This is a genomic window from Arthrobacter antibioticus, from assembly GCF_030063205.1.
GTDB lineage: Bacteria > Actinomycetota > Actinomycetes > Actinomycetales > Micrococcaceae > Specibacter.
The window spans coordinates 237152-350506 of record NZ_JASISQ010000001.1 but is presented as its reverse complement, the minus strand read 5'-3'; the positions used below and the strand labels follow the sequence as shown (position 1 = coordinate 350506).

General features: G+C 56.3%; 112 protein-coding genes and 7 pseudogenes (1 of these 119 running past the window's edge). 69 read left to right on the top strand and 50 right to left on the bottom strand.

Annotation, left to right across the window (positions count from 1 at the left end; genetic code table 11):
- The 6 genes from glpK to holA all read left to right on the top strand — a co-directional run.
- Positions 1 to 210: the 3' portion of a glycerol kinase GlpK gene (glpK, locus tag QMG40_RS01645; RefSeq protein WP_283527252.1), read on the top strand. It extends 1305 nt beyond the left edge of the window; the window shows 210 of its 1515 coding nt (coding positions 1306-1515); its start codon lies off the left edge, out of view; it ends in the stop codon at positions 208 to 210.
- 270 nt (positions 211 to 480) lie between these two features.
- Positions 481 to 2985 (top strand): leucine--tRNA ligase, encoded by a 2505-nt coding sequence (gene leuS / locus QMG40_RS01640; protein ID WP_459252939.1) that lies wholly within the window; start codon positions 481 to 483, stop codon positions 2983 to 2985.
- Positions 2986 to 3081: 96 nt separating this feature from the next.
- Positions 3082 to 4104, top strand: a complete 1023-nt coding sequence (locus QMG40_RS01635) for a DegV family protein (RefSeq protein ID WP_283527247.1) — start codon at positions 3082 to 3084, stop codon at positions 4102 to 4104.
- Positions 4105 to 4208: 104 nt separating this feature from the next.
- Positions 4209 to 5135: a ComEA family DNA-binding protein gene (locus QMG40_RS01630; protein WP_283527245.1), complete on the top strand. Its 927-nt coding sequence runs from the start codon at positions 4209 to 4211 to the stop codon at positions 5133 to 5135.
- Between the two features lie 61 nt (positions 5136 to 5196).
- Positions 5197 to 7053 (top strand): ComEC/Rec2 family competence protein, encoded by a 1857-nt coding sequence (locus QMG40_RS01625; RefSeq protein WP_283527243.1) that lies wholly within the window; start codon positions 5197 to 5199, stop codon positions 7051 to 7053.
- Positions 7054 to 7147: 94 nt separating this feature from the next.
- Positions 7148 to 8173, top strand: coding sequence for a DNA polymerase III subunit delta (holA, locus tag QMG40_RS01620; protein WP_283527241.1), 1026 nt, complete (start codon positions 7148 to 7150; stop codon positions 8171 to 8173).
- A 143-nt stretch (positions 8174 to 8316) separates the two neighbouring features.
- On the opposite strand, the gene rpsT is transcribed toward holA, so the two are convergent.
- On the bottom strand, positions 8317 to 8577 hold the full coding sequence (gene rpsT / locus QMG40_RS01615; RefSeq protein ID WP_283527239.1) for a 30S ribosomal protein S20: 261 nt from the start codon (positions 8575 to 8577) through the stop codon (positions 8317 to 8319).
- 179 nt (positions 8578 to 8756) lie between these two features.
- Positions 8757 to 9332 (bottom strand): type II toxin-antitoxin system PemK/MazF family toxin, encoded by a 576-nt coding sequence (locus tag QMG40_RS01610; protein WP_283527237.1) that lies wholly within the window; start codon positions 9330 to 9332, stop codon positions 8757 to 8759.
- Positions 9333 to 9574: 242 nt separating this feature from the next.
- Between QMG40_RS01610 and lepA the strand changes: the two genes are divergently transcribed.
- Both lepA and hemW read left to right on the top strand, forming a co-directional pair.
- Entirely contained in the window at positions 9575 to 11431 is a 1857-nt protein-coding gene (gene lepA, locus QMG40_RS01605; protein WP_283527235.1) for a translation elongation factor 4, read from the top strand.
- The gene (gene hemW, locus QMG40_RS01600; RefSeq protein ID WP_283527233.1) at positions 11428 to 12657 is read left to right on the top strand and encodes a radical SAM family heme chaperone HemW; all 1230 of its coding nucleotides are present in this window, start codon (positions 11428 to 11430) and stop codon (positions 12655 to 12657) included. The genes lepA and hemW overlap by 4 nt, the downstream gene beginning before the upstream one ends.
- 31 nt (positions 12658 to 12688) lie before the next feature.
- Here hemW and QMG40_RS01595 read toward each other — a convergent pair whose 3' ends face one another.
- Positions 12689 to 13081, bottom strand: a complete 393-nt coding sequence (locus QMG40_RS01595) for a DUF4870 domain-containing protein (protein WP_283527231.1) — start codon at positions 13079 to 13081, stop codon at positions 12689 to 12691.
- A gap of 68 nt (positions 13082 to 13149) precedes the next feature.
- Positions 13150 to 13998 carry a DUF3097 domain-containing protein gene (locus QMG40_RS01590; protein ID WP_283527228.1) on the bottom strand — a complete coding sequence of 283 codons (849 nt, stop codon included), beginning with the start codon at positions 13996 to 13998 and terminating at the stop codon, positions 13150 to 13152.
- Between the two features lie 285 nt (positions 13999 to 14283).
- On the opposite strand from QMG40_RS01590, the gene hrcA reads away from it, so the two are divergent.
- From hrcA to QMG40_RS01575, 3 genes are read left to right on the top strand one after another with little or no spacing between them, the layout of a single operon-like run.
- Positions 14284 to 15297 carry a heat-inducible transcriptional repressor HrcA gene (gene hrcA / locus QMG40_RS01585; RefSeq protein ID WP_283527227.1) on the top strand — a complete coding sequence of 338 codons (1014 nt, stop codon included), beginning with the start codon at positions 14284 to 14286 and terminating at the stop codon, positions 15295 to 15297.
- A 34-nt stretch (positions 15298 to 15331) separates the two neighbouring features.
- Entirely contained in the window at positions 15332 to 16477 is a 1146-nt protein-coding gene (gene dnaJ / locus QMG40_RS01580; RefSeq protein WP_283527225.1) for a molecular chaperone DnaJ, read from the top strand.
- Positions 16478 to 16483: 6 nt separating this feature from the next.
- Entirely contained in the window at positions 16484 to 17266 is a 783-nt protein-coding gene (locus QMG40_RS01575) for a 16S rRNA (uracil(1498)-N(3))-methyltransferase (protein ID WP_283527223.1), read from the top strand.
- A gap of 184 nt (positions 17267 to 17450) precedes the next feature.
- Here the strand turns inward: QMG40_RS01575 and QMG40_RS01570 are convergent, their stop codons facing one another.
- Entirely contained in the window at positions 17451 to 18458 is a 1008-nt protein-coding gene (locus QMG40_RS01570; RefSeq protein ID WP_283527221.1) for a GerMN domain-containing protein, read from the bottom strand.
- Positions 18459 to 18799: 341 nt separating this feature from the next.
- Here QMG40_RS01570 and QMG40_RS01565 point away from each other — a divergent pair, with 341 nt between their 5' ends.
- From QMG40_RS01565 to QMG40_RS01545, 5 genes are all read left to right on the top strand, one after another.
- Complete coding sequence (locus QMG40_RS01565; RefSeq protein ID WP_283527220.1) at positions 18800 to 19879, top strand: PhoH family protein; 1080 nt, start codon at positions 18800 to 18802, stop codon at positions 19877 to 19879.
- Positions 19876 to 20349 carry an rRNA maturation RNase YbeY gene (gene ybeY / locus QMG40_RS01560; RefSeq protein ID WP_283527218.1) on the top strand — a complete coding sequence of 158 codons (474 nt, stop codon included), beginning with the start codon at positions 19876 to 19878 and terminating at the stop codon, positions 20347 to 20349. Before QMG40_RS01565 ends, ybeY begins: the two co-directional genes overlap by 4 nt.
- Positions 20346 to 21665, top strand: coding sequence for a hemolysin family protein (locus QMG40_RS01555; RefSeq protein ID WP_283527216.1), 1320 nt, complete (start codon positions 20346 to 20348; stop codon positions 21663 to 21665). Before ybeY ends, QMG40_RS01555 begins: the two co-directional genes overlap by 4 nt.
- The gene (gene era, locus QMG40_RS01550) at positions 21658 to 22623 is read left to right on the top strand and encodes a GTPase Era (RefSeq protein ID WP_283527214.1); all 966 of its coding nucleotides are present in this window, start codon (positions 21658 to 21660) and stop codon (positions 22621 to 22623) included. Before QMG40_RS01555 ends, era begins: the two co-directional genes overlap by 8 nt.
- Positions 22624 to 22812: 189 nt before the next feature.
- Complete coding sequence (locus tag QMG40_RS01545) at positions 22813 to 24381, top strand: LCP family protein (RefSeq protein ID WP_283527211.1); 1569 nt, start codon at positions 22813 to 22815, stop codon at positions 24379 to 24381.
- Between the two features lie 114 nt (positions 24382 to 24495).
- Here the strand turns inward: QMG40_RS01545 and QMG40_RS01540 are convergent, their stop codons facing one another.
- Positions 24496 to 26460: a M13 family metallopeptidase gene (locus tag QMG40_RS01540; RefSeq protein WP_283527209.1), complete on the bottom strand. Its 1965-nt coding sequence runs from the start codon at positions 26458 to 26460 to the stop codon at positions 24496 to 24498.
- A 278-nt stretch (positions 26461 to 26738) separates the two neighbouring features.
- Here QMG40_RS01540 and leuA point away from each other — a divergent pair, with 278 nt between their 5' ends.
- The 3 genes from leuA (at position 26739) to QMG40_RS01525 (ending at position 30209) form a co-directional block, all read left to right on the top strand.
- A complete protein-coding gene (gene leuA, locus QMG40_RS01535) occupies positions 26739 to 28481 on the top strand; it encodes a 2-isopropylmalate synthase (RefSeq protein WP_283527207.1) in 1743 nt (580 codons plus the stop codon).
- 143 nt (positions 28482 to 28624) lie between these two features.
- On the top strand, positions 28625 to 29371 hold the full coding sequence (recO, locus tag QMG40_RS01530; protein WP_283527205.1) for a DNA repair protein RecO: 747 nt from the start codon (positions 28625 to 28627) through the stop codon (positions 29369 to 29371).
- 4 nt (positions 29372 to 29375) lie between these two features.
- The gene (locus QMG40_RS01525; RefSeq protein WP_283527203.1) at positions 29376 to 30209 is read left to right on the top strand and encodes an isoprenyl transferase; all 834 of its coding nucleotides are present in this window, start codon (positions 29376 to 29378) and stop codon (positions 30207 to 30209) included.
- 84 nt (positions 30210 to 30293) lie between these two features.
- Here the strand turns inward: QMG40_RS01525 and QMG40_RS01520 are convergent, their stop codons facing one another.
- Together QMG40_RS01520 and QMG40_RS01515 are read right to left on the bottom strand one after the other, a co-directional pair.
- Positions 30294 to 31439: an alpha/beta hydrolase gene (locus tag QMG40_RS01520; RefSeq protein ID WP_283527201.1), complete on the bottom strand. Its 1146-nt coding sequence runs from the start codon at positions 31437 to 31439 to the stop codon at positions 30294 to 30296.
- A gap of 2 nt (positions 31440 to 31441) precedes the next feature.
- The gene (locus QMG40_RS01515) at positions 31442 to 33115 is read right to left on the bottom strand and encodes an FAD-binding dehydrogenase (protein ID WP_283527198.1); all 1674 of its coding nucleotides are present in this window, start codon (positions 33113 to 33115) and stop codon (positions 31442 to 31444) included.
- 93 nt (positions 33116 to 33208) lie between these two features.
- Between QMG40_RS01515 and QMG40_RS01510 the strand changes: the two genes are divergently transcribed.
- On the top strand, positions 33209 to 34291 hold the full coding sequence (locus tag QMG40_RS01510; protein ID WP_283527196.1) for a quinone-dependent dihydroorotate dehydrogenase: 1083 nt from the start codon (positions 33209 to 33211) through the stop codon (positions 34289 to 34291).
- A gap of 1 nt (position 34292) precedes the next feature.
- Here QMG40_RS01510 and QMG40_RS01505 read toward each other — a convergent pair whose 3' ends face one another.
- Together QMG40_RS01505 and QMG40_RS01500 are read right to left on the bottom strand one after the other, a co-directional pair.
- On the bottom strand, positions 34293 to 35297 hold the full coding sequence (locus QMG40_RS01505) for an aldo/keto reductase family protein (RefSeq protein ID WP_283527194.1): 1005 nt from the start codon (positions 35295 to 35297) through the stop codon (positions 34293 to 34295).
- A 153-nt stretch (positions 35298 to 35450) separates the two neighbouring features.
- On the bottom strand, positions 35451 to 36071 hold the full coding sequence (locus tag QMG40_RS01500) for a DUF3043 domain-containing protein (protein WP_283527193.1): 621 nt from the start codon (positions 36069 to 36071) through the stop codon (positions 35451 to 35453).
- Between the two features lie 70 nt (positions 36072 to 36141).
- Between QMG40_RS01500 and QMG40_RS01495 the strand changes: the two genes are divergently transcribed.
- The 5 genes from QMG40_RS01495 to QMG40_RS01475 all read left to right on the top strand — a co-directional run bounded on the left by QMG40_RS01495 (position 36142) and on the right by QMG40_RS01475 (position 41270).
- Positions 36142 to 37620 (top strand): dipeptidase, encoded by a 1479-nt coding sequence (locus tag QMG40_RS01495; RefSeq protein WP_283527191.1) that lies wholly within the window; start codon positions 36142 to 36144, stop codon positions 37618 to 37620.
- A gap of 77 nt (positions 37621 to 37697) precedes the next feature.
- Positions 37698 to 38084 (top strand): HesB/IscA family protein, encoded by a 387-nt coding sequence (locus tag QMG40_RS01490; protein WP_283527189.1) that lies wholly within the window; start codon positions 37698 to 37700, stop codon positions 38082 to 38084.
- A gap of 183 nt (positions 38085 to 38267) precedes the next feature.
- Entirely contained in the window at positions 38268 to 39149 is an 882-nt protein-coding gene (gene ctaC / locus QMG40_RS01485; protein WP_283527187.1) for an aa3-type cytochrome oxidase subunit II, read from the top strand.
- A gap of 13 nt (positions 39150 to 39162) precedes the next feature.
- Positions 39163 to 40872 (top strand): aa3-type cytochrome oxidase subunit I, encoded by a 1710-nt coding sequence (gene ctaD / locus QMG40_RS01480; protein ID WP_283527185.1) that lies wholly within the window; start codon positions 39163 to 39165, stop codon positions 40870 to 40872.
- On the top strand, positions 40869 to 41270 hold the full coding sequence (locus tag QMG40_RS01475) for a cytochrome c oxidase subunit 4 (protein ID WP_283527182.1): 402 nt from the start codon (positions 40869 to 40871) through the stop codon (positions 41268 to 41270). Before ctaD ends, QMG40_RS01475 begins: the two co-directional genes overlap by 4 nt.
- 167 nt (positions 41271 to 41437) lie before the next feature.
- Here the strand turns inward: QMG40_RS01475 and QMG40_RS01470 are convergent, their stop codons facing one another.
- Positions 41438 to 41725, bottom strand: a complete 288-nt coding sequence (locus tag QMG40_RS01470; protein ID WP_283527180.1) for an HPr family phosphocarrier protein — start codon at positions 41723 to 41725, stop codon at positions 41438 to 41440.
- 83 nt (positions 41726 to 41808) lie between these two features.
- On the opposite strand from QMG40_RS01470, the gene QMG40_RS01465 reads away from it, so the two are divergent.
- Positions 41809 to 42588 (top strand): GntR family transcriptional regulator, encoded by a 780-nt coding sequence (locus tag QMG40_RS01465; RefSeq protein WP_283527178.1) that lies wholly within the window; start codon positions 41809 to 41811, stop codon positions 42586 to 42588.
- A gap of 196 nt (positions 42589 to 42784) precedes the next feature.
- On the opposite strand, the gene qcrB is transcribed toward QMG40_RS01465, so the two are convergent.
- The 4 genes from qcrB to ctaE all read right to left on the bottom strand — a co-directional run bounded on the left by qcrB (position 42785) and on the right by ctaE (position 47098).
- A complete protein-coding gene (gene qcrB / locus QMG40_RS01460) occupies positions 42785 to 44455 on the bottom strand; it encodes a cytochrome bc1 complex cytochrome b subunit (RefSeq protein WP_283527176.1) in 1671 nt (556 codons plus the stop codon).
- Positions 44456 to 44457: 2 nt separating this feature from the next.
- On the bottom strand, positions 44458 to 45486 hold the full coding sequence (qcrA, locus tag QMG40_RS01455; protein ID WP_283527174.1) for a cytochrome bc1 complex Rieske iron-sulfur subunit: 1029 nt from the start codon (positions 45484 to 45486) through the stop codon (positions 44458 to 44460).
- A gap of 96 nt (positions 45487 to 45582) precedes the next feature.
- On the bottom strand, positions 45583 to 46371 hold the full coding sequence (qcrC, locus tag QMG40_RS01450) for a cytochrome bc1 complex diheme cytochrome c subunit (protein WP_283527172.1): 789 nt from the start codon (positions 46369 to 46371) through the stop codon (positions 45583 to 45585).
- Positions 46372 to 46459: 88 nt separating this feature from the next.
- Positions 46460 to 47098 (bottom strand): aa3-type cytochrome oxidase subunit III, encoded by a 639-nt coding sequence (ctaE, locus tag QMG40_RS01445; RefSeq protein ID WP_283527169.1) that lies wholly within the window; start codon positions 47096 to 47098, stop codon positions 46460 to 46462.
- 186 nt (positions 47099 to 47284) lie between these two features.
- Between ctaE and trpD the strand changes: the two genes are divergently transcribed.
- Positions 47285 to 48346 (top strand): anthranilate phosphoribosyltransferase, encoded by a 1062-nt coding sequence (trpD, locus tag QMG40_RS01440; RefSeq protein WP_283527167.1) that lies wholly within the window; start codon positions 47285 to 47287, stop codon positions 48344 to 48346.
- Here the strand turns inward: trpD and QMG40_RS01435 are convergent.
- The 6 genes from QMG40_RS01435 to QMG40_RS01410 form a co-directional block, all read right to left on the bottom strand.
- Positions 48343 to 49104: a copper homeostasis protein CutC gene (locus QMG40_RS01435; protein ID WP_283527165.1), complete on the bottom strand. Its 762-nt coding sequence runs from the start codon at positions 49102 to 49104 to the stop codon at positions 48343 to 48345. The two genes, trpD and QMG40_RS01435, sit on opposite strands and share 4 nt — an antisense overlap.
- Positions 49105 to 49111: 7 nt before the next feature.
- Positions 49112 to 49393, bottom strand: coding sequence for an Lrp/AsnC family transcriptional regulator (locus tag QMG40_RS01430; protein ID WP_283527163.1), 282 nt, complete (start codon positions 49391 to 49393; stop codon positions 49112 to 49114).
- A 62-nt stretch (positions 49394 to 49455) separates the two neighbouring features.
- Positions 49456 to 49863, bottom strand: coding sequence for a DUF3054 domain-containing protein (locus QMG40_RS01425; protein ID WP_283527161.1), 408 nt, complete (start codon positions 49861 to 49863; stop codon positions 49456 to 49458).
- 85 nt (positions 49864 to 49948) lie between these two features.
- Positions 49949 to 50845: an AAA family ATPase gene (locus QMG40_RS01420; protein WP_349361582.1), complete on the bottom strand. Its 897-nt coding sequence runs from the start codon at positions 50843 to 50845 to the stop codon at positions 49949 to 49951.
- Between the two features lie 145 nt (positions 50846 to 50990).
- Positions 50991 to 51629: a hypothetical protein gene (locus QMG40_RS01415; protein ID WP_283527159.1), complete on the bottom strand. Its 639-nt coding sequence runs from the start codon at positions 51627 to 51629 to the stop codon at positions 50991 to 50993.
- 72 nt (positions 51630 to 51701) lie between these two features.
- Positions 51702 to 52175: a DUF1990 family protein gene (locus tag QMG40_RS01410; RefSeq protein ID WP_283527157.1), complete on the bottom strand. Its 474-nt coding sequence runs from the start codon at positions 52173 to 52175 to the stop codon at positions 51702 to 51704.
- Between the two features lie 64 nt (positions 52176 to 52239).
- Here QMG40_RS01410 and QMG40_RS01405 point away from each other — a divergent pair, with 64 nt between their 5' ends.
- The 4 genes and pseudogenes from QMG40_RS01405 to QMG40_RS01390 all read left to right on the top strand — a co-directional run bounded on the left by QMG40_RS01405 (position 52240) and on the right by QMG40_RS01390 (position 55645).
- Positions 52240 to 53172 carry a hypothetical protein gene (locus tag QMG40_RS01405; protein ID WP_283527155.1) on the top strand — a complete coding sequence of 311 codons (933 nt, stop codon included), beginning with the start codon at positions 52240 to 52242 and terminating at the stop codon, positions 53170 to 53172.
- Between the two features lie 2 nt (positions 53173 to 53174).
- Entirely contained in the window at positions 53175 to 53582 is a 408-nt protein-coding gene (locus QMG40_RS01400; protein ID WP_283527153.1) for a GntR family transcriptional regulator, read from the top strand.
- 70 nt (positions 53583 to 53652) lie between these two features.
- A complete protein-coding gene (locus QMG40_RS01395) occupies positions 53653 to 54135 on the top strand; it encodes an SRPBCC family protein (protein ID WP_283527151.1) in 483 nt (160 codons plus the stop codon).
- 425 nt (positions 54136 to 54560) lie between these two features.
- Positions 54561 to 55645 (top strand): annotated as a pseudogene (locus QMG40_RS01390) (IS3 family transposase).
- Between the two features lie 138 nt (positions 55646 to 55783).
- Here QMG40_RS01390 and QMG40_RS01385 read toward each other — a convergent pair.
- Positions 55784 to 56455, bottom strand: a complete 672-nt coding sequence (locus QMG40_RS01385) for a winged helix-turn-helix transcriptional regulator (RefSeq protein WP_283527149.1) — start codon at positions 56453 to 56455, stop codon at positions 55784 to 55786.
- Between the two features lie 52 nt (positions 56456 to 56507).
- Here QMG40_RS01385 and QMG40_RS01380 point away from each other — a divergent pair, with 52 nt between their 5' ends.
- Positions 56508 to 57158: a maleylpyruvate isomerase family mycothiol-dependent enzyme gene (locus QMG40_RS01380; RefSeq protein WP_283527147.1), complete on the top strand. Its 651-nt coding sequence runs from the start codon at positions 56508 to 56510 to the stop codon at positions 57156 to 57158.
- The gene (locus tag QMG40_RS01375) at positions 57155 to 57451 is read left to right on the top strand and encodes a DUF1905 domain-containing protein (RefSeq protein WP_283527145.1); all 297 of its coding nucleotides are present in this window, start codon (positions 57155 to 57157) and stop codon (positions 57449 to 57451) included. The genes QMG40_RS01380 and QMG40_RS01375 overlap by 4 nt, the downstream gene beginning before the upstream one ends.
- A 642-nt stretch (positions 57452 to 58093) precedes the next feature.
- On the opposite strand, the gene QMG40_RS01370 is transcribed toward QMG40_RS01375, so the two are convergent.
- Both QMG40_RS01370 and QMG40_RS01365 read right to left on the bottom strand, forming a co-directional pair.
- Positions 58094 to 58657 carry a GNAT family N-acetyltransferase gene (locus QMG40_RS01370; RefSeq protein ID WP_283527143.1) on the bottom strand — a complete coding sequence of 188 codons (564 nt, stop codon included), beginning with the start codon at positions 58655 to 58657 and terminating at the stop codon, positions 58094 to 58096.
- A gap of 130 nt (positions 58658 to 58787) precedes the next feature.
- On the bottom strand, positions 58788 to 59816 hold the full coding sequence (locus QMG40_RS01365; RefSeq protein ID WP_283527141.1) for a S66 family peptidase: 1029 nt from the start codon (positions 59814 to 59816) through the stop codon (positions 58788 to 58790).
- 366 nt (positions 59817 to 60182) lie between these two features.
- Between QMG40_RS01365 and QMG40_RS01360 the strand changes: the two genes are divergently transcribed.
- Complete coding sequence (locus tag QMG40_RS01360; RefSeq protein ID WP_283527138.1) at positions 60183 to 60614, top strand: hypothetical protein; 432 nt, start codon at positions 60183 to 60185, stop codon at positions 60612 to 60614.
- A 210-nt stretch (positions 60615 to 60824) separates the two neighbouring features.
- On the top strand, positions 60825 to 61466 hold the full coding sequence (locus tag QMG40_RS01355) for a GNAT family N-acetyltransferase (RefSeq protein WP_283527136.1): 642 nt from the start codon (positions 60825 to 60827) through the stop codon (positions 61464 to 61466).
- A 117-nt stretch (positions 61467 to 61583) separates the two neighbouring features.
- Here the strand turns inward: QMG40_RS01355 and QMG40_RS17345 are convergent, their stop codons facing one another.
- Both QMG40_RS17345 and QMG40_RS01350 read right to left on the bottom strand, forming a co-directional pair.
- Positions 61584 to 61787 carry a PLD nuclease N-terminal domain-containing protein gene (locus QMG40_RS17345; protein ID WP_459252951.1) on the bottom strand — a complete coding sequence of 68 codons (204 nt, stop codon included), beginning with the start codon at positions 61785 to 61787 and terminating at the stop codon, positions 61584 to 61586.
- 216 nt (positions 61788 to 62003) lie between these two features.
- Positions 62004 to 62165 carry a hypothetical protein gene (locus QMG40_RS01350; RefSeq protein ID WP_283527134.1) on the bottom strand — a complete coding sequence of 54 codons (162 nt, stop codon included), beginning with the start codon at positions 62163 to 62165 and terminating at the stop codon, positions 62004 to 62006.
- 191 nt (positions 62166 to 62356) lie between these two features.
- Between QMG40_RS01350 and QMG40_RS01345 the strand changes: the two genes are divergently transcribed.
- Positions 62357 to 63391 carry a protein kinase domain-containing protein gene (locus QMG40_RS01345; protein WP_283527132.1) on the top strand — a complete coding sequence of 345 codons (1035 nt, stop codon included), beginning with the start codon at positions 62357 to 62359 and terminating at the stop codon, positions 63389 to 63391.
- A gap of 61 nt (positions 63392 to 63452) precedes the next feature.
- Here QMG40_RS01345 and QMG40_RS01340 read toward each other — a convergent pair whose 3' ends face one another.
- Positions 63453 to 63614: a hypothetical protein gene (locus QMG40_RS01340; RefSeq protein ID WP_283527130.1), complete on the bottom strand. Its 162-nt coding sequence runs from the start codon at positions 63612 to 63614 to the stop codon at positions 63453 to 63455.
- A 231-nt stretch (positions 63615 to 63845) separates the two neighbouring features.
- On the opposite strand from QMG40_RS01340, the gene QMG40_RS01335 reads away from it, so the two are divergent.
- From QMG40_RS01335 to QMG40_RS01320, 4 genes are all read left to right on the top strand, one after another.
- Positions 63846 to 64634: a hypothetical protein gene (locus tag QMG40_RS01335; RefSeq protein ID WP_283527128.1), complete on the top strand. Its 789-nt coding sequence runs from the start codon at positions 63846 to 63848 to the stop codon at positions 64632 to 64634.
- A gap of 18 nt (positions 64635 to 64652) precedes the next feature.
- Positions 64653 to 64961: a hypothetical protein gene (locus QMG40_RS01330; RefSeq protein ID WP_283527126.1), complete on the top strand. Its 309-nt coding sequence runs from the start codon at positions 64653 to 64655 to the stop codon at positions 64959 to 64961.
- 152 nt (positions 64962 to 65113) lie between these two features.
- Complete coding sequence (locus QMG40_RS01325) at positions 65114 to 65971, top strand: hypothetical protein (protein WP_283527124.1); 858 nt, start codon at positions 65114 to 65116, stop codon at positions 65969 to 65971.
- Positions 65972 to 66333: 362 nt separating this feature from the next.
- On the top strand, positions 66334 to 66618 hold the full coding sequence (locus QMG40_RS01320) for a hypothetical protein (RefSeq protein ID WP_283527122.1): 285 nt from the start codon (positions 66334 to 66336) through the stop codon (positions 66616 to 66618).
- Between the two features lie 81 nt (positions 66619 to 66699).
- Here QMG40_RS01320 and QMG40_RS01315 read toward each other — a convergent pair whose 3' ends face one another.
- Entirely contained in the window at positions 66700 to 67134 is a 435-nt protein-coding gene (locus QMG40_RS01315) for a protein-tyrosine phosphatase family protein (protein ID WP_283527120.1), read from the bottom strand.
- A 193-nt stretch (positions 67135 to 67327) separates the two neighbouring features.
- Complete coding sequence (locus QMG40_RS01310) at positions 67328 to 67663, bottom strand: cytidine deaminase (RefSeq protein ID WP_283527118.1); 336 nt, start codon at positions 67661 to 67663, stop codon at positions 67328 to 67330.
- A 245-nt stretch (positions 67664 to 67908) separates the two neighbouring features.
- On the opposite strand from QMG40_RS01310, the gene QMG40_RS01305 reads away from it, so the two are divergent.
- Positions 67909 to 68358 carry an SRPBCC domain-containing protein gene (locus tag QMG40_RS01305; RefSeq protein WP_283527116.1) on the top strand — a complete coding sequence of 150 codons (450 nt, stop codon included), beginning with the start codon at positions 67909 to 67911 and terminating at the stop codon, positions 68356 to 68358.
- A 132-nt stretch (positions 68359 to 68490) separates the two neighbouring features.
- Here the strand turns inward: QMG40_RS01305 and QMG40_RS01300 are convergent, their stop codons facing one another.
- Together QMG40_RS01300 and QMG40_RS01295 are read right to left on the bottom strand one after the other, a co-directional pair.
- Positions 68491 to 69309, bottom strand: a complete 819-nt coding sequence (locus QMG40_RS01300) for a hypothetical protein (protein ID WP_283527114.1) — start codon at positions 69307 to 69309, stop codon at positions 68491 to 68493.
- 235 nt (positions 69310 to 69544) lie between these two features.
- Positions 69545 to 69982 carry a hypothetical protein gene (locus tag QMG40_RS01295; protein WP_283527112.1) on the bottom strand — a complete coding sequence of 146 codons (438 nt, stop codon included), beginning with the start codon at positions 69980 to 69982 and terminating at the stop codon, positions 69545 to 69547.
- A 366-nt stretch (positions 69983 to 70348) separates the two neighbouring features.
- Between QMG40_RS01295 and QMG40_RS01290 the strand changes: the two genes are divergently transcribed.
- A complete protein-coding gene (locus QMG40_RS01290) occupies positions 70349 to 70555 on the top strand; it encodes a Coa1/Tim21 domain-containing protein (protein ID WP_283527110.1) in 207 nt (68 codons plus the stop codon).
- A gap of 139 nt (positions 70556 to 70694) precedes the next feature.
- Here QMG40_RS01290 and QMG40_RS17300 read toward each other — a convergent pair.
- Positions 70695 to 71222: pseudogene (locus QMG40_RS17300) on the bottom strand (class IV adenylate cyclase).
- A gap of 153 nt (positions 71223 to 71375) precedes the next feature.
- Here QMG40_RS17300 and QMG40_RS01275 point away from each other — a divergent pair.
- Positions 71376 to 71720 (top strand): annotated as a pseudogene (locus tag QMG40_RS01275) (DUF4158 domain-containing protein); the annotation flags it as partial.
- A 186-nt stretch (positions 71721 to 71906) separates the two neighbouring features.
- A complete protein-coding gene (heR, locus tag QMG40_RS01270; RefSeq protein ID WP_283527102.1) occupies positions 71907 to 72710 on the top strand; it encodes a heliorhodopsin HeR in 804 nt (267 codons plus the stop codon).
- Between the two features lie 207 nt (positions 72711 to 72917).
- On the opposite strand, the pseudogene QMG40_RS01265 reads toward heR, so the two are convergent.
- The 7 genes and pseudogenes from QMG40_RS01265 to QMG40_RS01235 all read right to left on the bottom strand — a co-directional run.
- A pseudogene (locus tag QMG40_RS01265) lies at positions 72918 to 73199 on the bottom strand (transposase); the annotation flags it as partial.
- Between the two features lie 223 nt (positions 73200 to 73422).
- Positions 73423 to 74205, bottom strand: coding sequence for a class I SAM-dependent methyltransferase (locus tag QMG40_RS01260; protein WP_283527100.1), 783 nt, complete (start codon positions 74203 to 74205; stop codon positions 73423 to 73425).
- 140 nt (positions 74206 to 74345) lie between these two features.
- Positions 74346 to 74966 carry a hypothetical protein gene (locus tag QMG40_RS01255; RefSeq protein WP_283527098.1) on the bottom strand — a complete coding sequence of 207 codons (621 nt, stop codon included), beginning with the start codon at positions 74964 to 74966 and terminating at the stop codon, positions 74346 to 74348.
- 201 nt (positions 74967 to 75167) lie between these two features.
- The gene (locus QMG40_RS01250) at positions 75168 to 76148 is read right to left on the bottom strand and encodes a DUF2332 domain-containing protein (protein ID WP_283527096.1); all 981 of its coding nucleotides are present in this window, start codon (positions 76146 to 76148) and stop codon (positions 75168 to 75170) included.
- Between the two features lie 90 nt (positions 76149 to 76238).
- Complete coding sequence (locus QMG40_RS01245; RefSeq protein ID WP_283527094.1) at positions 76239 to 76850, bottom strand: GrpB family protein; 612 nt, start codon at positions 76848 to 76850, stop codon at positions 76239 to 76241.
- Positions 76851 to 77121: 271 nt separating this feature from the next.
- A complete protein-coding gene (locus tag QMG40_RS01240; protein ID WP_283528562.1) occupies positions 77122 to 77412 on the bottom strand; it encodes a GNAT family N-acetyltransferase in 291 nt (96 codons plus the stop codon).
- A gap of 168 nt (positions 77413 to 77580) precedes the next feature.
- The gene (locus QMG40_RS01235) at positions 77581 to 78027 is read right to left on the bottom strand and encodes a bleomycin resistance protein (RefSeq protein ID WP_283527092.1); all 447 of its coding nucleotides are present in this window, start codon (positions 78025 to 78027) and stop codon (positions 77581 to 77583) included.
- 232 nt (positions 78028 to 78259) lie between these two features.
- On the opposite strand from QMG40_RS01235, the gene QMG40_RS01230 reads away from it, so the two are divergent.
- Positions 78260 to 78901 (top strand): GNAT family N-acetyltransferase, encoded by a 642-nt coding sequence (locus tag QMG40_RS01230; protein WP_283527090.1) that lies wholly within the window; start codon positions 78260 to 78262, stop codon positions 78899 to 78901.
- A gap of 84 nt (positions 78902 to 78985) precedes the next feature.
- On the opposite strand, the gene QMG40_RS01225 is transcribed toward QMG40_RS01230, so the two are convergent.
- Positions 78986 to 79384: a winged helix-turn-helix transcriptional regulator gene (locus tag QMG40_RS01225; RefSeq protein WP_283527088.1), complete on the bottom strand. Its 399-nt coding sequence runs from the start codon at positions 79382 to 79384 to the stop codon at positions 78986 to 78988.
- A 96-nt stretch (positions 79385 to 79480) separates the two neighbouring features.
- On the opposite strand from QMG40_RS01225, the gene QMG40_RS01220 reads away from it, so the two are divergent.
- Positions 79481 to 80281 carry an NAD(P)H-binding protein gene (locus QMG40_RS01220; protein WP_283527086.1) on the top strand — a complete coding sequence of 267 codons (801 nt, stop codon included), beginning with the start codon at positions 79481 to 79483 and terminating at the stop codon, positions 80279 to 80281.
- A 119-nt stretch (positions 80282 to 80400) separates the two neighbouring features.
- Here QMG40_RS01220 and QMG40_RS01215 read toward each other — a convergent pair whose 3' ends face one another.
- Entirely contained in the window at positions 80401 to 80907 is a 507-nt protein-coding gene (locus tag QMG40_RS01215; RefSeq protein WP_283527084.1) for a GNAT family N-acetyltransferase, read from the bottom strand.
- A 35-nt stretch (positions 80908 to 80942) separates the two neighbouring features.
- Between QMG40_RS01215 and QMG40_RS01210 the strand changes: the two genes are divergently transcribed.
- Together QMG40_RS01210 and QMG40_RS17340 are read left to right on the top strand one after the other, a co-directional pair.
- On the top strand, positions 80943 to 81107 hold the full coding sequence (locus QMG40_RS01210) for a recombinase family protein (RefSeq protein ID WP_283527082.1): 165 nt from the start codon (positions 80943 to 80945) through the stop codon (positions 81105 to 81107).
- 21 nt (positions 81108 to 81128) lie between these two features.
- On the top strand, positions 81129 to 81257 hold the full coding sequence (locus QMG40_RS17340) for a helix-turn-helix domain-containing protein (RefSeq protein WP_459252938.1): 129 nt from the start codon (positions 81129 to 81131) through the stop codon (positions 81255 to 81257).
- 102 nt (positions 81258 to 81359) lie between these two features.
- Here QMG40_RS17340 and QMG40_RS01205 read toward each other — a convergent pair whose 3' ends face one another.
- Complete coding sequence (locus QMG40_RS01205; RefSeq protein WP_283527080.1) at positions 81360 to 82661, bottom strand: MFS transporter; 1302 nt, start codon at positions 82659 to 82661, stop codon at positions 81360 to 81362.
- An 829-nt stretch (positions 82662 to 83490) separates the two neighbouring features.
- On the opposite strand from QMG40_RS01205, the gene QMG40_RS01200 reads away from it, so the two are divergent.
- Both QMG40_RS01200 and QMG40_RS01195 read left to right on the top strand, forming a co-directional pair.
- Positions 83491 to 83874, top strand: coding sequence for a hypothetical protein (locus QMG40_RS01200; RefSeq protein ID WP_283527078.1), 384 nt, complete (start codon positions 83491 to 83493; stop codon positions 83872 to 83874).
- 91 nt (positions 83875 to 83965) lie between these two features.
- Positions 83966 to 84454, top strand: a complete 489-nt coding sequence (locus QMG40_RS01195; RefSeq protein ID WP_283527076.1) for a GNAT family N-acetyltransferase — start codon at positions 83966 to 83968, stop codon at positions 84452 to 84454.
- Between the two features lie 313 nt (positions 84455 to 84767).
- Here QMG40_RS01195 and QMG40_RS01190 read toward each other — a convergent pair whose 3' ends face one another.
- Positions 84768 to 85373 (bottom strand): recombinase family protein, encoded by a 606-nt coding sequence (locus tag QMG40_RS01190; RefSeq protein WP_283527074.1) that lies wholly within the window; start codon positions 85371 to 85373, stop codon positions 84768 to 84770.
- Positions 85374 to 85726: 353 nt separating this feature from the next.
- Between QMG40_RS01190 and QMG40_RS01185 the strand changes: the two genes are divergently transcribed.
- The 4 genes from QMG40_RS01185 (at position 85727) to QMG40_RS01170 (ending at position 88624) form a co-directional block, all read left to right on the top strand.
- Positions 85727 to 86278, top strand: coding sequence for an ArsR/SmtB family transcription factor (locus QMG40_RS01185; RefSeq protein WP_283527072.1), 552 nt, complete (start codon positions 85727 to 85729; stop codon positions 86276 to 86278).
- Positions 86278 to 87366 carry a serine hydrolase domain-containing protein gene (locus QMG40_RS01180; protein WP_283527070.1) on the top strand — a complete coding sequence of 363 codons (1089 nt, stop codon included), beginning with the start codon at positions 86278 to 86280 and terminating at the stop codon, positions 87364 to 87366. The genes QMG40_RS01185 and QMG40_RS01180 overlap by 1 nt, the downstream gene beginning before the upstream one ends.
- Entirely contained in the window at positions 87363 to 87713 is a 351-nt protein-coding gene (locus QMG40_RS01175; protein ID WP_283527068.1) for a hypothetical protein, read from the top strand. Before QMG40_RS01180 ends, QMG40_RS01175 begins: the two co-directional genes overlap by 4 nt.
- Positions 87714 to 88039: 326 nt before the next feature.
- Complete coding sequence (locus QMG40_RS01170) at positions 88040 to 88624, top strand: alpha/beta fold hydrolase (RefSeq protein ID WP_283527066.1); 585 nt, start codon at positions 88040 to 88042, stop codon at positions 88622 to 88624.
- 79 nt (positions 88625 to 88703) lie between these two features.
- Here the strand turns inward: QMG40_RS01170 and QMG40_RS01165 are convergent, their stop codons facing one another.
- Together QMG40_RS01165 and QMG40_RS01160 are read right to left on the bottom strand one after the other, a co-directional pair.
- Positions 88704 to 89318 carry a DUF7010 family protein gene (locus tag QMG40_RS01165; RefSeq protein ID WP_283527064.1) on the bottom strand — a complete coding sequence of 205 codons (615 nt, stop codon included), beginning with the start codon at positions 89316 to 89318 and terminating at the stop codon, positions 88704 to 88706.
- Positions 89319 to 89957: 639 nt separating this feature from the next.
- Positions 89958 to 90785, bottom strand: coding sequence for a FadR/GntR family transcriptional regulator (locus QMG40_RS01160; RefSeq protein ID WP_283527062.1), 828 nt, complete (start codon positions 90783 to 90785; stop codon positions 89958 to 89960).
- A 111-nt stretch (positions 90786 to 90896) separates the two neighbouring features.
- Between QMG40_RS01160 and QMG40_RS01155 the strand changes: the two genes are divergently transcribed.
- The 3 genes from QMG40_RS01155 to QMG40_RS01145 are packed head-to-tail and all read left to right on the top strand — an operon-like array spanning position 90897 to position 94230.
- Complete coding sequence (locus tag QMG40_RS01155) at positions 90897 to 91808, top strand: proline iminopeptidase-family hydrolase (protein ID WP_283527060.1); 912 nt, start codon at positions 90897 to 90899, stop codon at positions 91806 to 91808.
- Between the two features lie 55 nt (positions 91809 to 91863).
- The gene (locus QMG40_RS01150; protein WP_283527058.1) at positions 91864 to 93300 is read left to right on the top strand and encodes an APC family permease; all 1437 of its coding nucleotides are present in this window, start codon (positions 91864 to 91866) and stop codon (positions 93298 to 93300) included.
- A gap of 3 nt (positions 93301 to 93303) precedes the next feature.
- Positions 93304 to 94230 carry an acetamidase/formamidase family protein gene (locus QMG40_RS01145; protein ID WP_283527056.1) on the top strand — a complete coding sequence of 309 codons (927 nt, stop codon included), beginning with the start codon at positions 93304 to 93306 and terminating at the stop codon, positions 94228 to 94230.
- A 548-nt stretch (positions 94231 to 94778) separates the two neighbouring features.
- On the opposite strand, the gene QMG40_RS01140 is transcribed toward QMG40_RS01145, so the two are convergent.
- On the bottom strand, positions 94779 to 95360 hold the full coding sequence (locus QMG40_RS01140; RefSeq protein ID WP_283527054.1) for a recombinase family protein: 582 nt from the start codon (positions 95358 to 95360) through the stop codon (positions 94779 to 94781).
- Positions 95361 to 95771: 411 nt separating this feature from the next.
- Between QMG40_RS01140 and fdxA the strand changes: the two are divergent.
- From fdxA to QMG40_RS01120, 4 genes and pseudogenes are all read left to right on the top strand, one after another.
- Positions 95772 to 96104, top strand: a pseudogene (gene fdxA, locus QMG40_RS01135) (ferredoxin).
- 62 nt (positions 96105 to 96166) lie between these two features.
- Positions 96167 to 96328, top strand: a complete 162-nt coding sequence (locus tag QMG40_RS01130) for a hypothetical protein (protein WP_283527051.1) — start codon at positions 96167 to 96169, stop codon at positions 96326 to 96328.
- A gap of 878 nt (positions 96329 to 97206) precedes the next feature.
- A complete protein-coding gene (locus QMG40_RS17295; protein ID WP_349361581.1) occupies positions 97207 to 97473 on the top strand; it encodes a hypothetical protein in 267 nt (88 codons plus the stop codon).
- A gap of 56 nt (positions 97474 to 97529) precedes the next feature.
- Positions 97530 to 98414, top strand: coding sequence for a glycosyltransferase family 2 protein (locus QMG40_RS01120; RefSeq protein WP_283527049.1), 885 nt, complete (start codon positions 97530 to 97532; stop codon positions 98412 to 98414).
- On the opposite strand, the gene QMG40_RS01115 is transcribed toward QMG40_RS01120, so the two are convergent.
- The 3 genes and pseudogenes from QMG40_RS01115 to QMG40_RS01105 all read right to left on the bottom strand — a co-directional run bounded on the left by QMG40_RS01115 (position 98411) and on the right by QMG40_RS01105 (position 101870).
- Complete coding sequence (locus QMG40_RS01115; RefSeq protein ID WP_283527047.1) at positions 98411 to 99490, bottom strand: hypothetical protein; 1080 nt, start codon at positions 99488 to 99490, stop codon at positions 98411 to 98413. The two genes, QMG40_RS01120 and QMG40_RS01115, sit on opposite strands and share 4 nt — an antisense overlap.
- On the bottom strand, positions 99487 to 100599 hold the full coding sequence (locus QMG40_RS01110; protein WP_283527045.1) for a glycosyltransferase: 1113 nt from the start codon (positions 100597 to 100599) through the stop codon (positions 99487 to 99489). The genes QMG40_RS01115 and QMG40_RS01110 overlap by 4 nt, the downstream gene beginning before the upstream one ends.
- 360 nt (positions 100600 to 100959) lie before the next feature.
- Positions 100960 to 101870, bottom strand: a pseudogene (locus QMG40_RS01105) (pyridoxal-phosphate dependent enzyme).
- A gap of 467 nt (positions 101871 to 102337) precedes the next feature.
- On the opposite strand from QMG40_RS01105, the gene QMG40_RS01100 reads away from it, so the two are divergent.
- The 3 genes from QMG40_RS01100 (at position 102338) to QMG40_RS01090 (ending at position 106550) form a co-directional block, all read left to right on the top strand.
- Positions 102338 to 103651 carry a UDP-glucose dehydrogenase family protein gene (locus QMG40_RS01100; RefSeq protein WP_283527043.1) on the top strand — a complete coding sequence of 438 codons (1314 nt, stop codon included), beginning with the start codon at positions 102338 to 102340 and terminating at the stop codon, positions 103649 to 103651.
- A 418-nt stretch (positions 103652 to 104069) separates the two neighbouring features.
- Positions 104070 to 104324 (top strand): DUF6480 family protein, encoded by a 255-nt coding sequence (locus QMG40_RS01095; RefSeq protein WP_283527041.1) that lies wholly within the window; start codon positions 104070 to 104072, stop codon positions 104322 to 104324.
- Positions 104325 to 105212: 888 nt separating this feature from the next.
- On the top strand, positions 105213 to 106550 hold the full coding sequence (locus tag QMG40_RS01090; RefSeq protein ID WP_283527039.1) for an APC family permease: 1338 nt from the start codon (positions 105213 to 105215) through the stop codon (positions 106548 to 106550).
- Between the two features lie 444 nt (positions 106551 to 106994).
- On the opposite strand, the gene QMG40_RS01085 is transcribed toward QMG40_RS01090, so the two are convergent.
- Positions 106995 to 107177, bottom strand: coding sequence for a hypothetical protein (locus QMG40_RS01085; RefSeq protein WP_283527037.1), 183 nt, complete (start codon positions 107175 to 107177; stop codon positions 106995 to 106997).
- A 794-nt stretch (positions 107178 to 107971) separates the two neighbouring features.
- Here QMG40_RS01085 and istA point away from each other — a divergent pair.
- From istA to QMG40_RS01060, 5 genes and pseudogenes are all read left to right on the top strand, one after another.
- A complete protein-coding gene (gene istA / locus QMG40_RS01080) occupies positions 107972 to 109648 on the top strand; it encodes an IS21 family transposase (RefSeq protein WP_283528560.1) in 1677 nt (558 codons plus the stop codon).
- Positions 109645 to 110466 (top strand): annotated as a pseudogene (istB, locus tag QMG40_RS01075) (IS21-like element helper ATPase IstB). Before istA ends, istB begins: the two are co-directional and overlap by 4 nt.
- Positions 110467 to 110773: 307 nt before the next feature.
- The gene (locus QMG40_RS01070) at positions 110774 to 111805 is read left to right on the top strand and encodes a hypothetical protein (RefSeq protein ID WP_283527035.1); all 1032 of its coding nucleotides are present in this window, start codon (positions 110774 to 110776) and stop codon (positions 111803 to 111805) included.
- Positions 111802 to 112737, top strand: coding sequence for a hypothetical protein (locus QMG40_RS01065; RefSeq protein WP_283527033.1), 936 nt, complete (start codon positions 111802 to 111804; stop codon positions 112735 to 112737). Before QMG40_RS01070 ends, QMG40_RS01065 begins: the two co-directional genes overlap by 4 nt.
- Positions 112730 to 113068, top strand: coding sequence for a hypothetical protein (locus QMG40_RS01060; protein ID WP_110499180.1), 339 nt, complete (start codon positions 112730 to 112732; stop codon positions 113066 to 113068). Before QMG40_RS01065 ends, QMG40_RS01060 begins: the two co-directional genes overlap by 8 nt.
- Positions 113069 to 113355 lie beyond the last annotated feature (287 nt).

Below are 113355 nucleotides of genomic sequence, written 5' to 3'. Positions count from 1 at the left end.
AAGGTCACCGAGACCACGGCTCTGGGTGCTGCCTATGCAGCCGGCCTGGCTGTTGGTTTCTGGAAAGACCTCGGCGAGCTGTCCTCGAACTGGTCTGAAGATAAGCGCTGGGAACCGAACATGGAATCATCTGAGCGTGACCGTCAGATGCGTCTCTGGAAGAAGGCTGTCACCAAGTCCATGGACTGGGTTGACGAGGACGTGAAGTAACAAGCACCAAGTAGCACCCCAACCTCGCATCTGCGCATGGTTGAGATCGAATATGGCGCAGCAGTGCTTGCTGCGCCATATTCGTCGTTAACGGTGTGCAGGCGCGCTGGTCAACTTTGAAGGTGCGGTAAAGTAAGGGTGTGCACAAACTTCTCCTCCTTAGCTAACCGCAACAAGTGTTGCGGTGCGCCCCTTGCTACGTCGAGGGGCTTTTGCGTGTAAAGGGCCGGAAAGTGCAATAAGCCATAGATGAATGAAAAGGCAGGGTACGTGAGCGTGCAGTCCCAGACTGAAGAGAACAGCGAAGAGGGCGTCTACAGTTTCACCTCGATGGAAGCCAAATGGCCGGCCGTCTGGGATGAACTGAACGTTTTTGCTCCACTTGATGACGGATCCAAGGAACGCCGCTACGTCCTGGATATGTTCCCGTATCCTTCCGGGGACCTGCACATGGGCCATGCTGAAGCGTTTGCCATGGGCGACGTTGTTTCACGCTACTGGCGTCAGCTGGGCTACGACGTCCTGCACCCGATCGGTTGGGACTCTTTTGGGTTGCCTGCCGAGAATGCTGCGATTAAACGCAATGCTCACCCCAGCGAGTGGACGTATGCGAACATTGACACGCAGGCCGAGTCGTTCAAGCGCTACGCCATCTCGGTTGATTGGTCACGGCGGCTGCAGACCTCTGACCCGGAGTACTACCGGTGGACCCAGTGGTTGTTTAAACGCTTTCATGAGCGTGGACTGGCGTATAGGAAGAACTCACCCGTTAACTGGTGCCCCAAGGACCAGACGGTCCTAGCTAACGAACAAGTTGTTGGTGGTGCCTGTGAGCGCTGCGGCACAGTTGTGACTAAGAAGTCCCTGAACCAGTGGTATTTCAAGATCACTGATTACGCCGATCGACTCTTGGATGACATGGACGCGCTGAAGGGGCACTGGCCTGACCGTGTCCTGGCTATGCAGAAAAACTGGATTGGTCGCTCCGAAGGCGCTCACGTCACATTTTTGATTGAAGCTGCGGGGGAGCAGAAACCTGAGCAGGAACTGAAAGTTTTTACCACCCGTCCGGACACCCTCTACGGGGCGACGTTCTTTGTGGTTGCAGCTGATGCTCCGTTGGCTCTGGATCTTGTCACGGCCGAGAACGCTGAGGCATTGAGCGAATACCGTGAACAAGTCAAGGCACTTAGTGACATTGAGCGCCAGTCAACGGAACGCCCGAAGTCCGGCGTGTTCACTGGCCGCTACGCTATTAACCCGCTCACGGGTGAAAAGCTGCCGGTGTGGGCGGCTGATTACGTCCTGGCTGATTACGGCACGGGCGCCATTATGGCCGTTCCCGCACACGACCAGCGTGACCTGGACTTCGCTAAGGCCTTCAAGTTGCCAGTGCGGGCAGTCTTGGACACAGGCATGGAAGATCCCGCTCAAAGTGGCATCGCCAGCACGGGTGAGGGTACCTTGATGAATTCCGGGGAGCTCAGCGGGCTCTCGAAGTCTGAGGCCATCCCCGCGGCAATTGAAATTTTGGAGAAACTGGGCACGGGTGAGAAGTTTGTGAACTTCCGTCTTCGTGACTGGTTGCTCTCACGCCAGCGTTTCTGGGGCACCCCGATTCCCATCATTCATTGTGCCGCTTGCGGTGAGGTCCCGGTTCCTGACGAGCAACTACCTGTCCGCCTGCCGGAGAACCTGCGCGGCGAGGACCTCTCACCCAAGGGCACCTCCCCGCTGGCGGCTGCCACGGATTGGGTCAACGTTGCTTGCCCCACGTGCGGCGGGGCAGCCAAGCGTGACACCGACACAATGGATACTTTTGTTGATTCCTCCTGGTACTTCTTGCGTTTTGTCTCGCCGCAGTTCACGCAGGGCCCCTTCGATCCGGCCAAGGTCAATGACTGGATGCCGGTTGGTCAGTACGTCGGCGGTGTTGAGCACGCCATTTTGCATCTGCTGTACGCCCGCTTCTTCACCAAGGTCATCCACGACATGGGCATGTTGGAGGCCACCGAGCCTTTCAGTGCCCTGTTGAACCAGGGGCAGGTGCTCAACGGGGGCAAAGCCATGAGTAAGTCCCTAGGCAACGGGGTTGATCTGGGCGAGCAGCTGGATAAATACGGGGTCGACGCCGTCCGCCTCACCATGGTCTTTGCCGGTCCGCCCGAGGACGACGTCGATTGGGCGGATGTTTCGCCGTCGGGCTCGGCGAAGTTCCTGGCACGGGCTTGGCGTTTGGGTAACGATGTTAACAGCGAGCCCGGCGCCGATGTATTGGCTGGCGACGCCTCCTTGCGGTCTCTGACCCACAGGACCGTCCACGAGTCCAAGGCACTCCTTGAAGGACACAAATTCAATGTTGTGGTCGCCAAGATCATGGAATTGGTAAATGCTACACGCAAGGTCATTGATTCCGGTGCTGGTGCGTTGGATCCCGCGGTGCGAGAGGCTGCAGAAGCTGTCGCTATTATTCTGAGTCTCTTCGCGCCGTACACCGCAGAAGACATGTGGAGTGCTCTTGGCCATCCAGCCTCGGTAGCGAACGCTGGCTTCCCAGCTGTCGATGAGTCACTTCTGGTGCAGGCGAGCATTACCGCCGTTGTGCAAATCCAAGGCAAGGTCCGCGAGCGTTTGGAAGTGTCACCTGATATCTCTGAAGATGATCTGCGCGAGTTGGCGTTGGCATCGCCGGTTGTACAAAAGGTTCTTGACGGCCGTGGAATCCGCACAGTGATCGTTCGTGCGCCTAAGCTGGTCAATATCGTTCCTGCCTAGCGGGGAGAGCCACTGCTTGTTAGTGCCTTCCCTGCCAGAGGCAGGGAAGGCACTTTTGTCAGGAACGCCCAAGGACTGTTTAAGGGAAGGGAAGCTGTGACTACGAAAACGCCAGCAGGTGCGTGGCTGCTCCAACATCTCCAACGTCTCCTTCCCAAAACCATCGGGCAAACACCGGATGCCGATGAGACTCCAGGACCACCGCGGCCGGCAATCGCCATCGTCACTGATTCGGCTGCAGCGCTGCCTCCTGAGTGGGTACTTAAGTTTGCCGAGAACGGGTACCTGAACGTGGTGCCTATGCCGGTTATTATTGGCGAGAATGTTTATTCAGACGATGATGCAGAACTGGAAACGCATATTTCGCTGGCTTTGGCTGCGGGCAAGTCAGTGAAAACATCGAGGCCATCGCCCGGGCAGTTCGAGCGCGCGTACAAGGCCGCCGCTGACGCAGGCTTTGACGCGGTGGTGTCGTTGCATATTTCAACCAAACTTTCGGGTACCTTCGATGCCGCCCAGATAGGTGCTGACCGCGTCCAGATCCCTGTCCACGTCGTTGACTCTGGGACTGTGGGAATGGGACAGGGCAGAGGTGTCCAGGCAGCACTTTCTGCCGCTGCCCACGGTGCGGGGGCGGATGAGGTTGTGGCCGCTGCCCATGCGGCGGTGGTGGGAACGTCAGTCTATTTTTACGTTCCTAGTTTGGAGCAGCTTCGTCGAGGTGGACGGATCAGTATGGCATCTTCATGGCTGGGAACAGTTTTGGATATCAAACCGATCCTGGGGATAAGGGACGGCGCCGTGGTCCCCTTGGAAAAAGTGCGCTCTGCGGCGAGAGCCATCGCTCGATTGGAAGCATTGGCAGCTGGGAATATCGCGGCAAGGGGGGATGAAGCCACTCAGATTAGCGTCCACTATTTTGGCAACGAGATCCAGGGCCAAAAACTCGGGGATTCTTTGGCGGTACGCTTTCCCGGTTTGGCTGCTGTGACTCTCACGCGTCTGCCCGCAGTACTGGCCGCCCATGCAGGCCTTGGCGTACTAGTTGTGGTTGTTGCGGACGCTCCTGCCGCCCCGGACATCCAGAACCCCGACTATCCATTAGCCGGTCTGCACTAACCTTTTCCTCCACAGCGGCGCACAAAATATGAGTTACGCACAGATTTAGGACAGATCAAGTAAAGCACCGCCGGGGTGGGCGATCCTCGGCCTACCGTTAGTCTATGGGTAGTTCCAACGACGACTTCAATACGCGATCAACCGGGGCTGAGAACACTGGCCGCGGTGAGTCTAACTCGCCTGGGCCTTTGCCCAGAAACACCGCGCATGTTGTTGGTGCACGCTTGCCCTTGCGGGGACCCAGATGGGTAATTTCTCTGCGTGCCATAGTAGTGGTGTTGGCCATGATGGCTGCCACCCTGGGGATACTGTGGATTGAATCGGCCGGGGTGCAGGTAGCCTCCGCCGAATTATCTACTGAACATGGCGGCAAAGTCGCGGTCCCTGCCATGGATGGCCCATCCCCTGTGAGTTCAGAAGAGTCATTGAACGCGGCTAAAGCATCAGCTGGAGCAAGTGCGTCGATTCCGGCTACTGGTGCCGGCGCTGACGCCGCGGCAACGCCCGGGGCACCGTTAGGGCTAAACGTACAGCAGACGCAGAATTCTCTCGTGGTCCACGTTGTCGGCGCAGTCAAGAATCCGGGAGTTTTCGTACTGGAGCAGGGCAAGAGAATTTTCCAGGCTCTGGGTGCTGCCGGCGGGGCTCTCCCCACAGCCGAGTTGTCTGCTTTGAACCTGGCAGCGCCCTTAACAGACGGTATGCAGATTCTCGTTCTGACGCAAGAGCAGGCGGCCAGCATGCCTGCACAGCCGGGGGTGGCGGAACTGCCAGAAACTGCTCATGTGCCGGGAGCAGTAGGACAGCCTCTCGGCAACCCAGGGGTGGGCAGTGCCCCACTGCTAAACCTCAACACCGCTACGGCAGCAGAATTTGACGCATTGCCCGGTATTGGGCCGGTGCTAGCTGACAGGATAGTGGCTTGGCGCACAGATCACGGACGCTATTCCTCTGTAGATGCTTTGGACGCCGTGAGTGGGATTGGGGCCAAATTGCTGGCGGGGCTTCGGGATTTGGTAACAGTGTCATGACCGCGCATCGCGGGAATACTGCGGCGCAGCCACATGGGCTTAGCCATAAGAGCCGTGCAGCATGAGGGAGCGGGAGCCGCGGTGGGCGCGTTTTACCAAAGCTGCTGTGGGAGATGTAGGTTCCGAACCGGCAAAAAGACGTCGTTGGCGCCTGCGCCGGCACGTTGAAGACCTGAAGCGTAGGCTGGCTGCTGCCCATACAGAGCAAGCCGCAGCGGAACCAACGCACCGTGCAGACATCAGATTATTGCCTGCGGTGGTGGCTGCTTGGGCAACAGCGGCCATCGCCATCGCAGCGCCGGTGAGCATCCTCCTGGTATGGGTGATCGTTTTAGGTGGCGGAATGCTGGTCAGCACAAGTGTTCAATGGCTGGTGCGGAACGGCTCGCGAGGCAACGGTCCAAAGCTCAGTCGTACGGACCGCCGCCCGAACGGTTGGAGGGTACCCGTTGCCTTCGTTGCTGCATCCGGACCCACTGTACTGCTTGCTGGCCTGTGCATCTTCGCCGTGCTTCTGTCTGCGGGTTTAAGGATCTACACTGCCGCCAACTCTCCACTTGAACTGGCGGTCTCAGACGGTTCTGATTGGGTGCTCACTCTTGAGGTGGGAACAACTCCGAGAACGCTGGACTCGGCCAACGGCCCACCGATTGTTACCTTTGACGCATTCGTTGTTCGCGCCAGTGCCCATCAACGCGTACTTACCGGCAGAATGACTGTCAGAGTCATGGCAGATACAAGCTGGGCGCAACTAAAACCAGGGGATCGGGCGGATACAGCTGGAAGAATTGCTCCTGCGCAGGCGCGCGAGAAAGTCTCTGGAATCCTGCACCCTACAACGGGGCCACAGTCACAGGCGGCTGCCAAAGGTTGGGCCCAACGTTCGCTCGCCGCCATTCGGAAAGCGTGGGTATCGGCGGTTCACGGTGTCTGGGATACCCATTCAAAAGACACTGCCGGACTCCTGCCCGGTATGGTCATGGGTGACCGAGGCGGTATGAACAGCGAGCTCAACGACGCCATGAAAACCGTGGGATTGACACATCTGACCGCCGTCAGCGGCGCAAACTGCACACTCGTATTGGCCTCGCTGATGCTTGCCTTGCGTTCTATGCGAACGCCTCAACTCCTTGCTATAGGTGTCTCCGGTGCGGGACTTCTGGTGTTCGTTTTGCTGGTTGGACCTGATCCCAGTGTGTTGCGGGCTGCCGTTATGGGTGCCATGGGAGCCATGGCTATCTTGAGTGGTCGGCCAAAACGTGTTGGTGCCCTGCTATCGGCAAGTATTCTGGTGCTGATTCTGGCTGATCCGTGGCTTGCCGTGGACTATGCGTTCATCCTGTCAGTGCTGGCTACCTTGGGGCTACATCTGGTTGGCCGACGCTGTGTGGGTTGGCTTTCGGTGCTGATGCCGCTCTGGCTTGCCCAGGCAGTGGCTATTCCACTTTCCGCACAACTGTTCTGTGCACCTGTCATTGTCCTTCTGCAGGCTCGGCTCACGCCGTACACTATTCCTGCCAACATGCTTGCCGCCCCTGTTGTGGCCCTGGTGACGACTGTGGGAACCCTGGGCATGGTCAGCGCGGCTATATTGCCACCAGTGGGTGCGCTGTGTGCTGCCATTAGTGGATCGGGCGCTTGGTGGGTTGGTTGGGTGGCGCGCACAATGTCAGCCCTGCCGGCAGCCAGTCTTCCTTGGCCGGAAGGTCCACAGGGAGTGATCCTCATGGCAGTTTTGAACATGGCAGTATTGGCCTGTTTGTTTAGTATTGTCCAGACGCAGCGAGTAGCGGTTCTTCAAACGAGACTACTGGGTTGTATTGATCATTTTGTGCCAAAACGATTTGTTTTTGGAGTATTGGTGACCCTCGTTGCGGCAACAACAGCGTGGTGGACAGCAGCTGTTCTTCGGTTGTGAACAGGGCGCGGATATACTGCAAGGGCGGATAGGGAATACTGCGCAGGGGTGGCAGAGTAGACGCTGTGAATACAGCATGGACAGGAACATACCAGTGAGCCCAGCACCGAGAGCAACCCAAGGAGCTAGAACCACACAGCGCTCCACAAATAGTGCTGATTGGCGAGACGTTCCGCTAGCACCAGTGGTGCTACTCTTTGGTCCCGAAGATTTTATTGCTAGTCGGGCTGTGGATGATGTGCGCAAGAAATTACGGGAGAAAAACCCGGAGTTGGAACTGACCTCCCTTGATGCCGCTCATTACACAGCCGGTCAGCTGGGCATGGTTGCCAGCCCATCACTGTTTAGCGAACCGAAATTAATCGAAGTGGGTGCACTTGCCACCATGAATGATGATTTTCTGCTGGATGCCCTGACATACATCAAGGACCCCGCTCCGGACGTTACGCTTGTGCTAGCCCATGGTGGGGGTACTCGCGGTAAGAAACTCTTGGACGCCTTGAAAGTTGTGGGTGCTACCCGGATCGAATGCCAGCCGTTGAAGAAGGACGCGGAAAAGACCCAATTTGTCAGTGCAGAGTTCTCCCTTGCCCGGAGGCGGATCGACGCCCAAGCCGTTCGTGGATTGGTTGCAGCAGTTGGAGCAAGTCTGTCCGAGCTGGCTGCCGCGTGCTCACAGCTGATTACCGATACTACGGGGACGGTCAGCACCGACGACGTCGATAAGTATTACGGTGGCCGGGTAGAAGCAACTGCGTTCCGCGTGGCAGACGCGGCCCTGGCTGGCAATGCCCCCGTTGCCTTGTCAACGCTGAGGCACGCACTGGCAACAGGCGTGGATCCCGTTCCCTTGGTGGGTGCCCTGGCAATGAAGGTGCGCCAGGTTGCCAAGGTGTTTTCACTGCGGGGTAGTTCGGCCCAGTTGGCCCGGGACCTCGGCATGTCTCCCTGGCAGGTGGATTCGGCCCGTCGGGATGCAGGACACTGGAGCGGTGCGGCTTTGATAACTGCCATCAAGGTTTTGGCCGAAGCCGACGCCCAGGTTAAGGGCGCAGCAAAGGATCCGGTGTATGCGGTGGAACATGCTGTGACAGTCATCGCCACGGCGGCGCGTCCCTAGCCTGTGGGCCCTAGCCTGTTGGCCCCAGCCTTTGAGTACTCGCCTGTGAGTGCTCTCCTGTTAGAACTGACCCGCTAAACACGAAGGGACCCCACCAAATGGTGGGGTCCCTTCGTCAGCGTTGCGAAGCAGATCAGCTTCTCTTAGATGGCGTTAACCTTCTTGGAGATGGCTGACTTGCGGTTGGCAGCATTGTTAGCGTGCAAGACGCCTTTGCCGACAGCCTTGTCCAGCTTGCGGCCTGCATTCACCAGTGCAGCCGTAGCTGCATCCTTATCGCCAGCGGCCACGGCAGTGTTAACTGCGCGGATGGCGGTCTTGACTCCTGAGCGGACCGCAAGATTGCGCTGACGCGCCTTCTCGTTAGTGAGGATGCGCTTCTTCTGGGACTTAATATTAGCCACGTTGTTTAACTCTCTTTTGATACGTAAATTCGGTCGTAGAGGGCGTAGCTTGACCGTTGACAGCGGCGTGGGGATGCTCGAATTATGGTGAACGTCAGGTCAAGCTGTTGTGTCCGCCGACCTGCACGAACACACACAGTGATAAATCTTATCAGATTCCCGTGCTGTATCCGTCTTGCTTACTTCCAACCGTGCTGCTTTCTCAGAGCAGAGGCCACCACGGCAAAACGTTTAGCGTCAAGGATCGCCCCCTCGCGGCGCATGTCGGCTGGGGAGACCTGCAGGATCCGATCCAACTTCACTTCGCTGGGCCGGCCTTGTTTATCCCAGGCGCCGGTACCAATGTCAATGTAATCCAAGTCGGCGCGCCGGTCATTGCTGTGATCCTTGCTGGTGAGCATGAGTGCCAGTAGTCGCTTTCCAGATTTGCCAACTACCAAGACTGGCCTGTCTTTGCCTTGGTTGTAATCCTCCTCATACGGTACCCATGTCCATACGATCTCTCCGGGGTCAGCAGCGCCGTCAATTTCGGGGGAGTAGCTTACGGTGGAGCTTCCATTGAAATCTCCTGGATATGGTGCACTAAGTCCAGTGAAAACACCGTTCGACGCCGAAGGCGCCGCCTGCTTGACCCTTGGCGTGGTGCGTCTAGAGCTGCTTGGCTTGCCGCTGGGAGGCAATGATTTGCCGGGCTTTAACAGTGAGCCCGTCAGTGAACGGAGGAGACGGAAAATGCGCTCGGATGTGGTTGGCATGGTTTCTACAGTATCGACAAGAGAGCCTCTTTGGGCTGAACTGGGAGCGTATCTTGCAGTGATGACGCATAATCGCACGTGAACCGGTGGCTTGGCTTGGCCCGTCAGTTCTGTGCCCGGCACGTATTCATGGCAGACTTGATGGCAATGAGTGTCCGACGTGGAACGTGCGGACGCAACCTCCTGCACGGTTCGGTGATTCCACCGCTGTCCCTGCGCTCACGCAACAGTAAGGAACACTAGTGTCACCCATGGCCCGCACTGCCCCGGTGCCCGCCGCGACCGATCCGGCGATCATCAGGAATTTCTGCATCATCGCGCACATTGACCACGGTAAATCAACCCTGGCCGATCGGATGCTCCAGCTCACCGGAGTGGTTCAGCAGCGTGACATGAAGGCGCAATATCTTGACCGCATGGACATTGAGCGCGAACGCGGCATCACCATCAAGTCCCAAGCAGTGCGCATCCCATGGGAAGTGGACGGTACGGCCTATTGCCTGAATATGATCGACACCCCTGGACACGTTGACTTCACCTACGAAGTATCGCGTTCGTTGGCTGCGTGTGAAGGTGCCATTTTACTTGTGGATGCTGCGCAAGGCATCGAGGCCCAGACTTTGGCGAACCTATACCTGGCCATGGAGAACAACCTCACGATCATTCCGGTTTTGAACAAAATTGATCTGCCTGCCGCGCAGCCAGAAAAGTATGCGTTGGAACTGGCGAATCTCATTGGTGGAAAACCCGAAGACGTGTTGATGGTCTCAGGTAAAACCGGGGTCGGCGTTGAGGCCCTGCTGGATCTTATTGTTCGGGACTTACCAGCTCCCGTGGGTGACCCCGATGCTCCGGCACGGGCCATGATTTTCGACTCGGTCTATGACACTTACCGTGGCGTTGTCACGTATGTTCGAGTCATCGATGGCAGCCTGAGTCCGCGCGAGAAAATCCAGATGATGTCCACACGTGCTACGCACGAACTCCTGGAAATTGGTGTCAGCTCACCGGAACCGAAACCTTCCAAGGGCTTGGGCGTTGGCGAAGTGGGGTACCTCATTACTGGTGTGAAAGATGTGCGCCTGTCTAAGGTGGGCGACACCGTTACTACGTTCCACAAGCCGGCAACGCAATCGTTGCCTGGTTATCAGGAAGCCAAACCCATGGTGTTCTCGGGTTTATACCCCATGGACGGCACAGATTATCCGGTGCTGCGGGATGCACTTGAGAAGCTCATGCTCAATGATGCTGCCCTCATCTATGAACCGGAAACCTCCGCGGCTCTTGGTTTTGGGTTCCGAGTTGGTTTCCTTGGCTTGCTGCACTTGGAAATCACCCGTGAACGTCTTGAGCGCGAACACAACCTGGATTTGATCTCGACTGCTCCGAACGTGGAGTATGAGGTAACTCTTGAGGATAAGAAACTAGTCCATGTGACGAACCCCAGCGAATACCCGGCAGGGAAAATTGCTGAAGTACGCGAACCGATGGTGGCGGCCACCATTCTGGCCCCAACGGAATTTGTTGGTGCGATCATGGAGCTGTGCCAGAGTCGCCGTGGCATCCTCGGCGGCATGGACTACCTCTCCGAGGATCGCGTTGAAATCCGGTACAGACTGCCACTGGCCGAGATCGTGTTTGATTTCTTTGATATTTTAAAGTCCAAAACTCGTGGATATGGCTCGCTGGACTGGAAGGCCGACGGCGATCAGGCCGCCGATCTGGTCAAGGTAGACATTCTGTTGCAGGGCGAGCAGGTCGATGCTTTTAGTGCCATCACTCACCGAGATAAGGCGTATGCCTACGGTGTCATGATGACGGGGAAACTACGTGAGCTCATCCCTCGTCAGCAGTTCGAGGTGCCAATTCAGGCGGCCATTGGAGCGCGCATCATCGCCCGGGAAAGTATCCGGGCCATCCGAAAGGACGTCTTGGCCAAATGTTACGGCGGCGACATCTCGCGTAAGCGCAAACTGCTTGAAAAGCAGAAGGAAGGCAAGAAACGCATGAAGATGGTGGGCCGTGTTGAGGTTCCCCAGGAAGCGTTCATTGCCGCACTGACAACTGCCGAAGCACCCAAGGACAAGTCAAAGAAGTGACACCCAGCGCTTTACCCCTCGGAGACCCTGCTCCGGCCGACGGGATCCTGCCCGCGCAAGCTGCCGTCGGCGTGCAGAATCGCAAGTTCAGTTTGTACGCGCACATACCCTTTTGCGCTGTGCGCTGCGGTTACTGCGATTTCAACACCTATACGGCTACGGAATTGGGTGGGGGAGCCTCGCAAGATGCGTACGCAGCCACTGCCGTGCGTGAGGTGGAGTTCGCGGCTCTTGCCATGGCCGCTTCCGGAATGCCGCAGCGCAAGCTGAGCACAGTCTTCTTTGGCGGGGGCACACCTACTCTTTTACCCGCTGGTGACCTCACCCGGGTACTGAATTCCGCCGTCGCACGCTGGGGGCTTGAGGCAGGCGCGGAGGTGACTACCGAAGCCAACCCGGATTCTGTTACCAGGGAGTCCTTGCAGGAACTGTTCGACGGCGGATTCACCAGAGTCTCTTTCGGCATGCAATCTGCTGTGCCCCATGTTTTGAAGGTGCTGGACCGCACACACAAACCGGAGCGAGTCCCGCAGGCAGTCGCCTGGGCGCGTGAGGTGGGGCTGAAGGTCAGCGTGGACTTGATTTATGGCACGCCGGGGGAGTCAGTCGCGGATTGGGAAACCTCGGTACGCACAGCGTTGAGTTATTGCCCTGACCATATTTCCGCCTACTCACTTATCGTTGAAGAGGGCACCAAGCTCGCAGCCCAGATACGTCGCGGGCAGGTACCAAACATTGACGACGACGATCACGCCATCAAGTATGAACTTGCTGACGCCCTGTTTCAGGAAGCCGGAATGTCCTGGTACGAGGTCAGTAATTGGTCAAGAACCCCGGAAGATGCTTGCCAGCACAATCTGGCCTACTGGCGTGGTGATGACTGGTGGGGAATTGGACCCGGAGCGCACTCACACATGGGTGGCGTGCGTTGGTGGAATGTCAAGCATCCAACCGCCTATGCGACTAGGTTGGATGCAGGGGAATCCCCTGCTGCCGGCCGGGAAACTCTCGATGCGCAGACGCGCGAGGTTGAACGGATTATGCTGGTTTCGCGATTAGTGGAAGGTCTGGAGATCAAGACATTGTCTGCTTCGGCACGCAAAGCTGTTGCGGGACTCATCGCGCAGGAGCTGGTAGATCCGATTAAAGCGTTTGCCGGGACACTTGTGCTCACCCTGAAGGGACGTCTCTTGGGTGACGCTGTCACGAGGGCGTTGCTGGACTAGCGATTTCCTACACCGCTAATTGCCAGAGGACCTATTTGAGTAGACGAAGGTTCATTGAGTAGCGGTACGGCTGGCCCTTGTTGACATGGATTGCAGCGATGACTGAGAAGACTGTCAGGGCTGCCCATACAAGGAGAGCCAGTAGGGCGAAGATGGTACCCACTGATGGGTTGAACATTGAAAACACCAGGGCCAAGATGTTCAAGAAGACGGCTGCAATTGTGGGTGGCAACGTGAAGTTCAGAGCTTCAAAAGATTCTTGTGCAGTAAACCGGCCACGGGGGCCAAAGACCTTGTAGATCAAAAATGATGGAATGCAGCCAAGGATGCCGCCGCAGTGGGCCAAGAAAGCCCACTGCCTATCTTCTGACGGCGTGAGCGGCCGTTCGCGGACAGCATCGGTTTGGTTATCCGGTTGACTCACAATGACAAGCCTTTCAACATACTAAAAAAGCGGGCGATACCAAGGCTTGTAGGAAATAGGCCTCAGCACTAGGGTACCGGTGCCGTTAGGAAATCTATGACTTCTTCAACGCGTCCCAGCAGCGAAGGTTCCAGGTCTGAGTAGGAATTCACTTTGGAGAGTAATCGCTGCCAGCCAAGCCCAACGTCTTCGGCGGTTGTGTGGGGCCAGCCGAAGGCTTTGAGGATTCCTAGCTTCCACTCCATTGTTCTCGGGACTACAGGCCAGGCGGGAATGCCCAGGGTCGATGGTTTGATGGCCTGCCACACGTCGACATAAGGGTGACCAACAACTAAGACGTTGGCGGCCATTCGTGGAACTTTCATGAGATTTCCCACAATGCGGGTTTCTTTGGATCCGGGCACCAGATGGTCAACCAAGATACCGAGCCGACGGTTGGGCCCAGGGGAAAATTCGGCGACAGCGCCTGTTAAATCGTCAATGCCTCGCAGCGGTTCCACCACAATGCCTTCAACTCGAAGATCATCACCCCATACCTTCTCAACCAGTTCGGCGTCGTGCTTACCTTCAACCCAAATGCGGCTGGCCTTGGCAACTTTCGCTCGGGTATCAGCAACTTTAACGGAGCCCGAAGCCGTTCGCAGCGCCGCTTTGGGCGCGTTGATCACCGGTGCAATGAGTTCAATGGGCTCACCCTCAAGCAAAAATCCGAAACCAAGGGGGAAAGCGCGGATCTTTTCTCGTCTGTCGGCAAGTTCGACAATGTGCATGCCACCGGATTTCTCAAGCCGAACCACCGCCCCAACCCAGCCGGAGGGCACTTCCTCCACAACCAGCCCCGAGCGAGCCTCAACTCGGCGTAAGATGCGCGCGGGCGGTGGGCTGAGGTCTTGGGGGCCCCACTGGTTGTAATGCACAAAAAACCCTAACTCTCGACGTTCAATGCAACGCTCATGGCGAACGCTGCTCGCTGAAAACCCATGCTATCCGGTGGAAGTGCACCAATTCGAGCATTGGTGGAGGTTGCGGCCATTTGTGGGTCAGCGTAAAAGTATTAGAATTGGCACTTGGATGTCTAGAGTGCCAACGTTGAAGACGTGGTCCCTGCTTCCGCAACAAACAGCAGGGCCAACAAACAGCAGGGTCTACACGACCAACAAACAGCAGGGTCTAGACGGCCAGCAAACAGGGAGGTGATGGGTATGAGCGAACCACGTAAGTTAGAGGTCCTTCGGGCGATCGTTGAAGATTATGTGCATACACGCGAGCCCGTCGGCTCCAAGGCCTTGGTTGAAAGGCACCAGCTGGGTGTTTCAAGCGCCACCATCCGCAACGACATGGCGGCCTTGGAAGAAGAGGGCTTGATTGCAGCACCGCACACAAGTTCCGGACGAATCCCCACTGACAAGGGGTACAGGCTCTTCGTTGATCAGCTTTCCTCGGTAAAGCCACTCTCCGCTGCTGAGCGTCGAGCGATATCTGTCCTGCTTGAAGGCTCAACGGATTTGGATGACGTGCTGGAGCGAACGGTGCGTGCGCTGGCGCATCTGACTAACCAAGTTGCCGTTGTCCAGTATCCCCGTTCGGCCGCAGCCACTGTCCGTCATATTGAGTTTGTTGCCCTTGCCGCGAGCCAGGTGCTTGTTGTGCTGATTCTGGCCTCGGGAAAAGTGGAGCAAAACGTGATCGACGTCGGGAGTTGTCTTGACGATGCGAGCCTGGCACAGCTGCGGCAGGCGTTTCTGCTAAGCCTCAACGGCTTGGCAGTAGCGAAGATCCCAGCCGTGGCGATAAAAATTCCTGCGACTGTACCGCGTGCCGAACAAGGCCCGGCGGCGAGGCTCGCACAGGGCTTGGTCCTCTTGGCTCAAAACGCCCGCGAAGACAGGATCGTGATGGCGGGCACGGCCAACCTGGCCCGATCAAACAATGACTTCCCACTGAGTATTGGTCCTGTCCTTGACGCCTTGGAGGAACAAGTGGTGTTACTGCGACTCCTTGAGGCTATGGCACAGGACACCTTAGGAATGGCGGTTGTCATTGGCCGCGAGAACCCCCATGATTCCCTGTCTGAAGCCTCCGTCGTGGCAAGCATTTACGGCCCCGGCGAAAGCGCCAAGCTGGGTGTGGTTGGACCTACCCGGATGGATTACCCCAACACCATGTCAAGTGTGCGAGCAGTAGCGCAGTACCTGTCTAGAATTCTGGCCGGCTAAACGGCCACCGTTTCCACGTAAAGAGAGCAACATTTTGAGTAATCACTACGACGCATTGGGCGTTGCCCGCGACGCAACAGCCGAAGAAATCAAAAAGGCCTACCGCAAGCTGGCACGCAAACTTCATCCGGACGTCAACGACGCCCCGGACGCTCAGGACAGCTTCAAGGCAGTGACCCATGCCTATGAGGTCCTTTCCGACCCGCAAAAGCGACGTGTCTATGACACCACCGGCAACGAAAACGGCAATGACAACGGCGGTGGTGGAGGTAACTTTGGCGGCGAGGGGTTCGCCTTCCAAGACATCTTTGAAACCTTCTTTGGAGGCGGCGGAGGCGGCGGTGGAGGCGGTGGCCGGGGCCCGGCATCACGTATGCGCCGTGGCCAAGATGCCCTCATCACGGTACGTGTTGAACTGCGCGAAGCCGTGTTTGGCGTCAATAAGAAACTTGAAATTGACACTGCCATCACGTGCCCCACCTGCGATGGCAGCTGCTGCCGCAAAGGTACCTCACCCACCACCTGCGATGTCTGCCACGGCAGCGGCCAGATCCAGCGACCCATGCGCTCCATTTTGGGTAATGTCATGACCCTGGCAACCTGCAATTCCTGCCAGGGTTTTGGCACCATGATCATTGACCCCTGTAATGAATGCATGGGAGAAGGTCGTGTCCGCAACCGCCGCTCCTTCACCATAAAGGTTCCGGCCGGAGTTAGCACCGGCACACGTATTCAGCTTGGCGGCCAGGGCGAAGCAGGACCTGCCGGTGGACCGGCCGGTGACCTGTATGTGGAGATGAAGGTCAATAATGACCCCGCATTCCTACGCGACGGCGATGACCTGCACGCCACACTCAGTGTCCCCATGACAGCTGCGGCTTTGGGCACAGAGCTCAGCTTTGAAACGTTCGACGGCGAACAACCAGTCAGCATCAAGCCGGGCACACAAGCCGGCGAAGTGGTTAATTTGCGCGGTCTAGGTGTCACACATCTGCGTGGGTTCGGTCGAGGCGATCTGAAGGTCCATGTGCATGTTGAAACGCCCACCAAACCGGATGCAGCCCAGGAAGAGCTCCTAAAGCAACTGGCCGCCTTGCGCGGAGAAACGTACAGCGAAGGCAAACTAGTCACAAGTGGCGGCATGTTCGCCAAACTGCGTGATAAGTTCGGCAGTCTCTAAGCGGCCATGAGTAACCCGGTCTTTTACGCTGCCCCAGAGTCAATTGGCGCGCTATGCCCCGGCGCCCGATTTTCCCTGGACGGTGCTGAAGGACGCCACGCGACAACTGTCAAACGGCTCAGCATTGGTGAGCCGGTTGACGTGTGCGACGGCGCAGGGTTGCGTTTGACCTGCACCGTCACCAACGCCGAAAAAGGCATCCTGACGGTGCAGGTGGAAGCTGTTTTGCCTGAGCAAAAACCAGCCGTTGAATTCACTCTTGTCCAGGCTCTGGCCAAGGGCGACAGAGATGAATTGGCCATTGAAATGGCCACAGAGTTGGGGATCGATGCAGTTGTGCCGTGGCAAGCGGAGCGATCCATTGTGCGCTGGAAAATGGACAAAGCCGTTAAGGGGCCGGAGAAATGGCGTCAAGTCGTGGCTGCTGCCGCCAAACAAGCCAGACGAGCTACTGTGCCACGTGTGGGAGAACTGGCAGGAACCGCGGCCGTATGTGAACATATTCAAGGAGCTGACCTTGCATTAGTCCTACACGAGGACGCCGTAGATTCGGTGGCGACGCGTGCCCACGAGTGGTTACTAGCCAACCCAGACGCGAAGAGCACTGTGGCTCGGCAATACTCTGTGTTGCTGATAGTAGGGCCGGAAGGCGGCATGAGCGCCCCCGAGGTCGAAGCATTCGTTGCCGCCGGTGCCAGGCGAGCACTCCTGGGCAAGCATGTGTTGCGCTCCTCCACAGCTGGACCCGCCGCCCTCGTACTTTTAAGCCAAGAACTGGGCCGCTGGTAGTCCCCGGTTGCTCCCACAGTTCGCCAGCTCACTGCGGGGCCCTCGCAACCGTGGGCCCACCCGGCACTTTCCACAGTTCGCCAGCTCACTGCGGGGCCCTCGCAACCGTGGGCCCACCCGGCGCCTGCCACAGTTCGCCAGCTCACTGCACTGTCTAAAGGACGACTGCGGGGCCCTCAGATAATTATTTGGGGGAGGGCTCCACGATGGAGACCCTTTTGCTGTCAATACCTACCTTTTGACCTGGGAGTGAAGGGTCAGCAATGTACACCGAGAGTTGGTAGCTGCCGGGCGGTGGGGCAATGTTGAAGCTGAACTCACCCAATTCCTTGGCACCCGCTGGAATGGACACTGTCCCGTTCAAATACTGTTCACCGACTTTGCCGTCCGAGAATCGGTCAAGTGACCACAAGAGGGCTCCGGTGGGTGAGACGCCCTGACCGCTGACTTTCAGAGGCAGACTCTTGTGCGTAGCACCGTCAGCTGGGTCAATAATCCAGACAGGTGCCAGAAATGTCGCCTTGCGAGTGAGTGGACGATCCAGTAGCACCTGACCAAAAGCCTTATAACCAGTGTGTCCGTCAACGAGGACAGAAACCTGTATGGAGCTATCGGTGTCGACCAGGCCGGCCATTGCAGCGGCGGCCGTAGCTGTATAGATCAACTGTGAAATTGAGCGCTCAGCCAGACCTTGATCCGCTTTTTTAGCGAAGGCATCCGCCGATATATCAATGGTGATGATGTTTTTTGCCGAAATGGAGGCACCAAGCCTGGAGGGACTGTTCCAAAGTGAAAAGTAATCAGGGTCGTGGGGTTGGCTGCCCATCATTGTTCGCAACGCTGTCACCAGCGGATCGTCTGTGGGCTGAGCGGGAAAAAACTCGCGGTACAAGAATACGTCGTCATTGCTATGGCCGAGCCAGTACACGGGCAATGTCTGGGCGGCTATCGCTGTTTCAAGCGGCGCACTTGTTACACGCCCGGACGCGGTTGAAGCATTCGTTGTAGGCATCGTCGCGTCGTGCTGTTGCGCTTCGTTGGGCGTGCAACCGACAAGGGCCAGTGAGAGTGAGAGCCCAATGATGGCGATTCTGTCTACGATCCGCATGCGCGCCATCGAGCGGCGCTGCCGGCAGGCAGGACCAGCACAGGCGCCGGGGCGCCCTGAAGGTGCGGGGAAGAAGGCAGACATGTTGAAACGCTCTCGTTAATCTTGAGTGTTAAAGGCAGCCGGTTGTTCCCGGCGCCACAATGTTCTTGGTAGTTCCAAGCTTCCCCACAAGACTTTGAACCTTTCTCAGCTTGGCACAGCAAGTTCTCCAGATGCCCTTAAAAAAGGGTTAGCGCAGGAACTGAAACCGTATCGAAACACTTCCCGTGGCATATGGCACAAAGATGTGCCCTCGGCATAACTGCTATATGAGCACAGGTCCAAGGCTGTGCACTAGAATCGAGAATAGTTAGCAATGTCAAGAATTCCGGAAATGGCACCGGGCAAATCAAGGAGAGATTTCAGGCCGGATGGCCGAACTTATGACAGAGAGAACAGCGCACCCTCAGGACTCCTTCTCGGACCAGGGCCCGGGACGGCACTTCCCACATTCTGTTGATGGAACGCGCACGGAAGTGGTGCATTTCTTATCGACCGAACAGATGGTTGCCGCTTTGGGTGCCGAGGACGAAGGTCTGCGGATTGTTGAAAATCTGTATCCGGAAGTAACTTTCTTGGCGCGCGGTAATGTTCTGACCATTACTGGTCCCTCCGGTGTTGTTCCACGGATTATGCACTTGATGGAAGAAGCGCGCGGCATGGTAGCCAGAGACAGTCCCATGAGCGCGGATATGTGGGAACAACTGGTGACCATGCTTAAAACCCACCCGCAGACGTCAATGGTTGACGTTTTCAGCCATGACATTCTTTCCAGCCGTGGCAGGACCATCCGCCCCAAGACCACGAACCAAAAAGACTATGTTGACGCGATCGATCGGAATACGGTGGTGTTCGGCATTGGTCCAGCAGGCACAGGGAAAACCTATTTGGCCATGGCCAAAGCTGTGCAAGCACTGCAGCACAAGGAAGTAAGCCGCATAATATTGACCCGTCCAGCCGTTGAGGCGGGGGAACGCTTGGGCTTCCTACCCGGGACACTGAACGACAAGATCGACCCGTATCTTCGCCCTCTCTACGACGCCCTACACGAGATGATGGATCCGGAAACCATCCCGCGCCTCATGGCCGCAGGCACAATAGAAGTTGCCCCGTTGGCCTACATGCGCGGGCGGACACTCAATGACGCTTTCATCATCTTGGATGAAGCACAAAACACTACGCCTGAACAGATGAAGATGTTCCTGACCCGGTTGGGCTTTGGCTCTAAGATTGTCATCACAGGTGACATCACTCAGGTTGACCTACCCAGCGGGACAAAGTCCGGGCTTCGAGTGGTACGGGAGATTCTTGATGGCCTTGATGACATCAACTTCTCCATTTTGGATGCCTCAGATGTTCTTCGGCACCGTTTGGTTGGCGCCATAGTCAGCGCCTACAACAATTGGGATGATGCCCGTCCCGGCCCCACAACACAACCACCGAAAGAAAGCACCTCGCGATGAGCATCGAAGTAAACAATGAATCAGGCGTGGAGGTGCGCCAGGAAGAGCTAGTGAGGCTCATCAGGCACATTTTGAACGCCATGTTTTTGCACCCCCAAACAGAGGTGTCGGTTATCTTGGCAGATATTGAAACCATGGAGAAACTCCACCTTGAATGGATGGATGAACCTGGCGCAACAGATGTGCTCTCATTCCCGATGGACGAGCTGCGTCCGGGGACTGCCTCAATGAGTACCCCCGCTGGTCTGCTCGGCGATATTGTGTTGTGCCCCGTTATTGCCCAGGAACAAGCGAGCGCCGCCGGGCACTCCATGGAAGATGAATTGTTGCTGCTGACCACACACGGCATGCTGCACCTCATGGGCTACGATCACGGCGAACCGGAAGAAAAAGAAGAGATGTTTGGTATCCAGCGTGAACTACTCTCCAACTTCCTGGGCAAGGACGCTCCCCGGGAGACAATGCAGTGACGCTAGTTGTTTTGCCGGTCATGGGAGTTCTCTTCACGGCCATGGCCGCATTTTTAGCGGCCATCGAATCAGCGCTGAACTTCTTTCCACGACATGATGCCGACTCTGTGTCCGCACACGGTCCTGGGGCGTCTCTAGAAAAGGTGTTAGCCCAGCCGTTGGTGCACATCAACGCACTGCGTTTCTGGCGGGTGTGGTGTGAGATGGCCGCAGCCGTAGCAGTTGCCATCTTCCTTGTGGGGCTTCTTGGCAACGAATGGCTAGCCGGGCTCATTGCTACGATCGTTATGGCAGTCCTAGGCTTCATGCTCGTGGGCGTTTCCCCGCGCAGACTTGGTCGAATGCATGCCACCACCCTTATTGCCCGGACGGCGTGGCTGGTGCATATTCTGCGTCGTATCTTAGGGCCTATTCCCCAGTGGCTGATCCGCCTAGGTTCGATCATGACAAAGGATGCCGCGTCGGCCAATGACGCTTTTGTCAGTGAAGAGGAATTCCGTGAGTTTGTAGACCGAGCCAGTGAATCGGAGATGATTGAGGACAATGAGGCTGAGCTCATTCACAGCGTATTTGACCTCGGTGAGACAATGGTGCGTGCAGTCATGGTCCCGCGCATGGACATCGTCAGCATCAATCAAAACGATGCGTTGGACGATGCACTTGAAATCTTCCTTAACTCGGGTTATTCGCGGATTCCTGTCATAGGTGAGAGTACAGATCACATCCTGGGCATCTTGTACCTGAAGGACGTTGTGGCCACCCTGCACCGACTTGGGGATGAGGATCCCCGCCCCTTGGTTGAACACCTGGCTCGCAGCGTCAGGTATGTCCCTGAGTCCAAACCTGTTGATGACCTGTTGAAGGAACTCCAACGAGAATCTACGCATGTTGCCATTGTGGTTGATGAGTACGGCGGTACTGCTGGCCTGGTGACGCTCGAGGATTTGATTGAGGAAATTGTTGGCGAAATCGCTGATGAATATGATCTCGTTTCGCCAGAGGTGGCGAACCTGGGAGACGGTAAGTACCGAATTAAGGCCCGCATGGCAGTTGATGAGTTTGGCGAACTGTTCGGCAAAGACATTGACGACGACGAAGTGGACACCGTGGGCGGGTTCCTAGCCAAACATCTGGGCAAGATCCCAACGCTAGGTAGCCGCGTAGAAGTAAACGGACTTCTTTTGGTTGCCGACAGGATGGAAGCTTCCCGTAATAGGGTCAGCCACGTCATTGCCAGCACCATTGAACCAGCCGAGAATGAGCGTACAGACAGCACCAACCCCACCGAAGAGCACCACAGGAGCGAACATGAGTAAGTCAAAGGGCACGTCAGGCCTCATTGAAGCCAAGGCTGAGGGGTTCCGTGCCGGCTTTGCTGTTCTAGCTGGACGGCCCAACGCCGGGAAGTCAACACTGACAAATGCACTAGTAGGCCAGAAGGTAGCTATAACTTCGGCCAAACCGCAGACTACCCGGCACACCATCCGCGGTATTGTCCACAGTGATGCTTTCCAGCTGGTTTTAGTAGACACGCCTGGACTACATAGGCCACGGACACTGCTGGGAAAGCGCCTCAACGATCTCGTTGCCGACACGCTTTCAGAAGTAGATGTCATTGGGTTTTGCCTTCCGGCCAATGAGAAAATTGGTCCCGGGGACCGGTATATTGCAGCGCAGTTAGGAAACGTTGGCAACAAGCCCGTCGTGGCAATCGTGACTAAAACTGACACGGTCGATCGCCAAGCAGTCACAGATCAGCTGATTGCTGTTGAAGCGTTGGGCCGTGAGGTGATCGGTGAGAGAGGTTTCGCCGCCGTCGTCCCAGTCTCAGCAGTGGAGGACTTTCAAGTTCAGACTCTGGCCGCTGTCTTTGCCGAATATCTTCCCCTTTCTCCGGCACTTTATCCTGACGGTGAACTTACCGATGAGCCGGAAGCCGTCATGGTCGCCGAGCTCATCCGGGAGGCAGCCCTTGAGGGTGTACGCGATGAATTGCCACACTCTTTGGCCGTGGTTGTTGAGGAGATTGTGGCACGTGAGGGACGCACGGAGGACAATCCGCTTCTTGATGTGCGCGTAAACCTCTATGTGGAGCGGTCTTCGCAAAAGGCGATCATTATTGGCAAGGGCGGCGCACGTTTGCGTGAAGTAGGCACTAACGCGCGCAAGGGTATCGAAGCCCTCCTAGGGACAAAAATTTATCTTGATCTTCATGTGAAGGTTGCCAAGGATTGGCAGAGAGACCCGAAGCAGCTCGTCAAGCTTGGGTTCTAGGCACCATCGTCTAGAAGGTGGGGAACTGTAGCCCGGCACCAGCACGCCGCATCGCCGTCTCTCCACAGATGAAGACGCAGAAGTATCAATAACAGGCGATATCGTGTCCCGCGTGCGCGGCATGTGGGAACTTCCCAGTCTTGACCGCTAAGCTCAACAAAGTCATTATTCACAGTGAAAGGTTCTTACATGGGGCGACGTCGTGCCGAAACGGGAGCAGTCAGCGCCGCCAGCACCCCTCGCACCAAGATCCATACTGTACAGAAACCACTTGGCAGACACTTCAAAAACTCCCGGAGGGCTCCCTTGTGGTTGAGAGTTACCGCTCTGGCGCTCTCGGCCGTGCTTGTTCTGGGTCTGGGAACTGCTGGACTACTCTTTTACAAACTGCAGTCCAATGTCACCACCTCGCCCCTGAACGCCGGGGTTGGCAACAAATCCTCGGATAAGCCCCAGGTTGAAGACACAGGATCGGTACAGATATTGATCCTTGGCACCGACACTCGTGCAGGTGCCAACAGTGAGTACGGCACCGCCGATGACTCCGCAGGTGAGGGTAACTCCGACGTCATGTTGCTGATGGACATCTCGGCAGATAACAGCAGAGTCTCCGTGACGAGTTTTCCTCGAGACCTGATGGTGCCCATACCCGCGTGCCAGCCGGTTGGTGGCGGCACCGTCATGGCTGGTGCCGCAGTGGGGCAGCTAAACGCAGCGCTGCAAGCCGGACCGGGGTGCACGGTAGCGGCCATTAATGACATTACCGGATTGACCATTGACCACTTCATGTTGGCGGACTTTACCGCTGTAAAAGAACTCTCCAATGCTCTTGGTGGAGTTGAAGTGTGTGTTGACCATGCCGTGTATGACTACAACGGCTCGTGGCTTAAACTCCCAAAGGGTGAAAGCCTAGTCCAGGGCGAGCAGGCACTAGCATTCCTGCGCACCCGTCACGCATTTGGGGACGCCAGCGACCTTGAGCGCATCAAGGCTCAGCAGTACTTCCTGGGATCAATGGTCCGCAAAGTCAAAAGTGAAGGAACGCTGCTTAACCTGCCAAAGCTCTACAACTTAGCCGATGTAGTCACTAAGAATCTGACGATCGACGATGGGCTGGCAAATATTCCTTCGATGGTGACAATTGCCAACCGGCTGGCCAAAATTGATCTCGCCAACGTCGCCTTTGTCACAGTGCCCTACGAACCCTATGCAGGGGATCCCAACAAGGTTCAGCTCAAGGAACCTCAGGCGGGGCAATTCTTCGCTGCGCTACGGAACGACAAGTCACTAACCCCTGCCACCACTGCACCTGCGGCAGCTCCCACCTCAGAGGTTGCGCCCACAACGGATCCGGTTGTCCCCGCCTACGATAAGGCCCTGCAACCAGTGGGTATAGCCAACGCGTCAGCAGTAGTGGGCAGGTCAATAGAACTCCTTCAGGCTCTCACCACAGCAGGGTTCAGTAACTCTTATCAGTTGGGTGAATTTCCAGCTGAGAAAGAATCGAAAGTCTTTTATGGTTCTGACATGGCGGACGTGGCTGCCGACGTTGCCACATTGTTCAAACTTCCCGCATCAGCGGTTCAATCTGATCCCACCATCTCAGGGGTACGCGTAGTGGTTGGCACCGATTGGGGTTCTGGGACGCAGTTTGGCAGTGCTGTGGTGCCTGAGGATATCGTGGCCAGCACCGCGGACAAAGGTGGGGAATGCCTGATGGTGAACCCTCAGTTCTATGCCGAGAATTACGCGCAGTAAACCATCATGTTCTGTCGCGGTGATGGAAAAAGCTGAACTGCAATAAAGTGGCGGAGTTGCCCTGGATAATCCGGGCAACTCCGCCACTTACATTGCAGTCTTGTTTCTACAGAGCTACCAAATACTCACGCGTTGCGCAGGTTCAAGCCACATGGCATCTGTTGCAGTGGTACCAAAGGCCTCGTGAAAGGCATCCAAGTTGCTGGCCACGGCATTGCAGCGCAATTCTCCGGGGGAGTGCGGATCAATAGTCAGGCGTCGGATTGCTTCCTCTGTACGGATTTTGGTGCGCCAGCATTCGGCCCAGGAGAAAAAGAACCGTTGAGCCCCTGTCAGTCCGTCAACAACCGGTGACGCCGTGCCGTTGAGGCTGAGCTGGTAGGCCTTGAAACCAATGGCCAAACCGCCAAGGTCACCAATATTCTCACCGAGAGTAAGTTCGCCGTTGACAAACTCATTGGGGGCGGCCGTGGGGGAGAGCTTGTTGTACTGCTGAACAAGTCTGGCCGTCAACTTTTCAAAAGCTGCCCTGTCCTCATCTGTCCACCAGTTTCTTAAGGCACCGGTACCGTCGAACTGGGAGCCTTGATCGTCGAATCCGTGGCCAATTTCATGTCCGATCACGGCCCCAATGCCACCGTAGTTTGCAGCGTCGTCAGCTTCGGCGTCGTAGAAAGGCGGTTGGAGTATTGCTGCTGGGAAAACCACCTCATTCATGGTGGGGTTGTAGTAAGCATTGACTGTTTGAGGGCTCATTAACCACTCTTCCCGGTCAATCGGAGCGCCGATCTTAGCCAGCTGGCGGGCCAGCTCAAAGGCATTGCTGCGTTCAACGTTCGCCAGTAATTCCCCAGCCACTATCTCCAGTTTGGAGTAGTCGCGCCATTTGGCGGGGTACCCGATTTTAGGGGTGAAGGCAGCCAGTTTCTCCAGCGCCCTATCCTTGGTTTCTTCGCTCATCCACCTCAATTCAACGATGCTTGTGCGGTAAGCCTCAATGAGGTTGGCCACGAGCTTTTCCATGTGTGCCTTGTGTGACTCCGGGAAGTGCTGGGCCACGTAGAGTTGGCCCACCGCCTCACCAAGTACGCCCTCAACCAAGGCAACCCCGCGTTTCCACCGATCCCGGATGGCTGGAGTTCCGCTGAGCGTTGTTCCGTAGAAGGCAAAGTTCGTGTCAACAAAGTCCTTGGAAAGGTAGCCTGCCATGCTTGAAATGGTCCGCATGGCCAACCATGCCTGCCAGTCGGCACGGCGTTCTTCCACCAGTAGCGCATTCTGGCCGGTGAAGAACCCAGGAGTTGCCACCACCAGTTCTGCACTCTGCTCGGGCGTGACACCCAGTGCTTCCAGCCAGGTTTCCAGGGCAGGCAACAACTCTAAGGTTTCCGCAAAACTCTTAAGGTTGTAGGTTTTTTGCGGATCCCGCAATGAAACCTTGTCCAGGTGCGTGGCGGCAATCTCTGTTTCTAGCGCCATAATACGGGGAGCCTTACCAGCGGCATCCTTGACACCAGCCAGTTCAAGCATGGCCTGGACATGGCTGATGTAGGCGGATCGGATAGGCTCGAACTTTTCCTCACGGTAGTAGGACTCATCTGGCAGTCCCAGCCCAGCCTGGAAAAGGTGCAGCAAAGCCCGTTCAGGATTTCCGGCGTCGTTATTGACATAGGCGCCAAACAGAGTGCTGCCACCAGTTCGGTCAAGCTCGCCCATTAGGCGCACAATTTCGGTGATACTAGCTGCGGAGTGGATTGCCTCAAGCTTTTCCGTCAGGGGGGAAGCCCCTGCACGCTCAATAGCCGCTTCATCCATAAAGTCTGAGTACAGCGCCCCGATCTTGGCCGAAAGTATCGGGTTTCCTGCATCAGGGTTGGTGGCTTCGGTGCCGGCGTGTTCGATGATTGCCTTGACGGCAGCTTCGGATTCATCACGCAAGGTGATGAAAGAGCCGGTCAGTGCCCTGTCATCGGGAATCACCTCCGAGGCCAACCAGAGACCGTTCACATGCTCGAATAAATCATCCTGTGGCCTTGTGCTGTGGTCAATGTTCAAGAGATTAATACCGGAATGGGTCAAATGGATCGGTTCCCCTTATTTTCTAGCTGTGTAGTTCAGCTGCTTGCTTACATCAGTACCTACTGACACCGTACTGAGGTCAATGGTGACTTCTTTCACCATCATCCTACGTGTCGTGTTAGGGTAAAAATGTGCGCACTGGAATGCTTCTTCTTAGCTGCCGCGGCGAGGCTTGTAGCCCGTTGAATTGATCAACGTGGAATCTGGCCACCCTCGCTGCGGTGTTTGTGTTGCCCGGCCGGCTTCCCATTCGTTGAACAAACTTTAAGGTCACTCCCATGCGAAATACGCAAAAAACTTCCGGAATGCCCACTCACCGCTATCTGCCATTTCAAGATCAAATCTCGGTGGCTCTGCCAGACCGTACGTGGCCGGATAAAGCGATTACCAAGGCGCCGCGGTGGTGTGCTGTTGACCTGCGTGACGGCAATCAGGCGTTGATCGACCCCATGAGTCCCGGGCGCAAGATGAAAATGTTTGCGCTACTAGTGAAGATGGGCTTCAAGGAGATCGAAGTTGGTTTCCCTTCAGCCTCGCAAACAGACTTTGACTTTGTCCGCCAGCTCATTGAAGGCGGCCATATTCCCGATGATGTGACCATTCAAGTGCTGAGTCAGGCTCGCGAGCACCTGATTGAGCGGACCTACGAATCCCTGATCGGTGCCAAGAGCGCCATTGTGCACCTTTACAACTCCACGTCAGTGCTGCAGCGCCGTGTTGTGTTTAATCAGGACGAAGACGGCATCTTGGATATAGCCCTGCAAGGGGCCCGCCTTTGCAAAAAATACGAAGAGACGATGGGGGATACTCTCATCACTTACGAGTACTCTCCCGAATCCTTCACCGGCACTGAACCGGAATATGCGCTGCGCGTGTGCAATGCCATCGCAGATATTTTCGAAGCATCCGCTGACAATCAGGTGATCATCAACCTGCCCGCCACTGTGGAAATGGCCACCCCGAATGTTTACGCTGACTCCATAGAGTGGATGAGCCGGAACCTGCACCCGCGGGAAGGTATCATTTTGTCCTTGCACCCGCACAACGACCGCGGTACCGGTGTTGCTGCGGCCGAATTGGGTTACTTGGCAGGAGCGGACCGTATTGAGGGCTGCCTGTTTGGCAATGGGGAGCGTACGGGCAATGTTGACTTGGTGACTTTGGGCCTGAACATGTTCACCCAGGGCATTGACCCGATGATCGACTTCTCCGACATAGATGAAATCCGCCGCACGGTTGAGTACTGCAACCAGCTTCCCGTCCCTGAGCGCTCACCATACGGTGGTGACCTAGTCTTCACCGCGTTCTCCGGCTCCCACCAGGACGCGATCAAGAAAGGCTTCGACGCCATGGCCGCGGACGCCGCCTCTGCCGGAGTGGACGTTAGCCAGCACACGTGGGCTGTTCCTTACCTGCCTGTTGATCCCAAGGACCTGGGGCGGAGCTACGAGGCAGTCATCCGGGTGAACTCGCAATCCGGCAAGGGTGGAGTGGCCTACCTGCTCAAGAACGAGCACAGTCTTGACCTTCCTCGCCGCGCCCAGATCGAGTTCTCCGGTGTCATTCAGCAGCGCACCGACACAGTGGGTGGGGAAGTTAGCGCCGCAGAGCTGTGGACAGTGTTCAAGGACGAATACCTGCCCGGTGAAAGCGCCGATGAGCAGTGGGGCCGCTACCGTATTGGCCCATTCACCACCTCCACTGACGACGATGGTGAAATGAGCCTCACGGCCAAACTCTTGATCGACGGCGTGGCACACACCAGAACCGGTACAGGAAACGGACCCATCGCGGCGTTACTGGCCATTCTGGCGGAGGACGGTATGGATGTGCGAGTACTTGACTACTCCGAACACGCTCTCTCTGAAGGTGGCGACGCCCGGGCCGCTGCGTTTGTGGAGTGCGCGGTTGGGGAGCGAGTCCTTTGGGGTGTAGGCATTGACTCCAACACCTCAACCTCTTCACTGAAGGCAGTTGTTTCCGCTGTGAACCGCGCTATCCGGGACTCCCAGAGCGTTTGACGGTGACACCGGGCATGTTCCCAGTGCTGAGGCACACATGCCCGGTGGCCTGAGTGCCTGCTCTCAAGTTTTGGGGCAAAGGACACTCTAGACTCCGGTGAGCCCACTGCCTCCCTGGTGGGCAAAGGTGGGAGAATATAAGAATGTCCAATCATGCAATTCGCACCTATCGGGATGACGCTGTTGTGTTGCGCACCCATAAGTTGGGCGAAGCGGATAGGATCATCACTTTGCTGACCCACCGCCACGGTCAGCTGCGCGCAGTGGCTAAAGGAGTCCGACGCACCAGTAGCAAGTTTGGTGCACGATTGGAACCGTTCATGGTGGCCGATCTGCAATTGGTTAAGGGACGTTCCCTGGATATTGTGACTCAGGCAGTTGCCCGGGCCAGTTACGGTGACGCCATCTGCGCCAACTATGACCGTTATGTTGTTGCAGCAGCCATGACCGAAACTGCCGAACGACTCACAGATGTAGATGGCGAAACGTCAACCTCTCATTATCTGCTTCTGGTAGGTGCACTAGCGTCCCTGAGTCGTGGCGCGCATGCACCTGAGCTGATCCTTGACTCCTATCTGCTGCGGGCCGTCTCCATAGGAGGCTGGGCGCCAAGCTTCTTGGACTGCGCCCGCTGCGGGGAGCCAGGCCCGCACGGGGCCTTCAACGCTGCTTTGGGAGGGGCCGTTTGCCACGACTGCCGCCCACCAGGCTCTCCTGCCCCGGCGCCAGAAACAATGGCTCTGCTGGCACATCTATTGAGCGGGAACTGGCCCGGGGCGGACGCCTCAATGACCATCCACCGACGGGAAGCCGCTGGTTTGGTGGCCGGATATGTCCAGTGGCATCTGGAGCGTACTTTACGCTCCTTGAAACTTGTGGAGCGTGTATAAATATATGGCTATCCAACGCAGTACTCGGAGCAAATCCAAACCCCAAGTTGTGGCACCGTGGCCGCATGAATCGGGGAGAAGCGTTCCGGCTTTACCCAGCGAACTGATTCCCAGACATGTTGCCATCGTCATGGACGGAAACGGGCGATGGGCCAATCAGCGCGGACTGCCCAGAGTGGAAGGTCATAAGGCAGGTGAGCCAGCGCTGCTTGACGTTATGGCCGGTGCCATCGAGATGGGTATTAAATACGTTAGCGTCTATGCTTTTTCCACCGAGAACTGGAAGCGATCGCCCGAAGAAATTCGTTTCTTAATGGGATTTAATAAGGATGTATTAAGACGTCAAAGGGATCAGTTGGACGCGTGGGGTGTACGTATTCGGTGGGCTGGGCGTAAGCCAAAACTTTGGGGCTCCGTTATTAAAGAGCTAGAAGAAGCGCAGGAGCACACAAAAGACAACGACGTCATAACTTTAACCATGTGTGTTAATTACGGTGGACGAGCAGAAATTGCCGACGCTGTTTCGGCATTGGCCTCCGACGTGGCTGCCGGGCGGTTGAGCCCCAGGGCGGTGAATGAAAAGACAATCCAAAAATACATGTACCTTCCGGATGTTCCGGACGTTGACTTGTTCCTTCGCTCCAGCGGAGAGCAGAGGTTGTCCAATTTTTTGCTGTGGCAGTCGGCCTATGCAGAATTTGTGTTCATGAACACCCTGTGGCCGGATGTGGACCGTCTGATTCTGTGGGAAGCCGTGGATGAATATGCGCGCAGAGACCGCCGCTATGGTGGGGCCGTTGATGCAGCGGCGGCCAATGGAAACGCCTCAGCTTCCTGACTCGAGAAAATTTAGTACGTACGTATTAGATATTAGTACGGCAGTGCTAAATAATTGTCGCTGCGTACGTTTGCAGTGTAGTAGTTAGTCAACGTAGCCGCGCAGCCACCGCTCCAGGCGAGCATATCCATCCTCACGGACAGGTTTACTCGAAAGAAACACCTCGTGGAGGGCACCGTCGATTCTCTCCAGCGTGACACTGTTACCCAACGAAAGCGTCCGTAAGGCTAGCGAACGCACGTCAAGAACAACGTCTGCCTTAAGCATTAGATCGCTCCAGACCGGACCGAGCATGCTTTTGGCTGCAAGCAGTACCAGCACTGGCATGGGCAGTTTCAAGCCAGCGGCAACTTCTTGCTGTCCCGCCAAGATTGCTTTCATCCACCCGGCCCGAACTGGGAATGCATGAGGTGGACGCAAGTTCCTGTCCACGTTCCATTCCCCGTAAGCGGCGGAACTAATACCTCGCCAGTAAAAAGACCGCTCGGGAACGCGCATGCGCATGAGGGGGCGCAGGTCGGCTAGTTGCACCAGCGGACTTGCAGCGCGCCGGATGGCTGCACCGCCCTGAATTTCCAGCCACGGGCTGTTGAGTATCAGGTGACTGACAAGGCCGGGGTGGTGGTGTGCCCACAATGTTGCAATCAACCCACCGGTGGAGTGGCCCATGAGGATCACTGGGTGCTGTGAATCTGCCCCTGGTGCGGGCCCTCTTGATGGGTCAGGGAGTCCCGGATTGGTCATGGATTCCCTGGCGATGAGGGCATGCGCGGCAAGGATCTCAGCGTCGTAGTCCGCAAGGTTGCCAACATAGCCGCCCATCTCCGGAGAACCCAGACTGCGACCATGGTTGTGGAGATCCAAGGCGTAGAAAAAATAGCCACGCTCCGTGAAGAATTCGGCTAGCCCGGTGTTGAAGAAGTAGTCGCTCCAGCCATGGATGAACAGCACAGCATGTCCATTCGGTTCATAATCGCGTCCAAGACTTGCAGCTGGCCTATGCCGAATCAAAGTGGCCCTATAGGTGTCCGCTAAAGGCGGTTCCTCACTTGTATGGGCAGCGGTGGCGCCGGAGAGCGAGCCAGAACTTCTCGCACCCTCTCCGGGTTGTCCTCCGGATCGGGTATTGGTGTTCTCGCGCACGGGAACCAGCAGCGTGGTGTTCTGGTAGTCCGCTCCAAGGATATCGGGGACCCACTGCGTGCCTGAAAGACCGTGGGGTTCAGACACGCTCATGCGTCCGTGACACTTGCCGCGTGGCGCCCGGCAATGCGTCCGGAGAAGAGGCAGCCGCCTAGGAACGTCCCTTCAAGAGATCTGTGCCCGTGCATCCCTCCGCCACCAAAACCTGCAGCCTCACCGGCTGCGTAAAGTCCTGCTATGGGGGAGCCGTCGGTGCAGAGAACCCGGGCGGAAAGATCGGTAGCCAAGCCGCCAAGGCTCTTGCGCGTGAGAGTCGACAGCCGGACGGCCATCAGGGGTCCGTGTTCTGGAGCAAGGATCGGATGGGGAGGCACAACACGCATGAGCTTATCCGTTGCGAACCGGCGGGCCTCCCGGATGGCATTGAGCTGGGTGTCCTTGCCTAAACCACAGGTGACCTGACGGTCCCTGGCGCTGAGAGTTTCCAGGAGTCCGGCGGGGTCGATGAGATTGGCGCCCACGAGTTTATTCATTTTTGCGGCCAACTCAGTCGCGCTCTGTGACTGAACAAAATCTATTCCACTGTCAATAAATTTTTGCATTTGCCCTCCAACACCTGGGAGAGCCCGTTTGGCCAGCAGTTTCATGTCCTTTCCCGTCAAGTCTGGATTTTGTTCGGAACCTGAAAGTGCAAACTCTTTGCTGATAATCGTCTGATTCAGAACAAACCATGAGTGAGAATGGCCGGTGGTTTCCAGATGCCGCAGGGTGCCCAGAGAATCAAAGCCGGGGAAGAGCGGAATGGGTAAGCGGTGACCTGTTGCATCCAACCACAGTGGAGACGGACCGGAGAGAATACGGATCCCGTGGTTTGGCCACACTGGGTCGGGGTTGTGAATACCTTCTGGGTAGTGCCACATCCGGTCTGTGTTTATCAAATTGGCACCCGCACGAGCCACTACTTGTTGGAATTCACCATCCACCGAGGCCGGAACGCCGGTGAGCATGGACTGGGGACCGCTACCGTTGGGCCATTGTTCACGGACCATTTTATGGTTCCCACCAATTCCCCCGGTCGTGACAATAACCGCACCGGAAGAGACGCTGAATTCCCCGGCAACGCTCCTGCTGCTGGCCACGCCACGGGCCACGTCAGAGGCTTGAAGTATTTCACCGCGCACTCCGGTGACGGCTCCGGCGTCGAACACCAGCTCGGTGGCCCGGTGCCGGAAAGCAAGCTGGATCTTTCCTGCACCAACACCTTCTTGGATTTTTGCTAGGAAAGGGGCCAGTATGCCAGGCCCTGTTCCCCACACAACGTGGAAACGGGGAACAGAGTTTCCGTGGCCTTGAGCGTCATAGCCGCCACGCTCCGCCCACTGGACCAGGGGAAAGAATCGCACGCCCAAGGCGTGGAGCCACGCCCGCTTCTCGCCGGCTGCAAAATCGACATAAGCTTCCGCCCAACGTCTGGGCCACGTATCCTCAAGGCGGTCAAAGGCGGCCGAACCAAGCCAATCGGCCAGGGCGAGTTCAGCTGAATCCTTCACACCCAGTCGGCGTTGCTCGGGGGAGCCAACCAGGAACAGCCCACCAAAGGACCAGTGTGCCTGCCCACCCATGGAAGCCTGCGGTTCCTGATCCACTATCAGCACCGTTCGCCCGGCATTGTAGGCCTCGGCCGCGCACACCAAACCGGAGAGCCCGGCTCCAACAACCACAACGTCCGCGTGCTGCCATGTCAATCCACTATTGCTGTCCATGAGGACATGCTAACCCTCTTTAACCGGTGGTTTTACGCAATGAATTCTTCAGGAGGTTTTGCAGTTCCGGCGTAGAACCGGAAAACTAGAGACATGCGAATATATCCCACAGTTTTCCGGCTCTGTTTTTCCTGGATGGACGCCGAACGGGCGCACAAAATCGGTTTCTGCCTGGTCAAGGCAACTCAAGCAACAGGGGCCGGCGCCGTGTTGCGCAGAATGTTCGCACCGCCGGCATCGCTACAGACGCAGGCGCTTGGTCTCACGTTCCCCACTCCGTTCGGACTCGCCGCCGGGTTTGATAAGGAGGGCAAAGGCATCAATGCGTTGGCCAATCTGGGCTTTGGCCACGTAGAGGTAGGCACTATCACGGCGCAAGCGCAATCCGGCAACCCGCAGCCTCGATTGTTCCGTCTGGTGGCTGATCGTGCCGTGATTAACCGTATGGGCTTTAACAACGACGGCGCTGCCACCGTGGCGCCCAGACTTGCGCAGGCTTTGGCAGGCTTGGGCAAAAGTTATTCGTCGGTTCGCCCGATCGTTGGTGTGAACATTGGTAAAACCAAGACGGTTGAGCTCGAAGATGCTTTGGCGGATTACCTTCTTAGTGCCAGCACTCTTGCCCCGTCGGCTGACTACCTGGTGGTCAATGTCAGTTCACCTAACACTCCCGGGCTTCGCCTGCTTCAGGACGTGGCAACGCTGCGTCCTTTGCTGACAGGTGTTCGCGAGGCTGCCGACACGGCTGCCGGACGTCATGTGCCGTTGTTGGTGAAGATCGCACCGGATTTGGCCGATGCGGACATAGCCGACGTCGCCGCGCTTGCTCTTGAGCTGGAACTGGACGGTATTATCGCCACCAACACCACCATCAGCCGCGACGGGTTGGCCAGCACCGTCGCTGACGTTGCGCAGACGGGTGCTGGCGGGCTTTCTGGTGCGCCGCTGAAGGCACGTTCACTTGAGGTGTTGCGTCAGCTCAAGGCAGCCGTAAATGACCAGCTGACATTGATCTCCGTAGGCGGTGTGGAAACAGGCGCTGAAGTGCAGGAACGCCTCGACGCCGGAGCCACACTTGTGCAGGGCTACACGGCATTCCTGTATGAGGGGCCTTTCTGGGCGGCCCGGATCAATAAGGAACTAGTGCAGCTGCGGCGCGCAAAACTGGGTCAGTAGCCTAGGCCACTCTTGTCGCCGGGCTGATCGTCTTCGAAGGATCGTTCACGACGCTCGGCGCCAGAGCAGTGTCGATCGCAGTCATGAGCTCGGCCGGAATCTTAACCCCGGAGGCCTTGACGTTTTCGGCAACCTGTTCAGGGCGTGAGGCGCCTACCAAGGCTGTTGCCACGTTCTCGTTCTGCAGCACCCAGGCGATGGCTAATTGGGGCATGCTCAGATTCAGCTCATCAGCGATGGGGCGCAGCATTTGCACATTTGTGAGAATGTCCTCATTGAGGAAGTCCTTGATGGTGTTCTTGCCACCCTGCTCATCCGTGGCGCGGGATCCGGCTGGCACAGGAGCCCCGGGCAGGTACTTTCCACTTAGTACTCCCTGCGCCATAGGTGACCAAACAACCTGGGATATGCCCAGTTCAAGGCAAGCCGGGATGACGTCGGGCTCTATCACACGCCACAGCGCAGAGTACTGGGGTTGGTTGGAGACCAATGAGAACCCTGCCTCCCGAGCCAGCCGCTGTCCTTCGCGCAACTGCTCGGCATTCCATTCAGAGACCCCAATGTAGAGTGCCTTGCCTTCTCGTACCACGTCTGCGAAAGCGGCAATGGTTTCCTCAAGCGGGGTTTCAACGTCGTATCGGTGTGCCTGGTAAAGATCCACATAGTCCATGTTGAGCCGGCGCAGGGAGTTATTGATGCCTTCCATGATGTGTTTGCGCGAGAGACCTGTATCGTTTGGTCCTTTGGGCCCAACCGGCCAGTACACCTTGGTGAAGACCTCAAGGGATTCGCGTCTTTCGGAAGACAACGCGGCCCCGAGCACCTCCTCAGCAGCACCGTTGGCGTAGGCGTCAGCCGTGTCAAAAGTTGTGATGCCGGCGTCGAGGGCTGCGCGTACACATGCCGCGGCCACATCATTTTCCACTTGGGAGCCGTGGGTAAGCCAATTGCCGTAGGTGATTTCAGTGATCTTCAGGCCTGACCGGCCAAGGTAGCGGTATTCCATCTACCCAGCCTAGCGATTCCGGCTACCTGGCGGCAGGGAGTTTGGCCGAATAATGGCTACCAGTTTTAAAAGAACGACGCCGGCCGCTTCCGTTAAGGAAGGGCCGGCGGGTTGCGCTCGGGTTTTCTGAGGCAGGCATCACTGAGCTGGTGCTCAGGTGGGCCATTCACCACGGCTGACAAGGGGTTTGGGCAAACGCAAACGGCGGAACTGCATGGAGCGCATAGCTCCATACCAGATAACACCGGAGTCAACAGAACCAAATTTTGCCGCGATTAAGCGTTTGAGCTTGCGCGACATCAGCCACACATCCACGGCAACAAAAGCCACCATGGCCCAGAAGATACCAAACACAATCAGCTGCGAATTATTGGAGCTGCCGTCGGCGTTGCGCACAGGAATGAGCACTGTCAACAACACGATTGCCAGCGCAGCAAACATCACAAATTCGCCCAGACTGAACCTGGCGTCAACGTAGTCACGGGCATATCGCTTCTGTGGACCCTTGTCACGGGCAGGCAGGAATCGCTCTTCACCGGTGTCAAGGGCGCGGCGCATCCGTGCTTGTTCCACGCGTCGGGCATCACGAGCGGCAACCTTGGCCGCAGCGCGGTCGTTGGGCACCAAAGGCCGTTTGCGTGCCTCTTCCTGGGCCTTCCGGGAGGGCGTGGGCACGCCCTTGGCCGTCTGCGGGTCCTTGGACCGAGCAAACTGATCGGGGGAGGCAGGCGTTATCTGCTGGGCAGGGGCTTGATCTTTCTTTCGTCCAAACACCCATAAAGGATACCCCGAACCAACTGCTGAGCTTGACCGCGAGGACTTCGCCGACTGTAGTCTTTGCAATATGAGACCTCACCAACCGGTAGCCAATACTCCTGGCGCCAATCTTGCAAATCTTACAGCCCACTTGCCAACCACCGCGCTGCGTCAAAGCGTGGGCGAGAACTTCTCTAAAACGGTGGCAGAACTTGTTGAACTTGTTGCTATCCCCGGCATCGCGTGGGACGCCTTCGACGCCGCCCAGCTTGAGCGCAGCTCCGAAGCCGTTGCCGCACTGATTCGTTCCACCGGACTTGATGACGTGCAGATCCTTCGTGTGGCCAAGGACGACGGCGGACAGGGCGGTCCCGCCATTGTCGCCAGGAAAGCCGCGGCGCCGGGTATGCCAACAGTTGTGTTGTACGCCCACCACGATGTGCAACCTCCCGGTGACAGCGAGCTATGGAACAGCGAACCATTTACGGCAGTGGAACGCGATGGTCGCCTCTATGGTCGTGGGGCAGCAGATGACAAGGCCGGCATCATGGCCCATGTTGCCGCGTTCCGGGCCATCACCGAAACTCTTGGGGACACGTTCGGGATCGGTGTGACGTTCTTTATTGAAGGTGAGGAGGAAGCCGGCTCACCCACTTTCGCCACCTTCCTAGAAACGCACCGGGAGCTCCTCGCCGGAGACGTGATTGTTGTTGCTGACTCGGCCAACTGGCAGGTGGGCGTCCCCGCTCTCACCACCAGCCTGCGTGGCTTGGTCGATGGCACAGTGGAAGTCCGGGTGACAAGTCATGCCGTGCACTCCGGCATGTTCGGGGGCCCGATTCTGGACGCACCGACTCTTATGGCGCGGCTCATTTCAACCTTTCACGATGATCAGGGCTCCGTTGCCATCAAGGGTCTCCATCACGGGGAAGCCGCAGCGGTGGACTATGAAGAAGAAGCGTTCCGGGCTGATGCCGGCGTGCTGGACGGCGTCAAATTAGCCGGAATGGGAAGCATCACCTCCCGTCTCTGGACCCAGCCGGCCCTGTCAGTGATTGGTATGGACATTCCATCCGTGGAGATGAGCTCAAATACTTTGCTGGCCTCAACCCGGGCCAAGATTAGCCTGCGCCTGGCACCTGGCCAGGATCCGGCGTCGGCCATGGAGGCCTTGGAAAAGCATGTTGTGGCCCATGCACCCTTTGGCGCGCAGGTCAGCTTCACTGCAGGTGAAGCCGGGCAGGCGTTCGCCACTGACACCCACGCTCCGGCGGCCCAGGCCGCCCTATGGGCGCTAGGGGAGTCTTGGGGTGTTTCCGCGGTGGAAACAGGGATGGGCGGATCCATTCCGTTCATTGCTGACTTGAAGGCAACCTACCCCCATGCACAGATCCTGGTCACAGGCGTGGAGGATCCGGATTCGCGCGCCCACAGCGCCAACGAGTCTTTGCACTTGGGAGATTTTGAAAAAGCCATTGTGGCGCAGACGCTCCTGCTGGCGGCCATCAATGCCGGCGCATTGGGGCAACCAGAGAAATCAGGGGAGCCCGGGGAACAGAAGGCGTAGGGCTATGGTTGACATAAGTTAGCGCCCCTGCCGGGCTCGACGTAGCATGTAGTTGTACCCTCACGTAAGGAAATGCCATGACAGCAAATGTCCACGAAGAAACCTCATCTGCCGCTATTGCAGATGTCGAACTGCCCACCCACGGTGTGCTCATCAGCGATGTTGCTGCCGGTAAGGTGCGCAGCCTGCTTGAACAAGAAGGCCGCACGGACCTGCGTTTGCGCGTTGCGGTTCAGCCTGGCGGTTGTTCAGGGCTGATCTACCAACTCTACTTTGACGAGCGCATGCTTGACGGAGATGCTGTGCGCAACTTCGAAGGCGTAGAAGTTGTTATTGACAAGATGAGTGTGCCGTATTTGGATGGCGCAAGCATTGACTTTGAAGACACTATTTCAAAGCAGGGCTTCACCATTGATAACCCCAACGCTGGCGGCTCTTGCGCCTGCGGTGATTCATTCCACTAAGCCATGATTTCTACTCGGCGTAGAGCTTGTCGGAAAAAATTCGCGAAGGACATCCGACGCACGGAGAGTTTGGTGCGCTTTTTGCCTGCCATAGCGGTAAGCTCTACATCGAGTAGTAAAACCCATTTAGCTCCGGCTGCATTAAATCGCTGCCGAGCACAGTAAGAAGAGGAAGGGCCGTCTGTGAGTTCGCAGGACCGAACCGGCAGCCGACGCGCAAAAGTCATCTCCCTATCAGGGGTGGCAATTGCCGGAGCGTTAGCTTTGTCAGGATGTACGGCAGAGAATAAGAACGGCTGGATGCCATCCGAGCGTGATACCACCAATCACACAGCTGGGATCATTGATCTATGGGTAAACACCTGGATCACAGTCTTGATCATTGGTCTCATTACATGGGGACTGATCATCTGGTGCATCATTGCCTACCGTCGTCGCAAGGGTGCCACTGGTTTCCCGCGTCAGACCAGTTACAACCTCCCGCTGGAGGTCTTTTATGTGTTGGTGCCGCTGTTCATGGTGCTGGTTTTCTTCCACTTCACGGATGTGGAGTCGCAGTCAATTGACGCCCGTGACGACAACCCGGATGTCACCATCGATGTTCGCGCCAAGCAGTGGTCTTGGGACTTCAACTATCTAGCCGGCAACGACGTCAAAGAGTCCGTTTACTCCGTTGGAGTGCAGGCTGAACTTGACGGCAAGCCCTTCGATAAGTCGACATTGCCCACGCTGTATTTACCGGTGAACCGTTCCGTTGAACTTCAGCTGAACGCCCGCGACGTTATTCACTCCTTCTGGGTTCCAGCATTCTTGAACAAGAAGGATATACTCCCGGGCAAGACAAACTACATGACCCTTACGCCCACGGCGCTGGGTACGTATGACGGCAAATGTGCCGAGCTGTGCGGGGAATACCACTCGGAAATGCTGTTCAACGTCAAGGTGGTCACGCAGGCTGAATTTGATGCGCATCTGAACGAACTGAAGTCAAAGGGCCAGACAGGCGAACTGACCGAGAAGTATGACCGTAATCCCAATGCCGCCAACACTGCGAATCAGAAGTAGGGGGGAGAGGAAAGTGTCTACGCTCGAGTACTCGGCAGCTGAAGTGACTTCGGCTGCACCTAGAGTTGTTCCCGTATCCAAGGGACGCATTGTCGTCAACTGGATCACGTCAACCGACCACAAAACGATTGGGTACATGTACCTGATTGCATCATTTATTTTCTTCTGCCTTGGTGGCGTCATGGCGCTGATCATCCGTGCAGAGCTCTTCGAGCCTGGCATGCAGATCCTGCAAACCAAAGATCAGTACAACCAGTTGTTCACCATGCACGGCACCATCATGCTGTTGATGTTTGCTACGCCTCTGTTCGCCGGCTTTGCCAACGTCATCATGCCCTTGCAAATTGGTGCACCTGACGTGGCATTCCCGCGTTTGAACGCTCTGGCCTTCTGGTTCTTCCTCTTTGGTAGCACCATTGCAGTGACAGGGTTCCTCACCCCCCAGGGTGCAGCGGCCTTCGGCTGGTTTGCCTACGCCCCGTTGTCCAACACAACTTTCAGTCCCGGCGTGGGCGGAGATTTGTGGGTGTTCGGTCTGGCGCTATCCGGCTTCGGAACCATTTTGGGTTCGGTAAACTTCATCACCACCATCATCTGCTTGCGAGCACCCGGAATGACGATGTGGCGTATGCCCATCTTCACCTGGAACACCTTGATCACAGGTATTTTGGTTCTCATGGCGTTCCCACCGTTGGCGGCAGCATTGTTCGCGTTGGGTGCGGACAGGCGATTCGGGGCACATATATTTGATGCCGAATTTGGTGGTGCGATGCTTTGGCAGCACCTATTCTGGTTCTTCGGGCACCCTGAGGTCTACATTATTGCGCTGCCGTTCTTCGGTATTGTCTCGGAGATTTTCCCCGTTTTTAGCCGTAAGCCGATCTTTGGTTACAAGGGTCTTGTGTTTGCCACGATTTCAATTGCTGCACTGTCAGTGACCGTGTGGGCCCACCACATGTACGCCACAGGACAAGTTGCTCTGCCGTTCTTCTCGTTCATGACAATGCTCATCGCCGTTCCAACGGGAGTAAAATTCTTCAACTGGATTGGCACCATGTGGCGAGGGTCGTTGACGTTTGAGACGCCTATGCTGTGGAGTCTGGGCTTCATTGTGACATTCCTCTTTGGTGGACTGACGGGTATTATCCTGGCCTCTCCGCCACTTGACTTCCACGTCACGGACACATACTTCGTGGTTGCTCACTTCCACTACGTAGTGTTTGGCACAGTAGTGTTCGCAATGTTTGCCGGATTCTACTTCTGGTGGCCCAAGTTCACTGGCAAGATGCTTAACGAGCGCCTCGGCAAGATCCACTTCTGGCTCTTGTTCCTGGGCTTCCACGGCACTTTCCTGATCCAGCACTGGTTGGGTGTTCTTGGTATGCCCCGTCGTTACGCTGACTACATGATCGAAGACAACTTCACGTGGATGAACCAATTCTCCACCATCGCCTCGTTCGTCTTGGGTGCCTCAATGATTCCTTGGTTCTGGAACGTGTACATCACCTGGCGCAGCGGCAAGAAGGTTGAAGTTGACGACCCTTGGGGCTTCGGAGCTTCACTGGAGTGGGCAACATCCTGCCCGCCACCGCGCCACAACTTCACCTCACTGCCCCGTATCCGCTCGGAACGCCCGGCACTGGATCTCCACCATCCCGAGCTTGCCCCGCATTATGTGCCGGCACAGCCCGTACGGACTGTCTCGAAAGGGGACCTCAAATGAAGGTTGAAGCCTGGCTCTTTCTCCTCTTAGGCGTTTTCTTTATACCCGTAGGAATTGTTTACGGCCTGATGGTCCAATGGATGGAACCAGTTGGCTTCCTTGCTATTTTCCTCATGTCGGCACTGTGCCTGATGATCGGCGTCTACGTCTATTACACGGGGAACCGCGTTGGTCTGCGTCCGGAAGACCGTTCCGACGCCGAAGTTCATGAAGGCTCCGGGGAACAGGGCCACTTCAGCCCCTGGAGCTGGTGGCCGCTGGTGCTTGCACTTGCAGCCGCCTCCGGTTTCCTGGGTCTGGCAGTTGGCTGGTGGGTGTTCTTGTTCGGTGCCGGCCTGGCGGTCATCGCACTGGTTGGTTGGGTCTACGAGTACAGTCGCGGAGACCACGCGCACTAAGAAGTTGCGCCGAGTAGTAACTGAGAAGTAAAAGGGACTGTTTGCACCCACGTGGTGCAAACAGTCCCTTTTGTTGTTTCATGGTGTTTAGGGTTTAGGAGTGCAGAAAACCAGGTGATTGGTACTGGGCATGTTGTCCCCGGGAACTTATACCAGCTTCAGTGCCGCTATAGAGGGTCCGTGAGGTCCGTTCGGAGCAGCTGCGCCAAGTGATCCACGGCTGTCTTTACAGACTCCATGTCAGCCCCGCAGTCGCCAACACCAATCTCTACTTCCACGCCGTGGGCGAAATTCGCGCTCATTACTTCAAGGAGCGAGCGTCCATCCACGCCAGCCATGCCTTCTTGCGACAGGGTTATGGGCAAGCCGGTCCTATTAACCGCTCGAACAAATACTGCGGCGGGACGGGCATGCAAGCCAATGCTCGCCGCCACAGTGACTTTCCGGGTGTACATGCGTTTACTACTCCTTGTTGAAAGATGTTTCTGTATTGAGAGTAGTCGTGTTTTAGGCTGATACTTGTAAACAGAGGAGTTTCATGGGCTATTCGGTGCCGTCGGCGAAGGACATCTCGGGCGCGTTGGACAGAGATTCAAAGGTTTCCGTTCACATCCAGTTGCGAGAATTGCTGCGCAACTACATTGTGAACCACAGTAAGGCGGGGCGGCAATTGCCTTCGGAGCGGGACCTCGCCACCCATTTCGGTGTGGCTCGTATGACTCTCCGTCATGCCGTTCAGGCTCTCGTTGAGGAAGAGTTGCTTGAGCGTGTGGTTGGTTTAGGCACCTTCGTTGCCAGAACCAAACTGGATGTGACACTGAAATTGACGTCATATTCAGAAGAGATGGCTCGACGTGGCATGCGCCCGTCGGCCCGAACCTTGGCGTTCGAACAAATACCAGCCACAGCTCGTTTGGCCCGTGAACTCCAACTTGATGAAGGGCAGGGCGTGATTCGTCTGCGCAGACTTTTGCTTGCCGACGAGGAGCCCATGAGTGTGGATGAGAACTTCATCCCAGCATGGCGCGTGCCAGGGATTTTGGACGCTGGCCCGCCATCCTCCCTCTATAACATTTTGGGGGAGCGGTATGGGCTTGTTATTGAATGGGGCGAGGACACTATCGAGGCAAATGCTGCCACGCCCTCAATTGCACGCTTACTACAGGTGGACATAGGTGCCCCTGTGCTGCGCACCGAACGTCACGCCTTCGTAGCGCGTTCCACAGTGGATTACTCTGTGTCTTTCTACCGCGCAGATCGTTACAAGCTGCGTGTGCCCCTACAACGCCCCGGCGTACGTGCACGTCGTGTGTATTAGCCGGAGTATTTTGAGGAAGCTGGCGCCCACCTGCAGCTCCACTGTGAGCTCTCTGCAAGCGTGACCGGGGATCCTCTGCTTGTGTATTGGGATCAAGGCAGTGATCTAGGGGACCAACAAGTAAGTTAATCTGAACAAAAAAGCCGTGCTGCTCTTGCCCCGAAGGGAAGTGCAGCACGGCTTCTCGTGAGTGCCTTTAGTGCGTGATGGCCTTGTCGTCTTCACTGGCGTCAATAGCCTCGTGATCGTGTCCGGCAGCAAGCTCCGAAGGTGATGCAGTAGCAACACGATCTTCAAAGAAGAAGCTGCTGAGCTTACTGCGTAGCCGTTCCTTCTTGGTGACAATCCCGTTTTCGTTCGGGATGCCTGCCTCGGGAACAGGAGACTCGTGGGCAACAAGCTTGTAACGCTTGTAGTCATCGAGCTGTGCATGGATTTCCTGGAACTCACCATGGGGCAAGCGGACAATACGTCCGGTTTCACGACCGTGTAGAGCGATTTCGCGGTCTTTACGTTGCAAGGCAAGGGACACTCGCTTGCTGACGATGAAACCAAGGATCGGGCCTAGGAAGAATAATGCACGCATCCAGTAAAGGACGTCGTTGAGGGACACTTCAAAGTGTGTGGCGATCAAGTCGGAGCTTGCAGCGGCCCACATGACGCAGTAGAAGATGAACCCTGCAACACCAATGGCCGTACGTGTCGCCGCATTGCGTGGGCGGTCGAGCACGTGGTGCTCGCGATTGTCGCGGGTTACCCAACGCTCAATCCACGGGTAAGCAAACATCAGCGTAAAGATGATGCCGGCAGGTACAAGTGCGGGTATGAGAACGTTCATCGAGAGCGTGTTCACGCCCCATGGGAACGGAATATTCCACTCGAGCGGGATGTTGAACAACCAGCCTGGCATGAGTCGCAGTGCGCCATCAACAAATCCGATGTACCAGTCAGGTTGGGTGCCTGCTGAAACGGGGGAGGGGTCGTAGGGGCCGTAGTTCCAGACCGGGTTGATCTGGAAAAACGCGGAGATGAGAGCGATGATGCCAAAGACAATGAAGAAGAATCCGCCAGCCTTAGCTGCATATACCGGGCCAAGTGGGTAACCAACCACATTGCGGTCGTTGCGACCCGGGCCAGGGTACTGCGTGTGCTTGTGGATAACTACCATGAACAGGTGAATGGCGATCATCAGCAGGATCATGGCGGGCACCAGCATGATGTGCATCATGTACAAGCGACCGATGATCATGGTTCCAGGGAATTCTCCGCCAAAGAGGAAGAACGAGATGTACGTTCCAACAATGGGAATGGATTTGGTAACACCATCAATAATGCGCAATCCGTTACCGGAGAGCAGATCATCAGGTAGTGAGTAGCCGGTGAAGCCTGCCGCCATGGACAAGATCAGCAGCACGCTGCCAACAACCCAGTTCAGTTCACGAGGTTTACGGAAAGCACCGGTGAAGAAAACTCGCAGCATGTGCACGGACACTGCAGCAACGAATAACAGTGCAGACCAGTGGTGGACCTGACGCATGAACAGGCCGCCACGAACCTCAAAGGACAGGCGCAGAGTTGAATCGTAGGCCACTGACATTTCCACACCATTGAGCGGAACATAAGGTCCGCTGTAATGGGTCTCCGCCATGGAGGGATCGTAGAAGAACGTCAGAAAAGTGCCCGAGAGCAGCAGGATGACGAACGTGTAGAGGGCGACTTCGCCAAACATGAATGTCCAGTGGTCTGGGAAGACCTTGCGTCCGAACTCTCGGAGTATTCCTGATCCGCCAACACGCTCATCAACAAAGTTGGTGATCCGCCCTGCGGGTGTCTTGGCTTCGAAAGGTGTTTGCGTTGCAGTAGTCATTATTAGCCACGCTCCCAAAAGCTCGGTCCAACTGGTTCATGGAAGTCGCTCTGGGCGACGAGGTAGCCGTCTGCGTCAATGGCAATGGGCAGCTGAGGCAGCGGACGGACAGCGGGTCCAAAGATGACCTTGCACTCCTGGGTCAAGTCGAAGGTGGACTGGTGGCAGGGGCACAATAGGTGGTGCGTTTGCTGCTCGTAGAGGGCAACGGGGCAGCCAACATGGGTACAGATCTTGGAGTAGGCAACGATGCCGTTGTAGCCCCAGTCCTCGCGCCCTTCGGAGGGGTGAAGGTCTTCGGGGTTTAGGCGCATCAACAACACCACGGCCTTAGCCTTGGCGGCGATCTTGCCCTCGGTGAGTGAGTTCAGGGACTCCGGGATCACGTGGAAAGCCGAACCGATGGTCACATCTGAGGCCTTGATCGGTGTTCCGTCAGGATCGCGGGCTAGACGCTCGCCAGCTTTCCAGAGCGAGTGGCGCAGTGCATTTCCTGGCAACGGACCAAGGTCGCGGAAAATGGCGATTGCCGGAAGAGGAGCCAAGGCCACAGCACCGATGAGGGTGTTGCGAATCAAGGGTCGACGCTTGATGCCTGTCTCTTCGACAATATCGTCGATGATTTGGACGGCAGCCAGGCGGTCCTCTTCGGAACGCAACTCGTGGCGATCTTCGGCCACTTCGTGGTCCGGCATGAGGGCGCGGGCCCAGTGCACAATGCCAGTTCCAATACCCAGCATGGCAAATGCCACGCCAAGGCCCAGGAAGGTGTTTTGGAGCCGCAAGGTGGCAAACGTGTCATCAAGGCGTACGCCGAAGTAACCAACCATGAACAGCAGCGTGCCGACGATGGATATGACAAAGAGCCACGCCACTTGGCGTTCGGCCCGTTTTGCCGCCTTGGGATTCGTATCAGCTAGTCGCAATCTGTGTGGAGGCAGTCCCGGATCTTGGAACTTGTCCACCTCTTGCTGACCAGCCTTAGCTACGGCGTCCGAGCTTGTCGGCGAGCCGTCACTATGGTTGCCCATAATCCCCTCATCCTTCTCTTATCCCGGTACGTTCCCGGGGTCGTAATGTAAGTTTCTCGCGGCTGCCAGTGCAGCCAGTATCTGTAGCTTCTTGTACTAGGAAGTACGTGAGGTCAACCAGATGGTGAAGCCGATGATGACACCCAATACAGCAGTCCAAAGGAACAAGCCCTCGGATACTGGTCCTAGTGAGCCGAGCTTGGCGCCGCCAGGTGAGCCCTGGTTCTCAATGGTGTTCAAGAACGTGATGATGTCGCGTTTGCCCTCAGGGCTGATGTTGGCGTCGTTGAACACCGGCATGTTCTGCGGCCCGGTCACCATGGCACTGTACATGTGGCTGCTGGTTACACCGTCCAGTGGCGGTGCAAACTTGCCGCGAGTCAATGCTCCACCGGCTGCAGCAGCGTTGTGGCACATGGCGCAGTTAACTCGGAAGAGTTCGCCACCCACAGCTGCGTCGCCGCCGCCGTCGATGTACTGCTCCTCCGGCAGAGCCGGTCCGTCGCCCAACGTGGCAACGTAGGCGGCCAATTCACGGGTTTGTTCAGTGGTGAATTGCTGCGGTTTCTGACGCGCCTGGGGCCCTTGCATCTGCATGGGCATGCGCCCAGTGCCGACCTGGAAGTCGACGGCTGCAGCGCCAACTCCGGCCAGGGACGGTCCAGCGTCCGTGCCGCTGGCGCCTAGGCCGTGACAGGTGGCGCAGTTGGCGACGAAGAGCTTCTCGCCCTCGTCCACCTGCTGCGCTGTAAAAGTGGTGGTATCGGCCTTGGCCTCATTCACGGTTGTGACAACGGCGTATAACCCACCTGTCAGCATGAGCCCAAGCACCAGCAGCGCTAGTGCTGCCAGCGGATGACGTCGCTTCTGCGAGAGTGCCTTCACTTGGTGGTTCCTTTGATCTGTATCCAGCAGCCCCGGGTGAGGGCCGCAAATGCTAATTCTTACGTGTAGAAGTGAGCTGTTTGTCAGCTTACTTGAGGACGTAGATGACCAAGAAGAGGCCAATCCACACGACATCCACAAAGTGCCAGTAGTAAGAAGTCACGATTGCGCTGGTGGCTTCGAAGTGTCCAAACTTCTTGGCCGCGTAGGCGCGTCCAATAATGAGGAGGAATGCAATAAGCCCACCGAGAACGTGCAGGCCGTGGAAGCCGGTCGTAATGTAGAAGGCGGAGCCATAGGGGTTTGAGTTCAGTGTCACGTACTCGGAGGTCAGCATGGCGTATTCGGTCGTCTGACCGGCCACGAAGATGGCTCCAAGAACGAAGGTCAACAGGAACCACTCCGTCATTCCCCATTGGGAGAATTGGAAGCGGCGTCCCGTGCGGCGAGGCCGAAGGTTCTCCGCAGTAAACACACCCATCTGGCAGCTAAATGAGCTAGAAACCAGGATCAGAGTGTTCACAAGGGCGAACGGGAAGTTCAGCTTCGCCGTTTCTTCTGCCCACATCCCACCAGTGGTGGAACGCAGCGTGAAGTACATGGCAAAAAGGCCGGCGAAGAACATCAGCTCACTGGCCAACCAAACTACGGTTCCTACAGAAACCATGTTCGGTCGATTCAGTGTCGGATGCGCCGGATTACTGGGGGCATGGGTCACAGTTGTCACATAGACATTATGTCTATAAAACCCCAGAGTTCCCAATGCAAAACTCCGAGTCACGGATCTTTTTCTACAAACTTGCGAAATTCCGGGGAATTCACAGGTTAATCACAGTTGCCCATGCACAACATGTCTTCTGTGTCAATGGTCACAATCCGTGCGTTGGGTTCACTTTCGTCTAACATCTTGAGAGTGAATCCTCTCCAAAACGCATCCCCAAGCACCCCCACGTGGCCAAATCTGATCGCTGCCCTGATTGGCGGGGAGGACCTCAGCCAGGATGACACCCAGTGGGCTATGAACACGATCATGGCCGGAAATGCCACGGATGTTCAGATTGCCGGCTTCCTTGTTGCCCTGCGGTCCAAGGGCGAGACTGTTGCCGAGGTGACTGGACTGGTCGAGGCAATGCTTGCCAACGCCCGTCCGCTGCACGTTGTTGGCGACGCCTTAGACATTGTGGGCACTGGAGGGGACAGACTCAATACTGTGAACATCTCCACCATGGCAGCGCTCGTCTGTGCCGGGGCAGGTGCAACTGTGATCAAACACGGAAACAGGGCATCTTCCTCCGCCGCCGGTTCCGCTGACGTACTAGAAAAATTAGGTGTTCGCCTGGATCTGTCCTTGGAAAAAGTAGCCCTTGCTGCCACCGAAGTGGGCATCACCTTTTGTTTCGCGAACTTCTTCCACCCGTCTATGCGTTACGCCGCCATAGCGCGCAAAGAGATTGGTGTCCCCACGGCGTTTAACTTCCTTGGGCCGCTGACAAACCCGGCTCGCGTTGTAGCTTCCGCAATTGGTGTCGCAGACGCCCGGATGGCCCCACTCATGGCTGGCGTGTTGGCGGCGAGGAACATCCGCGCCCTGGTTTTCAGGGGCAGCGACGGACTGGATGAACTGACGACGACTGGAACCTCCAGTATTTGGGAGGTGCGGAACAATGAAATCACGCAAAGCAGTTTCGATCCGCTGGATCTAGGCATAGCCCGGGCAACCATAGAGGACCTGCGCGGGAAGAATGCCGAATTTAATGCTGAAGTGGTACAACGCATTCTGGATGGAGAACGCTCACCGATCCGTGATGCCGTGGTGCTCAATGCTGCTGCCGGGCTCGTCGCTTATGAGCGGTCAAGTTCTGGACCACTGCTTGAACGGATGAAATTTGCCGCAGCCCGCGCCGAGGCAGCGATCGACGGCGGTGCCGCAGCCAACGTGCTGAAGTCTTGGGTTGCGCTGAGCACCGAAAGCTAGGCCGGCGTTAGTGTTTCTTGAGATTCTTGAGTTTTCTGCACAGCCTGCGCGGCCTGCTTGACTAGTCCGGCGTCTGTGCTGAAGTAGCTGTGGTCCTGCGCGAGTGCTGACGCCGTCATGGGTGCTGGTGGAAGGTGGCAGATGTTGCGTTTGGCGGAGAGATGCACGTCGCGCAAGCCTGCCGCATGGAAGGTGGCAATATCAGCGATATCGACTCCGCCACCGGCCATCACCGTGAGTCTGCCAGCGGCCGCTTCATGCATGGCAATTAGCTGATGGAGACCCTCGCCAGCCCGTCCAGCGCCGCCCGAGCTCAGTATGCGTTGCACGCCAAGGTCGGCTAGACGCGGAACTGCTGCCACGGCATCGGCGAAAGTTAAGTGATCCACCGCCCGGTGGAAGGTGATGTGCAGGCCCTCAGCAGCTACAACAAGGGTTTCCACTGCCGCGTAATCTATGCCACCAACTGGTGTCAACGCTCCAATCACGACCCCGGCTGCGCCCCCGCTATGGACTTCTTTGATCTCCGCAGCCATCAGAGCAACTGCCGCTTCGTCATATACGTAGTCGCCGGGACGGGGACGGATCAGAGCGTGAATAGGTAGCCTGGGCTCAGCATCGTGGACGCTTTTTAATAAACCTTGTGATGGAGTAAGTCCACCGAGCTGGAGGGCACAGCACAACTCAATGCGAGCGGCCCCAAGCGTGGACGCCAGAGTGGCGCCGGGGACATCCTGGACAGCAATTTCTAGTTGCATTATGGATTTAGTTGTTGAAGCCGAGAGAAAACGCGGCATCCAAATCGTGTTGGGAGTATGCGCGAAAAGAGATTTGTGTGGTGGTGGAGACAACTGACTTAACCTTGGAAAGTCTATCTGCAATGACGTCGGCTAAGTCTTCGTGTTTCTCCACGCGGGCAATGGCAATCAGATCCCATTCCCCGGTCACCGAATAAACTTCGCTGATGCCGTTGAGTTCGGAGATTTCCTGGGCTGATTCGGGGATCCGCGTTGCATCAGTTTTGATCAGGACAAAAGCTGTGATCACAGGTGGGTTCCTTGTCATGGAGTGTGATGGTTGGGAGAAAATTTGCTCATCTCGATGGTATCTCAAGCGGGAGTTGCATCACTGCCCCGATGACGGCGCGTGAAGAAGGTTGCAAGGAAACGGTGCCCCAGCAAGAAGACCCCAAGAGTGATCGTGGCGACCGCAACGAAGGGAAGTTCTGCTGTTGATCCGGAGATCAGGCGTAGGGCCATGCCACCGGCAACGGTGATCAACCACAGGCAGACTCCCTGAGGGAGAATTCGTAGCGGGTGTTTCCAGCTCTGGCATACCAGCCAGCCCAGAGCAAGAGAGGCCAGGAATGGCCAAGCCGTCGCTAGGATACCCACCACCGTCAAGGCCTCATGATGAGAACCGCGTCCCGCAAGAGCGAAAAGAAGAACCAGCACGAAGTCTGCGGCGGCGGTAGAGATGAGCGTTTTGGTGCCGAAGGCGGCTTTCGTTTGATTCACACATGGGAGTTTAGCGGGATTCTCTTGGAGGTGCTTTCTCAAGGAGGGCGGAACTGGCTCTGTGCCTGCGCCTGTTGAGCAAGAGTTAGAGGTATTTGAGGAATCGGTGCGGGGCGTCCATGAATGAGCGCCAGTTTTTCACCAAGTCCAGATCGTCCCAGCTGTTTGGACGCAGGCCCCAAGGCCCCACCTCATAAATATCGGCACCCGGCAGGGAAGCCAACAGCGGGGAGTGCGTGGAGAGAATAACTTGGGAATCGCCGTCGTCCATTAATTTCTGGAGCACGCTGAGCAGGGAGAGGCAGCCGGAAAATGACAGTGCCGATTCGGGCTCATCAAGTATCCACAGCCCGCCTCCGCGGAACCTGCTAACAATCAGCTCCAAGAACGATTCGCCGTGGGAAAGACTGTGAAAATCGGTGTCTGGAAGCCCGGTGGAGGGGTTCTCCTCAAGGTAAGTAAAGAACGAGTGCATAGTCTCCGCACGCAGAAAATACCCGTACTTACTGGCACCAGCATTGCGCGTCACCTTCAAAAAAGAATGTAGATCAGACTCCGTAGGCCGACTGTGATGCCTGGCATGGGTGGATCCACCCTCCGGATTGACCCCGCACGCCATGGCGATCGCCTCAACCAAGGTTGATTTACCAGACCCGTTCTCCCCAACAAAAACCGTCGCCCGACCCAATACGAGCCCGTCGCGAAGGAGTTGTTGAACAGAAGGAAGAGTTGCCGGCCACGCATCCGGATCAGGCACATTGAAATCGTTTATACCAACATGGCGCAGGGGAGTCTGAGAGAACATCATGACGGTGTCTGGCGCGCGCCAGCTCGTGTCTGTGTCATGATGCCATCCTATCGGCGGGATGATCAAGGGCAAGGCAAGGGTTGCTTCAGGACTGTTCGGACGTGGCCAGGACGTAAAGTGGCGGGCCTTGCATTTCGATTTTCCCCGGCGCATGAGGAACCGAATTGGTTCCATGGATGCGCCTTACCGATGTGTTGGCGAGCAGGCCTCAGTTCCGTTTCAATACCTCAGTAACGTGTACCTTTTCGCAGGAGACTCCAAGGGGGTGCTCATATTCGTGTAGGTTGACTTTGCCACCCGTTTGAGTCGCTTCTCCACGCTATCTATAGGCCGGTTGGGGTGCAGCAGGATCAGCAGAGACAATATCGAGGCGCTTGTCAGCCTTTAGCGCGGCAATGGCTTGTCCACTTGCCCCGATGCCGGCCCAGTGCGGGTCTACGTCATTGGCCACACACCAAGAGCGGTCCGCCGGCCAGATGAACGCAGGGTCCGGAATCCACAGTTGGCTCGGGGCTCGATCGCAGGCGGCGATTCGCCACTCGGTGTTGCCGGTCTCTGTGGTTCCTGTAGTTTCTGTAGTTTCTGTAGGGTTCCCATGGTAAAGAAAATATGAGCGTTCTGGGACATCAAACCTCGCGCCAGGCATGATGAACCCGTAGCCATCCCAAAAACAGAAATAAAGTTCATCTGGTGTGCGGGTGTGGCGTTGGAGTACCTCAACTGCAGCCATTAGTTGAGCGGTCTGGGACAAATTCTCGGTGTTGGGCGGTGCATCAGTTTCGCTTTGCGCTGGGTTGGTGGGGTCCACTAGGAAACGCAGCCTTGTGTACTCAGGGAATCCATCCGGACCAAACCCGACCAACTGCTGCCATGGCAGCGTGGAATCGATAAGCCATGCTGCGGCTCCAATGCCGGCTCCACTATCGATTCCAGTGCTGCTGCAGGGCCTGATGCCCATCCTGTGCTCCTAGTCTGTTGCACGGCTGAGAGTCTGTTGTAAGGGAGTCTGTTGTAAGGCTGAGAAGGGGAATCAGCGAAGGGCACGCAAGTATCGTCGGCGAACTATCCGCTGAATGATCAAAAGCAGCGGGTACAGCATCCGCCACGGTTGCGCAGGTGACGGCCCGGTTAGGGAGCGAACGCTTAGGCTCACTTCTTCCCCGTGACGATGCACAATAAAAGCTTCCTCGCCGCTCACTGGGTGGCCAGGCAGCGTTTTATAGGCAAAGCCCACCCTGTCTTTTTCCTGAACCACGGAAACAACTTGAACCGGCTCAACCACACTGATGCCAAACATTCGCGCGGTCACATTCACGTTCTCGCCGGGAACCACCGGCCCGGAACTATCTACTGTGAACCCACTGGCGGTTTTGACTTTCCAGTAGAGCACGTCATGACTGGCGCGCTCCCATGAAGCTACGCCGTTACCAACGACGGCGCTCACTTCAGATTGACGATATGTGCCCTCATGTGTCGAGAATTCATGCTGGGCCGGGTTTGTCATATTCCTCATCCTTGCATGAAAGATTGTAATGATACATTGATACAGATAGCAATGAGGGGGCATTATGTTTTTGGAGTCATCGGTTGACCGCTTCGCCGTAGGATTCGCCGTGCTTGTCGCCGTGGCGGCGTTTATATTTGTTCACAGCAGCAGATACCAGCACAAGCAGGTGTTTATGTTCTGGCAACAGGTCGGGCTGCCCATGGGTACGGATCAGATTCAAGAATCTCTTCGCGTCCGGCTAAGGCGGAGCCACAAGGCATCGTTCTATGGAGGACTGACCGGTGGATTGGTTGCCGCTTGGCAACTCGTTATGACTCCCAATGCATCTCTCTCATTTTCGTTTGTCATGTTGACTGTTTTTCCTGCCGTCCTGATCGGAGCGACGCTCTTTGATGTTGCCGCCATGATGAAGGATGCTGTTGCTGCTCCACGTAGAGATGTCCCGCGGTTGGCCCGGGCCCAAGCAGTGAGCGTCACCGATTACATCAGTTCTTGGCGATTCTGGTCTGCGCCAGCTATAACTCTTTTGGCTGTTGTTCTGGGAGTGGCAGGCTTGGTAATGGGGACAGTGGGTGTGATTGATTTAGGTAATCTGCTTCAGGGTGCGGCTCTTCCCTTTCTGTTTATAGCGGTCATTGTCCAAGTTGCCTGCTGGACAGCTCTACGAAAAATTATGCAGAAAGCCCAAACGGTATCGAGCACCCTTGAGCTTGCATGGGACGATGCTGTTCGGGCCCACACAGTCCTGAAGGTGGGGATGCTGGCAACAGTCATGGCTTGGTTGGCTTTTTCTGCCATGGGCTTGGCAGTGCTAGAGGGCATGGGTGTCGCAACTCCGGGATCAACGGCACTGATTATTGCCCAAACAACTCCCATGTTGGGCTGTTCCGGGATCTTCATGGTTTTTCGCTACGGCAGTTCTTTCAACTACTTTCGTCATCACCTGTGGCCGGAAATTGGGGCCACGAAAGTTGTCCTTGGCCAAGGTGCATAACCATGCTCTTTGTTGATCCCCGCTCGCCAGTGCCCCCTTTTGAGCAAATTCGGGTTCAAGTCCTGGACCTCATCCAGAGTGGCGATTTGCAGCCCGGAACCAGGCTGCCGACTGTTAGAAGACTGGCCTCCGATCTAGCCCTCGCGCCGAACACCGTGGCACGTGCCTATCGTGAACTTGAACTCAACGGTGCCCTCGAATCCCGAGGCAGGCATGGAACGTTCGTTTCAGTTCATGACGACCCTCTTCAACGACAAGCGCAGAAAGCAGCAGAAGAGTACGTTCATCACATTCGGTCACTAGGTCTTGATGGGGGAGACGCCATGGCATTTCTCCACGAGGTACTCAAGGACAAAATGATTGGAAGTTCCGGCGCTGCCGCCCCGCCAACCCATTCTGCGCTGCCGTAGTAACGGGACCACTGCAGCGTAAACCCCCGGCGCCCTAGTTTTTATTCAGAGACTGCGCAATGCTTAGTGTATGGCTGATACCGAGAAAAAACTTACCGTTGACCGAGTGATTGATGCTCCAGCAAAGGAAGTCTTTGCTGTCTTGAGTCTTCCGGCTAACCATGCCGAACTGGATGGATCGGGGATGGTGCGTTCCGATGAGAAAACTGACCGGATCACCGCCGTCGGGCAGGTCTTCACCATGAACATGTATCTCGAGAAGCTCGGTGGCGAGTATCAGACCGAGAACCACGTGGTTGGATACGACGTCAATAAGCTACTTGCGTGGAAAACCGCAGATGCAGGTAAGGAGCCTGCTGGATGGGAATGGGTGTGGGAGTTGGAGGTACAGTCGCCAACTTCAACCAAAGTGTTGCTGACTTACGACTGGAGCGCCGTCACAGACAAAGAGGTACTTGGACGCGTTACTTTCCCACTAGTCCAGTCGCATGAGCTGGAAGGAACGCTAAGCAAGCTGGCAGAGATGGTTGCTGGGACGCACCCAACGAACTGATCGTTGATGCAGGCGCAGCACGCCACCGGTCTTCCCGCCGCCGTCTTCCCGCCGCCGTCCGTAGGCGTGGCACTGCTTGGTGCTGAGTGTAGTGGGCACAGTGTCGGCCTCCACGCGGGGGAGTGTGATCGAGCGATTTGCCTCAAGCTCTCCGTGTTCCCGAATCTACCGAAGCGTTCTCTGCCGTGAAATTTCCGTTCGGGTTGGAGCGTGGGACGCTTACGGACGTCGCTGCAGAAAACGGACTTTATTGTGTCGTAAGGAGTCACAGGAGAGGACTCCTGTGACACGTTGGATTTCGTTTTCCTCTCCGGGGCAGATTCTTGGCGTGTTTGAGTCTGGGTCGGCCTTGAGGACGGTCTGCCTAGGGTTTGATTGACACCTGTCTTGTGAGTTTCTGACTCGCAAGTGGAAGGATGTTCAACATGCCTAAAGCTTTTCCTGAAGAGTTCCGCCGTGACGTAGTCGCGGTAGCCCGCAAGGGCGAATCGACCATGTCCAGATCGCGAAGGACTTTGGTGTTTCCCATGCTGCTTTGCATCGGTGGTTGAAGGCCGCTGACGTTGAGGACGGGTTAGTCCTTGGTGCCGTCAAGGATGAATCTGTTGAGCTGCGAGAAGCGAAGAAACGCATCCGTCTTTTGGAGCAGGAAGCGGAGGTGATGCGTCGGGCGGTTGCTTACCTCTCCCGAGACAATAGCCCAAAATGATGTACCCTCTGGTCCGTGAACTGGCCGCCCCGGAAGCCCGTCTCAGGGTGCCGGTCGCGGTGACCTGCAGGGTATTAGGATTCTCCCGCCAAGCCTTCTACCTGTGGTGTGCTCATCCCATCAGTGACCGGGACCGGGAGGAAGCCCACCTGGTCAACGCTGCCTTCGATGTCCATGCTGAGGATCCCACGTTCGGGTACCGGCTGATCCATGATGAGCTCGTCCATGAACTCGGCTTCATGGCTTCAGAGACCCGCGTTGGCCGGCTATGCAGTGAGAACAGGATCCTCTCCGTCATCCACCGCAGACGAGGTACCGGGAAGAACGCTGGCCCTCCCTAGGGCAAGCTGTACCTCTGTGCTGTGAAGGATGTTTTTTCTAACAGGATTGTGGGCTATTCCATCGACTCGTATGAAAGCCGCCGTGGCTGTTGACGCGCTGAAGTCTGCGATCAGTCAACGAAACCCGCAAGGCACGTTGATACATAGCGATCGGGGCTCTCAATTCCGGTCGAAGAAATACGTCCGCCTGATCGACTCCGCGGGGCTGCAAGGCTCCATGGGCCGGGTTGGGGCATGTGCAGATAATGCCGCGATGGAAAGTTTCTTCTGGCTGTTGCAAAAGAACGTGCTGAACCAAAGACGCTGGAAAACATGTGAAGAACTACGCCTGGCCATCGTGGTCTGGATCGAGAAAACCTACCACCGCCGGCGCCGCCAACGACGGCTCGGGAAACTAACCCCGATCGAGGTTGGGACAATGAATAAGACCACTCAACCGGTCCCCGAAATTTCACCCTAAACTGTCAACTAGATCCTGAGCAAACCCCTACATCTTACATCAGACCATAGGTGGAACGTCTATTGGGCCAGTCATGGCACCCAACCTGAGTATGATCTCGGGCTCAAGTTCTGTCGCTTGTTATGGGAAGTAGTGAGCTTATAGCTTTGTGGCGTCAACTAACATTTGGACCGCGTCTTGATTACCGACGACCGCGATATCATCTTCGCTTTCAATAGATGCCCCTGCGATGATGACTGCTTTCCACGCCCTAGTGGTGCTGCTGATTGTCGCATCGACAGAGTCAACGGTGGGCGCCTTTGTGATCGTGGATTCTGTGGTTGTCATAGTGGCCACGTAGTCCACGGTCTCCTGCCCAGATACGCGCGAGTCACTTAGTTTCAGCGAAATTCTGCGCTCTGGTGTGCCTTCAGGCAGTGGGCGTGCGTGCGCGCGCATTGCTAGGACAAGGGTGTCAGGTCCCATATCGGCTTCGAACGGCAGGCGTGGAGATTTGACAGCCCACAAGGACAACGCGGTGTTGACGGCTTCCAGGCCGAGGCCCCACTCTGTGAGTCCGTAGACCATCACTTTGGCCGGTGCTGAAAGTTGGTTGCGCACCACGATGCCAGTTTCTTCGAGGTCCTGCAATCGGTGTGTAAGGACGGCTGGACCGATTCCCGGGATGTTGCGTTGGAGGTCGAGAAAACGTTTGGGGCCTAGTAGCAACTCCCGCACCACGATGAGCGCCCACCGTTCCCCGATCAAGTCAAGCGCATGCGCCGACGCGCATCCGTCGTTGTAGGAACTATACGATCTTCGCGCAACCATGATTCCATTCTACTACTTGTAAAGAAGTAAGCACTACTGCAACAATAGTTACATGACGAACTTGTCCAATGCTGAAATCTGGGCTGCTGTACATTTCGAACGGCAGGCGCTGATCGAGGACCTTTCAAGACTTGAACCTGACAAGTGGCGCACTCCGTCATCGTGTCCCGGTTGGGACGTCCACGATGTTCTGGCTCACCTCGTGGATTCGGCCAAGACGACCCGCCTGGGATTTGTGCGTCGGATGGTGGCTGCTGGTTTCGACTTCGACCGAGATAACGCCGTCGGGATCACTCGGGAGAAAGCAGCCAATTCGGACGACACGCTGAACGCGTTTCAGGAAGTACGCAGCCACACCGCCACACCACCGGCGGCATTGGTCACTCGACTGGTGGAGGTATTCCTACACGGTGAGGATATTCGCCGTCCTCTCAAGATCCGGCGCAACTACCCGCCCGCATATGTCTCCCGCGCGCTTGCCTACCAGGTGAAGACCAGCGTCAAGATGGGCGGCGGCAAGGAGGAGGCTCACGGGCTGCGCTTGATCGCTACCGATACATCTTTCGAGCACGGCGACGGCCCAGAGGTACACGGCCCCGCAATTGTCCTTTTACTCGCCGTGTCAGGCAGACCCGTCGAGGCCGATGAACTCACCGGACCCGGAGCCCGCAACTTTGTGACGACACCAAGCGAGGAATCATGACGACCACACCCGACCATCCCGACCAGAAACTCGAAGCCATATTCACGGCCACTGTCATTGCTGACTCCAACAGCGGCTGGCCCTGCATCCAGATGCCCAACTCCGCCGAATTCTTCGGCACCGGCAAAGCAGTCAAGATTGGTGGCACCGTCGACGGCTACCCCTACGAAGCCACCATGTTGCCCGTGGGTGGCGGTACTCACATGATGCCGCTGCGTGCGGCGTTCCGGAAGCTCCTCGCGAAGGGCATGGGCGACGAAGTCACCGTGCACCTGACAGGCCGGTTCTCGTAAACAATCCCGAACCAACCCAGCCGCGAAACCGTGCCTACCAAGAACCATTAGAGAGATTGATGTGACACTGCCGGAGCATGTTTCACTGCGGAACCGCCAGTGGTACAGCCACTCATCCGGGCATGGTGGAGCATTTCGCTAGTGCGATCACAGTCTGGTGCGTCTTCGAATAGAGTTCGATAGTCATGCGAGTTTCGCATACGTTGGAGAGTGCACCGTGAATCGCATAATTCCTTGGTACGCCGTTGGTTGCTCGATCATCGGTGAACTGCCGACAGCGAGTCATCTTCAATCATCGGAGACTAAATGAAACCTTTGCCCATCGGGTTAACCCTCACTGTCGTGGTCATCTTCGCGTGTTTGATTATTTCGAACTCACTCGAGAATCAAGGAGTGGCGTTGCTAGCTGCCGTCCTCGGTGTTCTGCTCATCATCATGTCGATACTGATGCAAAAAAGACAGAACCGCACTTCACGGAACCGAAACTAAGTCCCCGCCGACACCGCAGTAGAACTCACAAATCGAAAGCAGCTGCTGTTGTCCAGGATCGACTGCAAGGACTATTGAAGGTCTTCCACTCAGCGATTTCGCGTCCGTATGCGGAACGTTGAGTGGGATTAACGTGATTCGTCTTTTTTCAAGTCAGTTATTGTCTCGGCTTATGGTGGCGTGTTCATCGCGCAAAATGGAATAGAGCATAGAGTCCCTGCGAACTCCTCGCACCAATCGGTGGGAACGAAGCCGCCCCTCTAGGGTGAACCCGCTCTTTTCTAGAACTCGAATTGAACCGATGTTGCCAGGATGGCAGGTGGCGCTGATTCGCTCCAGTTTGAGCGTATCGAACCCAAATTTAAGTGGCTGGACCGTAGTTTCGGTGGCATAGCCGTTTCCCCAGTAGGAGCGGTGGAAGGTGTATCCAAGCTCTCCGTTGTGATCGTATGGATCGGTAGTCCAAATGGCCACAGAGCCAATGGTCTTACCCTCCAAAACAGCAGCAAGTGAAAACGCTGATCGGCCCTCTTCCAGGTGCGCGTGGGCCGCATCCTTAACAAAGGAAATCGTTTGCTCTAAAGTATTCGGTCCCCATGTTGACCAGCGAGTAACCTCAGGATCTGAGGTGAACTCGTGCACAGCCGGGATGTCCTCCGACGTGAAGTCACGGAAACTCAGCCTAGGGCCATGTGGGTAGGCCTTTGAAAGACTCATCGTTCACCTGTCAAGTCGATTGTTGAGTTTCAATCACAATCTTCTGGCCGACCCGCCTATTGGACTTGGTCAAGGCCTGGTTGATCCGCTTCCGCACCTATGAGTGGTGGCTTGAAGTCGATTCCTAGGATCAGGCCAAAGTCTGTTCTAGGTATTGGTCTTTTTCGTTGAATACAAGGTGGCCTTGGGCTCCGTTGACGATTGGGAGTTGTGGCGGGACATGGCCGCATTCCACATTGCCGATGATGGGTATGCCGAGCGTTCCCAGGGCGTCGAGGGCCGCCTGTGCCTGGGTGAGAGTTGCCGAGTCAGGGGCGCCGGTGCGTCCCACGAGAATGGCTTGGGCACCGTCGAAGAAGCCGGCTAAGCGCATACCGTGGAGGTGGCGGCAAATCGTGGTTGCATCAACACCGGAAGCTTCTATATAGACGATCAAGGACCCAGAGTGGTCTTTGCGCAACGCTTCGGAATTCAGGTAGGGGGTACCGGCGAGGTTGACCATGGTCTCTATGCATCCGCCGATTAGACGGCCTGTAACGCTTACCTCGTCCTGGCCGGTGTCGAGCCGTTCCCAAGCTCCGGTGCCGTTCCATGTATTTTCAGTTAATTCGGGCTGGTTTTCCCAATCGTCCCAGTCATTGACACGATAAACGCCCGGTGATGCTTGCTTGAAACTTGAGCCAGTAGGCAGTGAAGCGATATCTATCCATGACATCAACGATTCCGGGACACGATACGGCGTGTCCAGGAGGTTGCTCCCATGGAGCGTTGCCATGCCTGTTCGGAGAGTGATTGGGGTGAGTAACGTTGAAATATCGGAGTACCCCACGAACCAGGTTGGTTCTGCGGAAGCGAGTGCATCGAAATCAAGGTGAGGAATAAGGTCAATGGCGGTTGCCCCTCCCCACGGAGGCACAATGGCTTTGATCGTGGGGTCCAAAATCATCCTCATTAGCTCACGGGCTCGTTGTTGAGCGGGTGCGCTGATGTGAGTGGAACCGTCCATACAGTCGCCCACAACCACCGCGAAACCACGGTCACGCAATTGCTGTACCGCAAAATTCAAGCGCCGCGTAAGCGATCTTGGCACACCAGTCGAGGGGGAGGTAACGCCTATTACATCCCCGGCTACTAGCGGAGTAGGGTATCGAATCTCCATGAATTCATACTTGCATGCATAAGTCATTAGCTAATAAGTCTTCGCGAACGTGACGGTACCGCCCCTAGGATTCAGCAGCCAGCAAATTGTGGGCACCGATTACCCTTGCGGGGGTCGAAGTCGGCGTAAAAAGTTACAGCACCGTCCTGCAAGGGGTATGCCCGGATAAGAGTTTCGGCCCGTGCCGCAAGCCGGTCGGATACCGGCCCGTGGATTCAGGCGCACGCGGGAGCCAGAAAGTCGTGCCATGGCAGTTCCAGAGGGGAACGGTCACCGGGACGCGCTCTTGAGCGTCGTCGTGTTCGATTCATTGGTTCACTGGACACGGTTGCTGTAGCGTCTAGTGAAATCGACATGGGGGATCACATGAAACGTGCGTCATTTTCGCTAGTTGCTGCTGCGGGTATTGCAGTTCTTCTGCTGAGTGGTTGTTCTGGTCAACCAGAAATCAAAGCACTCAACCGTGATGCTACGCCGGCAGATGCTTTGCCCGCATTTGTTACGGTCCCAGAGCCAGTCAATGGTGAAACCGCGCGGCTACTGGCAACCCGTGATGGGGTCCGCTATTTCGTTGCGGAAAGCGATGATTCTAAGACTGCTTGCCTCGCCGTAGTTCCACCTGGTGAGCCCCCGAATTGGTTTGTGGGATGTGGCCCGAATACCGGTACTGGTCAGATTGTCGAGTCTGCTGGAGCAGGCGTGTCATCGGCAAGACTCCTGGCGGATGGTTCGGATACGGCAAAGCTAGAACCTGGATGGACCAAGGTTACGGAAAACATTCTCGTCTTAGATCCGTAAGAGCCCATCAGCCTCGGCAACCTCTTCGGCTAACTAATTTCGTCGTGCGCTTCCTTGCTCCAAACACGTGCGGCACTGCCACGACAATGTGGCCAGCTACTACCTACAACCATATGCGGAACCTCCTGCGGGACAGTAGCGGCAAGAGGCATGCGAGTTCTCGCATGCCTCAACGTGAACCGGTGGCAGCAGGCTTGCCATACTGGCGAAGTGCTGAACGATTACTGGCCTCTCGCCCACTTGAAGCTTGCAACCAAGCGGTTGGAACTCCGCGGTCCTAACGATGAAGAGTTATCCGAGCTGGCTCAGGTCGCGGCCAACGGCGTACACGAACCTGGCGAGCAGCCGTTTCTGACACCATGGACGAATTTTCCGCCTCGTGAGCGGGCACTTCACGTGATGCAGCAACATTGGAGCCGACGGGGCGCGTGGTGTAGAGAGGATTGGGCCTTGGAAATGGGCGTATTCCGAGGAGGCCAGCCAGTAGGCATGGCCACGCTGAAGGCACGCAATTTTCCTGTACTGCGTGAAGTAAAAACCGAGTCGTGGCTTGGCTTTGAATTTCACCGGCAGGGTATTGGTACTGAGGCCCGGACGGCCTTGCTGAGTCTTGCTTTTGAGGGACTGGGAGCCGTCACCGCGCTGACCGAGGTGTTCCAGGACAATGTTGGTTCGCAGGGCGTCTCGCGTAAGCTCGGATATCTTCACGATGGCATCTCGCGGGACGTTCTCGCCGGGCGAGCCATCGTCTCCGACCGTCTTCGCCTCGATGCTTCAGATTGGGTACCGACCGAACCAGCGGATTTGGTCGTTACCGGCCTGGCAAAAGCCCGTCCATTCTTCAACGTCTAGAAAGCAATTCCGCGCGACGCCGCCCGTAGGCGGAACCTTCACCGGATGCAGGAGCACGAGGGTGTCGTCGCTAGCGAATTTGCGACATGGGTCGTGGAGGCCGTGCCTTGTCTAGATTCAGGATGGCAGTGAGTGGATAGACTCTGGCGCCTTTCGTCTGCCGATAAACCAGAAGATAGGACCAATGAACGGCAGGAGAAAAATAATCAGTACCCATAAGATGATTCGGGCTGGCGGCTGATTCTTAGTCCGCACGATGCTTACCAAAGATGCGACCAACAACACGACCAGCACCAGTGATACTACGAACTGAAACACCATCCAGGGTACAGGAATGGCGGGATCTGCACTCACGGACCGCATGAACGTCGTCAACATATTTCCCCCAAAAGACCGATGTGACCGATGTGGTTGCCAGCCGAAATGCAGACTAGCGAATGCCTAACACCTTACCGCTACTGTCATTTTCTTTAAACCGGCTACACATCGCCGTCAGAAGTCGTCAGCACCGGGATTCCACACCCGCAAGCCGAACCGCTACTGGGACGAGTTGTCCGTATTCTGCCGAGCGGTCTGACTTTCCAGAATGGCGAGTGCTTTTTCACTCGCGTTGCGAATCCGATGCAACGCACCAACAATGCTGATGCTTGCAAACATCACGATGAGAATCAGAACGACGAGCAACAAAGTGATATCCATGGACTCACTCTGTCAGATCCGGCAGCTGCATCGAAAGCGGTTCGCTCATCAATGGCGTCGACTTGCATGTGGGCGTACTGATGAAGTGGTCAGTGGGCTCAACTCTCGTCCCAATGAGGAACGGTCTGCGGGACAGTTGGAAGAGTGCTGATGTGCCCAGCTCGGCAAGGGCCAGCCCTTAGGGTGGAGTGATGACGGCACGTACTGATGAAGCCCGAAGTATCTCCGATGTGCTCGCCGGCCTCGATGACGAAGACGTGCGAACGCTCATCGGTGCTGCCGAGCCCGTTGGCGTAGGCATCGGGGGAGCAACCAAGACAGCCCGCATCGGTGAAACGACCGTCTTCGTGAAACAGCTCCCACTCACAAGCATTGAAGAGGCGGATCCAACCACCACTTCCAGTCGAGTCCAGCTTCCCTTTGTCAGCCACTACGGGATAGGAAGCCCTACCCACGGAGTCGGGCGAGAATTGGCGGCACACCAAGCGACCACCGAGTGGGTTCAGGCAGGAGCGGCGGATTTCTTCCCGCTTTTGCTCGGATGGCGGGTCGTTGATCTGAAGTGCGATGCAGACCTCAGTGAATTTGACGGCGATGTGCCCCAACGCCAGTGGGGGACCCATTGGCCCCAGGTCAAGAGAAAAATCACCGCGATGAAGGACGCGTCCAAGAGCGTGGTGCTTTTTCTTGAATACGTGCCCGAGACGCTGGGCGCTTGGGTGCGCAGGAGCTTGACCGACGGCACCGGGGAGGACGTGTTCGCTGATGTGATCGGCCAGATCACCGACGCCACGACATGGATGAAGACACAAGGGTTCCAGCACTTCGATGTGCATCCGGGAAACATCCTTGTACGGGAGGGCCGGCTGCTCCTCACGGACTTCGGTCTGGCGATCTACCGCGAGTTCGACCTCACCCCGGAGGAGAGAGCCTCCATGGTCGCGCACGAAGGCTTTGACCGTGATACTGCCCTGATGCATCTGTTCCACTGGGTGCTGTTCGAACTCGGCTACACCTCCGGGCCACAGCGCCTGGCAATGTTGCGTGCTGCCGCCGCTGACCCAGCTACGCCAGCGCTGGATCCAGTGCGCGTGGCACTCGGCGCGAGCGCCGACCTGATTGCCCAACATGCGAGTGTCGCTGTCTACATAACCGAGATGTTCGGTGCCCTCATGCAGGATGCGTCCGCCACGCGGTACGACAGCACCCACGACAGGAGCATTTAGCGATAGCTGCCTAATTGGTGGATTCGAGCCTTCTTATCGGTGGCGTTCCAAATATGAACCTCTACCGGGACGAGTTGTTAGTATCCGGCCGAGCGGTCTGACTTTCCAGGATGGCGAGTGGTTTTTCGCTCGCGTTGCGAATCCGCTGTAGCGCACCAACAATGCTGATGCTCGCGAACAGCACGATGAGAATCAGGACGACAAGTAACCAGGTGGTATCCATGGACTCACTCTGTCAGATGCTGCAGCTGCATCGAAAGTGGTCCGTTCATCAATGGCTTCAAGATGCATATGGGCTCACTCATGACGTGGCCAGCAGGCCTAGCCCTCGTCCCAGTGGTTGAACCTACTGGGGGACAAATGTTTTGGATTGTCGGGGTCATCACGGCGATGGCGTAGGCAAAACGAGGGCATGACTCGCGGGATAGTTCGTTAGGGCTGCTAGCATCGGGCCATGACCGACCTAATGTCATCATTGCCACGGGTAACGATTGGTGAGACGACTTTTTTCATTGATGCGGGACGCCCCATAGAGCTGGCTCGTCGCACGGGTAGGCCGGATCTATTTCTAACGTGGCCCGAGCTTGATATTGGAATATTTGCGCCTAATCTGTGGGTCCATCGGGCACCTGATGCACTCTGGGTGGTGTATCAAGGCGATGACGATGTACTCGATGATCGCTACCCTGAAATGGTGGCGCCGGATCATGGCGTGGCGGTAAGAATCGATGTGGATGGATCCGTTGGCGTGGTTCGTTTTGAACGCATGACGGTCGTGGGCGTAACACGTGACGGATTATGGACGAGCAGTTCTCCTTACGAAGAAATCGACAACGGTTACCGTGGCGGTGAACTGCCGGTGAATTGGGCTGCGCCAACGACGCTGCACATCCACTTCCCTGGGCAGCCGGCGCGAACCATGGACGTCGACCGGTATGTCGATGGCGTACGCGAGGAAGCCCCCGGGCTTGTGCTGTTCGTGAACCCCTCTCCGCCGATCTCGCACCCCGAAGATTCCGGGTTCACCTATGAGCACCGGTGCACGGAACTGGTCTTGGGCACGGCCACACAATGGCCCGAGCACGTAAGATTCAGGGATTATATCCCCCGGGGATGGGGGAACCCCGGCGCACAGGAACGAATCGACCTGGGTATTGACCCCTTTGCCCCTTCCCAGGATCCGGCGCTGATCGACGTGGCAGGGACACGCTGGGCGCTCGTTAGCTTGACTGACTCCCAGTAAATTCAAGCGGTGGATGCGATGGCGGATCAATTTTTGGATGCCACGGGCACCTATTGGCATCCCGTCGATGGGAGCAGCCGCCCGCACGCCTATGGCGTTCATGACACAGCCGTGCACGTGATCGGTGAGTGGCCCGAAACCATCGTGCAGATCACTTGCAGGCACTCTTATTTTCCCACCGGCAAGATTCGCCGCAGCATTAGAATCTTTGACGACGCGGGACGGATTAAGTTCAACCGATACGCCAGCATCCATTTCATGGAGGATCTCGACACTCACGCACTCCCAGACCTCCGAGAAGCCACAGACGGAATCCTAAACGCTTAACCCGCAACTGCTCATGGCTACACATCAACTATCGAGTAAAAATCGCGGCCCACAAGGGGAACGTCTGACGCCGCCTCCGCGGGCTTGACCGCTATCGTATCCACTGGCAGAGTCCTCGGCATGATGTTTGATGAGCTCGTAGTGGGTGCTCCGTGGTGATTGACCTTCGCGATGTGGCCGCACCACCGTGGGAAGAGGACCTGCTGGTCACCGCCCAGCCCAAGGGAGTCGTGGACGTGTGGTCGCTGGTGCGCGGTGCGCGTTGTGCCACGTTCGAGACGGTCTGGGGCTCCGGTGGCGGTTGGCGGGGGGCCCTGGTGCCCGGTGAGCAGCCCGTGGTGGTGGCCGGCGCGTGGGAGCGTCATGGCGTGTGCGGATACGACTTAACGGGACAGCGGCTGTGGCAGGACCGCAGCCGCACGAACATAGAGGCCGTGACCGCGCTGACTGGAGGTCGTGTAGTCGTCACTCACCTCCGCAGGGCCACTCGCGTGCTGGAGGCAGCGACCGGGGAGGAAATGCGTTCCCTGCGCGGGGTGTTGAGGATGATCGCGCTGACTTCGGACCTCTCGCTTGCAGTAGGTGGCGGCTGGTGCCGCCTGCTGGATCGTTCGCTGGATCCGCTGGGGTCCCGAATTTCGACCGGACTGAACATGGCTTGGTGCGCGGCCAGCGACGGGGAGCATCTGGTGGTCACCGAGGTGGACGGGCTCTTACGCATTTTCGACTCCGACGGGCGAGAACGAGCGAGGATAGCTGAGAACTTCCGACATGTCCTCCACGACCCGGTGACGAACACCTGGGTCGCGGTCCACGAGCCACCCGAGGGGAATAACTCCCTGTTCCGGTTCAACAACAACGGGGAGGTTCTGGAGCGACGTCCCTGGGACCTCCGCGTCAGCGGTACGGCGACGATGCGCGGAGGCAGGACGTTGATCCTGATTACGGCTGAAGGCGGGCAGGTCGTGAACTGCGCGGACTGGAGCGTGGACGGACTTGAGGCGACGTGAGCCTGGGCGCCGAGTAGCCCGTGGCATTGCCACGGGCTGACGGCTGTGCTTGCCATCACCAGCTGGCACGCTCGCCACCAGCACATCGCTCGCTTTTCGATACCACCGAGCGTTCCTGCCTGACATAGGCCAGCATTTCGGGCAGGCCGCCGATCTCGGCGAGTGTCATTTTCAGAAGACGAGTGCACAAATGACAGGAGTCGTGTTCACTCGTCCGTTTTGTCAGAAGTGCTCTACACAGAATTTCAGAAGACGTTTGCACAGCGCTCCCCATACCCGCAGGGGGAACGGTATATGGGACGGGGATTGCATTCATACTTCGGTAAGCCGGGTACTCTTTGAACCAACAGAGGAGGAGGTAAATGCGAAAAATGAGTGCGTTGGCGATCCGGGGCTCGATCAGGTTCGTGGCAGGATGCTTGGGCATGGGTGTCGGGTGGATCATTTGGTCAGCACTCTGGGTCAATTTCACAGCCGAGGTGTCCCCGGCGACTTTCGAAAACGTACGTAGCTCAAGCACGTTTGGTGCCATGCTCGGACTGCTTGCGGCATTTCTTGTTGTCGGCTCTGGGATGCTCTTATCGATTCTGGCTGATCAGGCAGTAATCCGGTTCAACCGCGCTAAACCCACAAGTTCAGTCTCATAAGTTCTGCAAATACGGCTTCATTGCCAGTTCGGGAACCGCTTGTGCGACAGAACTCTTGAGGTGGGTCGTCAGGCGAGTGGGTCAGTCCGCGGTGAAGTGCGCGACATACCGGCGTTGCCACGGTGTCTCGACTGCGCGTGAGTTGTATTGCTCGCGAACAAACTTCACTGCCTTGTCGGCGGGCACGCCGTCGAGCACGGCGATACACGCCAGCGCGGTGCCCGTGCGCCCATGGCCGCCATCGCAAACGATCTCGACTCGTTCTCTCTCGGAACGAAGCCAGGCTTCACGCAGCGCGTCCCGCGCGTCGTCGCGGTCCTTGGGCAGCCGAAAGTCGGGCCACAGCACCCATCGTGCTTCCCATTTGGACGGGGAAGGTCTCTTGTCCAGAAGGTAGACCGCGAAGTCGGGCGTAGCTCCACTGGGGATTGGTTGATGAAGGCCGCGGCCGCGCAGTAATCGGCCGGACGGCAACCGCATCACACCCGAATCGTCAGCATCCCAAACACTGTGCATGATCCCAACCTATCTGCCGACAAAGGACAAGGCAGTGCATATCGTGGGGACGGGGCCGTAAGGGAACCCGTTTACAGGACGTCCTAATTCAGGCTTGCTCGGCAAAGTAGTCGTAGCTGAACGGCAAGAGGTCGCTGGCAATAACGCTCACAAGTCCATGTGGAGTATCGAGGATTACGCGGATTTCTGGGTATTAATCAACAAGAATCTGCCGATCCCGCCCGCAAGGACTTTTCACGCCTCGGTCATGATTTCCAACGGCCACAATGTGAGTTAATTCAGCCGCACCTGCGGCGCGCGCTGCTCCGAGCGCGACGAGCTCAGCGCAGGGACCGCCTGTGAAGTGGAACAGATTCACGCCTGAAAAGATCCGTCCGTCTTTTGCTCGAACTGCAGCGCCCATTGTGTGCACACCTTCGTCCCCAGGTCCGGCATCAGTGGTTGCATTGATTGTCTCGCGTGCCAGGCCGATGAGAGACTGCTCGATTTCTGACAAGGGGAGCGCAGAAGCAGGAAGTGAATTGGGCATACACCAATAGTAAGAGCCCTAGGGTCTGCATGGGCCGTTCTGCTGGGGAACATTCTCCGGAACGATAAGTCAGCCAAATTCATCCTCTGACGCTCTGAGTCGATATCCGCTCCAAAGTTTACGGAACGGGTCAGGCTGGCTTTGTCAGTGAGGATAGGGACAATTTGCCTTGGATTGGATACCAAACCGTGCCGCAGGACGGTCGCCAATGGCATCATGGGATACATAATCGCAGAGGAGCTGGAATGTCTATCGTTCACGAAACCCTGAAGTTCACGAAAACACTTGATGCCGATTTATCGAGGGTTTGGGAAGCATTCGCTGATTCGAATCAGCGTGCACAGTGGAGCGTTCCGGCGGGCGAAGCAATGGTCTACGAACAAGCAGCGTTCGAAGTTGGTGGTCGAGACCGATACCGTTGTGGCCCGCTCGAATCGCTCGATTTCATCAACATCGTTGACTACTCGCTCATCGTGCCGCAATCGCTTGTTGTCTATACAGAGACTGTGGCGACCTCTGAGGAGCCGCTCAGCGCGGGCGTGGTCACATGGAGTTTCGCCGTTAACGGCGATGGTACCGAGGTGCGGCTCACGAGCCAAGTCACCTCGTTCGTCGGTGACGGGATGATCGAGGGCAGTCGAAACGGGCACGCAAAGGCACTAAACCAGCTCGAAGAGTTCGTTCTAACCGAATAGTCGTTTCTGCCGTCCGCAGGCCGAACGCGCTACGGGACGCTGGTGCGGGCAAACTGCTTCGAGGTTGGTGTGAGCTATGTTCGGGCTCTGCAATCGAATCTGAGTTTGGTTGGGGTGCGTTTCGCGTACTTGTTATGTGGCCTGGTTTGTGGCTTGAGCAGGTGTCCAGTCGAGGGTTTCGAGGAGTGGATTTGTCCGGAATTCGTTTATGAGCTGGGTGCTTCCACTGACTTTTGTCGCCCAGAGGTCGTAGTCGGTATAGACGAGCCAGGATCTGTCTGGTGGCCAAATATTCGCCGGCGTGAAGACTTGGTGTTCTTCAGCGGCTTCTTTAAGGAGCGCGGGAAGATCCATCAGGTGCGCGTCGTATACCGGGGCTTTGTGCGGGTCGTCGACGCTGCTGAACACGTTTGCGAAGTATATGGAACAGGTCGGCGCCGATGAGTGATGAGTGAGGACGTTGATGAGTTCGGTGAAGTCCTCTTCGCCCAAGGAACCTTCAGTCGGAAGCTCAATATTTACGGGAAATTCATGTCCGAGAAACCAGCTGTGACAAGGTGGCGGACCATCTGCAGGGCGGGGCCGGGGGAACCGGACCAGCATGTCCGACCAAGTGCGTCGCCGCCAATCCTCTGAGGGCCTTCTTTCGTACCCCAACCCCATGCTGGTGCCGGGTGTAATTTCACCGAGGTTTCCGCCGTTAAGAATCAACGGTTCTTCACCTCCGGCAGCGATACGGGATTTATGTATTTCACCGTAGGTGGGAAGCGCTCCTTCGACTGGAAGTTCGTAGAAGGAATTGAGTATCCAAATGCTGTCCTCCCACCCTGAAGCGTCGGATCCTGTGAAGTAGGGGAGGTCTCCTCCTCCACGGGAAATGAGCCAACCCAGATCGTTCTGACTTGGGACTAAGGCATTGCTTGTTTCGTACCAGTCCATTGATGCTCCCATCGATTGTCCTAATCCCATTATGGCAACGACCTGACACGAAACCATCGAGTGGCTTTGAAGGTTCCTCCACGGTCAGTCCGCAAGCGCGTCGGCGACCCAACCTATAGATTCATGCACGTGCTGGCACGAAAAATCGTATGATGGCAAGTCCGGAGGGGAACGTCCTGCGGGACTAGTTCGACTCTAGTGGCTGTCAGTCAGTCGCGTTGAAGTTCAGCTCACCTGTCGATGGGCTTCAGAAATCGGTAGTGAGGATGTTCTCGTGAATTTTCTTCCAACCGGAATCCTCGATTTTTGATGTGTCGTAGCCATCGGATACAAGCATGGTCGACTTCTGGTCTGGACCGGTGGTGTTCAGTAATTCACCGGAGCGAGGAATCCCTGTACTGCATGCCGCGATCGACTGGCCTGGTTTTTTACTGGGGTAGATGGCGACACAGAGTGTTTGGCTAGCCGCGTCTCGTCCAAGGTAGTACTGCTTGCCGTTTTCCTCGGCAACGAGTAATACTTTTTCGATGTCCAGGTCAGGAGCAAAGGACAGTTCCGCGGGCAATGTGTCGCTAGAAGTGGCTGGGCGTTCCAGAGCGTTGAAGACTGGTTCGCTGGAACATCCCGACAGCAGTAGCCCCGAGATGGCAGAGGCGACGAAGACGAACGTAAGTCGGTTTCTCATGGACTAACCCCCAGTTAGCGCTGTTCAACAATGTCTTGAGCTTGCAGCCTACCCTTTTTGATCTGCCTCTTTCGGGCCGCGCCATGTTTTTGTGGCCAGAAAGAGGCTGCGATCGTACCCCATAGGCCACTCGGCACTCGGTCTACAGGAAAACCAGCCGGCGGTTTTATCGCCGTTGCGTATTCCTAAGGGGAACCCCTCGCGGACACCGATCAAGAACTGCAGGACGCGATTGAGCGGTTCGTCCTGATCAATAGCACCGAACGCCCACGAGACGGATGGCACGCGGCTCCTTGAAAGACTCCCCAATTGCTGCCTACGATGGTGTCATTGGTGCCTCGAAAGTGGCGAGAGTAAGGAGACGTGATGAAGAAGAGCTCATTGATAGTGACGTGCATCATAGGGATGGGATTGTCCGGTGCAGTGCTGATCCTGCTGGTCCCGTCACTGTTCAGTTCGGACGGTCAGGGCAACATCTGGATCATGGGAGCGTTGGGAGTCCTCTTCTTGGCTTTCACGGCGGGAGCCCGATATTGCAAACCGTTTATCTCGGCGGCAGGTGACAACGGGTGAGAACGCCTCCGGAAGTATCGTTCTTCCGAAGGCGACTGCATTGGTTTTCCAAAGTCGTCTGCACTGCGAACCTATGCTCGTAGACGGAACCCCTACTGGGACTAATGTGCCTAGGTCGGGGGATTCTCTCAGGCACCTCTTATGAGGGCTGGGTGGTTGCTGCTTTGAGCAGGTCGAGGTACGCACCTATCACGAGTGCGCTTTCCTCAATTCCGAATGCGGCAACGAGGCGGTGTACTTCCGAAGTTGCTGCCTCGGGCCCCATTTTGTCTCTCACGGCCACTTCCAGTTCCAAGAACTCGCCGAGTCCTTCAACGCGGTCGAGGTGCACCCTGGACTAACCGATTTGGAACACCATGCGGTGCTTCCGAACCCTTCCGGCCTCGCCGTAGGCATGAGCCAAGACTGAGCGCAATCCCTCGGGGTCGGCGGTTTCCGAATGGATGTAGAAGGATGTTTTCGGGCCGAGCTGATCTGTCCTGCGGTAGAAGATCTGTACACCGTGTTCATCGTCAAGGACCCGGAGCTTGAGCCGGCCATTGGGGCAATCGAAAAATGTATCGTCCTGGGCGACATGCTCTGGCCTTGTATCTGCCAAAGACACGACCACTGGAATCAGGCTCTCGAGGCAGGCCACGCGGGCTTTTATTTCGATATTCGTCGGCATGAATCCACTTAACCACGTCGTTATTGTCGAGTGCCCATTCGGGACTGCCGTAAGCGGAAGGGCCTCTAAGCAAGGGTTGGGGCGGGTGAGTAGTAATGGAACAGGATTGCGCGTTTAGCGCTCGGCTACGTGGCTGTCGGTAGTCTGTAGGTTGTGCCAGTTGAATTTTTGAGTGATGCGCAGACCGCCGCGTTCGGGCGGTTCGTGGGAGAACCTTCGCAGAACAATCTGGAGCAGTTCTTCTACCTTGACGATGCCGATCAGGAGTTGATCCGCAGGCACAGGGGTGAGCACAGCCGGATTGGGTTTGCCGTGCAGGTCGGGCCGGCCCGGTTCTTGGGGGCGCTTCTTGCCGACCCGCTCGATGTGCCAAGGGCTCTCGATGTGCCATGGGCTGTGGTCGATTACGTTGCGGCGCAGCTCGGGATCGCGGATCCCTCGGTGGTCAAGCGATACACCGAGCGCGTGGAGACAGCCAAAGTCACCGCACGTGCCGTGCCTCACGGAACATACCGGACCCTGCCGGACCAGACCCACGAGGTATCTGCCGATGCGCTCGCACCGCTGCTGATCGATTTTCTGATCACGGCTTCGGCTACTCCGCAATCCCACGCATGCAGAAGGGTGTCATCACCTGTGAGTCGATGTTAGCGTTGAACCCACATCAGACAGAGGAGTACGGTCATGGCGAAGAAGAAATACTCTGCCGAGCAGCAGATCGATCGGCTTCGCATCTACAACGTCGTCGCGGGTAGCCTGCACCTGTTGCAGGCCATCGCCTTCACGATCATTCTCACCATGCTGAGCACCCAGGTTCTGTTCCCCGTCACGGCGGATTACCTGGCCGGCCCACCAGGTGCCCCCATACCGCCGGAACGCGTGACGGTATTCGAGATCAACATCGGTGTCGGGGTCGTCGTTTTCCTCGCACTCAGTGCCGTCTTCCACTTCCTCGTCTCGAGCCCGTGGTTCTTCGGCCGCTACAAGAACGGACTCAAGCAGAACCACAACTATTTCCGCTGGACCGAGTACGCGCTCAGCTCATCGATCATGATCTGGCTGATCCTGGCCATCAACGGGGTCACCGATATCGCAGCCTTGTTCGCGGTCTTCACAGTGAATGCCGCGATGATCCTCTTCGGCGCCCTGCAGGAGAAGTACGAAAAACCTGGCTCCGGGGGGATGCTGCCTTTCATCTTCGGCTCGATGGTCGGGAGCGTGCCCTGGATCATTGTTCTGATCTATTTCCTGCGTCCCGGAAACGAAAGCGACGTTGCCGCGCCCAGCTTCGTCGTGGGCATTGTGATTTCATTGTTCATCTTCTTCAACACCTTCGCCGTCAATCAGTGGCTGCAGTACAAGCAGGTCGGCAAGTGGAAGAGTTACCTGCAGGGCGAGCGCACCTATATCACCCTGAGCCTGGTGGCCAAGTCGGCCCTCGCGTGGCAGGTGTTCTCGGGAGCCATCGTTCCCGCACTCACTGGCTGACTCGCCGACACCCTGTGACGCCTCGTCCTTGTCGAGGCTTGGTCGATTTCGGGGCAACTGTCTTGGAACACCGACCGGAGAATCGAATACCAGCATTCACTTGAAACGGCAGTGCGCAGCGTCACGAACAGTCTTAGTCGGGTCGCGGGGGTCACGTCCCGCTGAGTGGTGGAGTTTCGCAACATCGTGCGGGTCAGTTGTTCTAGTTTAGGCGGCGGCGGCGAGTTCGGGGAGGATCACCGCCTCATCGATGGCCTCGGGAGGGTCGTTCATGGTGGCCAGTTCAAGCATTGAAGCTTCGGAGAAGTAGCGGCGTTCGGCCGCTTCCCACTCGTCGTGCTGCTCGATCAGGACCGACCCGGCCAGGCGCAGCAAGGCTGCCGCGTTCGGGAACACCCCGACGACGTCGGTGCGGCGCTTGATCTCCTTGTTCACCCGTTCCAACGGGTTGGTCGACCAGATCTGTCGCCAATGGCACCGCGGGAATCCTGAGGTGTGTCAAGGGAGGCTGAAGGCAGTAAAGGACTCGGGGATATTAATTACCGCAGTGCATCGGTGAGTCTCATGTGTCCCGTAAGCCGGGTCCGCCAACGGCTAGTCTGAGGGCCTGTCGCAACCATGGACTCGAGTTCTGTTGTGTTGTCCGCTGGGGAACCTCCTGCGGGATCCTGTTCGGGGCTAGGAGGACCATCCATGTGAAAAGTCGCTGCTCCTACCCCATGACACCACTGCCGGGTCGTTGTAGGCGAAAGGCGGCGGTGATGTGGGGGAATCTAACCAAGCCGGTGTCACATGACGCTGCTTGTTCACCCAGCCTACGGATTTTTCCAAAGACATCGACGTGGTCGGATCTTTGCACGACGTAAGCCCATGAGCTGGCGAGTTGAACAAGTTGGTCAACTGACAGCTCGTAAATGAAAGGGAAATCCTTGCGTATAAAGGCGCCTCGTCCGGCAAACTCTCCGGGCACGCTTTGGGTTTGGTCAGCGGGGGTTCCGTCCGGCTCGACGATTGCAGCGAGTTCTTTCACCCACTGGCTGGCGCGGTCCCAGGTGTGCCAGGCAATGCCCATCATGCCGTTTGGCGTCATTACACGATCACATTCAGCTATTGCACGTTTGGGGTCTACCCAGTGCCACGCCTGGAGACAAACAATGGAGTCCACACTTCGATTTCCTAAAGGGATGCGTTCCGCCGAACCGCTGGCAGTGCTGATACGATCAGCGACGCCGGACGGGAGCTCCTCGCAGATCGTTCGGAGCACGGACAGCATGTCTTTGGACGTATCGACAGCGGTGACGTCGTGACCAAGAGTTGCGATGGTCCGGGTTCCCAGGCCGGTGCCAGCTCCCAGATCCAGCACTGCCAGCTGTTGACTGCGCGAGGGTGACCCCATCAGCCACGAAACCACTTCCGCCGGCCAAGCGGGGCGAGCATCATTATGCAGAACAGAATTACTGCTCGAAACAGTTGGCGCACTATGGATCTGATTCATACTTGCCAGCCTAGCGAGTAACAGGTTCGGGCTCGTTTTGAAGGTCTAGCATTAACCGACACAAAGCATCAGTGGACCGGGCCGTATCGCCTCGCCCGTAAGCGGAACCTCCTGCGGGACAGGGACATCCAGTGGACCCGTCAATCGCCCGCGCTTGGCGGCAGCTCGTCTCGATCAGCTCTCACCGACGCAGTGTCAATTCGGGGATCGTTTATCAGTTGCCGAAAGATGGGTAGCTCTGCGGCCACGATCAACGAGTCTGGGTATAGCCGAGCACCCCATGCGAGACGCCGTTCGGCATCCCACGCGAACTCCGGGACCCTTCGTCCGGCCCGCACGTCGTCTGGACCGAGGTTTGCCTCGAAGTATTCCTCCCCGAACACTCGCCTTGGCGAGCTGGTATGCGGTGCTTCGGCGTAGCCCATCCAACGGAGACATTGGAGCTCGACAACGCCAATCACATCACGAAGGGCGTTTGCGGTTTGTTCATCCAACTCGCCCATACAGGAGACGAGGTCACGAACCGACGGGTGTTCTTCGACGATGCCTGTGGTCGCTTCAAACCAATCTAGCGAGGCAGAATGATCTTCTACCGCGACGTGCTGGGACCATCGCACAATGTCTTTCCCGTACTCGAGAGCGGGGTCTCGGAATGGGAGGTAAAGGCGCAGCATCGGTAGTCCGCGATGCGTTGCAGGGATGAAATTGCGTGCCTGAGTGGCCCATCCTGACCTTGCCAGACCCGTGCTCTCCTCGCCCATCCTGACATCATAGCTGGGCGGGGTGTTTCATGTTCAGGCGTCGAGTCCATGGATATCAGGAGTTGTGGCCACTGGTCTGATTTGTCAGAAATGCTCTGCTGATAATTTCACAAGGTGCCAGCACAGACGACTCTGTTCCTAGGGGAACCTCCTGTGGGGCGGTTTCACGAGGCGGTGATTGATTGTTTGTTTCAAGGTGTGTCATAGCCAGGTCATTGAGGCTCCGTGGCCGTGCGTCCAGGCGAGAGCTTGTCCGTCGAGTGCGAGGACGAATGTCGGGCGATCTGCTGGTACGGAGGGTCCAGTCGCGGTGATCTCGGGTAGGACGTTTTTGCCTTCGTTGGATACCCAGCGACAAAGGCCTTCCTCAACGAGTTCTATCATTTGGGACTGGAATTGTGCTCGTTCTTCGGTGGTGAGGTAGGCGATTACGGCGCTGTGGAAGACGACGACTTGGCCGTATTGCGAGGCGATGCCAATGTGCTTTCGCAGATCGGTGAGAATGTTTCCCGGTGCCAGATGTGGAGGATCTTGGCGGGCGATGTCGATGGCTGCTTCGAGTCTCAGGCGGCGGTCGTCTTGCTCTGGCCAAACAAGGTTCGTTAGCCAGGCCATCGCATCAGTGTCCTGAACATCAAGGGGATTCAGGTCTATTCCACCTCGCCAGGTGATCGTTGGCAGAGCGGAGGGAGGTGGTGGTTGGCCGTGGACTGCACAGGACAGTGTTGGACCGCCGGAGCCGGTCCGTTGATGCTTTGGTACCCAGTCATAGTTATAGTGGTCGGGATAGAGGCAGAGGCCGGCGCTGGCCCCGGCCTCGACAAGTGCCAGCGGTCTGCCAGCTTCTGCTTCGATTTGCGCGAAGACGGGCGTGAGTGTTGCGAGTCGCCCGACTTCATTTGTTTGAGTGGAGCGTTCCATGATGGTTGTCCGAATCGGGCCTTGGTCACTCAGGAGTGCCTCACGCAGTGCGGCATAGGGGCCGGGTGCAGGAACTCCGTGCCAGCGTGCCGCGGCGAACACCAGGTTCGGTTGCTGCTTTATCTGAGGCAACTCTGCTATCCAGGCCATGACCTCTTCATCACCTGCAACTCCTTGTGCCCATTGTTCAAAGCACGGTGAGTCCTGGGCATCGTCGGCGAAGGAACGGTACTGGCTTGCGACATCAACGAAGAGATCCATTCCCACATTCTCCCCCTAAGCCCACCGGTTCCGAGCCGTCAGCCCGCAAGCGGAACCTCATACGGGACTGCGTGGCCCATCGTGAATTTCTTAGTCTTTGAGTAGGCCCGTGGCGATGAACGCCCGACGGTAGATCTTTTTGATGACAATTTCCTTGCGTGCGTTGTACTGCATGGAGTGCTCGCCAGCGGCCCGTGATAAAGCTGCCGCTTCACGCTTGGTATCTGCGTACAAAACACGATCGTCAATGTTAGCGCGAAGCCAGTCGCGGAAGATTCGATGCTTAATGACCTCGGGACTGTCATAACCGAAAACATGTAGGTGGCAGGCTGGCTCCGAGTAGCGCAGGACACGATGACCAAACCACCAAGGTTCCCGAACCCTGAGTTCGAAACCTGCACGCTCAAGGGCAGGAACGTATGCTGCCTCATCATTTGGGTCTGCAACGATCAGATCAATGTCGATAATAGGTTTCGCTGGGAGGTCCGGAACGGAAGTCGAACCAACATGTTCGATGACCAACGCACGCCAGCCCAGAGCCTCCTCGATCTTCTGGGCGAGCAATTGGAACTGCCCCGGCCACGCGTCATTCCATTCGGCTATCTCGAGTTGCAGCGATGGCCCGGCGCCAGGAACGTATGGTGATTGGCCTTCGGGAACGGGCGGCTCGTGAAATTTTACGATGTCGTGTGGGAGTGGCATGTCCCTATTATCTCTGACCTGCTCCGCATCTGAGATCGTCAACACTCGCCTGGTGTCACAGTCCCGTAAGCCGGTCGGTGCGCAGACCGCTGAGACCACGGCGCCACTTTTGATGGATCGCTGTTGGCCGCATTCCAGAGGGGAGCGGTCTGTGGGACAGGATTCTCGGTAGAGGATGTACCTGCACGCTCATCTTCATGGGTGGATAGGGCATTGACGATCCGGATGAGCTATCGACGATGCACTCTTTCTACGCTTGTGCCGGTTCAAACTAGCGGGCAAGTATCGCATAAACATACTCCGAACCCCATCGATCGCCATCGCGGTCATTCTCGATGAGATGGGCTTCCTCTCGCATTCCCAAACGCTCACACAATCGTCGTGAGGCCTCGTTCTCTGCGTCCAGACGAGCAAATACCCGATGAGCGTTCTCAGCTGTAAACAGGTAGGTAAGTAGCATCTTCGCTGCTTCTGTCGCGTAACCCCGACCCGGCCCTTGGCGAACAATGGAACAGTATCCGGCGCTAACGGTCTTGGTTTGTTGACCTGAGTGTGAATTCAGCGGCGGTGAAGCGGCGCCGGGAAAGCCTGTAACAGTTCTTCCGTTCTGTGATGTTGGTCCGGTCTTGAGGCTATGTTGGGGTTATGCCGGTTGAGTTTCTCACTGATGTCCAGGCTGCGGCCTACAGTCGCTTCATAGTGCCGCCGTCGCTGGCGGAGTTGGAGCGTCTTACATTTCAGGATTTGAAACTCTCTGCCCGACAGAGGATTGGAATCGGAGGAGGTACCCGTCGGGGTCCTGCACGAGAAACTGCGCGACGCCGGCCTCAGTTTTTCCTGTTCGGTACCATTTTGTTTCTGGGGCCATGAAGAGGGGCCAGTTTGCGGCTTGAAGTGCCGCAACTATCGGCTCGATTGACGACACAGTAATTTGGAAATTGATGCCTCGGCCAAGTGGCGGTTCCAATGCAGCTGGTGTCCAGTTTCGGCCGATGCCGGATTGCTCCAGCATCACATGTGCGTTACCGCTTGTGAGGTAGGCAAAGCCTTCTTCTGGGCGGTCATAGGAAACATTGAAGCCGCACAATCGGCACCAAAAGTCCAAGCTTTCCTCGATAGCATTGACGAGGAGTTCCGGAACCAGGCCTGGGCTGCTCGTTTTGTCTGGGGATGTCATAGATTCAATAGTGCCAGCTGGATTGCCGCGCCGTGGACAACTAATCGAGTTCGCTGGAGAGTGCAACTATCGTCGGCGTCATACCTATTGGACGAAGGCAGATGTGCTCCGCCCAATGCTCCAGCGGCGTCTCGAATGCCGAACCTTCTGCGGGGCAGTGGAGGAAGTTGGCCTGCGTTTTCTCGCGTGTCTAAACGCAAACCGGTGGATGCTACCGTGCGATACTGGCGAAGTGCTGAACGATTACTGGCCTCTCGCCCACTTGAAGCTTGCAACCAAGCGGTTGGAACTCCGCGGTCCTAACGATGAAGAGTTATCCGAGCTGGCTCAGGTCGCGGCCAACGGCGTACACGAACCTGGCGAGCAGCCGTTTCTGACACCATGGACAGATCTTCCTCCTCGTGAGCGGGCACTTCACGTGATGCAACAGCACTGGAGCCGACGGGGCGCGTGGTGTACGGAGGATTGGGCCTTGGAAATGGGCGTATTCCGAGGAGACCAGCCAGTAGGCATGGTCACGCTGAAGGCACGCAATTTTCCTGTACTACGTGAAGTAAAAACCGAGTCGTGGCTTGGCCTTGAATTTCACCGGCAGGGTATTGGTACTGAGGCCCGGACGGCCTTGCTGAGTCTTGCTTTTGAGGGACTGGGAGCCGTCACCGCACTGACCGAGGTGTTCCAGGACAATGTTGGTTCGCAAGGCGTCTCGCGTCGGCTCGGATACCTTCACGATGGCATCTCACGGGACGTTCTCGCCGGGCGAGCCATCGTCTCCGACCGTCTTCGCCTCGATGCTTCAGATTGGGTACCGACCGAACCAGCGGATTTGGTCGTTACCGGCCTGGCAAAAGCCCGTCCATTCTTCAACGTCTAGAAAGCAATTCCGCGCGACGCCGCCCGTAGGCGGAACCTCCTGTGGGACGGATTTCAGCTGTCTGCCGGCAATCGGCAATTGGAGCTATTGGATCGTATGGTCCGGGTTGGCGACATCGTAGTCAGCGCGGGACACCGCGATGTCCTCCCGGTGTGCAAGAGACCAATCTGCGAGTTGCTTCACCAGATGAGTAAGGCTGGACCCTAGGTCGGTGAGTTCATAAGTCACTTGTGCCGGGACAGTCGGGAACACTGTCCTGGTGACCAGCCCGTCACGTTCCAATCGACGGACCGTGAGTGTGAGCATTCGTTGAGAGATGCCGTCGATGGCGCGCTGCAGTTCCCTGAACCGTCGAATGCCTGAGGCGAGTTCGACAATCACTAAGACTGACCACTTGTCTCCCACTCGGGTCAGTACGTCTCTGATGCCGCAGTCGGGATGGTCTTCCTTTCCACAAGGTTCGAGCAGTGCGGTTACTTCCATGTGCCCCTGTGACAGCAAAGTGCCTCCTTGTGCGTTCTTCGGTGGTTACTGATGATGATCATAGTTACTTATCAGAACCAGAGTGAGGAATGCTTCATGATTTTAGTTACCGGTGCTTCGGGCCAGCTGGGCAGTGCCATCGTTGAATCCCTGAAGGCGGCAGGCGTGCCCCTGATTTCGGGAACACGCAGCCCTGTCGTTGGTTCCAGTGATCGCTATGTGGATTTTGACGACCCTGTCACCCTTGATCTCACCGGCATTGAAACTTTAGTGCTCGTTTCTGCAGGCTATGCAGAGGATGACGTTGTCATTGCTCGCCATGAACGTGTTGTCACAGCCGCGCAGCGGGACGGGGTACAGCACCTGATTTATACGAGTTTGACTACCGCTGGAGACCATTTGGGCTTTGCGCTGGCACACCGTTGGACCGAGCGCCGCATCCAGGAAAGTGGATTGCAGTGGACGATTCTCCGAAATGGGATCTATGCCGATCTGCTCGGTTCGTTGATGGCACCGGATGACGGCGTGATCACCTCACCGCTGGGCAAGGGTGGCGTGGCCGTGGTGACCCGGGAGGATCTGGCAGAGGCGGCCGCTGTTGTGGCGAGTAATCCCGGGGACCACGCCGGGAAGATTTACGATCTGGTGGGTTCCCACGCGGTCACGGCCGAAGAGGTTGCCCGGCATGCAGGGCTTCCCTACAATCCTGAATCCCTGAATTTACGGCGAATGACACTTAATGCCAGCGGTCTGCTGCCGTTTCAGCCAAGCATGCTGCTCTCGTTGTACTCATCCGCTGCACACGGATTCCTGGACGGTACGGGCAACGATCTGGAACAGCTGCTTGGGCGGCCCCTGACGGACACGGTCCCGGTTGCAGCAGGAGCACTTCAATAGCATCAAGAAATTGTGACAATGCCCGCACCGGCAGAGCGCTCGACGGTAAGTGCACCGCCCGGTATATGAACCTTGAGTGGGAATCCTGCCGATGGGAGAAGTCTCGTTCCCGGTGCCGATCAGTTTCCGGGCAGCTTCTTTTTCATTGCGTAATTGGTTAGCTGCACGCCGAGCATCACAGGGTGTTGTTCTGCCTCGACGACGAACCCGTATCGCTCGAAGAAGGGGCGGGCCGTGAGACTGACGTTGGCGGTCAGCTCTGTCAGTTGAGCTGCGCGTGCGCGGGCTTCAACATGGTCGAGCAGTTGCCGTGCGACCCCGAGCCGTAGGAAGCGAGGGGACACGAACATCATGTCTATATATCCTTGCTGGTTTACGTCGGAGAAGCCTGCCGGCACTCCATCCACGGTTGCCACATAACTGTTCCGCTCGTCCATCGCGGCGTGCCAAGTGGAGAGTTCGCGATCCTCTGGCCGTGCCCATGCCCGAATCTGCTCCGGCGAGTAATCGGTGGCAGCAGTTTCAGTCACTGCGGCGAGGAAGATGGCCAAGGTATCCGCAGCGTCCACAAGACGGTAAGGACGAATGGCCACTACTGGCGTATTGGTGTTTGTTTTCAAATCCACGGAACTAGTGTCCCACCTCGACTGACCGTGACGAATTGTCGCCTGTCAAGGCCGGAAGCGGAACCCTTACCGAAACATACAGTCCGACCGGAGAAGGGAAATTCTTCTTCATCATGATGGCCGCGTTCGCGGAACTCGAACGCGACATGATCCGCGAACGCACCATGGCTGGCCTCGCCGTAGCCCGAGCCCAAGGCTGAACAGGCGGGTACCCCACCGTTTTGGACACCGATACCCTCGCCGCCGCCCACGCCAGACACACCAACGGAGAAAGCCCAACCCAAATCGCCAAAGCCCTAGGAGTCTCCCGCGCCTCCATCTACCGCCACTTACCCATCAACAATCCCTGAACCACACCACCCAAACATGCCCCTTAGCGCCAGCCGCAGTTCCGCTACCGGTCAGACCTCATCTCTAAAGCCGAGGGCTAAACGCGCAATCCTGTTCCATTACTACTCAGACCCCAAGTCTGAAAGTGGTTTTCCATCCACAATATCTTCATTGCCGACGCCGTATCGCGAAACCGGGATCTGCTCGACCGGCCGCGGGCTGATCAGTTGTCCGAAGATCAGTACGAAGATCAGAGTAAGCATATACATTGCAGCGCCGGCCGCGAAGGCGAGCGCGGGGCCACCGCGGTCGATCAAAATTCCGGCGGTTGATGCTCCCAGAGCAACGCCGATGTTGTTCAAGGTATTCACCCAGGTCGACGCCTCTCGCTGTTCCCCCTCAGGCACCAACCCATCGGAAGAGACGTATGCGGTAATGAGCAGCGGCGCGCTAGCCAATCCGGCGCAGAACAGGAGAGAAGCGGTGGCAATCAAATTAGTCGTAGGGACGAGCATTAGGCCGAACGCTGCCGATACCGCGATGAGCACGGCCAGATGCAGACGCGGGCGGTCTTCACGAATGAAGTGCCCCCAGAGAAGGCCGCCGATGGCACTACCGATGGAAAGAGCAGCGAACAAATAGCCGACGCTCGGACCTTGCCCTACCGCCTCTGATCTCGCAACCAAAGATACTTCGAGGGGACCTCCGCCTAGGCCAACACCAAGAAGAACTAGAAGCAAGAAAACAAAACCTCGTCGCTTGAACGGTCCCGCCCAGCCGCTCGATGTGCTGGTCGTGGCGGTCGTGGACTTCATACTGTTGTGGCGTGATGTTGGCGAAAACACCAAAAAAATGGTTCCAATCAGGTTCATCGCGCCGGTGATCGCCGCGACGAGTGAGCTGGGCGCGATTAGGAGAATGCCGCCTACAACGAGTGGCCCCACAGAGTAAAGCACCTCCTCGACAATTCCGTCGAGGCTATATGCGCGGCGTCGTGCTGCCGGCTCGGGGGTGACTGCAGCCCAAATGGCGCGCATCGACGGCCCGAGCGGCGGCGCAAAGAGACCTGCTCCGACGGCAAGCGCGATGTAAGGGAGTGCGGCGCCGACGTTCTCAAATGCCAGCACGGAGATGGCGAAGACGCACAGAGTGAACCCGAGGGACAACCAGGGTAGAACTGCTTTAGTGCCTAGGCGGTCGATCAACCTGGATTTGAGCGGCATGAGAAAGCTGATGACTGCGTAGCCGCCGATCGAGGCCCCGGCGGCTGCATATGAGTGTGTCGCGCCCTGAATTGTGAGCAGAAGTGCGAGCGAGATCATCGCGTAAGACAGCCGCCCAATGGTGGCCGCAATGAATGTGATAAGTACTCCGTCGCGGCGGAGTATCGATCGATATGTAATCGTGGCGGTCGAGTCGGTCAAAGGTATCTCCTAGGGATAGCAAATAGCCCCGTAGCCGTTCTGGCATACGAGGGCATCTGTTCTGGCAAATGAGGTAAGAAAGACCCCAATTCGCTATCCCTGAAGCGTCATAGACAAAATCATAGTGGGGCGCCGAGGGAAATGAAGAGCACGGCGTCTAATAGCGCGTCGACCGGGCGACTGTTCGCTGGAGCGACGACGCTCTACGTCCTCTCCTTGCCCTATGGGCGGTGAGTTGGCCCGATGGAATGGTTCGCGACGTTCAGAGAAATTTCCTACGCCATCAAGTTCGCCCGGTACCCCTACAGGTGTCGCCAGGGGCAATCTAGATGTGGTTAGGTTCTGGCATGGGCCTGGAAGGGATGTCCCCTGAGCATGAACCACCCAAACATCGGATATTTCACTTATTCACATTCTGACCGCAATTTCATCTGGTGTATTACTGCGGTTGGTTTGAACGTTTTCAGATCTGCGACCATCGGCGCAGGTCAGGACTTCAATGCGGTCGTGGATTGTGCTCTCGTGAAGCTGTCCATCGATGTCATAACCTCCATGGTGTCAGCTCGTCAGCCTTGCCGTGGACCATCAATCGAATCGAGTAGCGGTGCCGATCGTCGCAAGCATCCTGCCTGGCGAAAGCAACAACGGCCAGAGGGAGAGGTGTAAGCGGATCTCAATTGCGGAACCCTCAGCGGGACGGCTGATCTATTAGCTATTGCCTCTGGGAGAAATGCTCACGTCAGATGTGTGCCACAACAACACTTCGGTTCCTGAAACTGGTTGACTGAGAAGACGCTATTCACACGAGTATGAGAAACCGAGGTAACAGGTGTTTGTTCGGTTTCAAGCGCACGTTCCCAACCGCCGAGGGATTCACACCGGAGTGTTTGGGCTTGCCAATGGGCTCGCCCATGAAGAAAGACTTAGCGACACGGAACGGGCTGCGTGGAGGGCTGGAAACGACTGGTTCAATCTGGCCTACCCTGATCCGTCCGAATCGAATCCCGGTGTCTATGATCCCCAGGTTAACCCGCAGGCAGCAGCTTGGTTCAAGCTCACCGCCACGCATTTGCTAGAACGCATCGAACCGTACTTGGAACTGCTCCGACGGCATGACGTGCAGGTTGTGAGACTCGTCAGCGACGATCCGGGGCAAATCGTCTATGAAGATGCGGTGCAGATCGTCGTCGTTCCTCACAAAGTCACGAATTGATTATCATTTCCAGAAGCCAACGCCGAGGCATCCCTGTCCGCAGGGGAAGTGCTAACCGGGATCTGAGAAGTCCCAGCAGCATAATGGTTCCATGACTACATATTTGATTCGAGCACCACATGAAGACGAATGGGAAACCCTCGCCGACCTTCATCTCGCTACCTGGAAAGAGACCTATTCAGGAAAATTCCCTGAATCGGAGTGGGGTCCGAATGCTCGGATGGCGCGAGTCGGTATGTGGAAAGCAATTTGTTCTGCATCACGGCCCGGCGACAAATTTGCAGTTGCTGAGCGTGAAGGGAAACTAGTTGGTCTAGCAGGTGCCGGGGCTTCTCAGGACGATCCAGCACCAAGGGAAACCCAGCTTTGGTTCATCTATCTTTTCTCCAGCGAACAAGGCACCGGTGCTGGACAGGAACTACTCGATAACGTTCTCGGAGCATCGTCTTCAAGCTTGTGGGTGCTCGAAGATAACCCAAGAGCGATATCGTTCTACAACCGAAATGGATTCCATGCAGACGGGACAAAAAGACCCACGGGCTTCGAAGCAGCAGGGGAAGAAATTCGGATGATTCGTTAGAATCTCAGCTTTTGACCGTTCGTTTCGACGTGGCGAAAGTTGTCCCGTAAGCCGGTCCGCCAACGGACGTATCTGCTGCTGAGCTGCTGCCTTGTCAGCGGTGGCTAATGAAGTGTCCGTATAGGGTGTCCGGTGAACTGTCCGGTGCGCGGGCGTCATACGCTACAGGGTAAATGGCTTTGGGTGATGTTCATCTGGGTGGGGGAGTGGTCTGGCTTGTCTCGATCTTAGGGACCAGCGGTACAGTGGTTGGCGATAAGCGCATGGTCATTTCAGGCCCTGGATTTCTTTCGCCGATCGGCCTCGACAAGATTCAGTTTTGGGTGGTGATCCAGTTTTGGGCGTCGATCTCTGCGATGCGTCGGTACAGGGTTGCCCGGGACATGCCTAGGTCCCTAGCGACGTGGGTGGCGGATTGGCCGGCGTCGATGAGTCGTCGGGCATTGTCGATCTGGCTGTTGGTGAACTGTGGTCGACGTCCTCCGAGGTCTTTGCCGGCGGCGCGTCGTTTGGTCACTGAATCGGTGATGCGTTCGCGTTTGATGTCTAGCTCCATTTGCGCCAGTGCTGCCATGACGGTGAAGACCATTGAACCCATGGGGGTGCCCGTGTCCACGTCGCCGCCTCCTAGATTCAATACACGCAGCCCGATTCCGCGCTCCCGGAACCCCTTGGAGAGATCTAGCATGTTAGCGGTGGATCGTCCGAGCCGGTCCAGGGTCGTGATCACGAGGGTATCGCCCTCGTGTAGGGCTTTGAGGGCTTTATCGAATCTTGGCCGGGCGGCCTTGGCGCCGCTGACTCCGTGGTCGGTGTAGAGGTCATCGCGGCGCACCCCGGCACCGAGTAGGTCAGTAATTTGTCGGTCAGCGTCCTGTGCACTGGTCGATACGCGTGCGTACCCGATGAGCTTGCCCATTTATCGTCTCCAAAGTGTCGCGCAACTGTGGTTGCCTACCTAAAACCCACCCCTTGCTTATGAGACATAGTAGCAAGACAGTGAAAACCTTGAATTGCTCCGGATCGTAAAGTGTCTCGATCAGTTGTCTTGTATCCCTAGAGTTGCGAGACGCGGAAGGCGGCCGTCAGGGCGTTCGCAGTTTGGCGCAAGATGTAAAGAATTAAACGCAGGAGACCGCATGGGGCAATGTTGGCCAGGAGTCGCCCCAACCGACACTGACGGGTCAGGTCTCGTCGCGTAACCCAAGCGCAGAAACATTTTACGTACGGAATAACGTTGAAATCGGTGGAAATATACGTAATACTGGTGGCATGACGAGCTTGAAGGACCACGCGGAAGAAATAGCGCAGCTGCGTGAGCGAGTGAGTGCGCTGGAACGGACAGTCGTAGCTTTTTCCGCGCCACCCGTGCCCAGAACCACAGCTGGGCCTGCTGTGCTACTCGATGCCATGGAAACATACTGGGCTCTGAATGTGCTCAAGTCTCAAAATCCCGAGCCGGGCGCGGTCCTTTACACCGGCAATGTCACTCTGCCCGGCCAGGGTGTGGCCGAATGGCAGCACAGCCTTTCCACCGATGACCTCTTAGCCCGCAACTGGAGCCGCCCCACCGCATCCGCTGCTCTGGCCTCGCTTGGCCATCCTGTTCGACTGCGACTGCTGCAGGCCATCGCCCGAGGCACGGTCGCAGTCTCCGAGCTAGCGGCGCTCGAAGGGGTAGGCACGACTGGTCAGGTTTATCACCATATCAACCAGCTCATTGCTGCGGGTTGGGTATATTCACGCTCCCGCGGCCACTACGGCATCGTGCCGGAACGAGTTGTGCCGCTCCTTGTCGTTGTTCTCGCCGCCGGAGGTATCTGATGATTGGCCCCACCCGCATCCGACTGGCCGCTGCCGCCGCCGCCCTCGTCGTGATCCTGGCCGGAGTGCTTGCCGCGCCCCAAGTGCCCCTCTTGGCTACCGAGACCACAGGCGACATCGCCCTAGCGAGCACCTTGGCCGACAAGGCTGCAATGGAGTCCGGAGCCCGAGACACTCTCGCCGCCGCCGTCATCGGTGAGGACGGCATCATCTTCGCTGGTCTTGGCGCGGATGACACCACCGAGTTCGAGATTGGTTCGATCACAAAAACGTTCACAGCGCTACTGCTTGCCCAAGCGGTGGAAAGAGGGGATGTCACTCTCGACGATCAATTGGGGGACTACCTCGATCTCGGTGACAGCGCTGCCGCTGCCGTCACCCTGGGCGAGCTCAGTAGCCACCGGTCCGGCCTGCCGCGTCTTGCGACCACTCTGCCCAGTATGGCTATGGGCCTCTGGAGCACCTATCGAGGCAGTGACCCTTACCAGTACAATCTCGAGGCTCTTGAGGAGCACGCCCGCACCGCAACGCTCATCGAGCCTGGCACGGTCGAATACTCCAACCTCGGCGTCGCCCTTCTCGGCCAGGTCCTCGCCTCAGCGGCCGGTAGCGATTACCCTACCCTGCTCAAGACTCGTGTTCTTGAGCCTCTCGGCATGACCAACACGTCGATCCCAGTCACAGCTGATGACCTCCCCTCCGATGCTCGCACCGGCTACACCGCTGCTGGCCGCCCGGTCGATGCGTGGACCATGTCCGCCTACGCCCCGGCAGGAGCCATCCGTTCGACGGTCGCTGACATGGCGCTCTATGCACACGCGCTGCTCACGGCCGACCCTGCCCTGGGCGTCGACCCAGCCATGATGCTCGACCCGCAAGCATCAACCGAAGACGGCGACCTCATCGGCCTGGCCTGGTTCATCCAGGCTCCCGGAGACGGCACTGCCACCTGGCACAACGGCGGCACCGGCGGATTTGCGAGCATGATCGCACTCGACCGCGCCAGCAACCGGGCCGTGATTATACTCAGCAGCACTGCTACGAGCGTCGATACCCTCGCCCTGTCCACTCTGGAGGACATGAAGTGACTACCTGGATCTCGCTTATCGTTGTCATTGCATTCCAAGGCGCCTTCGTTGTCTCTGCCTGGTCACCCCGTTTCGGTGCGGCTCGAGACCGGCTTGCCCTAGCAATGGACGGCCTCACCGCCGTCGGCATCCTCATCGCCAGTCGAGAGATCGTGGATTGGACCACGGCCACAGTTTTTGCGTGGTACGCGCTTGTGCTGCTCCTCGCAGCGGCGATGGTGGGCGCCGTCTTCCGCTGGCGGGCGCTGCCGCCGCTCAAAGACCCCACTCGCCGCACCGGCCGCATTGTGGGTGCCAGCTTCACCGTCGTCGTTGTGTCGATACTTGTCGGTGTCACGACCCTTTAGCGTTCAACGACGCGCGACGAACGACGCCGAGACGCGCGCCGTAGGATCTTGCCGTTCGGTGGGTCGCTTTCGTGACCGTTCGTGGGCTGTCGAGGACGAAAAAGATCTCTTCGCATCCGAGGGCGCGTCCGTGTTGCTCCCAGAGTAGCTCGAGGGCGGGTGCGGGGTCGGCTTGGGAGAGCTGCAGGTTCGGCGTCGCGGTTGCCTCTCGGACTGTACGCGTTGGTGTAGCTGACCATGGGGAGCACTGGCAGTCGAGTTGACTAAGTCAAGGCCTGCGCCCACTCTGGAAGCTTCGCTCCATCGAATTTTCGAGAAGGAGAGCCATGATTACTACGCCGCAGATTCTTTTTATCCAGGGTGCCGGTGCGGGCACGCACGATGACTGGGATGACAAGTTAGTCGAGAGCCTCCGGAGGGAGCTCGAGGACGAGTGGGAAATCCGCTACCCACGGATGCCCGACGAGGACGAGCCAAGCTATTTCCTCTGGAGTGCCGCGATCCGAGACGAGATAGCAGACGTGAATGTCGGCGCAGTGGTTGTCGGCCATTCGGTGGGGGCAGCCATCCTCGCCGACGTCCTCACCGGGCTCCCTCCAACGCTAAGTTTAGGATCAATCCAGCTGATCGCTGCTCCGTTCATTAGCCAGGACGGGTGGCCCAGTGACGACTTCGCGCTTTCCGACGAGCTCGGCGTGAAGCTGCCGCAAGGTGTGCGGGTCGACGTGTTCCACGGGCTTCAGGATGACACCGTTCCCCCTGAGCACGCCTACCTCTACGCTCAGGCTATTCCGCAGGCGCACGTGCACCTTCTGCCGGGCCGGGATCACCAACTGAACGATGACCTCAGTGAAGTGGCGGAGACGATCCGTTCGACGAGACCAGGGAACGCTATTCCTCGCGAGAAGTGAAATCCTCCGCTGCCTCCAGAAGTCCTCTCGCATTTGTTGCCGTCACTGGCCTCGCCCCAACGCAATACCTCTAACGGCTTCATTGGGCGTGTTGGTTGCTATCGGGTCGTAGGTAGAACTTGAGAGTGCGGTTGCTATCACGCCATACGAAGACCGCGGCAGCCAGTGAAATCACTCCACCGATCAGCATCTGGGGGGGATAAAACCCCTCCCACAGGACGCCGAATAGAAATAATGACCCCAGTACGGCCTTGGCGAAGCCAGCGATGAAGTAGGTGTAGTCCATGTGTAACCACATCAGTATGAGGAGGTGGGCTCCATCTGCAATCAGAAGCACACCTGGCAGCGCTTCCGGATGCTCGATACGCAAGTAGAACATCGTCGGTAGCGCCGCCAGCTCCGTAATAGCGGCAAACCCGACTAACGAGGCGTAGCCCGGGTGGCTCCACAGACGGGCGCCCTGCAGTTTGGCAATGAGAACCCCGATGACCGGAACAGCGAACCCGGCGTAGAGGACGTATTCGACGCGGATCGTCGGCGCGACTAAGGAGACCAGCGCCCCGACAAGCCAGAACGCCGCACCTGCGAGGAGGAACGCACTTCCACCTTTGGTGACCTCAATGAACCGCAGACGCGCGTCTTCCACGCCCAGCTCCTCTTGATTCAAAACCTTCGAAATGAATGGAATTCTCATGTTAAGTTTCCTTCCTTATGCACGACATAGCGGGGTCGTTTCTGGAGGCCCTGCGAGACAGGACGCTCGCAGGGAAGAATCCCGGGTAGGCGGGCTGAGTGTATTCGTCGATGGCGTGTCCCCATTTGATCCCTGATTCAGAAATCACGCAAATGCAAATGACCGTGGGCCAGGGGTGGCGTCTGTAAATATTTCTACCGGTGCAGTCCGAATTTCTGTTAATCCCGAGACGATTGAGATTCTGCATCGAAAACATCGCGATTGATGATCAAGCCCGTGCACCGGCGGCCGAACCACTGACGAGATATGGGCCACATGAGGGGTCCTCTTTCGGGCAATATGTGCGTCAGTTAGGCCATGTTGCGACCATCCACTGTCTCGTAACCGAAGTGCCTCGAAACCCATGGGTTTCGAGACGGATTCATTATGAGGCAACTGGTGGCATCATGCTAGGAATGGGACTTCTGTCGTGGAGCTCGTCAGCAGAATGAATCTGTCCACCAGGGTGTACTCCAGCGAACAGTTCCAAGTATTTACGAGACTACGTCAATCAAGGCTCCCCTCGACTGCCATTGGACATAAGCGAAGGAAGACCCCACCAGTGGTTGTGCCTATAGCGCTGGTGATTGGCTATGTGTGTTACTCGACTCTGGGTACATTAGCGATACTGGTTGACTCGGTGGTACTTAGTTGACCAGCCTTTTGCAGTGCGTTTTGGAACAATTCGATGTCAATGCGTGCATGCTCTGCGCCGAGGTCTGAGGCTCGTCCTGCATTTTGATTGCATATAGCGGCAACCAGCTGTTCATGATCCGCTAATGCACGTAGCTCCATTTCACGCATACCTTCAACGGCGCCCCATAGGTGCGCGGGGGCTGTCAGGCTGATGGTGGATGCCAGTTGTAGGAGTACTTTCCCCAGTGTGTCATTGTGTGCTGCTTGTGCAATAGCCCGGTGGAGTTTTTCATCTGCCTTTTGGGAGGCATGCCCGCTGTCTGCCTGTCTGTAGGCCTCCAAGCAGGAATGTAATTTTCTGATGTCGTTCTCTGTCCTATTTTCTGCCGCAGCTCGTGCAATGGCGCCATGAAGGAACCTGACGGCTTCAAGTCCATCGATCAGTTCCTCCCAACGCGCGGTCAGCGTTCGGTTTACTGAGTCCTTGGAGGTGGCGGTCCATTGCTCCTTCACAAAGGATCCGCCTCCACGTCCACGGATCTTTTCGAGTAGACCGTGATCAACCAGGCGCGCTAATGCTGCTCGTACCGTGACGCGTCCAACCTGCAGGGACGTTGCTAGCTCACGTTCCGACGGTAATGAACTTCCTGGAAGGTATTCGCCAACGGCAATGGCCGTAATTAGCCGATCAGTGACCCCGTCGACCATACTCTGGCGGTTTTTCAGTGGTGACGCCAGACCAGAGATGGGCTCCGATGTCTCCGGGGAATCAAACAGCGGCTGTGCATTCATGGGCTTCTGGCCTTCGTGTCAATGTAAAGGTCTTGTAATGGAACCATTTATGGTTCATGATATTTCCTATGGGTCAAATATGGCCTACATCACATAGGCGAAGGATGCTTCATGTCACAGGTTACAACCCGGACGATTCCATTCAGAAGCTACGAGACTTGGGTACGGATTACGACCCCCGATGTGCCTGTTGAAGGTGCTCTTCCGTTGATTGTCCTCCATGGGGGACCGGGGATGGCGCACGATTACGTTCGTTCCATTGCCGAGCTTGCCGAGACTGGAAGAACGGTAATACTTTACGACCAACTTGGCTGCGGCAATAGTACGCACCTGCCCGATGCACCCACTGACTTCTGGACACCACAACTGTTCGTGGACGAGTTCGTGAATTTGGTTCAGGAGTTGCAAATATCTTCATTCCATCTCCTTGGCCAGTCCTGGGGTGGGATGTTGGGCGCCGAAATTGCTGTTCGGCAACCTGATGGACTTACAAGCCTGGCCATCTGTAATTCCCCGGCATCAATGGAGCTGTGGGCCCAGGCTGCCAGCGGCCTACGATCTGAACTACCGCTAGAGGTCCAACAGACACTGATACAGCACGAAGAGGCCGGGACAACCCAAAAACCTGAATACCTCGCAGCTGTAGAGGAATTCTATCGTCGCCACGTTTGCCGTCTTGACCCAGTGCCGCAAGATTTTAGGGACAGCGAAAAGCAGATGGAAGCCGACCCCACGGTTTATTACACCATGAACGGGCCCAATGAGTTCCACGTCATTGGCACGCTGCGTAGATGGAGCATCATCGACCAGCTCGCTGATATCCAAGTCCCAACCCTAGTGTTCGCAGGAGAGCACGACGAGGCGACCGCGGCAACATGGCAACCCTATGCCGACCGGATCAAGGATTCACGTGTCTACGTCTTCCCGGATACCAGCCATTGCGTCCACCTTGAAGATCCGGAAGGTTTCCGCGCTGTGATTGGTGACTTCCTGTCTGAACACGACAAAGCAACGTCTGCCTAAAAAGCTATTGCCCATCCCATCCACGATCTTTCGCAATGAAAGTGAGCATTGACTGATGTCGACATCCCAAGACTCGTCGGAGCTAAGTCCCCAGCAACAGCTTGAGGCTTACGGTTACAAACAAGAACTCAAACGTTCGCTCTCCACCACTGACCTACTGATCTACGGCCTGATATTCATGGTGCCGATCGCGCCTTGGGCCATCTTTGGTGTTGTTTACAACGCATCAGGGGGCATGGTGCCACTGGTGTACCTTATTGGCCTGATCGCCATGATTTTTACGGCGTTGGCCTACCAGCAGATGGCCAAAACAATACCCTTGGCGGGCTCCGTCTTCTCATATGTCGGCAGGGGGATTCATCCAAACGCCGGCTTCTTCGCAGGCTGGGCTATCCTTCTTGACTACCTTCTGGTGCCCACACTGTTGTACGTGTTCGCCGCGGAGTCAATGGTGGGACTTTTTCCTGACTCACCTCGATGGCTATGGGCGCTAATCTTTGTCGCCATCAACATGGGCATCAACCTCATGGGCGTCAGCTCCATGAAGCTCATCAACCGTGCCTTCCTGGCGATGGAGCTAGTCTTTGTTGTCGCTTTCGTGATCATCGCGGTGAAGGCTTTGAACAACGAGACCATCCCGGGTGCAGTATTCAGTACGGCTCCAATCTGGGATGCCAGCATGGTGACCGGCCCTTTGATTGCCTCGGCTTTATCCATTGCCGTTCTGAGTTTCTTAGGTTTCGATGGCATTGCCACTCTTTCAGAAGAAGCAACCGGCGGGCGCAAAGCTACTGGTCGGGCCATGGTGATGGCATTGTTCATAGTGGCGATTCTTTTCATTATTCAGACGTGGCTTGCTAGCTCGTTGGCTGGGGGACTAGACGCATTTGATCCGGAAACCGAGGGCAATGCGTTCTTCACCATTGTCCAAGCAGCCGCCAGCACAGGCTGGATGAACGCCTTCTTTGTCGTCAACGTCCTAGCAGTGGGTATTGCTAATGCGATGGCAGCGCAAGCTGCGACATCACGCTTGCTGTACTCCATGAGTCGTGACGGGCAATTGCCCCGATTCCTCCACACGTTGAACCATCGTCAAGTACCAAGAAATGCCATCGTTCTGGTTTCAGTTCTATCGGCCGTCTTAGTAGTGTTTTTCGTTGGTCAACTTGACTTGATCTCCTCGCTGGTCAATTTTGGTGCTCTCTTCGGGTTCATGATGCTGCACGTTTCAGTAGTTGTGTACTTCATGGGAAAAAAGAAATCTAAGAACTTTCTCATGCACTTAGTTGTGCCGATCATTGGTTTCTTGATCATCGGATACGTCTTGTGGAATGCGAATGTTGAGGCAAAGGTTGGCGGTATCGTCTGGCTTGCTGTGGGTGCCTTGGTGTTTACCTACTACCGTGTCACTGGACGCAAAACAGACATATCAGATGAAAGCGACCCGGCAGTGGTGGAGATGCCCGCTATGGGCGAAAAGGGAGGGCTTTAGACGATGGATCAGTTTTTAGATAAATCCCACGGAAAGTTTGGGTTTTCGGCGACGGAAACACCGGCGCTGCACATCAAACCGGGAACAGGGGAACTGATCGGTTTTGAAACCAGCGACGAAGTGTACCGCCAGCTCCACGAGCATGGGGACATGGACAAACTCACAGTTGGCATCAATCCCGTAACAGGTCCAGTGTACGTAGAAGGGGCAATGCCTGGAGACGCGCTAGCGGTAACAATCCACGAGATCAATCTAATTGATTGCGGATGGTCAGTAAGCCTTCCTGGATCAGGGGCTCTGCAGGATCGCATGGGGGAGACCGTATTCGCGCGGCGAGTTCCTATTGATGCAGCAGGTGTTCATGTCACCGATCGGCACACTTTCACGCCCCGTCCAATGATCGGTTGTATCGGTACGGCACCCGCGGAAGGAGACAATTCTACGATCATGCCTACTTATGAACAGGGCGGAAACATGGACCTGACCGAATGCCGACCAGGCGCCACTGTCTACCTACCCGTTGCAGTGGAAGGCGCCTACCTCTCCATCGGTGACATTCACGCCATCATGGCAGAAGGCGAGTCTTCCTTCGTAGCCATTGAAGCGGAAGGCACAGCCGTGGTTTCGGTGGATCTTGTAAAATCCATGCCGTTGCGTGCGCCACGAGTAGAACTAGAAGAAGAGTGGATCTTCGTTGGACTTGGCGCGCCGGTCCAGGAAAGCATCAAACGAGGGTATGAAGACATGTTCCAATTCTTGACCCACGAGCATAGTTGGGACGCAGGAGATGCCTACGCAGTAATGAGCGCAGTTGCCCACTCCCGACTTGGTGGCCCAACTGGTTCTTCGGACCCCGACCCACTACATCCAATGACACCCATCGGTGCCGTCACCACACACCACCTACCAAAAAGCGTTCTCAAGAATTAACTCTCCGAGGAACAACCACACCTAAACCCTAAAATCGCCCACAGCTTAGATGACAGACCGAGACGTGTTGCTGCTTATGCATACATACGCAGGTCCGTGTTAACGAATACGGCCCTCTGTAACTTTGACCGGTTGGATTGGCGGTTTGTAGTGCAGGGGAACACCTTTGTGAAGTGTTTCCCCACAATTTTTGGTGTTGGAACCCGGGCACGACCAGCCAAAGTGCGTTCGTGCCCGGGTCCAAAATTTTTGTATTTATATCGCGGGCCAGTAGCAGGAGAGCCCTCATGCTGGGTTTGACAGTTTTGCGCTGCTGCCGATCTGATTCGTAAGAAATTAACCAATTGTCTTGGATCTTTGACCAACCCCAAAATTGCAGTCAGCATGGACCTCAAAACACAGAAGATAGACGGCACCTGACCTATTTTCAAATGCTGTAAACCACCCCGCTCACGAAGTTGGTGTCTTGGCGGCTAATAATTTGTGTTTGAACTACAACCGCCGAAAGGACGGAGTAAATCGAGCCTGAAGTCGGGCCATAGCCGGCGTTAACCGGGTTCCATGGTGAGGTAGCGGTAGACGGTCGCCCGGCTGGCGCCGATGATCTTGCCTATGTCGGCCGGTTTGAGGCCTTGGTCTCTTAGTTTGTGTGCTTGTTTAACAGCAGCATGGTCGGCGGTGACTTGCTTCCGCCCTGCCTTGCGGCCGTGGGAGGCAGCAACGGCCATGCCAGCTTTGGTGCGTTCGGAGAGCTGATCACGTTCGAGCTGGGCAAAGGCGGAAATGATGGTGATCATGGCCTGCGCCATTGCGCCGCCGAGCTCACTGTCAGGGTCGGTGGCGATGCCGTCGCGCAGGGAACGAAATTTGATACCGCGTGCTTTGAAGTCATCGAGCAGCTCGAGTAGGTGGCGAGTGTTCCTTCCCAGGCGGTCCAGCTTCGAGACCACGACTTCATCGCCTTTGCTGAGGCGGTCCAACATCTTGTCCAGCTCCGAGCGGCTGGCCTTGGTCCCACTGACGCCATGGTCACGATAGATTCGTTCACAGCCAGCAGCTTCCAGTTCCCGGATCTGCAGTTCAGTGTCCTGGTCGTTGGTGCTGACCCGGGCATATCCAAGACACGTCACTAGTCTCCTCCAATTCGTCCCATTAAAGGTCACTTTTCTTCGATGTTGAGAATAGCATGGTGAGACACATTGTTGAGAATCTAAACGGCGGACACTTTTGGCGTGTTTCCTGGAAATTTACTTTTGGTCTGCCGACGCGTGGGAGCGTCTGTTCGGTGTCTTGTCAAAGGTTCCTTTGTTAGGTCAAGGATCAGTCGAGACAATACCTTTGTACAGACGGTATTATCCTCATCCTTACTTTGTGGTCTTATCGTGGCGAGTGCAGTGAAGGCTTCGCCTGGGTCCACACGAAGCATTCGTCTTGGTGCGATTTGATCTATGGTTGAGGCCACAACCATTGGTAGTTGTTTGTGTTGCTTGCCAGAGCTTCCTGGTGTGTGTCTCTGAGTTCTGTGTTAAGAGGTGCAGACCGTGACTTATGTGATCGCTCAGCCATGTGTTGACGTTGTTGACCGTGCTTGCGTGGATGAATGTCCGGTGGATTGTATTTATGAGGGAGAACAAGCCTTCTATATACAACCGGATGAGTGTATCGACTGTGGTGCATGCGAACCCGTTTGACCAGTGGAGGCGATCTATTACGAAGACGACCTCCCCATGGAATGGGACGAGTACCTAAAAGATAATGTCCGCTTTTTTATGGACACTCTCCCTGGCCGTGCAGTCCCAGTGGGGTCCCCTGGCGGAGCCATGAAGTTTGGTTCACTTGGGGTAGATACTCCGCTAGTTGCAGCTCAACCTTGACAGTGTGGATGATGCTGATAGCTCGCCCCACGTTCCGAGATATACAACGCTAGGACGCAGACATGTCGAAGTTCACTGAAAAAGTCGCCTCATTGTTTCATCGAAGGCGGTTGGTAACACAAGAGGATGCAGCGGAGATTGCGGACTGGGTTGGTGAAGGTGGTGCCGCTGATCCTGAGGGTCCACCCCGGGTGATTAAGGACAGAGACGACCACCGCCAGTAGCGCTAACCGGCGTTGCCGCTGGTCACTGCAGGGGACGACTAAATCGGTTGGTGCCTAGATTCCAACGCTGTCTGATAATTTGGGCATTCTCGATTGTTAGCTAGGTCTATTGATGGATGCGCTTGAGGCTCTATACGACTCAAGAATAGATGGTCAGAAATGGGGATACTGGTGGGTGCTGCTTGGAGTGTTTCGCAGAAAAAGGCGGTCATCGCAGGAACCGTGGTCGTGACGGTGGCCGCCGTAATAGTTGCCGTTTATCATATTAGTACGGCGCTCTTCTATATCGAGATGGCTTGTTCAGATGGTGAGGCACCAGCCAACAATACTGATGGTGGTAGCGCATGTTTCACGGAGGGAACGGACCTACCTGACGGATTTACATGGGACCCTCGGGGAAACTATAAAATCAACTAACTCCCAGATGCAACGGGATCGGCTGGGTGAAGCGTTTGAGTTGCGCTTGGTTACTTCAAACCGAGGTGTGCACTCCTACAGGAATTATCACTGCGGGGGGCAAGAACGATCTAGCGCACTTTCCAGTCGCTCCCAAGCGATTCTTCATGGGCTTCAGAGAGTTGAGGAAGAGTAGGAGCATGGCCGCTATGGGGAACGATAAAATGATTCGAGCACTTGTTCAGCTCAGAGTTCCCGTGGAGTATTGCTGGAAGGAAAGGACCTATGATGCTACTTATGTAGAGTGACAACGGGCCCGATGCTGACCACCAACGAGGCGCGGGGGTTAGTGATGCAACTGTCAAGGCGCTGGGGAAACTCTCGGAAGCTTTGGAGGTGGTGGAGCACGCCCGAGGGTATCTCTATGGATTTCACCGCTTAAAGGTAGAGCAGATTTAGCGCTCGGTGAAGCTGTTGAGCTTTTGCGAGAATCCGGTGCTGAGTCACTGGCCGAGCATCTTGAGCAAAAGATAGTTGGTAGGAACGTCATTAATGGGCGGTGGACGTTCCAGATCGTAGAGGATTACGACGATGGGTATTACTCCGCGTTTAAAGCAGCAGAGTCGATGGCCAGGCATGAACTAGCCGAAGGGAAACGCCACCTCTTTGAGGCAGAGATGAAAGAGGACCGGCGTCCACACGGCCTACCCCACCACGAAGCCCACCCCACCGAACAAGACACTCAATAAAAAACACCAACAATCACGTGTTCAAAAGTGTTTGCAACACGAACCGGAGGGTGAATATGACAGTAGAGGAACCCTGGACCGTGGGTGATTTTTCGGTGCTCGTCTTAGTGCATGGTCGGGCGGACCATCTTCGACGTTTGTTGGCTGGTGTTAATGCCTCCAAGCTGCGTCCTGCTGAGGTGGTGATCGTTTATATGAACGATCCCTGCCCGGCTCCGATACGCTGTGATGCTCCTTTGCGCATCATCCACATTTCTTCCTCCCAGTCTCATTCGGGTTTGCCGTTGTCCCAAGCACGGAATACAGCTGCGGCTGCCGCCCGAACACCAAACCTTATTTTTCTAGATGTGGATTCTATTCCGTCAGCGGACTTGTTCGGCACTTTCATTCAGGTGTTGAACAAGGAGACTGTCCTGGCCATGGCAGAGCCACGATATTTGACGAAGCCGTTGGAATCCACACTGGTAGTGGAGGATAAGTCTTTACTCGCCGCCTCCATTAGACATCACACCCGTGAGGGACTCCCCACGGAATCAACCATGTCCGGACATGCAATGTTCTGGTCTCTTGGTTTCGCAATCCACGCTACTGTCTTTGCCGAAGTGGGTGGGTTTGATGAGAGTTATACCGGATACGGCGGAGAGGATACTGACTTCGCCTTTAGAATCCGAGAAGCAAAGATCCCAGTGAGGTTCATAGAAGCACCAGTGTTCCATCAGCACCATGGGGTCTATAACCCGCCGTTGAACCATTTCTTGGAGATTGTTCAGAATGCCCGTTTATTTCACTCCCGATGGGGTGTGTGGCCCATGGAAGGCTGGTTGAGGGCTTTTGTTCAGTTAGGCTTGATTTCTTGGATACCGTCCCAGTCTTCCCTCACCGTTCGGCGTATTCCAACGGCCGAAGAAGTACGAGCAGCTCACAACTCAGCCGCTTATTAGAAAATGATGGAGGCCTGTGCCTCTGTTGCCGTTGCATGCAGAAGATCGAGCAGTCCTTGATTGAAATCTGTCGCGGGAATAAAAAGTGTTCTTGCTAGCGCGTGTGGGTCACTGTTCGCGGCATTTTCGAGGATCCGTGGCCAATTTCCCGATGTCGACCAGTTTCTGACCATATCGAGACCAGCACGTTCATGCAGAGCCACTGCAAAGGCCAGTTGCTCTGCATACGGGCGTTCTTCGGGCACTAACAAGACAGGTCTGTGGCAGCTCGCAGCAGCGACTACAGCGTTGTGTCCGGCAGAACTGATAATCACCGTAGCTGAGCGCATGATCGGTATTGGATCCGGAAGAACACCGTGGAGTCGCAAATTTGTGGGAAGAGGTGTGCCATCTGCTTCCACGGAACCCACAACTTCCCAGTCCCATCTAGGCGAAGCCGAGGCGGCTTGTGCCAGATGATCTAAGGGAATCGCGGATGCCAAAGATGTTTGCACCACCACTTTAGGTTGGCCCGGCATGTGGGAAGTGTCATGACCGGGGTGAAACGAATAATCCGTTGGCTCGGCCACCGAAAGGTAGTGAGTTTTGTAACCAAATTTCGCCAGATGCGCGGGATCTTCCAAACTTGCAGGAAAATAGCCGAAAATGGTGTCCGCCAACGAATACGCCATTTGGTGTGCTTGGTCGTTCCGATTACCTGGCATCCGACGGAAAGCAACCCGATAGCCACTCAATCGAGCGAACAGTGCGACTTCTACCGAAACATCGGCCATCACCATGTCCGGACCGAATGTTTTCCACGCCCGGTTGAGTTCCGCAAAACGTTGTTGAATGAGCTCGCCTGTGGGGGCGTAATGCAAGAAAGATCCGGCGCGCAATGCTGGCTCAGGACTAGCAGCAATCACATCTGGAGTTAGATCCACATATTCCAAGTTGCCCTTCAACAAAGCGTTGTTGCGAGGGCCAGTGCTGGTAACTTGAAGATCGAACAAATTGCTGGCCGCCATTTTCTGGGCATGACGCAGGTGGCCAGTACCAAAATGATGGGCGTAGTAAGAAACCTTGTATCGGCTCATGACCCCTCTGAGACTTGGGAGAAGGAACGATGAACCATGGAGTGAAGTATCCGCTCATACCCTTCGATCATTCCAGCCAGCGCGAATCTGCAGGCTCGCGCCTGAACCTGCTCACGGTCCATATCTTTGGCTCGGGTCGCTGCCACCGCTAGTGCCGTACTGTCTAGGCTGTCGGCGACTACTCCTCCTGTCGTTCCAATGAGTTCGGCCATAGCTCCGGCAGGTAGCGCGGCCACCGGGGTTCCACAGGCCATAGCTTCAAGAGTGGTGAGTCCGAATGGTTCCTCCCAGAGAGGAGAGGAGAGAAATACCTGGGACGAAGCGATCACTCGCTGTAATTTTTGTTGATCCAGATGTCCCAGATACTTGATGTCATCATCGAGTTGCGGCTCAATCTGGCTACGGAAGTACTCTTGGTCGTGGATGGGACCGGCAATACGCAATTTCAGGGATGCTGTACGTGCCGCGGCTATTGCCACGTGGGTACCTTTTTCCGCTGCAATACGTCCGGTCCAAGCCGCCACTGAGTGTTTCGGCTCGGCCCGCTCGTCCCAGTGCGACAATTCGATGCCATTGTGAACAATTTCAATGGTCGGTAACCACTCTCGCCAAGGACACGCATTGGCTTCGGAAACAGTGACATAACGATGCAACTGCTGCAACGTTCTGGCCGGATCCCTCAAGATTTCAATCAATCGGGGTAGCGGCGGAGTATGCAGGACATGAAGGGTAGGCAACTGCATCAAAAGACGGTGCGGTACAGGGCTTAATGAGTTATTCACCACCGCGTCAAAAGAACCTGCATGAATGAGTTTCACCGCTCGCTCCATGGCTCCGTCGAGGACCTCATGCTGTTCGTTAGTCCTCTCGTCTTCCGGGTACCCACGCACCAGGAACCCCGCATCAAGAACAGGGACCAGATGGCAGTCAACAACGCTGCCGTCTTTAGCGAAGAGGGTTACCTCATGACCACGAGCAACCAATCCAGAAACCAGGTGCGCGGTATGGGACTCCATACCCCCTGCGAATGGTGAGGTGATCGGATGATGAAGATGAGCCAGGACAGCAATGCGCAAAGGACTGGTCCACGTAGGTACCTGAGATTTCATAGCAGCATCGACATAACCAGCAGGCTCCCTTAATTCTTACTGCCTCAAGAAGAGGACGAGGATCAAGTCAGATTTCGTTACTATTTAATAACACAACGACGTCACAGATACCAATTCACTTTTTCTAGCAGGCTCAATAGGTGCGTGTTGTACCCAGCCAGCGACCATTCCCAGGTAGAGCCAAAAGGGACCTTTGGTTGGCCTCCATGAGGAGAGAACTACCCTTTTGGACGTCATCACTCACGGTGACCACGACTATGGCGTACTACTGCGAAAAGCGCGGCTGTTATAGCCCTCAGGCAGAAGCAGGGTGCGTTACCGGCTTGGAGGATCCTCTACACCGACACGGGCGGGCGTTGCCTATTCAGGTTCGATGTGTAGTGCGGTCCGGACCCAATCGTCGTTGTAGACAGTCTGGAGGTAGGGCACACCACTGTCGTGAAGCATGAAAGCCACTCTTGATCCCTTATCGAGACTGGGAAGCAGTGCGCCCATGGCGGCCACAATAGCGCCTGTGGATGCACCAGCCAGGATGCCCTCATAATGTGCCAGCCGTCTACAGCCACGCACCATGTCAATTTCTTCAACTTGAAAGATAAGATCTGGCGTTGCCCAGGATGCCAACTCTGGGAGGATCCCTGCACCGAGTCCGGGTAGTCGCCTGGTGCCGGCCGTCCCGCCGAAGAGCACCGAACCAACGGAGTCAACAGCCACAATTTTGGTGCTCAAACCATGCTTTTGGACATATTGCTGACAGCCCAACAGAGTCCCGGTGGTGCTGGTCGCCACGAAGAGATAATCCAGATTTCCCCCTGTACCAGCGATGATCTCAGGCATGGTGGTATCAAAATGGGCACGGGGATTAGCCGGTGATCCATACTGGTTAGTGGTCACGGAACCGGGATGCTCTGCTAAAACTTCACTAACCCGACGTCGACGTGCGGCGAGTTTATTACCGTCCGCAGGAGTTTGCACAAGGTCCACTTTGGCACCGTAGGCTTCCATCAGCTCCAAGGCTAAAGGATTGGCATTTTCATCAACAACTGCGGTGAAGTTGATCCCCGCACCACGCACTGCCTTGCCAACGCGATCCCCAAATTCCCAGAGGTTGATTCAACGATCATGCCACCAATACCGAGCTGTCCTGATCCAAGAAGATCCTCAATCAACCCATTAGCAGTGCGCTCCTTGGTACTGCCAGCCAACTGGAGCAGGTCAAGTTTGGCGAATATCTCCAGGTCGGGGACATTAAACAGGCCGCTAAGCTTCACCGTCGGAGTCACAAAGGGCTGAAGCGTTCCTAAACTGTTCAATACTTCTCCTTAGCACCACTGAAAACCCTCATTTCTGATCGAGGGTCTCTGTGCCAGCCTATCCGGCTAGCTATTGACCGCGACTACAACACCGAACTGATTCTCACCCTGTGGGTGTTCGGTCAGTATAGAGCCGCCTACCATTAACGGACCTTTCTCTAGCGCTAGACATCACACCGTTGATCTGCAATATCGCAAAGATAAGGAACAAGAGACTACCTCGATATGAGGCAGTCATGGGATTTTCGCCCCGGGGCTCCTCCCGCACTTTCAGAAGAAGAGAGAAACTACGGACTATTGACCGATTACCCTCAGATCAGATTGAATCAGCAGCGAGAGCGCGAACAACAGCTCGGAGACAACGGATATAGCCCCCGATATCAGTGCAATTAGTAGTCGACGCCCCAACACGAGGAAGAAATAATATGGATATATCCGTGATCGGATGCGGTTACCTAGGAGTTGTGCACGCAGCATGCTTAGCCAAGCTCGGTCATAACGTCGTTGGTATTGATGTTGATGCGAGGAAAATCGGGCAGTTACAGGCTGGCCAAGCGACTTTCTTCGAGCCAGGACTGCCTGAAATCCTGCAAGAAGCCCTCAATAATGGCAGCTTGAGGTTCAGCACGGAAATAGCCGATGTCAAAGGCGCTCAGGTGCACTTTCTTTGTGTAGGAACACCCCAGCTTCAGGGCGAGTACGCCGCAGACATGCGCCATGTGGATGCAGCATTCCACTCAGTTCTTGAGTTCTTGGAGCCCGGAAACGTGGTCGTGGGTAAATCCACGGTGCCGGTTGGTACTGCAAGCCGGCTAGCGCAAGTCCTCAAAGGGCGGCAATCCAACGCCTTACTCGCGTGGAATCCCGAATTTCTCCGGGAAGGCTTCGCGGTAAAAGACACACTCTGCCCAGACCGATTCGTGTACGGAGTACCCGTCGGTGAAGAAGGAAACCACGCCATCACCGTGCTCGATGTTGTTTATGCTTCACCCCTGGCACTGGGCACGAGTCGTATCGTTGCAGATTACGCAACTGCCGAGTTAGTGAAATTAGCCGCTAATTCCTTTCTTGCGACGAAGATTTCCTTCATTAATGCCATGGCCGAGGTGTGTGAAGTAACCGGGGCAGATGTGACTGTGCTGGCGGATGCGCTAGGGATGGATGAACGAATCGGCCGAAAATTCTTGAACGCTGGCGCTGGTTTCGGAGGTGGCTGCCTGCCCAAAGATATCCGCGCTTTTATGGCCCGGGCAGGCGAGCTCGGAGCGGACCAAGTCCTGTCCCTGTTGCGTGAAGTCGACGACATCAACATTCGCCGTCGCATCCGCCTAGTAGAACTGACACGTACCATGGTGGGTGGATCCTTGATGGGCAAACGGATCACGGTTTTAGGCGCAGCGTTCAAACCAAATAGTGATGATGTCCGCGATTCACCAGCCCTCAGTATTGCCGCACAATTGCAGCTTCAAGGCGCCACAGTTACGGTGACTGACCCTCAAGCCATCGATGGTGCGCGACAGCGTTTTCCTGAACTCATGTACGAGGAAGACCTGGACTTGGCAATGAATAAAGCAGATGCATTACTACTGCTCACCGAATGGCAGCAATACAAAGACCTCACCCCAGAACATGCCGCGGAAGCGGTCACTTGCAAGAACATCCTCGACGGACGCAATGTCCTAAATCCTCAGACATGGCGGGCTGCTGGCTGGAAATACAAAGGAATCGGGCGGCCTTAGTTTCAACGCAGCATCCGAGCGTTCTTTGTTTGTGGTTGTAATGACGGGCTCTTCCAGTTACGCCGCTCTACTGACTCTCAGATTCAATGGATGCAGCCGCGTATCAAGCTAGCAACCGCGCAGTCACTGATAGTGGTTGACTGCACGCCGCACATTAGCGGAACGATTAGCGTTCTTCTCAGCGATCCCGCGGATACGAAGTCGACAAATCTAATGTGTTCAGCTATTTAACGTAATTCTGCACACTATTACTCTTCTGCCATGAAAGACCTTAGAAAAGACACTGCTGTGTAGACAAGAGGATGAGCACTTTCCACTTTCATGCCCTTGTGGAAGAGTACATTTCACCAAGAGTCAGTATCGACTGGTGGTGTGGTGTTCCGAACACCGGAGACGTTTTATAGAAAGATGGGCGACTATGGGTAGCAATCCAGATCCAGATCCTGTGGACGGCAAAATTACTGGTCTTGAACCAGGAGGTGGAGTTCCTCCGGGAGAAACTCCACCTGGGGAAGGCTCTGTCGCAGACCCCGTGAAACCTGAGGTAGCGCCCCTAGCCGGAAAAATCATCAATAAGATTTGGCTTGTGATCATTGGACTGGGTGTGGTGCTGGCGCTACTTTTCTTCGTAGGACGCATTTTTGGAGCTTTTGCCCTATTGGGCAGTAGCTAGCTGGACCAAGTAAATATTGAGCGAGCTAACTGGTTGAGTTTGATCTGTGCTGGAACATCGAAATATTTTTGCAGCAGGAATTGCTAGGTTCAACCGGAGCCTATGCCCCACCGATTCCATAGGTAGTTCTAGGCTGCTGGGCTCCAAAGTCTGTTCTCCTTGAGGTTGCGTCCGATGAACGTGTTTTTGTAGCTGACAATACAGAGCTTTGTACTGGAGTGAAATCTCGTAGATGTGTCACATAGTGAATAGCAGAACTTCGGTCATTTTCACGGCGCGGTCTAAGTCGTGATTGATCGATAGGCTCGAGAAGGCGACGCTGAGCTCAATCAAGGACGACGAATTCAATGACCGTGAAGGCCGCACAATGAAGCGGTAACTAGGTGGCGATGCTAAACCGACGGTTTCACTGGCATCGTTTCAATTGAGCTTGAGTGCCGCGGCGTCTCTTCGGGGAAGGGTTCAGAACCCCATGGGGTCTGTTGACCAATCTCGACCTGAATCTCTTCCCCAGAGGCAGCTAGAGAGTGCGTTGAGGTGTCTCCCCGTTGCGATGTTCTCGCGATGGGAACGGATGCGTCTCCTTGGTTTCGATCGATTTCTAATGGCGATGCTTGTTGCGCTGCATTGCGCCTGTCATTGGTCAATTTTAGTTGACTCTCGGATCTGGGTCTGGGGCTCTCCGTCATCATCACTCATTTTCCAGAATTGGACTGTGGAGCTACGCCATTAGATCTCACGAATGGTTTTGCTCGCGGTTAGGATTCAGATGATAAACGCCATAGAACCAGCCAGCAAGCCTTCGAAAGAAGATTCTGTGCTCACTGCAGGCGAATCTGCTGCAACTATCGGTAGCAAAATACACATTCCTACCCTTACACTCATCCCATGGAAACTCCGACCCAAGTGCAAGAATCGAAACTGAAACAAGCAATCACCGGACCTCTGCTGTACTTGTTCATTCTGGGAGATGTTTTGGGGGCGGGCATTTACGCACTTGTTGGCAAAGTGGCCGGCGAAGTCGGTGGTGCTATCTGGGTTCCACTACTTTTTGCTTTGTTGTTGGCCATGCTCACAGCCGCATCCTACGCAGAGCTCGTTACGAAATACCCAAAAGCAGGCGGCGCAGCGGTATTCGCTGAACGAGCGTTTAAAATACCGCTAGTATCCTTTCTGGTCGGATTTTGCATGCTAGCGGCCGGAGTTACTAGCGCTGCAGGTCTCAGCCTGGCTTTCACCGGAGACTACCTTAAACCCTTTTTAGACGTTCCCGCGGTACCAGCAGCGCTTGTATTCCTGTTCTTCGTCGCTTTGCTAAACGCGCGAGGAGTGAAAGAGTCCGTGAGAGCTAATGTGGTCATGACCGTTATTGAAGTCTCGGGGCTGGTTCTGGTCATAGTTCTGGTAGGCCTCATGGTTGGTCGAGGGGCGGGAGCGGTGTCACGTGTGATCGAATTCAACCCTGAGGTCTCTCCAGCGGTCGGAATTCTAGCCGCTTCACTCTTGGCGTACTACTCTTTTGTCGGGTTTGAGACCTCGGCTAATGTCGCGGAAGAAGTCCGTAACGTCCATCGGGTCTATCCGAAGGCTCTCTTTGGTGCACTGCTGACGGCCGGTGGGATCTACGTGTTGATCGGGTTGGCATCATCGATAGCTCTCTCACCGCGAGAACTCAATGAGTCCACTGGACCATTGCTGCAAGTCGTACAAGCCACTGGCTTCGGTGTGCCAGTTTGGCTCTTTGGGTTGGTGGCGCTGGTGGCAGTTGCCAACGGTGCCCTCTTGACGATGATCATGGCCAGCCGATTGGCATTTGGCATGGTCGAGCAATCCCTTTTACCCCGGGTGCTGGGCAAGGTGCTCCCCAAGCGTCGCACTCCGTGGGTTGCGATTCTACTCACGACCATAGCTGCAATGGCCTTAACTCTTACCGGCGATCTTCAATCACTGGCCGAAACCGTGGTGCTGTTATTGCTATTCGTTTTTATCAGCACTAATGCAGCCGTGCTAGTCCTTCGCAAGGATACGGTCAAACACAAGCACTTCCGCTCACCAACGGTGGTGCCATATTTGGCTCTGGCCTCATGCGGGCTGCTACTTTTTCAGCAGGGACCCGACATCTGGCTAAGAGCAGCTGTTCTACTGATCATCGGGTTCGTTTTGTATGTCCTCGTTAAATGGACAAGCCGGAAAAAATCTACTAAACGCCCACTCAGACATTCATAGGCCATATGACTCCGCACCCAGGTGCCCCAGCACTATCTAACTGACTAAAACGGTCCGAACGCTTGGCTCTAACGCCAATTGTGACCTAGAATACTCCTAATATTATGCGAAAGCTTAAAAAAATCTGGCACTTTCTCGTCCCAGCCAAGCGGCACCGTTCTCGATGTCAATGGTGTAGTTCTTAAACGTTAGATCATGAGATTTCGGATAGTCAGGAACTTACCGATGGCGATCGACAGCTTTGCACCCCTGTATAGCGAAAACCAACACCCCAATGGTTCCGCCCTGACATGTACCAAATGCCACACCGCAGTGCACTTGATACTTGAATGATTCGGCTCCAGCATTCCTCCAGTGAGTGGCCAGGTCGCCCTTGAATACAGCTGCGGAAAATGCGAGTCTTTTTACGCACACGACACTTCAGTACAAAGCGTCGCAAAGTTCTTACACACCCAGCCTGCGGTCCCTGACATCCTGAACGCCGGTGGTAAATACATCCACTGCGGTGAAGCCATGAAGGACGGAGAAATCAGTCCATCCGCTTTGAGAGTTCATGGCGATGATCGGATCCATGCCCCCGCCGTATCCATAGATAGCCCCATCTTGCACTGTCAGTGTGGATTCCAAATTTCAGTACCTACAGAGACCGGTACATATTGAGTCTCCCCGTTTATATGGAACAAGACCAACTACCGGCAACTTCTGTGATTCAGTATCCCCAAAGAGTGTCAACTCTTGGAGGAACAAGGTCTTCCGCTATCTGTGCACGATCCCACTGGTGGTTGACTCGGTGGCTCCATTGGGAGGATGGATGTCGATGTTGCTTGAACAGAAGCTGAAATGTCCACGAAAAGAACGCTGTTATCGAGTATGGATTGGGGAAATAGATTCGCTTTCAGACCGCTAGCTCAACCGTACATCCTGTTTCGAGCCTACCCATCCTATGGGGCAGTAAGAAACTCATAATGCGTCACGATGGAGTGACGCGCTTACCTATTTGGCTTACTGGTGGCACTGTTGCCAAATCCGAACGTTATCTGGCCACAGTCAACACTTTCCCCCTTTGGCGAATGAATCCACAAAGGTTCCCCTTGTGGCTCACCTTGGATTCAGGAACCGCCGCATCTCACCTACCCATCGGGCTCGGGACCGCCGCGGCGGGGAGGGATCCGGGTCAAATATATTGTGGTCACACGACTCGCGAACGAGTTCCTCAAGGTCGAGAATGAGAAAATCAAGGCCAAGACCATAACAAAATACGGCCGAGTAGACCTGCTGATTATGGCAGTTTGATTGGGTACCACTTTCGCAGTTTGTTTGGGACCCACCTTGCGGCTCGCCGGGTGATGAATCGCAGTTTCGGCTGAGCCCACCTCATCGTTGATTTCATCAGAATATTTTTCCAACGATGGAAGGCAGTGATGGAGTTGAGGGTGGAGATATTCGTAAGGATCCGTCGAGACGCCCGGGTCCAAGGGTGGTCAATTCGCCGGCTTGCACGGGTGCATCGGGTATCGCGACGAACTGTTCGTCAGGCTTTGGCTGCGGCTGAGCCTCCACCTCGGAGGGTTCCTGCCCGTTCAGCTCCGAAGCTGGATCGGTTCCGGGCGGTGATTGATCAGATGCTGATCGCTGATTTGGATGCTCCACGGAAACAGCGCCATACGGCCCAGCGGGTTTTTGATCGCTTGGTTGAGGAACATCAGGCGGTGATTTCGTATTCAACGGTGCGTCAATATGCGAAGGTTCGCCGGGCGGAGATCGCTTTCGAGGCCGGGAAAGCGCCGATAGAGGTCTTCGTTCCTCAGGAGCATGCACCTGGTGCGGAGGCTGAGGTTGATTTCGGGGATGTCTGGGTGGATCTTGCCGGAGTGCGCACCCGGTGCTACATGTTCGCTTTCCGTATGTCCCACTCGGGAAAATCGGTCCACCGCGTGTATCCGACCTGTGGGCAGGAAGCTTTCTTGGAGGGCCACATCGAGGCTTTTGAGACTCTCGGTGGTGTCCCTGCGAAGCACATCCGTTATGACAACCTCACCTCGGCCGTGACGAAAGTTATCTATGGTGCTGGCCGGCAACGGGTTGAGAACGAGCGCTGGGTGCTCTTTCGCTCTAACTATGGGTTTCATTCCTTTTACTGCGAGCCAGGGATGAAAGGCGCCCATGAGAAAGGTGGGGTTGAGGGGGAAGTGGGGCGGTTTCGCCGAAATTTCCTGACTCCGGTCCCGGTCGTGGATTCCTTGGTGGAGCTCAATGCGAAGCTGCAGGGCTGGGACGAGGGCGAGGATCAGCGCCGGATCTCTCATCGACTTCGCACGGTAGGGCAGGACTTCGCTCTCGAGGCGCCTCTGCTGGCGCCGTTGTCGGCAGAGAGCTTCGATCCAGGCCTGGCGCTAACTCCTAGGGTTGACCGTTCCTCGCTGGTTACCGTGCGTTCAGCGAAGTACTCGGTACCGGTGAGATTTATCAATCGGAAAGTCAGGGTATCCCTGCGCGCGACCGAGATAAGGATCTTCGATGGCAGGACCTTGATCGCCACCCACCCACGGACCGTGGCCAGGGGCGGGCAATGCGTGCAACTCGATCACTACCTAGAAGTCCTGCGGATCAAACCCGGAGCATTACCTGGATCCACCGCCCTGGCCCAGGCGCGTGAATCAGGAGTGTTCACTCCCGCCCATGACGCTTTCTGGGCCGCTGCACGAAGGACCGATGGTGACACTGCAGCGACGAGGGAACTCATCGAGGTATTGCTGCTCCATCGTTCCATGGAAGCCTGCGATGTCATCGACGGGATCACTGCCGCGCTTCTTGTCGGTGCCGTGAGCTCTGACGTTGTCGCTGTTGAAGCAAGGCGTGTGGCGTTCGAAAGGAATGCTGGGTGGATCCGCCCCGATTACCATCCCGGCGCAAAAGCCGAAGTCGTCGAGCACCGGGTTGTCAGTCTCACCCAACGCCGCCTGGCAGACCCGGCTGCTGTCATCGCTGGCCTGCCACCAGACAAGCGGCCGTTGCCCTCCGTGGCCTGCTCTGACGAGCTACTCAGACTCCGTCCCCAACCATCACCGCCCCCATCACCTAAGGAGCAGATTTCATGAGTCCCACTACCCCAGTCGTTGTCTCCCAAACTCTTCGTCGGCGCCGCGGCCTGACCGAACCAGCAGCCGTCGCGGCCGTTGACCAGGCCTGCCGACGGTTACGCCTGCCCACGATCCAGGCCGTGCTCGATGAAGCCCTGACCGTGGCCGGGACGGAACAACTCTCCTACCAAGGATTCCTCGCCGAGCTGCTACTGGCCGAGTGTGATGACAGGGACCGGCGCTCCTCCATCCGGAGGGTGAAGTCAGCGAATTTCCCGCGCGATAAGTGGTTGGGTGACTTCGACTACGAAGCTAAGCCAAACATCAACCCAGCCACGATCAACACCCTGGCCACCGGGGACTGTATCCGCAAAGGCCTCCCCTTGTGTCTCATCGGGGATTCTGGAACCGGAAAATCGCACCTCCTCATCGGCCTAGGAACCGCGGCGGCCGAGAAAGGATTCAGGGTCAAATACATCCTCGCCACCAGGCTCGTGAACGAGCTCGTCGAAGCCGAAGACGAAAAAGTCCTGACCAAGACCATCGCCAGGTACGGGCGAGTAGACCTGCTCTGCATTGACGAGCTTGGCTACATGGAACTAGACAAACGCGGTGCCGAGCTCCTCTTTCAAGTCCTCACCGAACGCGAAGAAAAAGCATCAGTGGCTATAGCGACCAACGAGTCCTTCTCTGGGTAGGCGAAAACGTTCACCGACCCACGCCTCTGCGCCGCCATCGTGGACCGGCTCACCTTCAAAGGCACCATCATCGAAACCGGCACAGAGTCATACCGACTCGCTCACACCAAAAACCAGCACCTCACCGACGCCAAATAACACGGTCCAGGTCGTTTCCCACCAAGCTGCGATTTCACAGCAGCATGGGTTTCACCAAGAACGCCAGTCTCATGTCGGGTCGTTCCACATGGACTTTTCGGTGACCTACGTATGAGCAGTATCCATGCGTTCCCACAGTGGGATACTCGATGCGTTGTGGGCTGAGTTACGCGTCGGTTATAGTTCTCATTACTGCAGTCCAGATGGTACACCGATGTATTTTTGGTCACGTTGCAGCCAGGTACTCGCACCTGTTGTTATGTTAACTTTCGGGGTGCTTCGCGTCTCAGTCCTGAGGGACAATCTTATGCGTACTTTGTTACTTCGTCATGTCCGATTGGCGGGAGTCCGATGGCTTGGAGCTATCGGACTTGCCGCCTCACTTGTCCTTGTCGCATCCGGGATTTCTGTCCCGGTGGCTAGCGCTGCGGAGCCCGTTGTGGTGACCGGCACGGCCGGGCTGTTCATACCACTACAAGGCCGCCTGGTGAGCACAGTAGTGCCCACTGGAACGACAAAGGCACCACTTGCTCCCTTGACACCCCGCACCATCCAAGTCGCGGGGCAGGTGGGGTTACCGTCGTCGGGAATCTCAGCGGTTCTCTTGACCTTTACTGCTAGCGAACCAGCCTTGCCTGGACAAATGTCGGCTGGCCCTGCCGACGGCGCCTTAAGCGGGGTCATGCGCTACGACGCAAACAGCCCTACATCCAACAGTGCCATCGTGAGCGTGTCAGCAACCGGAAAAATCCAGATCCAAGCGACCACGACAACCAACACCAACACCGACGTGCAAGGCTATTACACGTCCGGCAACGACGTTACGGCCGCGGGGGGTTATGCTCCCGTTGACCAGAGTCGAATCGTGGACACGATCAATGGTGTGGGACTGCCGAAGGCAACGATCGGCTCGGGACAGACAGTAACCATTCAGGTCGCTGGAAAGGCAGACGTGCCGGCAGGAGCGCAGGCGGCCTTCGTAAACTTTCAAGTCGATAACGCCACTACCTCCGCCGGTTATATTAATCCCTACGCCACGAACTCGACCAGTCGACCCGGCGTGGCGCTAAACTTCGACGGCGGTCCGTACACATCCATAGGTGCCATCGTGAAACTCGATGCCAACGGAGCCTTTAAGCTCTACCTCTCACAAGGGAACATGATCCATCTTTTGATGGAGGTTGGGGGCTACTTCACTGCCGGTTCTAGCAATGGAACATTCACTCCGGCGATTAGCAAACTGTATGACACCAGGGCCAGCGGCCACGTTGCCCCCGGGCAGACCGTGACGGTTGACGTCGGCGGAGTCGGTCCCATTCCCGGGGCTCCGAGGGTTTGACCGCTATGGTAGGCAACCTCACCGTTATCGATCCCGGTACTGCCGGCGGTTATGCTCGAGCCTGGGCATCCGGTGCACCTGAACCTAAAGACGTGGCCTCGTTGTCTTTTGGAACGGGCATCCACACGAACCTTATTACCGTTCCCGTTGGCGGGAACGACGAGGGAGCCATCCAGATTCACAATGTTTCACCCGACACCGTGGACTTCATCCTCGATCTCCAGGACTGGTATGCGGATCCCTCGGTAACCGAAATTGCCGTGGTTGGAGGCGACTTTGTCGTCGGGGAAACCTACGACAGCACTCAACTCGCAGCTCGAGGGTTCAGCCTGGCCCAAGTGGTCGCGATCGAATCCGGAGGATCACCCCTCACCGATGATCAGCTTTCCAAGGCCATGGACGTCACCAGTTTCGACGGCTCCAACCCCATCACCCCACTGCCTGGTGCAACCGCACTCGACGGCACCGTTTCCATCCCGCCAGAGGAAAACCAAGCCGCCACGGCTTTGGCCCTTACAGGGGGAGTGCAGTACTCGACTGTTTCCACGTGGCTCGATAACGGTAGACGGACTGTCTACCTTCGGTATGGGTATACAAGCACGGTAGCTGGCGGCGGATTCGGTTACAACAAGATTGCTCTATGGCACAATCTAAATATCAACGCAGTCAAGTTGGTAACACAGCACCCTGTGTCTAAGACGTATGTCGCTGGCCAGAAGTACAACTACGAGGCGTACATTTACCGGCACCTCTGTACCGGCTACGGCTGGTTTAGAAAATGCAAGACGGGAGGAGTGGTGGATACCGTGGTTTCAGTTGACTACCGAACGTCGCCACCCCAATTTGTCGGCACCTTCGGCGTCGTAACGGCATACTGTCAGGGCTACCAGCCCCGGTGCCCCAATTGGGTAAAGGCTGTCGCGAATGGCTGACAACGAATCCGAACCGCTGCCTCCAGAATTGTTTCTTATTGGGCAGACCGTTGCCCTCCGTTCATCTGCGGATCTGGATGCCAATGATATTTGGCATAACGACGGAGAGCCGCTGTTCCTTTACAGGGGCCATCCAGGCCGAATCACGGACCCCAATCTCATGCATATCCTGGTCGAGTGGGCAGGATTCGAAAATTCCGACTGGAGCCTTGCTTTTGGCTTTACCGCCTCTGCTAAAGGACCGTGCTCGGGACTGATGGCCATTACGGAAGATGAATACGACCGCCGGTGCAAGGAAATCGCCGCAGGGAAACGCCCTACGCTTGGCTAACACGAAATAGCATCAGCAGAAAATTGCATATGTACCTCTCTGCTCCGCATCAGTACGGATTGCCTCCGCCGGCATTCAGAGAGTTGGGGGCGCGGAGCAAAATGAAAAAGGGCCCCCAAAACTTTGGTGTGGCACTGACAAACAAAAAAAGACAGTGGATGTTGGGGCCAACCAAAAAAACAAAAAACCACCAAAAAGTTGCCCAACACAATTTAAAATAAAAAAACAAAAATACTAAGGCTTATATAAACACCCAAATAGTAACTAAAGTAAATAAAAAAAGTGAG

What these genes read in the sequence shown, in the direction of transcription:
- QMG40_RS01470 (WP_283527180.1), bottom strand. Translation starts at nt 41,725, where the DNA reads ATGTACACCCGGAAAGTCACTGTGGCGGCGAGCATTGGCTTGCATGCC.
- QMG40_RS01295 (WP_283527112.1), bottom strand. Translation starts at nt 69,982, where the DNA reads ATGAGAAACCGACTTACGTTCGTCTTCGTCGCCTCTGCCATCTCGGGG.
- QMG40_RS01115 (WP_283527047.1), bottom strand. Translation starts at nt 99,490, where the DNA reads ATGAGCCGATACAAGGTTTCTTACTACGCCCATCATTTTGGTACTGGC.
- QMG40_RS01360 (WP_283527138.1), top strand. Translation starts at nt 60,183, where the DNA reads ATGAAACGTGCGTCATTTTCGCTAGTTGCTGCTGCGGGTATTGCAGTT.
- QMG40_RS01100 (WP_283527043.1), top strand. Translation starts at nt 102,338, where the DNA reads ATGGATATATCCGTGATCGGATGCGGTTACCTAGGAGTTGTGCACGCA.
- QMG40_RS01345 (WP_283527132.1), top strand. Translation starts at nt 62,357, where the DNA reads ATGACGGCACGTACTGATGAAGCCCGAAGTATCTCCGATGTGCTCGCC.
- QMG40_RS01235 (WP_283527092.1), bottom strand. Translation starts at nt 78,027, where the DNA reads ATGACATCCCCAGACAAAACGAGCAGCCCAGGCCTGGTTCCGGAACTC.
- QMG40_RS01350 (WP_283527134.1), bottom strand. Translation starts at nt 62,165, where the DNA reads ATGGATATCACTTTGTTGCTCGTCGTTCTGATTCTCATCGTGATGTTT.
- QMG40_RS01095 (WP_283527041.1), top strand. Translation starts at nt 104,070, where the DNA reads ATGGGTAGCAATCCAGATCCAGATCCTGTGGACGGCAAAATTACTGGT.
- QMG40_RS01250 (WP_283527096.1), bottom strand. Translation starts at nt 76,148, where the DNA reads ATGGATCTCTTCGTTGATGTCGCAAGCCAGTACCGTTCCTTCGCCGAC.
- istA (WP_283528560.1), top strand. Translation starts at nt 107,972, where the DNA reads ATGGAGTTGAGGGTGGAGATATTCGTAAGGATCCGTCGAGACGCCCGG.
- QMG40_RS01220 (WP_283527086.1), top strand. Translation starts at nt 79,481, where the DNA reads ATGATTTTAGTTACCGGTGCTTCGGGCCAGCTGGGCAGTGCCATCGTT.
- QMG40_RS01630 (WP_283527245.1), top strand. Translation starts at nt 4,209, where the DNA reads ATGGGTAGTTCCAACGACGACTTCAATACGCGATCAACCGGGGCTGAG.
- era (WP_283527214.1), top strand. Translation starts at nt 21,658, where the DNA reads ATGAGTAAGTCAAAGGGCACGTCAGGCCTCATTGAAGCCAAGGCTGAG.
- QMG40_RS01385 (WP_283527149.1), bottom strand. Translation starts at nt 56,455, where the DNA reads ATGGTTGCGCGAAGATCGTATAGTTCCTACAACGACGGATGCGCGTCG.
- QMG40_RS01310 (WP_283527118.1), bottom strand. Translation starts at nt 67,663, where the DNA reads ATGCCCAATTCACTTCCTGCTTCTGCGCTCCCCTTGTCAGAAATCGAG.
- QMG40_RS01300 (WP_283527114.1), bottom strand. Translation starts at nt 69,309, where the DNA reads ATGGGAGCATCAATGGACTGGTACGAAACAAGCAATGCCTTAGTCCCA.
- QMG40_RS01145 (WP_283527056.1), top strand. Translation starts at nt 93,304, where the DNA reads ATGGATCAGTTTTTAGATAAATCCCACGGAAAGTTTGGGTTTTCGGCG.
- QMG40_RS01465 (WP_283527178.1), top strand. Translation starts at nt 41,809, where the DNA reads ATGGGCTATTCGGTGCCGTCGGCGAAGGACATCTCGGGCGCGTTGGAC.
- QMG40_RS01110 (WP_283527045.1), bottom strand. Translation starts at nt 100,599, where the DNA reads ATGAAATCTCAGGTACCTACGTGGACCAGTCCTTTGCGCATTGCTGTC.
- QMG40_RS01180 (WP_283527070.1), top strand. Translation starts at nt 86,278, where the DNA reads ATGATTGGCCCCACCCGCATCCGACTGGCCGCTGCCGCCGCCGCCCTC.
- QMG40_RS01305 (WP_283527116.1), top strand. Translation starts at nt 67,909, where the DNA reads ATGTCTATCGTTCACGAAACCCTGAAGTTCACGAAAACACTTGATGCC.
- QMG40_RS01170 (WP_283527066.1), top strand. Translation starts at nt 88,040, where the DNA reads ATGATTACTACGCCGCAGATTCTTTTTATCCAGGGTGCCGGTGCGGGC.
- QMG40_RS01410 (WP_283527157.1), bottom strand. Translation starts at nt 52,175, where the DNA reads ATGACAAACCCGGCCCAGCATGAATTCTCGACACATGAGGGCACATAT.
- qcrA (WP_283527174.1), bottom strand. Translation starts at nt 45,486, where the DNA reads ATGGGCAACCATAGTGACGGCTCGCCGACAAGCTCGGACGCCGTAGCT.
- QMG40_RS01505 (WP_283527194.1), bottom strand. Translation starts at nt 35,297, where the DNA reads ATGGAATACCGCTACCTTGGCCGGTCAGGCCTGAAGATCACTGAAATC.
- QMG40_RS01070 (WP_283527035.1), top strand. Translation starts at nt 110,774, where the DNA reads ATGCGTACTTTGTTACTTCGTCATGTCCGATTGGCGGGAGTCCGATGG.
- QMG40_RS01510 (WP_283527196.1), top strand. Translation starts at nt 33,209, where the DNA reads ATGCGAATATATCCCACAGTTTTCCGGCTCTGTTTTTCCTGGATGGAC.
- QMG40_RS01435 (WP_283527165.1), bottom strand. Translation starts at nt 49,104, where the DNA reads ATGCAACTAGAAATTGCTGTCCAGGATGTCCCCGGCGCCACTCTGGCG.
- QMG40_RS01370 (WP_283527143.1), bottom strand. Translation starts at nt 58,657, where the DNA reads ATGAGTCTTTCAAAGGCCTACCCACATGGCCCTAGGCTGAGTTTCCGT.
- QMG40_RS01245 (WP_283527094.1), bottom strand. Translation starts at nt 76,850, where the DNA reads ATGCCACTCCCACACGACATCGTAAAATTTCACGAGCCGCCCGTTCCC.
- QMG40_RS01340 (WP_283527130.1), bottom strand. Translation starts at nt 63,614, where the DNA reads ATGGATACCACCTGGTTACTTGTCGTCCTGATTCTCATCGTGCTGTTC.
- QMG40_RS01475 (WP_283527182.1), top strand. Translation starts at nt 40,869, where the DNA reads ATGAAGGTTGAAGCCTGGCTCTTTCTCCTCTTAGGCGTTTTCTTTATA.
- QMG40_RS01415 (WP_283527159.1), bottom strand. Translation starts at nt 51,629, where the DNA reads ATGGGCATCAGGCCCTGCAGCAGCACTGGAATCGATAGTGGAGCCGGC.
- QMG40_RS01225 (WP_283527088.1), bottom strand. Translation starts at nt 79,384, where the DNA reads ATGGAAGTAACCGCACTGCTCGAACCTTGTGGAAAGGAAGACCATCCC.
- QMG40_RS01120 (WP_283527049.1), top strand. Translation starts at nt 97,530, where the DNA reads ATGACAGTAGAGGAACCCTGGACCGTGGGTGATTTTTCGGTGCTCGTC.
- QMG40_RS01515 (WP_283527198.1), bottom strand. Translation starts at nt 33,115, where the DNA reads ATGGACAGCAATAGTGGATTGACATGGCAGCACGCGGACGTTGTGGTT.
- hrcA (WP_283527227.1), top strand. Translation starts at nt 14,284, where the DNA reads ATGAGCGAACCACGTAAGTTAGAGGTCCTTCGGGCGATCGTTGAAGAT.
- ybeY (WP_283527218.1), top strand. Translation starts at nt 19,876, where the DNA reads ATGAGCATCGAAGTAAACAATGAATCAGGCGTGGAGGTGCGCCAGGAA.
- recO (WP_283527205.1), top strand. Translation starts at nt 28,625, where the DNA reads ATGTCCAATCATGCAATTCGCACCTATCGGGATGACGCTGTTGTGTTG.
- QMG40_RS01255 (WP_283527098.1), bottom strand. Translation starts at nt 74,966, where the DNA reads ATGGGCGAGGAGAGCACGGGTCTGGCAAGGTCAGGATGGGCCACTCAG.
- QMG40_RS01185 (WP_283527072.1), top strand. Translation starts at nt 85,727, where the DNA reads ATGACGAGCTTGAAGGACCACGCGGAAGAAATAGCGCAGCTGCGTGAG.
- QMG40_RS01610 (WP_283527237.1), bottom strand. Translation starts at nt 9,332, where the DNA reads ATGCCAACCACATCCGAGCGCATTTTCCGTCTCCTCCGTTCACTGACG.
- QMG40_RS01190 (WP_283527074.1), bottom strand. Translation starts at nt 85,373, where the DNA reads ATGGGCAAGCTCATCGGGTACGCACGCGTATCGACCAGTGCACAGGAC.
- QMG40_RS01160 (WP_283527062.1), bottom strand. Translation starts at nt 90,785, where the DNA reads ATGAATGCACAGCCGCTGTTTGATTCCCCGGAGACATCGGAGCCCATC.
- QMG40_RS01290 (WP_283527110.1), top strand. Translation starts at nt 70,349, where the DNA reads ATGAAGAAGAGCTCATTGATAGTGACGTGCATCATAGGGATGGGATTG.
- QMG40_RS01155 (WP_283527060.1), top strand. Translation starts at nt 90,897, where the DNA reads ATGTCACAGGTTACAACCCGGACGATTCCATTCAGAAGCTACGAGACT.
- QMG40_RS01490 (WP_283527189.1), top strand. Translation starts at nt 37,698, where the DNA reads ATGACAGCAAATGTCCACGAAGAAACCTCATCTGCCGCTATTGCAGAT.
- QMG40_RS01525 (WP_283527203.1), top strand. Translation starts at nt 29,376, where the DNA reads ATGGCTATCCAACGCAGTACTCGGAGCAAATCCAAACCCCAAGTTGTG.
- heR (WP_283527102.1), top strand. Translation starts at nt 71,907, where the DNA reads ATGGCGAAGAAGAAATACTCTGCCGAGCAGCAGATCGATCGGCTTCGC.
- QMG40_RS01545 (WP_283527211.1), top strand. Translation starts at nt 22,813, where the DNA reads ATGGGGCGACGTCGTGCCGAAACGGGAGCAGTCAGCGCCGCCAGCACC.
- QMG40_RS01405 (WP_283527155.1), top strand. Translation starts at nt 52,240, where the DNA reads ATGTTTTTGGAGTCATCGGTTGACCGCTTCGCCGTAGGATTCGCCGTG.
- QMG40_RS01315 (WP_283527120.1), bottom strand. Translation starts at nt 67,134, where the DNA reads ATGCACAGTGTTTGGGATGCTGACGATTCGGGTGTGATGCGGTTGCCG.
- QMG40_RS01375 (WP_283527145.1), top strand. Translation starts at nt 57,155, where the DNA reads ATGACGACCACACCCGACCATCCCGACCAGAAACTCGAAGCCATATTC.
- QMG40_RS01320 (WP_283527122.1), top strand. Translation starts at nt 66,334, where the DNA reads ATGCGAAAAATGAGTGCGTTGGCGATCCGGGGCTCGATCAGGTTCGTG.
- QMG40_RS01330 (WP_283527126.1), top strand. Translation starts at nt 64,653, where the DNA reads ATGGCGGATCAATTTTTGGATGCCACGGGCACCTATTGGCATCCCGTC.
- QMG40_RS01495 (WP_283527191.1), top strand. Translation starts at nt 36,142, where the DNA reads ATGAGACCTCACCAACCGGTAGCCAATACTCCTGGCGCCAATCTTGCA.
- QMG40_RS01565 (WP_283527220.1), top strand. Translation starts at nt 18,800, where the DNA reads ATGACAGAGAGAACAGCGCACCCTCAGGACTCCTTCTCGGACCAGGGC.
- QMG40_RS01165 (WP_283527064.1), bottom strand. Translation starts at nt 89,318, where the DNA reads ATGAGAATTCCATTCATTTCGAAGGTTTTGAATCAAGAGGAGCTGGGC.
- QMG40_RS17345 (WP_459252951.1), bottom strand. Translation starts at nt 61,787, where the DNA reads ATGGTGTTTCAGTTCGTAGTATCACTGGTGCTGGTCGTGTTGTTGGTC.
- qcrB (WP_283527176.1), bottom strand. Translation starts at nt 44,455, where the DNA reads ATGACTACTGCAACGCAAACACCTTTCGAAGCCAAGACACCCGCAGGG.
- QMG40_RS01365 (WP_283527141.1), bottom strand. Translation starts at nt 59,816, where the DNA reads ATGGAGATTCGATACCCTACTCCGCTAGTAGCCGGGGATGTAATAGGC.
- QMG40_RS01400 (WP_283527153.1), top strand. Translation starts at nt 53,175, where the DNA reads ATGCTCTTTGTTGATCCCCGCTCGCCAGTGCCCCCTTTTGAGCAAATT.
- QMG40_RS01060 (WP_110499180.1), top strand. Translation starts at nt 112,730, where the DNA reads ATGGCTGACAACGAATCCGAACCGCTGCCTCCAGAATTGTTTCTTATT.
- QMG40_RS01625 (WP_283527243.1), top strand. Translation starts at nt 5,197, where the DNA reads ATGAGGGAGCGGGAGCCGCGGTGGGCGCGTTTTACCAAAGCTGCTGTG.
- QMG40_RS01570 (WP_283527221.1), bottom strand. Translation starts at nt 18,458, where the DNA reads ATGTCTGCCTTCTTCCCCGCACCTTCAGGGCGCCCCGGCGCCTGTGCT.
- QMG40_RS01090 (WP_283527039.1), top strand. Translation starts at nt 105,213, where the DNA reads ATGGAAACTCCGACCCAAGTGCAAGAATCGAAACTGAAACAAGCAATC.
- QMG40_RS01150 (WP_283527058.1), top strand. Translation starts at nt 91,864, where the DNA reads ATGTCGACATCCCAAGACTCGTCGGAGCTAAGTCCCCAGCAACAGCTT.
- QMG40_RS01130 (WP_283527051.1), top strand. Translation starts at nt 96,167, where the DNA reads ATGTCGAAGTTCACTGAAAAAGTCGCCTCATTGTTTCATCGAAGGCGG.
- QMG40_RS01575 (WP_283527223.1), top strand. Translation starts at nt 16,484, where the DNA reads ATGAGTAACCCGGTCTTTTACGCTGCCCCAGAGTCAATTGGCGCGCTA.
- QMG40_RS01380 (WP_283527147.1), top strand. Translation starts at nt 56,508, where the DNA reads ATGACGAACTTGTCCAATGCTGAAATCTGGGCTGCTGTACATTTCGAA.
- QMG40_RS01260 (WP_283527100.1), bottom strand. Translation starts at nt 74,205, where the DNA reads ATGAATCAGATCCATAGTGCGCCAACTGTTTCGAGCAGTAATTCTGTT.
- QMG40_RS01395 (WP_283527151.1), top strand. Translation starts at nt 53,653, where the DNA reads ATGGCTGATACCGAGAAAAAACTTACCGTTGACCGAGTGATTGATGCT.
- QMG40_RS01335 (WP_283527128.1), top strand. Translation starts at nt 63,846, where the DNA reads ATGACCGACCTAATGTCATCATTGCCACGGGTAACGATTGGTGAGACG.
- leuA (WP_283527207.1), top strand. Translation starts at nt 26,739, where the DNA reads ATGCGAAATACGCAAAAAACTTCCGGAATGCCCACTCACCGCTATCTG.
- QMG40_RS01420 (WP_349361582.1), bottom strand. Translation starts at nt 50,845, where the DNA reads ATGGAACCAATTCGGTTCCTCATGCGCCGGGGAAAATCGAAATGCAAG.
- QMG40_RS01195 (WP_283527076.1), top strand. Translation starts at nt 83,966, where the DNA reads ATGACTACATATTTGATTCGAGCACCACATGAAGACGAATGGGAAACC.